This window comes from Oceanobacillus jordanicus, from assembly GCF_022095695.1.
In the GTDB taxonomy this organism is placed as follows: domain Bacteria; phylum Bacillota; class Bacilli; order Bacillales; family Amphibacillaceae; genus Oceanobacillus_B; species Oceanobacillus_B jordanicus.
The window spans coordinates 115,344-224,010 of sequence record NZ_JAIFZM010000006.1 but is presented as its reverse complement, the minus strand read 5'-3'; the positions used below and the strand labels follow the sequence as shown (position 1 = coordinate 224,010).

Annotated in this window: 114 protein-coding genes and 1 other annotated feature (1 of these 115 running past the window's edge); of the genes, 46 read left to right on the top strand and 68 right to left on the bottom strand. The window is 39.6% G+C overall.

Going from position 1 to position 108,667, the window contains the following annotated elements:
* Positions 1-25: 25 nt before the first annotated feature.
* The gene (gene cshA / locus K3T81_RS09495; protein WP_238019593.1) at positions 26-1,489 is read right to left on the bottom strand and encodes a degradosome RNA helicase CshA; all 1,464 of its coding nucleotides are present in this window, start codon (positions 1,487-1,489) and stop codon (positions 26-28) included.
* Between the two features lie 395 nt (positions 1,490-1,884).
* Here cshA and K3T81_RS09490 point away from each other — a divergent pair, with 395 nt between their 5' ends.
* Positions 1,885-2,796, top strand: coding sequence for a DMT family transporter (locus K3T81_RS09490; protein ID WP_238019591.1), 912 nt, complete (start codon positions 1,885-1,887; stop codon positions 2,794-2,796).
* 76 nt (positions 2,797-2,872) lie between these two features.
* Positions 2,873-3,730 (top strand): DegV family protein, encoded by an 858-nt coding sequence (locus tag K3T81_RS09485; RefSeq protein WP_238019589.1) that lies wholly within the window; start codon positions 2,873-2,875, stop codon positions 3,728-3,730.
* Between the two features lie 174 nt (positions 3,731-3,904).
* Here the strand turns inward: K3T81_RS09485 and K3T81_RS09480 are convergent, their stop codons facing one another.
* The 6 genes from K3T81_RS09480 to K3T81_RS09455 form a co-directional block, all read right to left on the bottom strand.
* On the bottom strand, positions 3,905-4,591 hold the full coding sequence (locus tag K3T81_RS09480) for an alpha/beta hydrolase (protein WP_238019587.1): 687 nt from the start codon (positions 4,589-4,591) through the stop codon (positions 3,905-3,907).
* Between the two features lie 151 nt (positions 4,592-4,742).
* Positions 4,743-5,156, bottom strand: a complete 414-nt coding sequence (locus tag K3T81_RS09475; RefSeq protein ID WP_238019585.1) for a YppG family protein — start codon at positions 5,154-5,156, stop codon at positions 4,743-4,745.
* 36 nt (positions 5,157-5,192) lie between these two features.
* Positions 5,193-5,480: a glutaredoxin family protein gene (locus K3T81_RS09470; RefSeq protein WP_238019584.1), complete on the bottom strand. Its 288-nt coding sequence runs from the start codon at positions 5,478-5,480 to the stop codon at positions 5,193-5,195.
* 224 nt (positions 5,481-5,704) lie between these two features.
* Positions 5,705-6,331 (bottom strand): SDR family oxidoreductase, encoded by a 627-nt coding sequence (locus tag K3T81_RS09465; RefSeq protein WP_238019582.1) that lies wholly within the window; start codon positions 6,329-6,331, stop codon positions 5,705-5,707.
* Positions 6,332-6,578: 247 nt separating this feature from the next.
* Entirely contained in the window at positions 6,579-7,034 is a 456-nt protein-coding gene (locus tag K3T81_RS09460; RefSeq protein ID WP_338044631.1) for a MarR family winged helix-turn-helix transcriptional regulator, read from the bottom strand.
* An 82-nt stretch (positions 7,035-7,116) separates the two neighbouring features.
* A complete protein-coding gene (locus K3T81_RS09455) occupies positions 7,117-8,013 on the bottom strand; it encodes a YegS/Rv2252/BmrU family lipid kinase (RefSeq protein ID WP_238019579.1) in 897 nt (298 codons plus the stop codon).
* A 222-nt stretch (positions 8,014-8,235) separates the two neighbouring features.
* Between K3T81_RS09455 and K3T81_RS09450 the strand changes: the two genes are divergently transcribed.
* The 5 genes from K3T81_RS09450 (at position 8,236) to K3T81_RS09430 (ending at position 13,378) form a co-directional block, all read left to right on the top strand.
* A complete protein-coding gene (locus tag K3T81_RS09450; RefSeq protein WP_238019577.1) occupies positions 8,236-9,198 on the top strand; it encodes a phosphate/phosphite/phosphonate ABC transporter substrate-binding protein in 963 nt (320 codons plus the stop codon).
* A 101-nt stretch (positions 9,199-9,299) separates the two neighbouring features.
* Positions 9,300-10,076 carry a phosphonate ABC transporter ATP-binding protein gene (gene phnC, locus K3T81_RS09445; RefSeq protein ID WP_106895712.1) on the top strand — a complete coding sequence of 259 codons (777 nt, stop codon included), beginning with the start codon at positions 9,300-9,302 and terminating at the stop codon, positions 10,074-10,076.
* Entirely contained in the window at positions 10,073-10,888 is an 816-nt protein-coding gene (gene phnE / locus K3T81_RS09440; protein WP_106895711.1) for a phosphonate ABC transporter, permease protein PhnE, read from the top strand. The genes phnC and phnE (K3T81_RS09440) overlap by 4 nt, the downstream gene beginning before the upstream one ends.
* Positions 10,888-11,688, top strand: coding sequence for a phosphonate ABC transporter, permease protein PhnE (phnE, locus tag K3T81_RS09435; protein WP_161464725.1), 801 nt, complete (start codon positions 10,888-10,890; stop codon positions 11,686-11,688). Before phnE (K3T81_RS09440) ends, phnE (K3T81_RS09435) begins: the two co-directional genes overlap by 1 nt.
* A gap of 112 nt (positions 11,689-11,800) precedes the next feature.
* A complete protein-coding gene (locus tag K3T81_RS09430; protein WP_275949827.1) occupies positions 11,801-13,378 on the top strand; it encodes a bifunctional metallophosphatase/5'-nucleotidase in 1,578 nt (525 codons plus the stop codon).
* 54 nt (positions 13,379-13,432) lie between these two features.
* Here the strand turns inward: K3T81_RS09430 and K3T81_RS09425 are convergent, their stop codons facing one another.
* From K3T81_RS09425 to K3T81_RS09405, 5 genes are all read right to left on the bottom strand, one after another.
* Positions 13,433-13,984 carry a PepSY domain-containing protein gene (locus tag K3T81_RS09425; protein WP_238019575.1) on the bottom strand — a complete coding sequence of 184 codons (552 nt, stop codon included), beginning with the start codon at positions 13,982-13,984 and terminating at the stop codon, positions 13,433-13,435.
* Between the two features lie 192 nt (positions 13,985-14,176).
* Positions 14,177-14,800, bottom strand: a complete 624-nt coding sequence (locus K3T81_RS09420) for a PepSY domain-containing protein (RefSeq protein WP_238019574.1) — start codon at positions 14,798-14,800, stop codon at positions 14,177-14,179.
* A gap of 70 nt (positions 14,801-14,870) precedes the next feature.
* Positions 14,871-16,223: a HAMP domain-containing sensor histidine kinase gene (locus tag K3T81_RS09415; RefSeq protein WP_238019572.1), complete on the bottom strand. Its 1,353-nt coding sequence runs from the start codon at positions 16,221-16,223 to the stop codon at positions 14,871-14,873.
* Positions 16,220-16,912 (bottom strand): response regulator transcription factor, encoded by a 693-nt coding sequence (locus tag K3T81_RS09410; protein ID WP_238019570.1) that lies wholly within the window; start codon positions 16,910-16,912, stop codon positions 16,220-16,222. Before K3T81_RS09410 ends, K3T81_RS09415 begins: the two co-directional genes overlap by 4 nt.
* Positions 16,913-16,967: 55 nt before the next feature.
* Entirely contained in the window at positions 16,968-17,534 is a 567-nt protein-coding gene (locus tag K3T81_RS09405) for a GNAT family N-acetyltransferase (protein WP_161464503.1), read from the bottom strand.
* 239 nt (positions 17,535-17,773) lie between these two features.
* Between K3T81_RS09405 and K3T81_RS09400 the strand changes: the two genes are divergently transcribed.
* Positions 17,774-18,400 (top strand): VOC family protein, encoded by a 627-nt coding sequence (locus tag K3T81_RS09400; protein WP_238019568.1) that lies wholly within the window; start codon positions 17,774-17,776, stop codon positions 18,398-18,400.
* Positions 18,401-18,457: 57 nt separating this feature from the next.
* Here the strand turns inward: K3T81_RS09400 and K3T81_RS09395 are convergent, their stop codons facing one another.
* Positions 18,458-18,778, bottom strand: coding sequence for a thioredoxin family protein (locus tag K3T81_RS09395; protein ID WP_036577142.1), 321 nt, complete (start codon positions 18,776-18,778; stop codon positions 18,458-18,460).
* Positions 18,779-18,836: 58 nt separating this feature from the next.
* Entirely contained in the window at positions 18,837-19,664 is an 828-nt protein-coding gene (locus K3T81_RS09390) for a DUF368 domain-containing protein (protein WP_238019566.1), read from the bottom strand.
* Between the two features lie 161 nt (positions 19,665-19,825).
* On the opposite strand from K3T81_RS09390, the gene K3T81_RS09385 reads away from it, so the two are divergent.
* On the top strand, positions 19,826-20,170 hold the full coding sequence (locus K3T81_RS09385; protein WP_036577140.1) for a PadR family transcriptional regulator: 345 nt from the start codon (positions 19,826-19,828) through the stop codon (positions 20,168-20,170).
* Entirely contained in the window at positions 20,157-20,843 is a 687-nt protein-coding gene (locus K3T81_RS09380; RefSeq protein WP_238019565.1) for a DUF1129 family protein, read from the top strand. The genes K3T81_RS09385 and K3T81_RS09380 overlap by 14 nt, the downstream gene beginning before the upstream one ends.
* A gap of 160 nt (positions 20,844-21,003) precedes the next feature.
* On the opposite strand, the gene K3T81_RS09375 is transcribed toward K3T81_RS09380, so the two are convergent.
* Positions 21,004-22,167, bottom strand: a complete 1,164-nt coding sequence (locus K3T81_RS09375) for a CapA family protein (RefSeq protein ID WP_238019564.1) — start codon at positions 22,165-22,167, stop codon at positions 21,004-21,006.
* Positions 22,168-22,380: 213 nt separating this feature from the next.
* Positions 22,381-23,532, bottom strand: coding sequence for a thiolase family protein (locus tag K3T81_RS09370; protein ID WP_238019563.1), 1,152 nt, complete (start codon positions 23,530-23,532; stop codon positions 22,381-22,383).
* Positions 23,533-23,698: 166 nt separating this feature from the next.
* Between K3T81_RS09370 and K3T81_RS09365 the strand changes: the two genes are divergently transcribed.
* The 6 genes from K3T81_RS09365 to K3T81_RS09340 all read left to right on the top strand — a co-directional run bounded on the left by K3T81_RS09365 (position 23,699) and on the right by K3T81_RS09340 (position 28,078).
* Entirely contained in the window at positions 23,699-24,421 is a 723-nt protein-coding gene (locus tag K3T81_RS09365; RefSeq protein ID WP_238019562.1) for a 3-ketoacyl-ACP reductase, read from the top strand.
* 161 nt (positions 24,422-24,582) lie between these two features.
* A complete protein-coding gene (locus tag K3T81_RS09360) occupies positions 24,583-24,741 on the top strand; it encodes a YfhE family protein (protein WP_081779442.1) in 159 nt (52 codons plus the stop codon).
* Between the two features lie 136 nt (positions 24,742-24,877).
* Positions 24,878-25,804 (top strand): ABC transporter ATP-binding protein, encoded by a 927-nt coding sequence (locus tag K3T81_RS09355; protein ID WP_238019561.1) that lies wholly within the window; start codon positions 24,878-24,880, stop codon positions 25,802-25,804.
* On the top strand, positions 25,797-26,759 hold the full coding sequence (locus K3T81_RS09350; RefSeq protein WP_238019560.1) for an ABC transporter permease: 963 nt from the start codon (positions 25,797-25,799) through the stop codon (positions 26,757-26,759). The genes K3T81_RS09355 and K3T81_RS09350 overlap by 8 nt, the downstream gene beginning before the upstream one ends.
* Positions 26,760-26,884: 125 nt before the next feature.
* Positions 26,885-27,064, top strand: a complete 180-nt coding sequence (locus tag K3T81_RS09345) for a hypothetical protein (RefSeq protein WP_106895694.1) — start codon at positions 26,885-26,887, stop codon at positions 27,062-27,064.
* 150 nt (positions 27,065-27,214) lie between these two features.
* Positions 27,215-28,078: a dimethylarginine dimethylaminohydrolase family protein gene (locus K3T81_RS09340; RefSeq protein ID WP_238019558.1), complete on the top strand. Its 864-nt coding sequence runs from the start codon at positions 27,215-27,217 to the stop codon at positions 28,076-28,078.
* A 164-nt stretch (positions 28,079-28,242) separates the two neighbouring features.
* Here K3T81_RS09340 and K3T81_RS09335 read toward each other — a convergent pair whose 3' ends face one another.
* The 8 genes from K3T81_RS09335 to K3T81_RS09300 form a co-directional block, all read right to left on the bottom strand.
* Positions 28,243-28,515, bottom strand: a complete 273-nt coding sequence (locus tag K3T81_RS09335) for a YkvA family protein (protein ID WP_161465484.1) — start codon at positions 28,513-28,515, stop codon at positions 28,243-28,245.
* Between the two features lie 222 nt (positions 28,516-28,737).
* Positions 28,738-29,451 carry a trehalose operon repressor gene (gene treR, locus K3T81_RS09330; RefSeq protein WP_238019556.1) on the bottom strand — a complete coding sequence of 238 codons (714 nt, stop codon included), beginning with the start codon at positions 29,449-29,451 and terminating at the stop codon, positions 28,738-28,740.
* 12 nt (positions 29,452-29,463) lie between these two features.
* A complete protein-coding gene (gene treC / locus K3T81_RS09325; protein ID WP_238019554.1) occupies positions 29,464-31,119 on the bottom strand; it encodes an alpha,alpha-phosphotrehalase in 1,656 nt (551 codons plus the stop codon).
* Between the two features lie 24 nt (positions 31,120-31,143).
* Positions 31,144-33,066 carry a PTS system trehalose-specific EIIBC component gene (treP, locus tag K3T81_RS09320; RefSeq protein ID WP_238019552.1) on the bottom strand — a complete coding sequence of 641 codons (1,923 nt, stop codon included), beginning with the start codon at positions 33,064-33,066 and terminating at the stop codon, positions 31,144-31,146.
* A gap of 99 nt (positions 33,067-33,165) precedes the next feature.
* Positions 33,166-34,299, bottom strand: coding sequence for a PQQ-dependent sugar dehydrogenase (locus K3T81_RS09315; protein WP_238019550.1), 1,134 nt, complete (start codon positions 34,297-34,299; stop codon positions 33,166-33,168).
* Positions 34,300-34,724: 425 nt separating this feature from the next.
* Positions 34,725-36,554 carry a translational GTPase TypA gene (typA, locus tag K3T81_RS09310; RefSeq protein WP_106895690.1) on the bottom strand — a complete coding sequence of 610 codons (1,830 nt, stop codon included), beginning with the start codon at positions 36,552-36,554 and terminating at the stop codon, positions 34,725-34,727.
* 138 nt (positions 36,555-36,692) lie between these two features.
* Positions 36,693-38,018 carry a sensor histidine kinase gene (locus K3T81_RS09305; protein WP_238019548.1) on the bottom strand — a complete coding sequence of 442 codons (1,326 nt, stop codon included), beginning with the start codon at positions 38,016-38,018 and terminating at the stop codon, positions 36,693-36,695.
* Positions 38,015-38,707 (bottom strand): response regulator transcription factor, encoded by a 693-nt coding sequence (locus tag K3T81_RS09300; RefSeq protein ID WP_161465039.1) that lies wholly within the window; start codon positions 38,705-38,707, stop codon positions 38,015-38,017. Before K3T81_RS09300 ends, K3T81_RS09305 begins: the two co-directional genes overlap by 4 nt.
* A 168-nt stretch (positions 38,708-38,875) precedes the next feature.
* On the opposite strand from K3T81_RS09300, the gene K3T81_RS09295 reads away from it, so the two are divergent.
* Together K3T81_RS09295 and K3T81_RS09290 are read left to right on the top strand one after the other, a co-directional pair.
* Positions 38,876-40,225: a S1C family serine protease gene (locus tag K3T81_RS09295; protein WP_238019547.1), complete on the top strand. Its 1,350-nt coding sequence runs from the start codon at positions 38,876-38,878 to the stop codon at positions 40,223-40,225.
* A gap of 215 nt (positions 40,226-40,440) precedes the next feature.
* Complete coding sequence (locus K3T81_RS09290) at positions 40,441-41,244, top strand: zinc ribbon domain-containing protein (RefSeq protein WP_238019546.1); 804 nt, start codon at positions 40,441-40,443, stop codon at positions 41,242-41,244.
* A gap of 73 nt (positions 41,245-41,317) precedes the next feature.
* On the opposite strand, the gene K3T81_RS09285 is transcribed toward K3T81_RS09290, so the two are convergent.
* The 3 genes from K3T81_RS09285 to K3T81_RS09275 form a co-directional block, all read right to left on the bottom strand.
* Positions 41,318-41,524: a zinc ribbon domain-containing protein gene (locus K3T81_RS09285; RefSeq protein WP_106895687.1), complete on the bottom strand. Its 207-nt coding sequence runs from the start codon at positions 41,522-41,524 to the stop codon at positions 41,318-41,320.
* 39 nt (positions 41,525-41,563) lie between these two features.
* On the bottom strand, positions 41,564-42,268 hold the full coding sequence (locus K3T81_RS09280; RefSeq protein ID WP_238019545.1) for a TraR/DksA C4-type zinc finger protein: 705 nt from the start codon (positions 42,266-42,268) through the stop codon (positions 41,564-41,566).
* Positions 42,269-42,335: 67 nt separating this feature from the next.
* Positions 42,336-42,782, bottom strand: coding sequence for a GNAT family N-acetyltransferase (locus K3T81_RS09275; RefSeq protein ID WP_238019544.1), 447 nt, complete (start codon positions 42,780-42,782; stop codon positions 42,336-42,338).
* Between the two features lie 96 nt (positions 42,783-42,878).
* Here K3T81_RS09275 and K3T81_RS09270 point away from each other — a divergent pair, with 96 nt between their 5' ends.
* Positions 42,879-43,814, top strand: a complete 936-nt coding sequence (locus K3T81_RS09270; protein ID WP_238019543.1) for an aldo/keto reductase — start codon at positions 42,879-42,881, stop codon at positions 43,812-43,814.
* Positions 43,815-43,945: 131 nt separating this feature from the next.
* Complete coding sequence (locus K3T81_RS09265; protein ID WP_238019542.1) at positions 43,946-44,821, top strand: NAD(P)-dependent oxidoreductase; 876 nt, start codon at positions 43,946-43,948, stop codon at positions 44,819-44,821.
* 320 nt (positions 44,822-45,141) lie between these two features.
* Here K3T81_RS09265 and K3T81_RS09260 read toward each other — a convergent pair whose 3' ends face one another.
* The 5 genes from K3T81_RS09260 to K3T81_RS09240 all read right to left on the bottom strand — a co-directional run bounded on the left by K3T81_RS09260 (position 45,142) and on the right by K3T81_RS09240 (position 49,242).
* Entirely contained in the window at positions 45,142-45,429 is a 288-nt protein-coding gene (locus K3T81_RS09260) for a hypothetical protein (RefSeq protein WP_106895682.1), read from the bottom strand.
* Positions 45,430-45,724: 295 nt separating this feature from the next.
* Positions 45,725-46,414 (bottom strand): class I SAM-dependent methyltransferase, encoded by a 690-nt coding sequence (locus K3T81_RS09255; protein WP_238019541.1) that lies wholly within the window; start codon positions 46,412-46,414, stop codon positions 45,725-45,727.
* Between the two features lie 121 nt (positions 46,415-46,535).
* Positions 46,536-46,733, bottom strand: coding sequence for a cold shock domain-containing protein (locus K3T81_RS09250; RefSeq protein WP_036577114.1), 198 nt, complete (start codon positions 46,731-46,733; stop codon positions 46,536-46,538).
* Between the two features lie 221 nt (positions 46,734-46,954).
* The gene (locus tag K3T81_RS09245; protein WP_238019540.1) at positions 46,955-48,073 is read right to left on the bottom strand and encodes a 5,10-methylene-tetrahydrofolate dehydrogenase; all 1,119 of its coding nucleotides are present in this window, start codon (positions 48,071-48,073) and stop codon (positions 46,955-46,957) included.
* Positions 48,073-49,242: a hypothetical protein gene (locus tag K3T81_RS09240; RefSeq protein WP_161464892.1), complete on the bottom strand. Its 1,170-nt coding sequence runs from the start codon at positions 49,240-49,242 to the stop codon at positions 48,073-48,075. Before K3T81_RS09240 ends, K3T81_RS09245 begins: the two co-directional genes overlap by 1 nt.
* Positions 49,243-49,490: 248 nt before the next feature.
* On the opposite strand from K3T81_RS09240, the gene trhO reads away from it, so the two are divergent.
* Together trhO and K3T81_RS09230 are read left to right on the top strand one after the other, a co-directional pair.
* Positions 49,491-50,459: an oxygen-dependent tRNA uridine(34) hydroxylase TrhO gene (trhO, locus tag K3T81_RS09235; protein ID WP_106895678.1), complete on the top strand. Its 969-nt coding sequence runs from the start codon at positions 49,491-49,493 to the stop codon at positions 50,457-50,459.
* A 183-nt stretch (positions 50,460-50,642) separates the two neighbouring features.
* Complete coding sequence (locus tag K3T81_RS09230; protein ID WP_238019538.1) at positions 50,643-51,116, top strand: glutathione peroxidase; 474 nt, start codon at positions 50,643-50,645, stop codon at positions 51,114-51,116.
* A 271-nt stretch (positions 51,117-51,387) separates the two neighbouring features.
* Here K3T81_RS09230 and K3T81_RS09225 read toward each other — a convergent pair whose 3' ends face one another.
* Genes K3T81_RS09225 through K3T81_RS09210 form a run of 4 tightly spaced genes read right to left on the bottom strand, consistent with a single transcriptional unit; the run spans position 51,388 to position 54,735 of the window.
* Positions 51,388-52,110: an amino acid ABC transporter ATP-binding protein gene (locus K3T81_RS09225; RefSeq protein ID WP_238019536.1), complete on the bottom strand. Its 723-nt coding sequence runs from the start codon at positions 52,108-52,110 to the stop codon at positions 51,388-51,390.
* Positions 52,103-52,762 carry an amino acid ABC transporter permease gene (locus K3T81_RS09220; RefSeq protein WP_036577110.1) on the bottom strand — a complete coding sequence of 220 codons (660 nt, stop codon included), beginning with the start codon at positions 52,760-52,762 and terminating at the stop codon, positions 52,103-52,105. Before K3T81_RS09220 ends, K3T81_RS09225 begins: the two co-directional genes overlap by 8 nt.
* 30 nt (positions 52,763-52,792) lie before the next feature.
* Positions 52,793-53,566, bottom strand: coding sequence for an ABC transporter substrate-binding protein (locus tag K3T81_RS09215; protein WP_238019534.1), 774 nt, complete (start codon positions 53,564-53,566; stop codon positions 52,793-52,795).
* Between the two features lie 11 nt (positions 53,567-53,577).
* Positions 53,578-54,735, bottom strand: coding sequence for a M20 family metallopeptidase (locus K3T81_RS09210; protein WP_238019532.1), 1,158 nt, complete (start codon positions 54,733-54,735; stop codon positions 53,578-53,580).
* A gap of 405 nt (positions 54,736-55,140) precedes the next feature.
* Between K3T81_RS09210 and K3T81_RS09205 the strand changes: the two genes are divergently transcribed.
* Positions 55,141-55,452 (top strand): HIT family protein, encoded by a 312-nt coding sequence (locus K3T81_RS09205; RefSeq protein WP_238019530.1) that lies wholly within the window; start codon positions 55,141-55,143, stop codon positions 55,450-55,452.
* Between the two features lie 366 nt (positions 55,453-55,818).
* Here K3T81_RS09205 and proS read toward each other — a convergent pair whose 3' ends face one another.
* The 6 genes from proS to K3T81_RS09175 form a co-directional block, all read right to left on the bottom strand.
* Positions 55,819-57,258 carry a proline--tRNA ligase gene (gene proS, locus K3T81_RS09200; protein WP_238019528.1) on the bottom strand — a complete coding sequence of 480 codons (1,440 nt, stop codon included), beginning with the start codon at positions 57,256-57,258 and terminating at the stop codon, positions 55,819-55,821.
* 60 nt (positions 57,259-57,318) lie between these two features.
* Positions 57,319-57,538 (bottom strand) — a binding site (T-box leader).
* Between the two features lie 73 nt (positions 57,539-57,611).
* Positions 57,612-58,160 (bottom strand): GNAT family N-acetyltransferase, encoded by a 549-nt coding sequence (locus tag K3T81_RS09195; protein ID WP_238019526.1) that lies wholly within the window; start codon positions 58,158-58,160, stop codon positions 57,612-57,614.
* A gap of 33 nt (positions 58,161-58,193) precedes the next feature.
* Positions 58,194-58,745: a cysteine hydrolase family protein gene (locus tag K3T81_RS09190; RefSeq protein WP_238019524.1), complete on the bottom strand. Its 552-nt coding sequence runs from the start codon at positions 58,743-58,745 to the stop codon at positions 58,194-58,196.
* Complete coding sequence (gene thiD / locus K3T81_RS09185) at positions 58,742-59,590, bottom strand: bifunctional hydroxymethylpyrimidine kinase/phosphomethylpyrimidine kinase (protein WP_238019522.1); 849 nt, start codon at positions 59,588-59,590, stop codon at positions 58,742-58,744. Before thiD ends, K3T81_RS09190 begins: the two co-directional genes overlap by 4 nt.
* Before the next feature lie 74 nt (positions 59,591-59,664).
* Positions 59,665-60,150, bottom strand: a complete 486-nt coding sequence (locus K3T81_RS09180) for a DUF456 domain-containing protein (protein WP_106895669.1) — start codon at positions 60,148-60,150, stop codon at positions 59,665-59,667.
* Between the two features lie 15 nt (positions 60,151-60,165).
* Positions 60,166-60,783: a glycerol-3-phosphate acyltransferase gene (locus tag K3T81_RS09175; RefSeq protein ID WP_036577103.1), complete on the bottom strand. Its 618-nt coding sequence runs from the start codon at positions 60,781-60,783 to the stop codon at positions 60,166-60,168.
* A 307-nt stretch (positions 60,784-61,090) separates the two neighbouring features.
* Between K3T81_RS09175 and K3T81_RS09170 the strand changes: the two genes are divergently transcribed.
* Positions 61,091-61,669, top strand: coding sequence for a M15 family metallopeptidase (locus tag K3T81_RS09170; protein WP_106895667.1), 579 nt, complete (start codon positions 61,091-61,093; stop codon positions 61,667-61,669).
* Between the two features lie 87 nt (positions 61,670-61,756).
* Complete coding sequence (locus tag K3T81_RS09165; protein WP_106895666.1) at positions 61,757-62,731, top strand: ring-cleaving dioxygenase; 975 nt, start codon at positions 61,757-61,759, stop codon at positions 62,729-62,731.
* Between the two features lie 89 nt (positions 62,732-62,820).
* On the opposite strand, the gene K3T81_RS09160 is transcribed toward K3T81_RS09165, so the two are convergent.
* The 3 genes from K3T81_RS09160 to K3T81_RS09150 are packed head-to-tail and all read right to left on the bottom strand — an operon-like array spanning position 62,821 to position 64,911.
* Complete coding sequence (locus K3T81_RS09160; protein WP_238019520.1) at positions 62,821-63,801, bottom strand: Gfo/Idh/MocA family protein; 981 nt, start codon at positions 63,799-63,801, stop codon at positions 62,821-62,823.
* A gap of 5 nt (positions 63,802-63,806) precedes the next feature.
* Positions 63,807-63,980 (bottom strand): YtzI protein, encoded by a 174-nt coding sequence (gene ytzI, locus K3T81_RS09155; RefSeq protein ID WP_238019519.1) that lies wholly within the window; start codon positions 63,978-63,980, stop codon positions 63,807-63,809.
* 16 nt (positions 63,981-63,996) lie between these two features.
* On the bottom strand, positions 63,997-64,911 hold the full coding sequence (locus tag K3T81_RS09150; RefSeq protein ID WP_238019518.1) for a ketopantoate reductase family protein: 915 nt from the start codon (positions 64,909-64,911) through the stop codon (positions 63,997-63,999).
* Positions 64,912-65,338: 427 nt separating this feature from the next.
* Between K3T81_RS09150 and ehuB the strand changes: the two genes are divergently transcribed.
* The 4 genes from ehuB to ehuA all read left to right on the top strand — a co-directional run bounded on the left by ehuB (position 65,339) and on the right by ehuA (position 68,690).
* Positions 65,339-66,241 carry an ectoine/hydroxyectoine ABC transporter substrate-binding protein EhuB gene (ehuB, locus tag K3T81_RS09145; RefSeq protein ID WP_238019517.1) on the top strand — a complete coding sequence of 301 codons (903 nt, stop codon included), beginning with the start codon at positions 65,339-65,341 and terminating at the stop codon, positions 66,239-66,241.
* 341 nt (positions 66,242-66,582) lie between these two features.
* The gene (locus K3T81_RS09140; RefSeq protein ID WP_238019603.1) at positions 66,583-67,209 is read left to right on the top strand and encodes an amino acid ABC transporter permease; all 627 of its coding nucleotides are present in this window, start codon (positions 66,583-66,585) and stop codon (positions 67,207-67,209) included.
* Positions 67,209-67,919, top strand: a complete 711-nt coding sequence (gene ehuD / locus K3T81_RS09135) for an ectoine/hydroxyectoine ABC transporter permease subunit EhuD (RefSeq protein ID WP_161465409.1) — start codon at positions 67,209-67,211, stop codon at positions 67,917-67,919. The genes K3T81_RS09140 and ehuD overlap by 1 nt, the downstream gene beginning before the upstream one ends.
* On the top strand, positions 67,920-68,690 hold the full coding sequence (gene ehuA, locus K3T81_RS09130) for an ectoine/hydroxyectoine ABC transporter ATP-binding protein EhuA (RefSeq protein ID WP_036577097.1): 771 nt from the start codon (positions 67,920-67,922) through the stop codon (positions 68,688-68,690). It abuts the gene before it with no gap.
* A 107-nt stretch (positions 68,691-68,797) separates the two neighbouring features.
* Here the strand turns inward: ehuA and murB are convergent, their stop codons facing one another.
* The 3 genes from murB to K3T81_RS09115 form a co-directional block, all read right to left on the bottom strand.
* Complete coding sequence (murB, locus tag K3T81_RS09125; protein ID WP_238019516.1) at positions 68,798-69,742, bottom strand: UDP-N-acetylmuramate dehydrogenase; 945 nt, start codon at positions 69,740-69,742, stop codon at positions 68,798-68,800.
* Positions 69,743-69,752: 10 nt separating this feature from the next.
* Positions 69,753-70,580 carry an alpha/beta fold hydrolase gene (locus K3T81_RS09120; RefSeq protein ID WP_238019515.1) on the bottom strand — a complete coding sequence of 276 codons (828 nt, stop codon included), beginning with the start codon at positions 70,578-70,580 and terminating at the stop codon, positions 69,753-69,755.
* Between the two features lie 287 nt (positions 70,581-70,867).
* Positions 70,868-71,665: a histidinol-phosphatase HisJ family protein gene (locus tag K3T81_RS09115; RefSeq protein ID WP_238019514.1), complete on the bottom strand. Its 798-nt coding sequence runs from the start codon at positions 71,663-71,665 to the stop codon at positions 70,868-70,870.
* A 492-nt stretch (positions 71,666-72,157) separates the two neighbouring features.
* Here K3T81_RS09115 and hisZ point away from each other — a divergent pair, with 492 nt between their 5' ends.
* Genes hisZ through hisC form a run of 9 tightly spaced genes read left to right on the top strand, consistent with a single transcriptional unit; the run spans position 72,158 to position 79,720 of the window.
* Positions 72,158-73,399 carry an ATP phosphoribosyltransferase regulatory subunit gene (gene hisZ / locus K3T81_RS09110; RefSeq protein WP_238019513.1) on the top strand — a complete coding sequence of 414 codons (1,242 nt, stop codon included), beginning with the start codon at positions 72,158-72,160 and terminating at the stop codon, positions 73,397-73,399.
* A 1-nt stretch (position 73,400) separates the two neighbouring features.
* Positions 73,401-74,051, top strand: coding sequence for an ATP phosphoribosyltransferase (hisG, locus tag K3T81_RS09105; RefSeq protein ID WP_036577093.1), 651 nt, complete (start codon positions 73,401-73,403; stop codon positions 74,049-74,051).
* Positions 74,032-75,324, top strand: coding sequence for a histidinol dehydrogenase (gene hisD, locus K3T81_RS09100; RefSeq protein WP_036577092.1), 1,293 nt, complete (start codon positions 74,032-74,034; stop codon positions 75,322-75,324). Before hisG ends, hisD begins: the two co-directional genes overlap by 20 nt.
* On the top strand, positions 75,311-75,895 hold the full coding sequence (gene hisB / locus K3T81_RS09095) for an imidazoleglycerol-phosphate dehydratase HisB (RefSeq protein ID WP_036577509.1): 585 nt from the start codon (positions 75,311-75,313) through the stop codon (positions 75,893-75,895). The genes hisD and hisB overlap by 14 nt, the downstream gene beginning before the upstream one ends.
* A 54-nt stretch (positions 75,896-75,949) precedes the next feature.
* The gene (gene hisH / locus K3T81_RS09090; RefSeq protein ID WP_238019511.1) at positions 75,950-76,555 is read left to right on the top strand and encodes an imidazole glycerol phosphate synthase subunit HisH; all 606 of its coding nucleotides are present in this window, start codon (positions 75,950-75,952) and stop codon (positions 76,553-76,555) included.
* Complete coding sequence (gene hisA, locus K3T81_RS09085; protein ID WP_106895654.1) at positions 76,552-77,274, top strand: 1-(5-phosphoribosyl)-5-[(5-phosphoribosylamino)methylideneamino]imidazole-4-carboxamide isomerase; 723 nt, start codon at positions 76,552-76,554, stop codon at positions 77,272-77,274. The genes hisH and hisA overlap by 4 nt, the downstream gene beginning before the upstream one ends.
* Positions 77,264-78,037: an imidazole glycerol phosphate synthase subunit HisF gene (gene hisF / locus K3T81_RS09080; protein ID WP_106895653.1), complete on the top strand. Its 774-nt coding sequence runs from the start codon at positions 77,264-77,266 to the stop codon at positions 78,035-78,037. Before hisA ends, hisF begins: the two co-directional genes overlap by 11 nt.
* Positions 78,028-78,669: a bifunctional phosphoribosyl-AMP cyclohydrolase/phosphoribosyl-ATP diphosphatase HisIE gene (gene hisIE / locus K3T81_RS09075; RefSeq protein ID WP_238019509.1), complete on the top strand. Its 642-nt coding sequence runs from the start codon at positions 78,028-78,030 to the stop codon at positions 78,667-78,669. The genes hisF and hisIE overlap by 10 nt, the downstream gene beginning before the upstream one ends.
* Entirely contained in the window at positions 78,662-79,720 is a 1,059-nt protein-coding gene (gene hisC / locus K3T81_RS09070; protein ID WP_238019507.1) for a histidinol-phosphate transaminase, read from the top strand. Before hisIE ends, hisC begins: the two co-directional genes overlap by 8 nt.
* A gap of 357 nt (positions 79,721-80,077) precedes the next feature.
* Here the strand turns inward: hisC and K3T81_RS09065 are convergent, their stop codons facing one another.
* From K3T81_RS09065 to K3T81_RS09020, 10 genes are all read right to left on the bottom strand, one after another.
* Positions 80,078-80,821 carry a SurA N-terminal domain-containing protein gene (locus tag K3T81_RS09065; RefSeq protein ID WP_036577086.1) on the bottom strand — a complete coding sequence of 248 codons (744 nt, stop codon included), beginning with the start codon at positions 80,819-80,821 and terminating at the stop codon, positions 80,078-80,080.
* Between the two features lie 325 nt (positions 80,822-81,146).
* On the bottom strand, positions 81,147-81,584 hold the full coding sequence (locus tag K3T81_RS09060; RefSeq protein ID WP_238019505.1) for a VOC family protein: 438 nt from the start codon (positions 81,582-81,584) through the stop codon (positions 81,147-81,149).
* A 213-nt stretch (positions 81,585-81,797) separates the two neighbouring features.
* The gene (locus tag K3T81_RS09055) at positions 81,798-82,739 is read right to left on the bottom strand and encodes a siderophore ABC transporter substrate-binding protein (RefSeq protein ID WP_238019503.1); all 942 of its coding nucleotides are present in this window, start codon (positions 82,737-82,739) and stop codon (positions 81,798-81,800) included.
* Positions 82,740-82,919: 180 nt separating this feature from the next.
* Positions 82,920-83,675 (bottom strand): iron ABC transporter ATP-binding protein, encoded by a 756-nt coding sequence (locus K3T81_RS09050; protein ID WP_036577084.1) that lies wholly within the window; start codon positions 83,673-83,675, stop codon positions 82,920-82,922.
* Positions 83,669-84,619 carry an iron chelate uptake ABC transporter family permease subunit gene (locus K3T81_RS09045; protein WP_106895647.1) on the bottom strand — a complete coding sequence of 317 codons (951 nt, stop codon included), beginning with the start codon at positions 84,617-84,619 and terminating at the stop codon, positions 83,669-83,671. The genes K3T81_RS09050 and K3T81_RS09045 overlap by 7 nt, the downstream gene beginning before the upstream one ends.
* Positions 84,609-85,562: an ABC transporter permease gene (locus K3T81_RS09040; protein ID WP_238019502.1), complete on the bottom strand. Its 954-nt coding sequence runs from the start codon at positions 85,560-85,562 to the stop codon at positions 84,609-84,611. The genes K3T81_RS09045 and K3T81_RS09040 overlap by 11 nt, the downstream gene beginning before the upstream one ends.
* A gap of 352 nt (positions 85,563-85,914) precedes the next feature.
* A complete protein-coding gene (locus tag K3T81_RS09035) occupies positions 85,915-86,631 on the bottom strand; it encodes a DsbA family oxidoreductase (RefSeq protein ID WP_106895646.1) in 717 nt (238 codons plus the stop codon).
* A 103-nt stretch (positions 86,632-86,734) separates the two neighbouring features.
* A complete protein-coding gene (locus K3T81_RS09030; RefSeq protein WP_420830808.1) occupies positions 86,735-87,595 on the bottom strand; it encodes an MBL fold metallo-hydrolase in 861 nt (286 codons plus the stop codon).
* A 73-nt stretch (positions 87,596-87,668) separates the two neighbouring features.
* Positions 87,669-88,127, bottom strand: coding sequence for a DUF2188 domain-containing protein (locus tag K3T81_RS09025; protein WP_238019500.1), 459 nt, complete (start codon positions 88,125-88,127; stop codon positions 87,669-87,671).
* 59 nt (positions 88,128-88,186) lie between these two features.
* Positions 88,187-88,705, bottom strand: a complete 519-nt coding sequence (locus K3T81_RS09020; RefSeq protein WP_238019498.1) for a hypothetical protein — start codon at positions 88,703-88,705, stop codon at positions 88,187-88,189.
* Positions 88,706-88,811: 106 nt separating this feature from the next.
* Here K3T81_RS09020 and K3T81_RS09015 point away from each other — a divergent pair, with 106 nt between their 5' ends.
* Positions 88,812-89,966: a hypothetical protein gene (locus K3T81_RS09015; protein WP_238019496.1), complete on the top strand. Its 1,155-nt coding sequence runs from the start codon at positions 88,812-88,814 to the stop codon at positions 89,964-89,966.
* Positions 89,967-90,095: 129 nt separating this feature from the next.
* Here K3T81_RS09015 and fni read toward each other — a convergent pair whose 3' ends face one another.
* Positions 90,096-91,157, bottom strand: coding sequence for a type 2 isopentenyl-diphosphate Delta-isomerase (fni, locus tag K3T81_RS09010; RefSeq protein WP_238019494.1), 1,062 nt, complete (start codon positions 91,155-91,157; stop codon positions 90,096-90,098).
* Positions 91,158-91,348: 191 nt separating this feature from the next.
* Here fni and K3T81_RS09005 point away from each other — a divergent pair, with 191 nt between their 5' ends.
* Positions 91,349-91,897, top strand: coding sequence for an HD domain-containing protein (locus K3T81_RS09005; RefSeq protein ID WP_238019492.1), 549 nt, complete (start codon positions 91,349-91,351; stop codon positions 91,895-91,897).
* 44 nt (positions 91,898-91,941) lie between these two features.
* Here the strand turns inward: K3T81_RS09005 and rsgA are convergent, their stop codons facing one another.
* From rsgA to K3T81_RS08985, 5 genes are all read right to left on the bottom strand, one after another.
* Positions 91,942-92,979, bottom strand: a complete 1,038-nt coding sequence (gene rsgA, locus K3T81_RS09000; protein ID WP_238019599.1) for a ribosome small subunit-dependent GTPase A — start codon at positions 92,977-92,979, stop codon at positions 91,942-91,944.
* Positions 92,980-93,273: 294 nt separating this feature from the next.
* On the bottom strand, positions 93,274-94,098 hold the full coding sequence (locus tag K3T81_RS08995) for an aldo/keto reductase (protein WP_238019490.1): 825 nt from the start codon (positions 94,096-94,098) through the stop codon (positions 93,274-93,276).
* Between the two features lie 201 nt (positions 94,099-94,299).
* A complete protein-coding gene (abc-f, locus tag K3T81_RS08990) occupies positions 94,300-95,937 on the bottom strand; it encodes a ribosomal protection-like ABC-F family protein (RefSeq protein WP_238019489.1) in 1,638 nt (545 codons plus the stop codon).
* 133 nt (positions 95,938-96,070) lie between these two features.
* Entirely contained in the window at positions 96,071-96,184 is a 114-nt protein-coding gene (locus K3T81_RS19595) for an RAxF-45 family protein (protein WP_286163045.1), read from the bottom strand.
* 87 nt (positions 96,185-96,271) lie between these two features.
* A complete protein-coding gene (locus K3T81_RS08985) occupies positions 96,272-96,784 on the bottom strand; it encodes a GNAT family protein (RefSeq protein ID WP_106895636.1) in 513 nt (170 codons plus the stop codon).
* 182 nt (positions 96,785-96,966) lie between these two features.
* Here K3T81_RS08985 and K3T81_RS19590 point away from each other — a divergent pair, with 182 nt between their 5' ends.
* Positions 96,967-98,748, top strand: a complete 1,782-nt coding sequence (locus K3T81_RS19590) for a methyl-accepting chemotaxis protein (RefSeq protein WP_238019486.1) — start codon at positions 96,967-96,969, stop codon at positions 98,746-98,748.
* 247 nt (positions 98,749-98,995) lie between these two features.
* Here the strand turns inward: K3T81_RS19590 and K3T81_RS08975 are convergent, their stop codons facing one another.
* Positions 98,996-99,556: a DNA-3-methyladenine glycosylase I gene (locus K3T81_RS08975; protein ID WP_238019484.1), complete on the bottom strand. Its 561-nt coding sequence runs from the start codon at positions 99,554-99,556 to the stop codon at positions 98,996-98,998.
* A gap of 2 nt (positions 99,557-99,558) precedes the next feature.
* On the bottom strand, positions 99,559-100,401 hold the full coding sequence (locus tag K3T81_RS08970) for a sulfurtransferase (RefSeq protein WP_238019482.1): 843 nt from the start codon (positions 100,399-100,401) through the stop codon (positions 99,559-99,561).
* Positions 100,402-100,604: 203 nt separating this feature from the next.
* Between K3T81_RS08970 and pepT the strand changes: the two genes are divergently transcribed.
* Entirely contained in the window at positions 100,605-101,846 is a 1,242-nt protein-coding gene (gene pepT / locus K3T81_RS08965; RefSeq protein WP_238019480.1) for a peptidase T, read from the top strand.
* Positions 101,847-101,877: 31 nt separating this feature from the next.
* Here the strand turns inward: pepT and K3T81_RS08960 are convergent, their stop codons facing one another.
* Positions 101,878-103,059, bottom strand: coding sequence for an MFS transporter (locus K3T81_RS08960; RefSeq protein ID WP_106895631.1), 1,182 nt, complete (start codon positions 103,057-103,059; stop codon positions 101,878-101,880).
* A gap of 207 nt (positions 103,060-103,266) precedes the next feature.
* Between K3T81_RS08960 and K3T81_RS08955 the strand changes: the two genes are divergently transcribed.
* Positions 103,267-104,289, top strand: coding sequence for a D-alanyl-D-alanine carboxypeptidase family protein (locus K3T81_RS08955; RefSeq protein ID WP_106895630.1), 1,023 nt, complete (start codon positions 103,267-103,269; stop codon positions 104,287-104,289).
* Between the two features lie 164 nt (positions 104,290-104,453).
* Here the strand turns inward: K3T81_RS08955 and K3T81_RS08950 are convergent, their stop codons facing one another.
* Positions 104,454-104,987, bottom strand: a complete 534-nt coding sequence (locus tag K3T81_RS08950; RefSeq protein ID WP_106895629.1) for an HD domain-containing protein — start codon at positions 104,985-104,987, stop codon at positions 104,454-104,456.
* Between the two features lie 429 nt (positions 104,988-105,416).
* On the opposite strand from K3T81_RS08950, the gene K3T81_RS08945 reads away from it, so the two are divergent.
* The 3 genes in view from K3T81_RS08945 to K3T81_RS08935 are tightly spaced (at most 5 nt apart) and all read left to right on the top strand, a layout consistent with a single transcriptional unit that may run on beyond the window.
* Positions 105,417-106,169, top strand: a complete 753-nt coding sequence (locus K3T81_RS08945) for a DeoR/GlpR family DNA-binding transcription regulator (protein WP_106895628.1) — start codon at positions 105,417-105,419, stop codon at positions 106,167-106,169.
* Complete coding sequence (pfkB, locus tag K3T81_RS08940) at positions 106,166-107,086, top strand: 1-phosphofructokinase (RefSeq protein ID WP_238019478.1); 921 nt, start codon at positions 106,166-106,168, stop codon at positions 107,084-107,086. Before K3T81_RS08945 ends, pfkB begins: the two co-directional genes overlap by 4 nt.
* Positions 107,087-107,091: 5 nt before the next feature.
* Positions 107,092-108,667 carry the 5' portion of a PTS fructose transporter subunit IIABC gene (locus tag K3T81_RS08935; RefSeq protein WP_238019476.1) on the top strand. It continues 323 nt past the right edge of the window, so the window shows 1,576 of its 1,899 coding nt (coding positions 1-1,576); it begins with the start codon at positions 107,092-107,094; its stop codon lies off the right edge, out of view.

The following is a 108,667-nucleotide window of genomic DNA, read 5'->3' as shown; positions in this document are numbered from 1 at the left end:
AGGTGTAACCTTTTTTCATTGTTACTTAATCGCGATTTCCGCGTTTTTGGTAATTCCCTTTACGGTTGTTTCTTCCACCTTGGTTGCGGCCACCGCCACCTTGGTTGCGTTTCCCGTAGAAACGTTTGTTATTCGAACGACGATCATTTGAACTCTGTGCTTTTTTAACACTGATAGGAGCGACTGATGAAATACGTACTGGTGTATCACGTCTTTCCTTCGTCATAAGTTTCAGTGCTGCAGCTATAACTGACATCGAATCATGTTCTTGTAACAATGTGTTAGCTGCTTCATGATATGTTTTCAGGTCTTTTTCTTCAATTGTTTTTAAGATATTTTCAACAGTAACCTGCTGTTGCCCTTTTTGAGCATCATGATTAGTCGGTGGAGTCAGACGTTTCATTTTGCTTTTGGTAGTTTTTTCAATTAATTGCAGGTGCGACATCTCTCTCGGTGTAACGAAGGAGATAGCTTCACCTGTTCTACCTGCACGCCCTGTACGTCCAATTCTGTGGACATAGCTTTCAGGATCCTGTGGAATGTCAAAGTTATATACATGGGTAACACCAGAGATATCTAGTCCACGTGCTGCTACATCTGTTGCAACAAGCACATCTACACGTCCACCTTTGAACTTGTTCAATACGGACATACGTTTACCTTGTGTTAAGTCACCATGGATTCCCTCAGCACGATAACCTCTTGCCTGTAATCCTTCTGTGATTTCGTCCACGCGTTTTTTTGTACGACTAAACACAATAGCTAACTCAGGTGCGTTGATATCTAAATGATTGTTTAGTGTATCGAACTTAAATTTCTCAGGTATTTCGATAAAGAATTGATCAATGTTCTCTACAGTCATTTCTTTAGCTTTTACTTTAACTTCTTTTGGATCGTTCATTAAGTTTGTTGCAATATCACGGATTTCTTTCGGCATTGTAGCTGAGAAAAGCAATGTTTGTCTTTCTTCAGGTATACCTTTCAAAATATCACGGATATCATCAATGAAGCCCATGTTAAGCATTTCATCTGCTTCATCCAAAATAGCAGTCTGTACCATATTAATACGGATCGTTTTTCTTCTCATATGGTCAAGCAGTCTACCTGGTGTCGCAACAACGATTTGCGGACCGTCTTTAAGCGCACGAATTTGTCTATCCATAGGGGATCCGCCATAAATAGCTAAAGCTCGTACTCCTTTAAATTTACTAAGACGATTTAGTTCCTCTGCTACCTGGATAGCTAATTCACGTGTTGGCGCTACTACTAGCCCTTGAATTTTGCGTTGTTTGGAATCAATTTTCTCGATCATTGGAATACCAAACGCTGCTGTTTTACCTGTACCTGTTTGGGCTTGTCCAATTACATCGTTCCCTTGCATTGCAAGTGGAATGGTCTCCGCCTGTATTGGTGTTGCTTCTTCAAAACCCATTTTTTCTAATGCTTTCATGATAGGACTGGAAATGCCTATTTCATTAAATGTTGTCACCTATTCCTCTACTCCTTTTTCTTTAAAAATTTATTCGTCAAAGAGGCCTTGGATTTTTCTTATACTTTAGTTTGAAAATAATCTACCCGCATTTTTAAAACAGCAAACGTTCCAATCTCACTGCGACGGCTATATGAAGGAAATTTCTCACATTATATTTTAAATTCGATTTAAAAGTATCATTAATTTTATACTTTCCCTAAAGTACAAAAAAGGCATCACCAATTTCTGGTAAGAGGCCTCACTCGAAAACTCATGCAAATACAATCATAACATATTATTTATCATGATACTAATTTGCAGATGTGATTTTTTACAAGGACCGTGGTAGAATAATTAGAACATAAAGAAAAGCTTGTCATGTAAGTACTCTTAATAAGTTAGGGAGGGTTAAGATGCGTCTTCCCCCATTCAACCCATATGCCGCCGTGGTAATCGGTGTCATTTCTGTTTCGACATCAGCTGTATTGGTTAAATTGGCAGATCAAGCACCAGCTGCAATCATTGCAAACTATCGCCTTTTGTTTGCCGTCATAATTATGAGTCCCGTCGTTTTATTAAAGTACCGAAATGAATTTCGAAATGTCGAGAAGCGTGATTGGCTCTTTTCCATACTGGCAGGCATCTTTCTCGCTCTCCATTTTATTTTGTGGTTTGAGTCGCTTAACTATACCTCTGTAGCAAGTTCTGTAGTGCTAGTGACGTTACAGCCAATATTTGCTTTTCTCGGGACCTATTTCTTTTTTAAAGAAAGATTCTCTCCAGGAGCGGTTATCAGTATGCTCATCGCCCTGCTCGGAAGTTTCATTATTAGCTGGGGTGATTTTCAAATAAGTGGCATGGCTTTGCTTGGCGATATTCTCGCATTATTTGGGGCTATCACTGTAACCGTGTACTTTTTATTTGGGCAACGTGTCAGAAGAAACGTTTCCTTAATGACTTACACCTTTCTTGTCTATGGGGCTAGCTCCATAACACTGTTACTTTATAATCTCGCGGTTCAGAACCCCTTTTTCGGATACCCTGCCAACCACTGGGGTTTATTTCTTGCCTTGGCCATTGTACCAACATTCTTCGGCCATACCCTATTTAATTGGGCGTTAAAGTGGTTGAGCACTTCTACTATTTCAATGGGCATTGTGTTCGAACCAGTTGGGGCAACTATTTTGGCCTATTTATTACTTGATGAAAAGGTGACAGGCTCTCAATTACTAGGAGGGACCATCGTTATCTTTGGATTATTTCTATTTATATTAAGTACGTCAAGGAAATCTTCTGTGACAATCGCACAAAAAGAGCGTAAATAACCTCTTATGTGAGTATAAATCATAGAAACCAACTGCTATAATTGCAGTACTTTACTTTTAAGAAACGGGTGATCTCATGAACGTTCAATTAATGACTGACGGAGGAGCGGATATTCCACAACGCCTCCATGACAACCTGGATCTAATCATTGTTCCCCTTTATTTACACTTTTCCGATGGACAATATAAAACGGGCACAGAATTGGATATTAATGATTTTTATAGAAAAATTAAAGAAGACCATGAGCTCCCACGCTCTGCTGCCCCTAGTCCACATGACTTTTATGAGGCATATAAGCAAGTCGACCCAGAACAGCCCATATTAATGCTAAGCCTCTCCAAAGGTCTAAGCAGTACCTATGATAATGCAGTGGCTGGTAAAGATTTGCTGCTCGAAGAAGAACCACTGCGAAAAATAGAGGTAATAAACACGAAGACCGCCTCCTGTGGTATATCTCTACTTTTACATGAAGCTAAAGTAAAGCTTGAGGAAGGCTATAGCATTTCAGAGTTAACAAGGCATCTGGAAGAACGAGTAGAACAGACCACTACCTTATTTATATTAAAAACTTTAGATAACCTGGTATTAGGTGGAAGGCTGGATAAAGTAAAAGGAACCATTGCTAAAACGCTTAATATAAAATTATTAATGAAAGCAAGTGAAGAAGGATCCATTGAAGTTTCAGAAAAAGTCCGTGGTGACAAAAAATCGATTCGTCGATTTATTGAGCAAATCGGGGAGTATACTAAAACGGTGGAGAACAAGGTTATTTCGATGACACATTGCAAAGCAGAAAGTCGTGCCAAAAGTGTATTAGAGGATATCCGAAATGCTCATCCATTTAAAGATGCTTATTTGACAGAAGCCGGCCCACTTATTTCCACATACGGTGGTGAAGGAGCGCTGGTTATTTCCTTCTTTAAGGATAAATAAGACCGATTAGAAAAACGCATTCGCTCGTCTTTTAGCCGAAGGTAGACGTTTTTCTTATACTTGGAACATTAAAATTTTAACTGCATTGTAATTGCCTTCCTAGCTAAGATTTTATACTTTCCTGATGTAAAATAATAAACGAGGCAGATGGCTGTCTCGTTTTTCTTTTGTCTTTTATTTGATTAGAAACTGAAGTACCATACTATTCAAGGTCTCTCTATCGTCTCCTAGACAAATAAGGTGTCGGGAGCGTTCAAAAAACACTACCTCTTTCCTTTCTGAGGTGATTTCTTTATCTAGATAATAAGCAGTTTTATATGGAACCATCCCATCCATCTGACCTTGGGCAATGAGGACTTCGGATTCAACTTTTTTTAAGTATCCTCTGGTAAACTTAACTAATTTCAAGAACTCCAAGTTTGCTTTAAATGGGACCCGTCCTAATTTGTTACGGTAGTGGTTATATAACTTGTTACTCCCTAACTTTCCTCTTACGCCATCTGCAACAAACCCACCTGCATCCACGGCAATTTGCTTGAAAGATAAATATTTCCCTGCGGGAGCCAGTAGGACAAGCTTGTCTACTTTATACTTGGCAGCCAGATAAGCAGAAATCATGCCACCCATTGAAAACCCGATCACATAAATACGTTCGTACTTTTCCATTAAACCCTTTAGTGCTTCTTCTGCTGCGCTTATCCAGTTCTTGTGAGATTTTCCTTTTAAATCAAGCTGCCTTCCATGTCCTGGAAGTGTTGGCACTTCAATATGCCAATCGGTATGTTCATGCAAGTAATTTACTAATGGCTCTACTTCATAAGGTCCCCCAGTATATCCATGTATGACTAAACATCCTATCATAAAAATTCTCCTCTTTTTTCCGCATCTACCCTTCTTTTACCCTTAATAATACAAAGTATTACCGTTTTTTTTATAAAACGAATTTTACTAATTCCTTCTGTTCATTTATTTTCCAACGATCTTTTTAGAGAAAGGACAATTTTTATACTGGCTACCTAAAAAGCTTCATTACGCTTCCAAACTGTTTTACAATTGGGGATACTTGGTGATAAGTATTGGCAATTTGGCCAACCGTGGACAGTACTTTATCAAGGTCCAGTTGCGTTTCCCCTTTTTGGGAAAATCCGTTGATATTGTTCCCTGTTTCTACACTTGATGGTTGTTGCGTGTTTACTGAATAGTTTGGTTGCATATACTCCGGCCAGTTTGCAGGTTGCTGTGGTTTCGAAAAAAATTCATATGGTGTTTGAAACTGGTTTGGTTGGAATGCTGCGTTAGTTGGTGGAATAGAATAAGATGATTGGTGTGGTGGTTGGTTGAATGGTTGGTAGGATTGTTCATTTATTCCATTATTAAAATTGGGATGATAGTAATTACTATACTGATCGTAAGGCCGATGATACATCTTTACATACCTCCCTTTCATGTTGACTGGTATATATTATGCATCAGGATCAGCATCTGTGTTCAACAGATAGTTTTTATCAAGCACGCCTAACATGAGGTTTAGCTTTTCTTCTTGGTATCCAAGAATCAGATTGTTCTCGTCCCCGATAAACGTCGCAGGAGTGCCATAAATGCCATGCTTCTGCATCTCCTTCTTGTTTTCTGGGTGTTTTGTAACATTTTTCACCTCGTAGGGCACATTTTTCCTATTCAAAAGTTGTAATACCCGCTCACAATCTTCATTATCTTCGCTTATATAGATCCATACATTGTTTTTACTCATGATGATACCTCCGCAAGTATTTAGGTAATTCCTTTTTCCTATACCCCTTATATTAAAATTGAAACCTCTTTGTAATATCAATGTAACATTTAGTAAATCATGATGTCCTTTTTATGTTTTATTATGTGAAGAGGACAAAAGGATACAGAGGTTCTAGGCTGTTTTTAGGATAAAAAACCCACCACTCAATTTTAAAGTGGCGGGTTTTGATTACAATCGGCTTATTATAATACGTTGGCTACTTCTTTGTTGCCACTCACAACTTCATATACTTTTCCATTGGCTTCTTTTTTAGTTAAAAGGTGTACAATTACGGCTGCAACATCTTCTCTCGGAACTTTACCAAATTCTGTTCCACTTTCCTGAAGGTTCACTTTTCCTTCTCCAGGGTCGTCTGTTAAAGCACCTGGCCTAACAATCGTATAATTAAGATTTGTGGATTTCAGATATTCATCTGCACGGTGCTTCGCATACAGATAAAATTTCCCATCAGAAGCTTCTTTTGGCTGATCAGCTCCCATGGAACTTAGAAGAACAAAGCGCTCTACACCGTTCTTCCTCGCAAGATCTGCAGCTTCGATTGCTCCTTCCTGATCAATGATAATGGTTTTATCAGGACCTGTATTTGGCCCAGAACCAGCAGCAAAAATGACTGCATCTATTTTGTGAAAGGCTTTTTCAAAATCACTTTCCAGATCAGCTAAAACTGTTTCCACGCCTAAATCTTTAAAGTAATCGATCTGTTCTTCTTTTCGTATCATAGCGACTGGCTCTAGTTCTTTTGTATTCTTTATATTTTTTACGATGTTTTTCCCTACATCCCCATTTGCTCCGATAACTAATACACGCATTTATAATGCCTCCTTGTATAAAGTGAAACTACAATCAGTGGGGGGCTCGTTCTTCCCCACTGATTGTTAGTTGAACGAATCGGGGTGTTAGCGTCCGTTTACTCCCACTAAAAACTTTTTGGTTTCACTACATGTTTTGAAGTGGGAGTCTTACGGACGGTTGCACCGGGATAAAGTCATATAATGGTATGTATCCTAAATAAAAAGAAGCAAAACATATATTGGATGTTTTGCTTCAGCTAATAATCTATTCCATCTCATTTTTCCCGAGCTTTTTTAAAATGTTAACTGCAAATACTTTTTCGTCTTCGTCTAAGACAGACATAATTTCTTTAATTTTGTCCCAATGGCCTGGGAAGATTCTACTTAATAATTCCGCACCCTTTTCTTCGATGACAGCAAATGTTACCCGTCTGTCAGCAGGGTTAGGTTTGCGCTTTAAATATCCCTTTCTTTCTAATTTGTTTACAACATACGTAATACTACCACTGGTTAAAAGAATTTTTTCACCAATTTTTTGGAGTGGCTGCTCTCCTTTATGGTATAAAAGCTCTAGAACAGCAAAGTCAGTTAGATTTAGACCCCTTGACTGGATATCTTTCTCTACCTGCTCCATTACTGACCGATAAGACTTTGCCAATACGACAAAGAGCTTTAAGGATAAGTCTTGTTTTTTTTCATCTAATTGTTGTGATGTATGCACCCGTGATTCCCACTTTCTAATTAACCCATTATCATTATCTTATTATATTGATCGGCTGAATAGAAAGATTTTTAAATAGTATTTACTCCTTGGCCTGAATCATCTGTATATGCTTAGGGAGAACACGGATGTTAGCCGGTGTTTTCGTAGAGATTTCTCCATCCATATCTATCTCTTTTGCGGATCCTGTACTAACTTTTATTTCCTTTGCCTGGAAATGTGTTAATTCTTCTAGTGCTTCCTTATTTAATTCGGCGTTGTTCATAGAAAGAAGCTCCCTAAAGGACGCAAGGCTGGAGTTTTTAATAATAAGGACATCCAACAGGCCATCAGTAGGATCAATCGTTAAAATGGGAAGTTGGCGCGTTCCTATAAAAGTGCCGTTGAGTACGAGAATCCCGACTGCCTCTCCTTCATAAACTTCCCCTTCCGCTTTCATCTTGTACGTAAATTGTTCCGATTTACTAACTGTTTTAAGAGTACTCATAAAATAACTGAGAACCCCTAGTGACTTTTTCTGTTGTTCATCAATATTTTTGGACGTCTCTGCAACCATTCCAATTCCCCAAAAGTTTAAGAAATATGTATCATCTGATTGGGCTACATCAACATCTACCACCGTTCCATCTACTATAGCTTCCGCGGCACTTGCTAAATTTTGCGGTAATTGAAGCATTCTACTAAAGTCATTAGATGTTCCACCAGGCAACACAGCAACGATTGGGCTATTAGGCAGTGGGGCAAGGGCATTAATACAGCAATGTAACGTACCATCCCCTCCTAAAATAATGAGTAAATCAACTTGATCAGAATATGTTTTGCATGTTTCTGTAACTTCTTCTATAGAGGCTGTTTGCAAGACGATGAGCTCTTTAATACCTTGCGAGAGAATAGGAAGTGTATCTCTAAGCTTTTGTTCTATATCTCCTTTGCCCGCATTTCCGTTATATAGTAACAATGCCTTACTGAATTTCGGCATGACGATCAACTCCTCTTGTACGTTATTGTATTTATTTCCTTCTTCAGGTCAAAAGAAACCTCACCTTGTCGCAATATAGTAACCTAGTATTTTATTATCTATTACTATTCTACAATTACTTTGTAAAAATTACGTAAAATTATAAAAATAGTCTAGCATTTTCGACCTATTTGGTATTTAATATAATAGTAAGATATATTAAGAAATAACAGGAGGGTCAAGATGAAAAAACTTTATAGTCTATTACTTGTGCTGGCGCTTGCACTATTCTTAGCAGCATGCGGAAGCTCTGATGATTCAGACTCAAGCAATGCGGAAGGTGATAACAGCAGCGAGAGTAGCGAAGACAGCAACGAGAGCAGTGGGGATACCCCAGATACACTTGTAATGGGATTTGTTCCTTCACAGGATTCTGACACAATTGCTGATACTGTAGAACCTCTAGCAGACCGTCTAGGTGAAGAATTGGGAATTGAAGTAAAAGGACAAGTAATGACGAACTACAATGCACTAGTTGAAGCAATGGGTGCAAACCAAGTACAAATCGGTTTTATCCCTGCTTTTGGATATGTTCTTGCAAATGAGCAATATGATGTTGAAGTAATCTTAAAATCTATTAGATACGGTTCTGGTACATATAAAGCACAATATCTTGTAAGATCTGATTCTGGTATAGAGTCACTTGCTGATCTTGAAGGAAAAGTTTGGGCATACGGTGATAAGAGTTCTACATCTGGCTACTTGTTCCCGGCAAGCCAATTAATGAAAGAATTTGACTACGCATCAGCTCCAGAACTTGAAAGTGGATTCTTCAGCGGTACTGTACAATCTGGTGGCCATGATAACTCAGCCCTTGCTGTATATAATGGCGAAGCAGATGTAGCGACAACATTTGATGATGTGCGTACAGAGCTTGAAGAAGAATATCCTGACGTGATGGATAAGTTAACTGTTCTTGGTTACACAGATGAAATTCCAAACGATACAATTTCCGTAACGAGAAATTTAGACGATGAACTTGTTCAAAAAATTAAGGATGCTTTCATGTCATTTAACGATGATGAAGAAATGATTAAAATTATGAACGATGTCTACAATTGGGATGGAATTGACGAAGCTTCAGACGAAGAATATGAAGTAGTTAAAGAAACATATCAGGAATTCAAAGACAATATCGAGCTTTAAAAGTTAATAAACATAACTGAATTGGAAAAGGGGGAGCTTAATCTCTCCCTTTTTTCCTAGTTTCAGACAAAACTAAGGCTGTAATGGAGGAAGTACATATAATGATTCAATTTAAGGATGTCGGTCTTGTTTACCCTAACGGTACAGAAGGACTAAAAAATGTAAATGTAACCATCAATGATGGAGAATTTGTCGTTATAGTAGGCTTATCAGGTGCTGGTAAGTCAACCTTTATCCGTAGTATTAATCGTCTGGTCACCCCAACTAAAGGCTCGCTATTAGTTGATAATGAAGATATTCTTTCATATCGAAGTGGAGAATTGCGTAAACTGCGTACAAAAGTAGGTATGATCTTTCAGAATTATAATTTGGTAAAGCGTAGCAATGTGCTTAAGAACGTACTCGCGGGACGTCTTGGACACACAGGAACATTGCGTTCAATTTTAAACCTTTATAAAAAAGAAGATGTTGGACTCGCCTACGAGAGTCTGCAGCGGGTGAATATTTCAGAGAAAATTTACAATCGCGCTGACGAACTAAGTGGCGGGCAACAACAGCGTGTCAGTATAGCGCGTGTACTCACACAAAAACCAGGCTATATACTGGCAGATGAGCCTGTGGCTTCTTTAGATCCACCAACATCACATCAGGTAATGTCCTATTTAAAAAAGATTAACAAAGAGGATAACATCACTACCATCGTAAACCTTCATTTCATCGATATGGCAATGGAATATGCAGACCGCATTATTGGAATGCGTGCAGGCGAAGTAGTATTTGATGGACCAGTTTCTGAAGTGAATGAAAAGACTTTTGAAGAAATTTATGGCCGTTCGATACGTGAGGATGACTTGCGTGGGGGGGCGGATGAATCGTGACCAACCAATCAAAGGATGTAGTGAAAGGTAAAACACCTTCATTGTATCCTGTTAAGACAAAAGCACAAGTTTCCATTATTTTTATCGTAATTTTGGGATTTTACTTTTTTAGTATGTTTTGGACCCAACGTGAAATGGTTGGCGGTTTTGGAGACTCACTTGGCAATATGTTTACGGTTATAGGGAAATTTTTCCCACCTAATTTAAGTGTCATTCCCGCTATTTTGGAGCCAATGGCACAAACGATCCAAATGGCAATCGTCGCGACGACTTGCGCTGCGATTCTAACCGTTCCTTTAGCCCTTATGTCTGCCCAAAACATCACCACATTTAAACCATTATATTATGCAACACGAACGTTGATGAATATTTTACGTACGATACCAGATCTCGTCCTAGCAGTAATTTTCGTTGGGTTGTTTGGTATTGGAGTACTACCTGGGATTTTAGCACTTTTCATTTTCTCATTAGGAATTCTCGCTAAGCTTATTAGTGAGACCATTGAATCTGTCGATATGAATCCATTAGAAGCAATGCGGGCTTCAGGAGGTAACGTCTTCCAAGTTATCTTCTTTGGACTGGTTCCACAGGTGCTTCCGCAATTCACATCATTTGTGCTTTATGTTTTTGAAATAAACATACGTGCCTCTGTCGTTCTTGGACTGGTTGGAGCTGGAGGGATTGGACTTGTTTTAAACCAACAACTCGGTTTCTACAACTACCAAAATGCGATGGCAATTATTGTTTTAATCTTTGTCGTTGTCATTGTCATTGAATATATCAGCAACAAGCTAAGGGAGGCACTAATTTAATGAAATCCTACACACTACCTCCAAAGCCAGAAAAATCGTTGTTTAAAAAATTAAAAGCTATTCTTATAGTAGTCATTCTTGCTGCGATCTATGTATGGACTTTTCTTGGGATTGACATTGACTGGGCAAGAGCAATAGACCGTATTGCAAACAACTTTGCGCGTGTTATACCAAACTTATTTAGTCCGGATTGGTCAGCAACAGCTGACGTTTCTTTAAGCATACTGGAAACTGTTTTAATTGCGTTTGCCGGTTCTTTAATGGCCGCGATACTTGCTATCCCATTAGGCTTCTTAGCTGCACAAAACATGACAGGAAGCCGAATTCTTACCACGATAGGAAAATGGATCTTGTCAGCAGTACGTGCTTTCCCGGATATTATTCTAGCTATCCTGTTTGTAGTAGCAGTAGGACCCAATGCATTTGCCGGGGTTTTAGCTATCGCCATTGGTTCAACAGGTATGCTCGGTAAGCTCTACTCAGAAGTCATTGAATCGATTGATATGAAAGTTGTCGAAGCAATGGAAGCGAACGGAGCGAATAAGATTCAAATACTCTTCTATGCGGTCATTCCGCAGATTATACCGGAATTTCTTTCCTATGCGATTTACCGTTTTGAAGTTGACATCCGTGCCTCTTCCATCCTCGGTATCGTAGGTGCTGGCGGTATTGGTACAATGATTATTTTCGCTGCGAATAACCGTAATTGGAATGAAATGGGTCTAATTCTTCTCGCAATAATTATTGTTGTAACAATCATCGACTTTATATCTGCCCGTATACGTCGTAAAATCGTATAATAAAGGGTGATACGTATGTCATGTCCCGCAGGTATAGCCTGTGGGACTTTCCTTATGTCTCAGGACACTAATCACCAGGAGCCATGACCCTATGTAGAAAGGATGCATTACTTTGAAAAAACACGAAGAAGCTTCACTCACACTATTATATACAAGTGACGTGCATGGAAATGCCATGCCACTCTCATACGCTACAAATGAGCACTCTGATAGCGGGCTAGCTAAGTATGCCACTGCTGTTAAACAGGTACGAAAGGAAAAAGACTATGTTCTCGTGCTTGATAATGGCGATTTAATCCAGGGAACACCATTTATGACCCATTATGTTAAGCAGCATAGGCATACTGAAAATCCAATGATCACGATTATGAACCAAATCGGGATTGATGGTGCAGTAATTGGAAATCACGAGTTCAATTTTGGCAGTGATGTATTATCTGATGCTGTGGAACAATCTCATTTCCCTTGGCTCTCAGCTAATATCGTCGATACCGTCACAAATGAGCCGAAATATGGCCCTGCTTATATTATGAAAACATTACCGAACGGTATTAAAGTTGCTATTACCGGAGTAACTACTCATTACATTCCAAACTGGGAATCACCGGAGCATATAGAGGGTCTGTATTTTGCAGATGCCTATGAAACGTTAAAAAAATGGACAACTTATATTCGTCAAACAGAAGAGCCAGATATTCTTATCGCTTCCTATCATGGAGGATTTGAACGTGATCTAGAGACCGGACATGAAACAGAAGCCCTTACAGGGGAAAACCAAGGATACAGAATGTGTGACATAGAGGGAATTGATGTCCTGCTGACTGGCCACCAGCATCGAAAGCTTACTGGAAAAGTAAATGATGTGCTTGTAATCCAGCCAGGTAATAATGGAACGTTATATGGAGAAATAAACCTTTCCTTGTCTAACGCCTCAGGAAAGTGGATAATCACAGAAAAAGAAGCCCACCTTCGTGATCTCACCTCCGTCCCTGCCGATAACGAGGCTTTACAAGCAATAGAGGCTTTGGAAGCTTCGACTCAAAATTGGCTAGATGAACCAATCGGTTTTATTAAAGGTGATATGATAATTCGTGATCCATTCCAAGTGCGAATTGCCAAGCACCCCTTCATTGAATTCATACAGAAGGTACAAATGGAGGAAAGCGGTGTTGATATCTCTGTTACTTCATTACTTAATAACACATCTAAAGGCTTTTCATCTTCTGTCACAATGCGGGATGTCGTATCTAACTATATGTATCCAAATACGCTTGTAGTGCTCGAGCTTACAGGAGAAGACATAAAGAAGGCCTTAGAAAAGAGTGCAGAGTATTTCACGCTAATTGATGGAGATATTGCTGTTAACCCTGCGTTTGAAACTCCTAAGCCACAACATTATAACTATGATATGTGGGAAGGTATCCAGTACTCTATCTCAGTAAATGAGCCTGTAGGAAATAGAGTTAAAGACATTTCCTATCATGGCAAACCAATAGCTTATGACGAAAGCTATCATGTTGTACTTAATAACTATCGAGCCACTGGTGGGGGTAATTATGATATGTTTAAAGAAAAGCCTGTAGTAAGAGAAATCCAAAAGGATGCTGTGGAAATTATTCGTTCTTATTTTGAACGACACAAAACCGTAAAAGCTACCGCTACCCCTAATTTTGAAGTGAAAGCGAAGTAATGATAACGCAGAAAGCAAAAAGGCGGGCTATATGCCCGCTTTTCACCTTTCATACTAGTCATCATCATCTTCTGTATCGATATCCATTTCAAGAATGTCGCCTGTTACAGCATCAATGTCAAAATCCGCTTCCTTTTTATCTTTAACCAACTCTATTTCATATACAACTCTTCCATCATCTTCATCAAGTTCTACTTCGCGAACTTCCCCATCAAATTCCTTTTTAGCAATGTCTGTAGCTTTCTTTTCGCTAATTAAGTCATCTGTCTTAGCGACTGTATTTTCTTTCTCATTGTCATCAAAATCATCATCTGCGTCTACCGCTTCTGACGTTTCTTTTAGTACCTCTCCTGTATCTGCATCGAGCTTAAGATCGGTTTCCGTATCCCCATCTCTCACTTCGACCTCATATACTTTCTTTGTTCCCTCTTTATCAAGCTCTAGTTCGGTAATAGTCCCCGGATATTGTTCCGACACCATTTGTTGGATATTATCTGTGTTTAACTTCGTTTCTTTAGCGTCTGCACTTGAATGGTAAACACCAAGTCCCAATACTGTTGCACCTACCATTGAACCGATTATCAAACCTAATTTTTTATTCATCATCTTTGTTCCTCCTTTTTATTGATACTTATATAATAGCCGCCTCCCATGAAAAGACAGTGTGGATAACATTAGAATTTGATGAGAAAAAATCAAAAGCTCAAAGCACACGTTTTTTAGGAAGGCCGTTTAAGAACCTCCCCGGGATCCTATAAACCCATCAAAAAAAGCTGCCACCCAGCAGCTTTGCACAAATTAGTCATCATCGACTTCGATATTTTGATAAAGGATCTCCCCTGTAAAAGCATCGATCTCTAATTCCGCTTCTTCGTTTCCATTAATAATTTTAATTTCATAAAGATACCTGCCATCATCTTCATCCAATTCAGCTTCATCAATTCTACCAGGGAAACGTTCTAATGCAATTTCTTTCGCTTCACTCAAACTGACGGTCACGTCCTCTTCAGTATGCTTCGTTTCTCCCTCTTCATCGTCTTCTTGGCCTTTTTCACTGCCATTGTCTTGCTCTTCAGTCGTTGCATTATCAGATCCCTTGCCTGGATCTGTATATTTATTTGCATCTGCATTGGTTTCTGTACGTTTTTCCGTCATCTCTAGTCCTTTTACTTCGCCTGTGTTTGCATCAACCTTAATTATATATTTATTTCCCTCATGATCTACAACAGCTTCATAAAAGCCTTCCTTTTCATTCAGCTGTGGTTCACTCACTTTTCCAGGATATTGGGTCGTGATCACCTGCTTTATGTCTTTCTTTGAGTAGTCATGGCTTGCAGAACTGGCAAAAGAATGATAAATCCCAAATCCAATCAGCACTAGCACAACAAGCCCAACTGTCATCATAACAGTCTTTTTTTTCATCGGACTCTCCTCCCAACTACTTTGAGTGTAATAGCTCATACTTTGAAAAATTGGTGAGTAAGATTAGAATTCAATGAGAAAGTGGCAGGGTAAGTAAAAAACTTGTCCCTTTACCTAGTTTACTACTAACCGTGAGTTCTCCATGATGAGCCTCCGTGATGGATTTTGCTATTGCCAGGCCTAGACCTGTTCCACCCGTATCTCTATTCCTCGCCTTATCTACCCGGTAAAAGCGATCAAATATCCGGCTTTGATCCTTCTGGCTTATTCCTTTTCCGTAATCCTTTACTTTAAGGTCGATTACCGTATCTCTACCTGATAACTCCACTTCAATCTCTCCTTGACTATACTTCAAAGCGTTATCTATTAATATATAAACAACCTGTTGTAGTTGATCAGGTAGTCCTTGAACAATACATTCTTCACTTTCCTGTTTGAATTGGATTTCTCGATCATAAGCTTTTTGAAAGGTTAGGACAGTCTGTTCCACAAGCGGAGTTAGATTCACGTTTTCTTTCTCCCTATCCTGCTTATTTTTAGCTAATGAAAGCATCTGCTCCACTAGCTTTTGCATTCGATCTGCCTCAGAATCAATTGCTTCTAATGATTCCTTAACAAGCTCCTGATCTCCGGTTCCCCTCCGCTTTAATAATTGGGCATAGCTTTTCACAATCGAAATTGGAGTTTTTAATTCGTGCGAGGCATCCGAGACAAAGACTTCCTGTTTTTCATAGGATTCTTTTAGGAAATCAATCATTTCGTTAAAGGTCATTTCCATTTCGTATAATTCATCCTTTGAACGAGATTCCACATATATTTTTTTCCAGGATGTTTGTTGCATATTCTCGCGCATTGCATAGATTAGTGCCTTGATCGGTTTCAATAAAAACCTGCTGAGTACGTTTCCAGCAATAATTATAGGAATAAGCATAATAATTGAAGCTGCCATTAAAACAAAAAATAGTGTTTGCATTGTCTCTTCAAGAGGGGTTAACTGACTAGAAACCTCTATTGTAACGACCTCATTTGCATGGCTTCCATTACTCCAAATGATGGGCTTTGAAATCACTGCGACGTCTGGGGCATCTTCAGGAGAGATGATTTCCTGTTTCTCCGTCTCCATAAAAACAGGGTCACGAAAGGTATAGGTATCATTTAACTCGGTAAGAAATGTCGTCCCCTGTTGATCAATGACCCGTATCATCCCGTTCTGCGGTAAATATGCTTTCATAAATTCATTGGTAGCAGTTGCTGGATCATTGTTTACCGCCTCTATAATGGTGGAGGTTTGTTCAGCTAATTGCTCTAGTTGGCTGTCTGTGGAAATCTTATAGAAAAGGAAATAGATCGCTGTGTTAACAAGTAAAACAAGAAGAAGGATGAAAATACTGGAAAACAATTGAATTTTTGTCCGAAGCTTCATTTGGACCGATCCTTTACCGTATAGCCAACGCCCCGAACTGTCTGGATATAAGCCTCGTCATAGCCTTTATCTATTTTTTGTCTAAGGTAACGAATATAAACATCGACTACATTTGTATCTCCATAGTAATCAAATCCCCATACTTGCTCGATAAGTTGCTCTCTTGTTAACACGATGTTTTTATTTTTTAGAAGACAAACAAGTAAGTCAAATTCACGTGGTGTTAAATCAATACTCATTTCCTGTCGCTTCACTTCTCTACTCCCCATATTCACAGTAAGATCACCGACTTTAAGTAACTCTCCGCTATTGTTTTGGCTTATTGTAGTTCGTAAATGTACTCGGATACGGGCAAGTAATTCCTCAATCTGGAAGGGTTTTGTAATATAGTCATTTGCACCGATATCAAGACCGCTAACTTTATCGTGTACTTCATCTCTAGCCGTTAACAGAATAATCGGCATCGTCTCTCCTGACTTCCGCACTTTTCGTAATACTTCTAACCCGCTCAGTTTTGGCAGCATGATATCAAGTAAGACCAAGTCCCATCGCTCTTCCTCAATCTTTTCTAATGCTTCCTTTCCATCCGTAGCAATTCCTGTTACATAGTCTTCATACTCCAGCTCTAGCTGGAGCACTCTGCTTAGCTTTTGTTCATCTTCTACAATTAAGATTTTAGGCTGCGTCATTGCTTTCACCAGCTTTCAAGTTGGATTCTAGAAAAAGGGCTGTTATATCCTCTGTCTATTTTGTCTTAGCGTAAATACATGTATTCCGTAGTTCCTCGCCATCCACCGCTTTATCCTCACTATTTAATATTCCTTCCAACTGAAAGTGAAGTCTCTCTGGAACAGCACTACTCTGCTTATTTAGTTCATCACAGCGTATTTCTATACGATTAGCTTGCAGCTCCTGGAAGGCAAAATCCGTAAGGGCACTTACCGCCTCCGTCATATATCCATTGCCGCAATATCTCGTGTCTAACCAATAACCTATTTCAAACTTCCGAATATCCCAGTTCGGACGATGGTAGCCAGTTGATCCAATTAACGTATTGGTGTCCTTTAAAAAGATGTGCATCCGCATGTCTTCACGTTTGAGGAAATTAATATGCGCCTCTCTAACATTAATTTCTGTTTCCTCTAAAGTCTGTTCCCCTTGAGCAAACGGCAACCATTTTTTTAGCTCAGGTTTACTTGCCTGGATTGCTTCAAAAACGCTCTGCCCATCCCCTGGCTGAGGTATTCTGATCAGGAGTCTTTCTGTTGTTATTTCCTGTGGAAAATCAATAAGCAATGGATGTTTATTCAAGAAGTCCCTCTCCCTTACAAATGAAGTTTTTTCTATTATACTAGATTTATGAAAATTAGAAACATATAAAGTAAAACTTCAATTAGTGGGGGTTTTCATTCTTCCCCCACTAATTGTTAGTTGAACGAATCAGGGTGCTAACGGCCGTTTATTCCCACTAAAAACTAACTGACTGTTTCACCTCATGTTTTAAAAGGGAGTCTTACGGACGGTTGCACCGGGATAAAGGAGGAACTACCTTGTTAGCCATCGACCATATTGTCATTACAGCCCATGATCCAAAGAAAGCCGCAGAGGAATTTGGAGCAAAACACGGAGTAACCGTAGTAAAAGGAGGAGAACACGAACAGTGGGGAACACATAATTATCTCAGCTATTTTGCTAATAACTGCTATCTCGAATGGATCGGTTTATTTGATAAGCAACTCGCCTCCCAATCTAACAACCCACTTATCAAGCAGGTAGTTAAAGCATTGGGGGAAAACGAGGAAAAACCAATACAGTATGCTTTACGTACGGAAGATATGGAACAATTTGAAGCGGATTTTAAAAGGGATGAGATCCCCTATCATGGCCCAGTTAATGCTGGAAGAACAAAGCCAGATGGAACGGCGCTTTCTTGGAAAATGCTCTTCCCTGAGCCTGCTGCCAAACTTCCCTTTCTAATCGAATGGGAAAGTACAAATATACCAGCTGATACGGTATTAGTTAATGAAAAGGAACTTACTCAATTGGAAATTCCATCCCATTATCAAGCAGATGTAGAGAAGGCATTACATCTATCTATATCTAATCATCAATACCAGGCAAAAAACGGGAAAGTTCTATTTCACAGTGAGAAAGCAATCCATTTTACTTTGGATTAATTCTTTGAAGAAAAAAAACGACCAGGCAGTATAAACTGCGGGTCGTTTCATTTTAGCCTAACCTAATTGCTGATGCAAAAACTCCGTAACAGACTCTGGTGATTTTGTATAAGCACTATGCTGATGGGCCTTTTTTTCTCCGTTTTGGAAAATAAGAATACTCGGAATACCCATTACTTCATATTGTTGGGCAATACCTTTTATCTCATCACTGTTAACTTGATACCACTTATAATTATTGAACTCCTCCATCACATCTCCGATGAACATGTCCATTCGTTTGCAATCTGGGCACCAATCTGCAAAAAACTTTACAATGACTGGTTCTTCACTTTGAATAATTTCATTAAATTGCTCTTCTGTTGCCAGATGCTCCATTATATTTCACTCCTTCATAATACATACTTTCAGTATAACGCGTTTTAAGATACTTGTCCTATTGTGTGCTTTCGTCCTTGTACTCCACTCTTCCAAGTATATAAGCCGCAAAAAGACCAGCTGCAAATGTCACAACACTTAGGAGGAATAAAGGCGTTGTGGCAGGTACTCCTGGAAATACTACAAAGATCGAACCTATCACAAGCCCGATAATCAATGCAAAGGTACCTGTCCGAAAACGAGTAAGAAAGTAATTAATAATTTTACTCATAAACACTAGGCCAATAACAATTCCCACCCCTGTTACGGCGATAATATCGAAATGGAGATTGCTAATTGCTCCAATAACGGTTGGATACACACCTAATATAAGGAGCATAAAGGAACCACTAATTCCTGGCAAAATCATCGCACTGCTTGCGATAAAACCAGAAAAGAATAACAAGATATACGTTTTTGTATCCATAGTAGTTATGACTGCTGCCTCTCCGGCATTAAGGAAAATCATGGACCCAACTACAATCACACCCACTAGTAGCAGTAATATGTGGCTCCCTTTAAACTTCTGTTTCGCCTCTGCCTTATGAAACAAATAAGGCAGAATCCCAATTATTAATCCCAGAAAAAAGAACTGTGTTGGCCCTGGATAATGTTCAAACAACCACTCTATTAATTTTGCTAACAGCAATATTGCAGCTGCTACACCTATCCCCAGCGGAATTAAAAAGCCAAGTTGTTTTTTCCAGTCTCTACTCATCAAACCATTAATTGCAGCAATTAATCTGTCATAAATACCAAGTAGAACTGCTATTGTTCCCCCACTTACCCCTGGGATCACATCACTTGCTCCCATCATCATGCCTCGATATATGTTTTTCCACTCCATTTTTAAATCTCCCTTTTGCGTTTCAATTTTCTACATAAAATCATCATATCAAATAAGACTTGCAATTTATAGAAAAAGTTTTATACTTAAGGTAAGCTACTTTGTTAAACAAGGTAGTTATTATTTTAACCTCTATATTGTTATACAAGGTAGGTGGTAAATTGTCATTACGCAGTCAATTATTAAAAGGGATTCTGGAAGGTTGTATTCTTTCCATCATAAACATACAGCCAGCCTATGGCTATGAGCTATCCGTTAAGCTCCAGCAATTTGGCTTGTCTGATGTAAGTGAGGGTTCTATCTATCCAATACTGCTTCGTTTACAAAAAGAAAAACTCATCATTGGCGAAATGCGGGCATCGGAGTCAGGCCCCAAGCGAAAGTACTATAAACTTACAGAAAAAGGACAGGAAGCATTACAATTATTTACCCATCATTGGACATTAATTAAGGGTCCTGTAGACAATATTATTGAGCAAGGGGGAAAAACAGATGGAAGCAACTGAAATTATTGAGCTAAACAATGAAAAACGCACTAGACTAACAGAGCATAATTTAAAGTATTATGAAGACATGCTCCTTTATATCCGTTTGAACGGCAATAAATCTGAACAGCAAACAGAAGAAGTCTTGTTGGAAATGCTTGAGCATCTCTTACAAGCACAAGAGGAAGGAAAAACAGCTGAAGAAGTGTTTGGTGATGATCCTAAGGCGTATTGCAAAGAGGTTGTAGAAGAAATTCCAACGGAGAAGCGGAAGAATCAGGCATCCTTAATCATGATGGTAATCCTGCAATTTCTCGGCTTTTTTGCTGGCTCTTATGGAATTTTAGGCACTGCGCTCCATTATTTCTTTGATATTGGTAGTGCGCTAACGACTTTCTCCATCGGATCTGGACTTGTAATATTGGGTATTGACCTGCTACTGCTCGGGGCTTTTATTTTGGCAATTTTAAAATGGATTAAGCAATCTACCTTCTCCAAAAAGGAGATAAAAAGTTGGGTGGAATTTTTACAGGTATGGGCTATTAGCACTGCTTTTATCGGGCTCATTGTCGTCATCCATTTTGTCATGCCGTCATTTGGTAAGGAAGTTAGCATTCCAACATACTATTTAGCAATTTTGGGCGTGATATTCTACGTTTTGTCTTTTCTTATGAGAAGAAAACAAAACTTTTAAACGAGCAAGTACAAAGTAAAAACTGATCGGTTAGGTAGAGCCCCTGAAGTTATAGTGATATCTAGCTTCAGGGGGTAATCACCATTCAAACCCGCTCGTCTTTTGCAGACTTAAGCCCCCTCAAGCGTATAATGTATCGTTCAGAGGGGGCGTCTCGTTTTTATTCTTCAATAAACTGCAATTCTGGCATCCATTGTGAAAGATGGGCTTTTATAGCTTCATAAGCATTCGAAGCTCCTGCAAGCTCCTTATTAGTTAAATCGAACATCGGCAATACTTGGTAATCCTTAAAATCGGTATAGCTCATAAATGTTGGTAAGAATGCTGGTTCTTCCACTGTGACTTGAGCATCATCACCCTGACTGGTTTTTCTTATAGAAAACTGCAGCATTCCTCCAATTCGCTGGTAATATTCCTGCTGAGAGGATAAGAAGTTCCCCAGCGAATAGGCAACCAAAGTTTGCTTTCCATTTTCCCCTGTTAGCCATTCTACTGGCTGTAATACATGGGGATGGTGACCAATGATGACATCCGCGCCAAGGTCTGCAGTGTACTGTGCTAATTCCTTTTGCTCCTCATTTGGCATGCGTTCATTCTCTGTACCAAAATGGAGACTGACTATAACAGCATCTGCCTTTTCTTTTGCTACCGCCATATCTTCCGCGATTTTCTCCCTATCTATCCTGTTTACAAGGTAATCCTGGCCCACAGGTGTGGGAATACCGTTTGTCCCATAAGTATAAGAAAGGTAAGCAAGGGAAATACCTTCTTCGGTTTCCTGCACGCGAATATGCTTTTGGTCTTCTTCATCTTTATAAGCACCCGTGTACATCATATCGATCGTTTCCCAATGCTCTATTGCTCGCTGAATTGCTTCTTCTCCACGATCCAATGTATGATTATTGGCAAGCGTTACAGCATCGACGCCAACCGCTTTTAATGCATCTCCAACCTCAAAAGGACTGTTAAATTGCGGGTATGTGGACAGGCCAAGTGCTTCCCCACCGATCATCGTTTCCTGGTTTGCAATTGAGACTGTAGGAGCTTGTAAATATTGCTTTACTTGGTGAAGCATCGGTGTAAAATCATAACCACCTTCCGTCTGTGCATCCCGATATACTGGTTCATGGATCAGCATATCCCCAATTGCTGCTACCGTAATACTTGTCTCCATTTTTATATTTTGCTTTTTTTGAATAGCCGAATTATAAGCTATATGATCTTCTGCTGTTTGAACCGACTCTATATTCTGCCCAGCACAACTGACTAGGACTAATAACATCAAAAGCATGATAGGAAAAATACTTATTACTTTATACTTCATTTATTCACCTCTATTAAAATTAAATCCCTCCTTCCCTAGTATACTATTTTTCGGATCTGCTGTACGGAAATCTAGCATTTTTCAGCGTATTTTGTAACATGATGCACATGTTAATAAAGTGCCTTTGCTGTGTTATTTAAAATGAATGTATCTGTTCTATTCTACCTTTCAAGCAAGTTTAGTTTGTTCATTTTCTCAACGCCCTGTTATGCTTTATGATAGCCTCTCAATAATCGTAGCATTCGCCATCCCCATACCTTCACAAACAGCAAGCAATCCGTACCTTCCTTCCATTAGTTCCAGCTCATGCATTAAGGAGACTAATAGTTTTGTTCCTGTAGCTCCTAATGGGTGGCCAAGCGCAATTGCCCCGCCATTCACATTCAATTTCCCAGGGTCTGCCCCCGTTTCCTCCAACCAGGCAAGTGGCACCGATGCAAAGGCTTCATTTACTTCGTAACGATCCATGTCCTCGATAGTCAGACCCGCCCGCTTTAGTACTTTATCTGTAGCAGCGATAGGCCCTGTCAGCATAAAGATAGGGTCAGATCCTACAACGGTGCGGGCAATAATACGTGCTTTAGCTTTGACTTCAAGTTCCTTCGCCTTATCAGCGGACATCAACAAGACAGCACTTGCCCCATCACTCATTTGGCTAGCATTCCCGGCAGTTATTTTTCCATTATCTTTGAATACTGGTTTTAGCTTAGCTAACGCTTCTCTTGTTGTATCTGCTCGAGGGCCTTCATCTATTTTAAACTTATTTATATCCCCATTACTTCCTGCTACTTCAACAGGTAAAATTTCCTTATTAAAATATCCTGACTCCATTGCGTTTAAAGCGTTTTCATGGCTTTGTAAAGAAAAGGAATCAAGTTGTTCTCTTGTGAAGTTCCAATGGTCAGCGATTTTTTCTGCAGATATCCCCTGGTTCACAATGTCATAGTTAGCAGTCAGACTACTACTAGGCTTTGTTTCTCCAATATTAGAAAACATTGGCGCTCGTGACATACTCTCTACACCACCAGCAATCACAACTTCCATGTCACCTGAGGCAATCGCTTGTGAAGCAAAGTGCACAGCCTGCTGACTTGAGCCACATTGTCTATCAATCGTAACACCAGGTACATGGATAGGAAATCCTGCCATTAAAGCAGCGGTACGGGCAATATTTCCTCCTTGCTCTTTTACCTGTGTGACACAACCTAAAATAACATCCTCTATTAAATCCTTGCTAAGGTTTGCTCTAGAAGTCACTTCACTCAACACAGCTGCTGCCAATTCATCAGATCTCACCTGGGCAAGTGAGCCATTTCTTCTTCCTACAGCAGTTCGGCACCCTGACACGATAACAACCTCTCTCATTCCTTTCCCTCCAATCTGTTATACGATTATTATATCTTCCTTACTCGAACTATGAAAGCAAATTTTCAAAACCATCTGAAATATCACGTAAGGCTAATCGGTAATTTTTGAATCTAGCTAAAACAGCAAGTATACTTAACCTAGAACAAAGAAAGGATGATCTTTTGTGGGACAAGTGATTAAAGGAAAAATAGCTTATATTACAGGTGCAGGCAGCGGTATCGGAAGGGCTACAGCACTCGAATTAGCACGTGAGGGAGTCCATGTTGGTTTAATTGCACGGACAAAGAGTAAACTCCATGAAGTAGCAGAAAAGGCTCAACTACATGGTGTAAAAACAAGTATCGCTGTTGCTGATATTTCAAACCAGGAAGAAGTGGATCTAGCTGTTTCTAAGCTTCAAAGAGAACTTGGTACAGCTGACATACTCCTTAACAATGCAGGGATTGGGGCCCACGGAAACATCCTGGAAATGGACCCAGAAACCTGGAAACACACTTTTGAAGTCAATGTCTTTGGGACCTATCATGTTACGCGAGCGGTGTTACCAGGCATGATAGAAAAAAATCAAGGAGACATTATCACCATTTCATCAAGTAATGGCTTAAAGGCAACAGCTGGTTCTACCTCCTATAGTGCTTCTAAATTTGCTATCCAAGGGATGACAGAAGCCTTAATGCAAGAGGTAAGGCGCCATAATATTCGTGTCTTTACTTTGAATCCAAGTCTTGTCGCAACAGAACTTGCCTTTGGTGACAAACTGGATGAACAAAACAAGGAAAAATATATGCAGCCAGAAGATCTAGCGGAATACATGGTGTCCCAGTTGAAATTACATCCTCGTATATTCATCAAACAATCCTTACAATGGGCGACAAACCCATTTTAAAACAAGCTTAAACAGATCCCAATAAGAGGACTCCAGTACTGTTTATTTTCACCAATGCTTCGGTAAGCCAATGCTCTCTAATATATAGATCGTATGTTTATATGTGTGTTTTCTAGGGAAAAGGTTAAAGATAACAATACTTCTAACGAAAGGATGCTAGAATGCGAAATTCACAATACCAACCAACAAAGGACAAACAGCTATCCGATGCACAAGAAGTGCGTTATGCGAAAGAATTTAAGCAAGCAGATATGGCTGGTGGCTACCGAAAGCCCCGCGTGAAAGAAGCGAAAAGAGAAAATCCAAATTTAAAGAAATAATTTCGAGACACCTTGCTGGGAGGCAAGGTGTTTTTTATGCATGACAACACAATAGCCTCGCTTATCTTTAACAAAATAAGTGAAACTATCATTATACTAATTCGTATTACTGTATAACAGAAGGAGGGATGGTTTGATGTCAAATGTAGCAATGGAGTTACAAGATGTCAGAAAATCAATTGGCAAAAAAGAAATTATTAAAGGACTAACTTTCTCCATTTATAAAGGAGAAGTTTTTGGCTTTATCGGACCAAACGGTGCAGGAAAAACAACTACCATCCGGATGATGGTCGGTTTAATGGAATTAAGTCATGGGGATGTTCTCATTCTTGGAAATAGTATAAAGCATGACTTCAAGAATGCCATTCGTGAAGTTGGTGCTATTGTAGAGAACCCTGAAATGTATCCATTTATGACAGGTTGGCAAAACCTAATGCACTATGCACGTATGATACCAGGCATTTCAAAAGAACGTGTACAAGAAGTAATTAAACTGGTGGGGCTTGAAAAACCAATAAAAGAGAAAGTTGGCAAATACTCTCTTGGTATGCGTCAGCGTTTAGGAATCGCACAAGCCTTGCTTCACAGCCCTTCCATTTTAATATTAGACGAGCCTACTAATGGGCTGGACCCAGCAGGAATTCGAGAGATTCGCCAGTACATAAGACGCCTAGCAGCAGAAGAAAATGTTGCAGTCATTATTTCCAGTCATTTACTTTCTGAAATTGAGTTAATGTGTGACAGGATTGGGATTATTAAAAATGGAGAACTGATCGCTACCCAGACTGTGCAGGATACAAATACAGCTGAAACTCAGGATATAATTCAGGTACAAATGCAAGTCTCCCCAATGAATCAGGCAGTTGATGTATTAAAAACAGATCATGCGCTTGAGGCTAAATCAGAGGGTGAGACACTTCTTTTCCAAACTGAAAAAGAAAAAATACCTGAGATTGTTCGCAGTTTTGTCCAAAATGATATAGCTATATACCAGGTAAATTCGTCAAAATCCAGCCTTGAGGATAAATTCTTTGACTTGATTGGAGAGAATACGATTGAATAATTTTTTTAAACTTGTTTACAATGAGCTATTCAAGATCTATATACGAAAATCCACGTGGGCAATGTACATAATCCTTGCTGGGATTATTATTGGCGTAGGTTTTTTGAGTAATATAGATGAATTGAGTTCTAAACAATACAGTGACGATAACTGGAGAGAAACCTTAGAAGAAGAAAACCAGGAACTTACAAAAGAAATGGAGGAAGCAGAAGAAGACGGTATTTTTTATGATATGAATTCTAATATAATTGCGGAAAATAATTATTATCTAGAAAATGATATTCAGCCAGATGGTTATGGCGCCATGCAATTTGTATTAGAAAATCAACTACTACTGTCTCTTGTTAGCTTGCTCACCATAATAATTGCAGCTGGGATTGTTGCTAATGAATTCCGTTGGGGAACAATAAAGCTATTGTTAATTCGTCCGATTACAAGGACCAAGGCATTGCTATCTAAATATGCTGCAGTAATCCTGTTTGCCTTTTTCACCTTGCTGTTTGTGCTGATATTCTCATACATTATTGGTTTAATTTTCTATGGGTTCGGGTCATTCAATCCTCATATGCTGGTAGACGATGGAAATGGACTTGCATACGTCTCCGTTATAAGCGAAATTGTTCCGGCATACGGCTTTAAGCTAGTAAACTTAGTTATGATGGCTACTTTTGCGTTTGCAATCTCAACAATATTCCGTAATAGTGCTCTTGCCATTGGGGTTGCCATATTCCTTATGATGGCAGCGAATCCGATTATGTTATATTTCTCTGATCGAGCATGGGCGAAGTTCATTTTATTTGCTAACACGGACTTAAGTCAATATACTGCTGGGAGCACGCCTTTCATGGAAGGCATGACACTCGGTTTTTCCATAACTGTGTTAATCGTTTATTATCTCCTATTTATGGCTCTATCTTGGGCATTCTTTACAATACGGGATATAGCCGGACAATAAAGTAAACTTCTTACGGACGGTTGCACCGGGGGTGAAAATTTTAATTCACTTTCCTTCAAGAAGTTTAAGTATTAGAATGAACCTATAGTATGTAATAATTTTCCTAAACTTTAGGGGTGTTATACGTGAAACGATATCTAACTGCTTTCTTTCTTGGTATTAGTGCCATTATTCTCATCATTGGACTACGTATTGATGTCCAGTGGAATGGGATTGTTTCCTGGGGGCTCTCTTTTATATGCCTATTATTTGCAGCATATTTCACCAAGTATATCCCAGACGAGAAGAAAAGTAGAAAACCTTAATATGGAAGGAGACTGCCTAATTGCAGTCTCCTTTTTTTATCTCAGTATGAAAAGTGGGAATTTATAGAAGTTCTAAGATTGTTAAGCTGGTTTATAAAATATCCTAGAGGGAAAAGAAATACAAAAAGGATTTTCAACGGGGGATGAAAGATGATGACAAGCATACCAACAAAAGAGCAAACTAACATGATTAGCTGTAATAGTGAATATGATGAACTTCAAAAGGTGGTAGTAGTACCTCCAGAACACATGAAGATCAAAGAAGCTATTAATGAAACACAACGCCACTTTCTAAAAGAAAACATTGATCAGTCTAGAGCTTTACGACAACACCAGCAATTTGTCAATGTGCTAAAGAAAGCAGGTATAGAAGTAATCAGCCTCCATCCCAGTCAAGATCTTAACGAACAGGTTTTCACAAGAGATATCGGCTTTACCATTGGTGATACATTATATGTTTCAAAAATGGAGGAAGCATTACGCAAACCCGAAAAAAGGGTTTTAATAAATTGGCTGGAAACAAACCAGTATAGCTATGAGGATATATTCTCCGATTCTATTGAAGGAGGAGACGTTCTGGTGGATGGACAGGATATTTGGGTTGGGAGGAGTAATCGCACCTCTGATGTGGCAATTCAAACACTAAAAGACCACTTACCGACCTACAACGTGATGCCAATTACATTGGATGATGAAATTCTTCATCTCGACTGTGTTCTAAATATTGTTAGCCCTGATACAGCATTAATTTATTCCAAGGCAGTTGACTCCGTTTCCCGCAAACGATTACGAAAGAAGTATCACTTAATAGAAGTGTCAGACGAAGAACAATTTAACATGGGTCCAAATGTGCTCTCGATTGGCGGAAACCAAGTTATCAGTCTTCCTGAAAATAAACAGGTCAATAAACAATTACGAGAAGCTGGATTCACAGTGCATGAAGTTCCCTTCTCAGAAATCATCAAATCCGGAGGCTCCTTTCGCTGCAGTACCTTACCACTCAAAAGAAAATAAATTAGATAAACTCGCATTCGCTCGTCCTTTAGTGAATGTGAAAGTTTTTCTTATACTTGGAACTTCAAAATTTTCACTACGTTGTCGCTGCTTCCTTGCTAAAATTTTATACATTCCTAACGAGGAAACAAAAAGACACACCGATATCAAATCGGTGTGTCTTTCTATAATGAATGTTTCTCTCTTAATGATGCTGGGGCAGACCTCACCATTCTCTCCAGGATAAACAATACTACTGTGATGTCATCAATGAAGCCCAGACCAAGTATAAAGTCGGGAATAATATCGAAGGGAAATAAAATATAGCCAAGCGCTATTCCTGCATATAAGAACTTCTTGCCCTTACCAACTTGATTGGTTAGGAAAAAGTCCCTGAGAAATGGAATAAACTTCTTAAATTGGAATATAAATTTAAATCGTTTAATAGAGCGAATCATTACTTCACCACCTCTGTATCCAGTTTTCCCTCTTCATACGTAAACCAATCCATTTAAATCTCGCCCACGTAAATGGCAGTTAATATGCCGTTTCCAGTGTAATCCCTAAACAAAACGAAACAGTGGGTGATTAAAGATATCCGCTTGAGCTCAATGGCCTATCATTTCATACAATTGGGTACTAAAAAAACAGTGGTAGAAAACAACCACTGTTTTTTAGTATCACTTTATCCTTCTGGCAAAATCAACGAACCGAAATCGGTCAGGACGATGTCTTGACTCTGTATATTGGAACAGACGGGCATCTTCCAAATAAATAAGACTTTTTATCACAACAACATTGCTAAAGCCTTCTAGATCCAAGAATACTTTATCTTCCTCTGTCGGTTCCTCTACTATAATTTCCTTTTGTGCAAAGCCAATCGTAAGCCCTATCTCTCCCTCAATATATTCGTAAATGGACTCCTCACATATATTGGCGGGAAGCTTTGGCACGATTTCCCCTACAAAATAATCTTTATCAAGAATGACACGAACACCATCGATTGTTCTTACTCGACAAACTTTCCAAGCATCTTCTTGTTCTTCTACTTCTAATAAGGAACGTACCTGGTCTGTTGCAGTAATGTATTCCAAGTTCACAACAGATGTCTTGGTATCCAACTGCAAATTGTTAGCAAGCTCTTTAAAGCTCGTAATCCCTGATACAGGGAAGCTAAGCTTCTTCCTGTCTATCACTATAGATCCCTTACCACGAATCTTCTGTATATATCCATTTTGTGCTAGTAGGTTTAATGCTTTACGAATCGTCTCCCTGGACGTATCGTAAGTTATTGTAAGTTCCTTTTCAGATGGAAGCATCGAAGCTGTTGGCCAAACGTTTGTTTGAATGTTTTTCACTAAATCATGGTAGATCGTTAAATACTTTTTTTGCATTGGATCCCCTCATTACTCCAAATAATATACGATAGACTCGTATGGACGAAGCCTAATGGCACCAAACTTATTCGCTGAATCAGGATAGTTAGAAAGAAGAATTTCTGGTTTTCCCTGCAGGCTAACTGAGAAGTTAGCTGGTTCAGCATAAAAATTACTAATCACAACAAGCTTTTTTCCTTCCCACGACCGGATATAAGCAAACACTTGCTGATGATCCTGCTGAAGAATCTGAAAATCTCCATTGGTAATGATATCATACTTTTTACGCAATGTAATAAGCTGCTTGTAATAATGGAAGGTTGATTTAGGGTCCGCTATTACTGTTTCAGCATTAATATCGGGATAGTTATCCGCTATTGGAATCCAAGGTGTACCTTTGGTGAATCCGCCATTCTCTGCTGCTGACCATTGCATCGGGGTGCGTGCATTATCTCTTGATTTCTGCTGTAAAATATCTAGTACTTCTTTTTCAGTCATTCCTTGTTGTTTAAGGTTGGTATATGCATTCAGTGACTCAACATCCCGATACTTTTCAATCGAGCTAAAGTTTGGGTTAGTCATCCCAATTTCTTCTCCCTGGAATATATAAGGTGTCCCTTGCATCATGTGTAGATTTGTCGCAAGCATCTTAGCCGACTCTACGTGGTAATGCTCGTCATCGCCAAAACGGGATACTACACGAGGTTGATCGTGGTTACACCAAAACAAGGCATTCCAGCCTCCTCCATCATGCATTCCCACTTGCCAATGGGTCAAAATTTCCTTAAGCTTACCAAAATCAAATGGAGCTTTTGTCCACTTTTCTCCGTTAGGATAGTCCACCTTCAAGTGGTGAAACTGGAAGGTCATATCTAATTCATCTCGGTTTGGGCGTGTATAAAGAATACAGTTTTCCAAAGTGGTAGATGACATTTCTCCCACAGTCATCATGTTATATGGTTTGAATACAGTCTGATTTATTTCGTTCAGGTATTCATGTATTCTAGGTCCATCCGTATAAAACCTTCTTCCATCTCCTACATCGTCATGAGGAAACTGCTGATTTTTGGATATTAAATTAATAACATCTAATCGGAATCCATCAATCCCTTTCTCAGCCCAAAAGCGAATGACCTTATAAACTTCCTCTCGAAGCGTTGGATTTTCCCAATTTAAATCTGCTTGTGTTTTATCAAAAAGATGCAGATAATACTGCTTTGATTGTGCATCATACTCCCATGCAGAACCACCAAACTTAGATTCCCAATTGTTAGGTGGACCTCCATCTGAAGCAGGGTCCTTCCAAATATAGAAATCCCGGTATGGGCTATCCTTTGAGGAAATAGCCTCTTGGAACCACTCATGCTCTGTTGAAGTATGATTGATAACCAAATCCATAATTAATTTCATCCCTCGGTTATGTGTTTCAGTTAAAAGTTCCTCAAAGTCAGCCATCGATCCGTAGAATGGTTCTATTTCATAATAATTACTGATATCATACCCATTATCCTTCTGTGGGGAACGATATACAGGTGTTAACCAAATCACATCAACCCCAAGTTCTTTTACATAATCCAATTTCTGAATGATACCTTGAATATCTCCGGTTCCACTTCCTGTCGTATCATGAAAGCTTTTTGGATATATTTCATAAACGGTAGCTTTTTTCCACCATTGTTCATCCATATACTCACCTCTGATGTCTAATATTTAATGTGTCTTTAATTTTTTCTTGGCAATCGCAAATGTAATGGTAAATGGTATAAGCAGTACTATGATAACACCAATACCAAATGCTCCCCAGCCGCCTGGGATGATAGAGAAAAATGCCGGTAAGCCACCTACACCGATAGATGAAGCAAGCACATTTTGGAAGGTGATGAATGCCCCCGCAATCGATGAACCGATTACTGCGGCAATAAACGGATATCTAAAACGTAAATTCACACCGAACATTGCCGGTTCAGTTACGCCCAACCATGCAGACAAACTAGAAGTACTTGCAAGGCCTTTAAGCTTATCGTCTTTTGCTGCTAGGAACATCGCAAATGCAGCTGCCCCCTGTGCTATATTAGACAATGCAAGGATCGGCCAAAGAAATGTTGATTCCGTACTACCGATTAATTGTAAATCTACAGCTAGGAAAGTGTGATGCATTCCCGTAATAACCATTGGGGCATAAAGCGCACCATACACCAATCCTCCAATGATTGCAAACTGATCAAATAGAGAAACCAGGCCGTCTGTAATCCAGTTCCCTATCGCAAATGTAATGGGCCCAATAATGATAAATGTAAGAAACCCAGAAATAAGTAAGGCTACTGGTGCAACAACTAAAAGTTGTAATGAATCCATTACACGTTTTTTCAAGAATAGTTCTATTTTAGCTAAAACCCATGATGCCAGCAGAACAGGAAGTACCTGGCCCTGATAACCGATTTTGTTTATTTCCAAACCAAACAAATTCCATGTTGGGACATTTCCTTCTTCCAACGCTGCACCATAATCCCAAGCATTGAGAAGTGCCGGATGAACTAAAATAAGTCCCAATACTACCCCCAGCAATTCACTTCCACCAAAACGTTTCATTGCTGACCACCCTATTAAAGCAGGCAGAAAGGTTAAGGCCGTATTTGCAATAATATTGATCATGTCTGCAATACCTGCCCATTGAGGGTACATTTCAATTACAGCTTGTTCACCAAAAATGCCCCCATTTGCAAGGATGTTATTAATCCCCATAAGTAAACCTGCAGTTACAATTGCCGGAAGGATTGGAATGAATATATCGGCCAATACTTTAATGCCACGCTGTAAAGGATTTTGTTTTCTTCCCCCAGCTTCTTTTACATCTTCCTTTGAAGCTTCTTGTATGCCCGTTTCGTCTACCATAGCACGATAGACCTTGTCCACTGTACCTTGACCAATAACGACTTGAAACTGGCCATTTGTAGTAAAAGAGCCTTTTACCAGGTCGATATTTTCCAATTCATCGTGATTAACTTGATCTTCATCATTCAAAGCAAAACGCAACCTTGTCACACAATGTGTGGCTGCTTGTATGTTTTCCAAACCACCAACAGCTGCTACAATTTGCCTTGCCTCATCACTATACTGCACAGATTGTTTTGGTTCCCTTGTCTTCTCTTTAGGTCGATCTTCCCCACTATTCGTTACAGAGAATAAAATAGTTTCCCCGGCCTTTACGTCTGTTTCTGAGGAAAGAGCAACCTCTATCCCCTCACCATTTGTTAATATAATTGGCGTGATAGCGCTTGCTGCATGCGCTTTAATATAAGCAAGATCAAATGTAATTAAAGGCTCTCCGACTTTCACCCAATCTCCCTGTTGTACATGAGCCGTAAAGCCCTCTCCATCTAGTGAAACGGTTTCAAGTCCGATATGAATAAGTATTTCCGCTCCTGAATCACTCTCAATTCCTACTGCATGCTTGGTTGGAAAAACTTGAACAATCTTTCCATCGACTGGTGATACAACCTCACCATCAGTTGGATTAACAGCAAGTCCTTCTCCCATTAACCCTTTAGAAAATGTTGGATCTGGAACTTTATCGAGTGGCAGAACTTGCCCACTGACAGGTGCGTATATTGTTTCCTTATGTTGATTCCCCATTGTTTATCCTCCTCTAAATAACCTTAACACTTGTATATACATGTTTCCAAAAGTATAACATGTATATACAAGTTATGCAAAGGCTTTCAAAATCCCAAATTATTGTGATTCGTGAAGTTGATTAGTAGGAAGCTTTAGGAAAATTAGCTGGTCATCTTCTTCAGACGGCGAGCCTCTTCCATCTGTGTTATTTGTAATAAAATATAGCCCCCCGCTATCGGCATACACATCCCTTATTCTTCCGAAATCAGATAAAACCGTACTAATTGTCTCGTTTTTAAGATTAAACCGCTTTAAGCTTTGCCCACTCAGGGTCGCAAAGAAAAAACTACCATGCAAACTTGTCATTCCAGATGGCGCCCACGTCTCTTCACCAGAATGAGCGAGAGGTGTTACCATCTCTCCTTCAGTTTCATCCCCTTGTATCACAGGCCACCCATAATTTTCTCCAGGTTTAATTAAATTTATTTCATCATGTGCATTGGATCCATGTGCGGTAGCGTATAGGGAACCAGCTTCATCCCAAGCCATCCCTTGTGGATTACGGTGGCCATAGGAATAAATATAAGAGTTTTGAAAGGGATTGTCTTCAGGTACACTCCCATCAGTATTTATCCGCAAAATTTTTCCCGCTAGACTCTCTACATCCTGCGCATTTTCAGGAACAGACGCATCACCTGTTGTGACATAAAGTTTTTCATCTGGTCCTATTTTTATCCTTCCTCCTTGATGCACCTGCCCTCCGGGAATTCTATCAAGAATAGTAGATACTTCGTGCCATGCCTCTTCTCTTTCTTCAAGCTCAATGACACGTTGGTAATAAGTTCCGTCCTGCTCATAAGAATAATAGGCATACGCAATTTCACTTGATGAAAAATCCTCCGGAATGGCGATACCGAGCAATCCGGCCTCTGACTGTTGGGAAAGATCTCTTTCAAACTCAACAGGCTTTCGAGTTTGCCCACTCTTTGTAATGGTGACAATGGCACCAGGACGCTCGCTAACATACAAATTTCCACCATGCTTCTCAATTGCCCATGGCGCTTCTAAGTTTGTGGCTACTTGCTCTATGTTCTCCCCTTCATTACCGGCATCTTCATTTTCTCCTGCCTCCCCTGACGTTTCTTCAGCAGGTTGCTCTGGCTCAATGGGTTCGGGTTTTCTCTCATCATTCGAACAGGCCGTAAGTATTACAAAAAAAGTGCACAGAATAGCAATTCCAGTAAATCGCATAGGGTGAGCCTCCTTTCTATTTTACCTTTATTAGTTGCCTTCCTTACTTCATCCTAAACTAGTTAAATTCTTCTCTCTCCACGGATACATAGCGGGTAACAAGCAATTCTGGTTGATTGGGGCTCTTCTGTGATCGATTGAGACACTCCTCTTGTTGATTCGATCTCTTTTATAATCGATTGGATCTCTCATCTTGTTGATTGACGCTCTCCTATGATCGATTGAGACGCTCTTCTGGTTGATTGGCGATCTTCTATGATCGATTGAAACACTCCTCTGATTGATTGGCACACTTCTTTTATAATCGATTGGATCTCTCATCCTAACTGATTACATGCACAAAATTGCCACTTAATTTCAGGAAAATTCCAACAATAACAACCCAAAAAAGGGAACCCACTAATACCATGGGTTCCCTACTATAATTAGACTGTTTTTGATTTTTTCGATGCTTTTTCGCGCTCGTTTTTATTAAGGATTTTTTTCCTTAAACGAATGGATTCTGGTGTTACTTCACAGTACTCATCATCTGCCAAGTACTCAATAGCTTCCTCAAGAGACATTTTTCTTGTTTTCCTGATAGTAGAAGTTTGGTCCTTGTTAGATGAACGTACGTTTGTTAAGTGCTTTTCTTTTGTAATGTTAACAGTCAGATCATTTTCACGGTTGTGCTCTCCGACAATCATGCCAGCATATATTTCTGTACCAGGTTCTACGAAAATCACACCACGATCTTCCAGTTGCATAATACCGTAAGTGGAAGCTTTTCCGTTTTCCAAGCCAACTAATACACCTTCACGACGTCCACCGACTTGCCCTTTAATTACAGGCTCGTACGTATCAAATGTATGGTTGATGATACCATAACCACGTGTCTGGGTCATAAATTCTGTAGCATAACCGATCAATCCACGAGAAGGCACCTTGAACTCAAGGCGGACCTGACCAGTACCATGGTTTACCATATCTAGCATTTCGCCTTTACGCTCTCCAAGTGATTCCATAATTGCGCCTGTATATTCCTCTGGCACATCTACTTGCACACGTTCTACAGGCTCACAACGTACGCCATCAATTTCCTTGATGATTACCTGTGGTTTAGAAAGCTGTAGTTCGTAACCTTCACGACGCATATTCTCTATCAAGATGGATAGATGTAATTCTCCTCTACCTGATACAATCCAAGCATCAGGAGAATCTGTAGGATCTACACGTAAACTAACATCCGTTTCCAATTGCTTCAATAGACGCTCTTCAATTCTACGTGACGTAATATACTTACCCTCACGTCCAGCAAACGGACTATTGTTTACTACGAACGTCATTTGCAATGTTGGCTCATCAATTCGAAGCCATGGTAGTGCTTCAACATGATCCTGAGGGCAAATGGTTTCCCCGATATTGATATCTTCCATTCCAGCAATCGCAACAATATCTCCTGCAATCGCTTCTTGGATTTCAATACGTTTTAGACCAATAAAGCCGAAAAGCTTACTAATACGGAATGACTTCTGTGAGCCATCCTCTTTTAAGACAACAACTTGTTGACCAACGCTGATTTTACCACGAACTACGCGTCCAACCCCGATACGACCAACATAGTCATTATAATCCAATAATGTTACTTGGAACTGTAAAGGCTCGTCTTTCGTATCAGCAGGTGCTGGAATATGATCTAAAATAGTAGTAAAAACAGGATCCATTGTTTCTTCTTGGGCCTCTGGTTCAAGACCAGATGTACCATTTAATGCGGAAGCATAAACAACTGGGAATTCAAGCTGCTCATCATCTGCACCAAGTTCAATGAATAGGTCCAATACTTCATCTACCACTTCTGAAGGGCGGGCATTTGGACGGTCAATCTTGTTAAGCACAACGATTGGAGTTAGCTTCTGCTCAAGTGCCTTTTTCAGTACGAATCTAGTTTGTGGCATGGTTCCTTCATAAGCATCTACAACGAGTGCCACACCATCTACCATTTTCATGATTCGTTCTACTTCTCCACCGAAGTCTGCGTGTCCAGGTGTATCTAAAATATTAATAGATGTATCTTTATATTTAATCGCAGTATTTTTCGCCAAGATAGTAATTCCACGTTCTCTTTCAATATCTCCTGAGTCCATTGCTCTTTCATTGACTTGTTCGTTTTCACGGAAAGTTCCTGAGTATTTCAGTAACTGATCAACCAGTGTTGTTTTTCCGTGGTCAACGTGGGCAATGATCGCAATATTACGAATATCTTCTCTTAATTGCATAAAAGTACGCTCCTCTTTAAATTAGAGTTGATTCAAACTATACGATTATACCATAAAACCATAGGTATATTAAAGTTTTTTCAAAAAATTAACGAAAAATGTACAAAAGCGTCGATCAACTGATTAAAACTTAATTTCCTATCCTTTAAAAATTATCTCAAATTTCGCTCCACCCAGTTCCGATTTATCGACAGCTATTTTTCCATTTGATTGTTCAATAATTGCTCTAGCAATTGCTAATCCTAATCCAGTTTCCCCAGTTTTACCTTTTACAAACCGGTGAAAAATATGTGGCATTAATTCCTCAGCCACCCCTTCACCATCATCTTCTATTAAAATATGGGTGTTGCTTTCCTGCTTCTTCACTTGTATGGAGACGGTCGAATTAGCATGACGAATAGCATTAAATACCAGGTTCAAGAGAGCGCGTAAGAGTTTTTCCTCGTCTGCATAAAGGACAATATTTGCCTCTACCTCTTGTTTTAAGTGTATTTTTTTGTCATTAATAATTGGTAAGGCACGATCCACAACTTGCTCTATCAAATCGTCTACCAACACTTTATCTTTATTGTATACTTCCGTATCACTGTCCAGCTTTGCAAGCAAGATCATCTCATTAATAATTTTCTTCAGTCTTTTTACCTCTGTAACCATAACTTCAAGACCTTTGTCTTGATCATTTTCATCAAAAATACCATCTCTGATACCTTCTGCGTATCCTTGTATTGTCATTAACGGTGTTTTCAATTCATGGCTGGCATTTTGAAAGAATGTTTGCTGTGACCTAATGTATTGCTTCAATTCATTTGCCATTTCATAGACACTTTGTTCTACTTCTTTAATTTCCCCTGTTGCTTTAATACGGTTGATATCATCAAACTGTCTATTCTCCACCTTTTTCAACTGTCTTTTTAGTTGGGAAAGTGGTGTAACAAGTTTATTGGTTAAAAAATAACTAAGAAGTATGGCAGCTGCTGCCCCAATGAGAAAAACAATGAGCAGTCTGAAGATAAACTGCTGTTGCACTTCCTGCAAATCATCTAACGGTGTAAGCAATATAAGCTGGTCGCCATTGCTTTCAGGGGTTATGATGATACGAGAAGTTACATAACGGGCATTTTTATATTCCCACAGTGCTTCATCACGGGCAGAAAAGTCATTATTCTCAAACAAGCCCTTAACGATTTTACTTGGAATGGTTGAATACGGTATGACATTGTTATTTTCATTATACATAATGAGTTGAAGGTTCTGCTCATTCAAAAAGTTACTGAGCCCCGCATTACTGATCGCTCCGGACTCGTTAATTAATTCGGCTAGTATCTCTCCATTTTGCTTTAATTGCCTTTGTTCATCCTCAATCAGCATATCAAGAATAAGGGAATAAATGATATACCCCGTGACAGCCAATATCACGAGCAATAAGGCAGTGAAGGCAGCATTTAGCTGTGATTGCAGTTTCATTCTGTTTCCTCATCATCACGCAATCGGTAACCATAACCCCAAACCGTTTCTAGTGGTAGATTAGGTAGTTTCTTTCGTATTCGTTTTATTAAATCATCTACCGCTCTGTCACTACCAAAATAATCATCTCCCCAGACCCTTACTAACAGGTCCTCTCTAGAAAAAGCCCGATTGACATTTTCCGTTAAAAACACCAGCATGTCATATTCCTTCGTCGTGACATCAAGCTCATTTCCATTATAAAAAATCCGTCTTTCACTTTTATATATTTCCATATGATGTGTTTTGATAATTTCCTTGTCTTCATTTCCCCCATTTATTCGCGGTGCCGAACGCTTAAACAATCGCTTGATACGCGCTATCAATTCTCTAGGGCTAAATGGTTTTGTTAAATAATCGTCCCCACCGAGCTCAAGACCAAGAATTTTGTCAATTTCATCATCTTTTGCAGAAATAATGATAATCGGTACTTCACTTTCATTGCGGATTTTTTTACAGAACTCGTACCCATCCATTCCTGGGAGCATAATATCCAATATCCACATATCTGGCTTGCGGTTTTCCCAAATCTCCCATGCCTTCTCAGCTGAATCTGATAGTGAAACTTCAAAGCCTTCTTTTTTCAAGTATGCCGTAACAATATTTTGGATATTCGGATCATCTTCCACAACCCCTATATGATAGTTCATACACGCTCACCTTTTCGATTTAATGTCATTACTTCTATTTTTACATAAGACCTAACCGTTGAACAAGCTATCACTTTTACACATTTCTACCACATTTATACCAAATGTTTCCCAAAACCTGTGGGTATACTCAACTTATAATCAAAATCAGCGAAAGGGTGATAATCAATGGACCAAGACAAATATAATACAAATCATCAAGGAGAACCGGAAAGAAATGAGCGCCAAGAAATAGCTGAACAGAACCTGGAACAAGACAGTGGGACAGAAAACGATGATTACCTTATGCAACAACAGCATACAGTTCATCATGAATCAACGCCAGCGGAACAGCGGTCTGAAAATGTTAAACCAACTAAAAGCAAAAGCGGACTACACTTCATACTTGGTGGTTTATCAGGAGGGGTTGTATCTGTTGCTCTAATCATTGCCCTTATTATGACGAATATTATTCCAATAAATACAAGTTCTTCGGCTTCAGGAGGGGAAGGCGCTAACTCTTCCTCAACTCCGGATATTGTGCAAACACTAGCATCGGATGATGCAACCCTTTCTTCCAGCATTGAAGAAACAGCCAAGGCCGTAGTTGGAGTTAGCAATATGCAGCAACAAAACGTTTGGACAGATAGCCAAGAAGCTGGAACTGGATCGGGGATTGTCTACAAAAAGGAAAACGGTAAAGCATATGTTGTTACAAATCAACATGTTGTAGAAGGCGCCGAAGAAGTTGAAGTTGTGTTAGATGACGAAGAACACATTAATGCAACAGTACTCGGTACTGATGCATTAACAGATTTAGCAGTACTTGAGGTAGATGGAGAGAAAATTGATACAGTGGCAAGTATCGGCAGCTCTGAGGACCTTACAGTAGGTGAAACGGTTGTTGCCATCGGTAACCCTTTAGGGATTGAATTCGCTAACACGATTACCAAAGGAATTGTCAGTGGACTAAACCGTTCTGTAAGCATGGATACAAATGGGGACCAACAAGCAGACTGGGTAACAGAAGTAATCCAAACGGATGCCGCTATTAATCCTGGTAATAGTGGTGGAGCGCTCGTTAATGGAAATGGCGAGGTAATTGGAATTAATTCCATGAAGATTGCCCGTGAAGAGGTAGAGGGAATTGGCTTTGCAATACCAATGGACACAGCACTACCAATTATGGATCAATTAGAACAGAACGGGGAGATTGAACGCCCGCTTATCGGTATTAGCACTGCTTCCTTAAGCCAGGTTCCTGCCCAATTTCGGAGTGAGATTGAGCTTCCTGAAAAAGTAGATGGCGGCATGGTCATAGCAGACGTTCAAGCTGGATCCTCTGCAGAATCAGCAGGTCTACAAAGATTTGATGTCATCACACAAATTAATGGGAATGCCATCACTTCCATTTTAGAGCTAAGAAAATTCCTGTACTCCGACGCTGCAGTTGGGGATACAGTTGAAATAGAGTACTATCGTGACGGAGAACAGAAAACTGCTAAGGTTACCTTGCAAGCAGGAGAAACAGAACAATAAACGTCACGTGAAATTCTTTAGAAGGGGGGACTATCCTCCCTTCTTTTTTTTGCTTTTTCGCATTATACTTATAGAGGGTGCGTACATTTCTTCTAATATCAATCTGCGAGCGGTTTACTTCAAATTGATTTATTAATAATTTCCAACAAAAACAGGATTTACACTATTTTTGTCGAATGCATGTAAGTATCCAAATAATAAGAAGGAGTGATTTTATGATTTGTCCAAGTTGTGGACAGCAAACAGAAGAAGGAAAGTTTTGCACGAATTGTGGTGCGCCGTTACCAGTAGAGAACAATGCAGCTACTCAGGAACCTGTAAACACTGATCCTACCTTAGAACAGGAAAGCAATGTTGGTGAACCGAGCCAGCCACTAGCATCAGGACAGCAGCAAAACCAGAGTCAGTCGAATGATTTTATGGAGACAGTAAAAAGAGAGACTTCGCAGTTTGGGGCGTTCTTTGTAAAGCTTTTGAAAAAGCCTAGCGAAGGACAGAACGTCACAAGCAGCCAATTGATTTCAGGTATTATAACTATCGTCATTTTTTCCCTGCTAATCTCCCTTGGATCGTACATAATCTCAAGTAGCATTGGTTCTTATTTCATGCGGGTATCCTTTGTTGATAGCTTTCTGTTACCACTTATCCAGTTTTTAGTTTTGTTCGGTGTAATTGCAGCCATCTCCTTTGCAGGAGTGAAAATTGGTGGGCAATCTTTATCATTTACAGCTGTTGTAGCGAAGACTGGGGCATATTCGGTGCCGTTTTTAGTTTTAACTGTCTTAGGCTCTCTACTAGCTCTAGTTGGGATTTCTCTTTCAGGAATTTTCATCCTAGTCGGTCTGCTAGGACCTATCCTAGTAGTGCCAACCTTTATCTTACTTGAAAAGCCTGCTCCGGCATTTGACCGTATTTACTTGCTAATCGGCATTTACTTCGTAACCTTACTTGCCTCTGGTTACCTTTTAGTCAATATTTCGAGTGTATTATTTGGCGGTATGTTAAGTAGCTTCTTATAAATTAAGTTTAGCTAAATATAAAACGGTATTGAATACAAGGAAAAGCGGACCTTTCCATAAGGTCCGCTTTTTGCTATCCAAAAAATAAGTCAAAGACATTACTGCCAGTTGAACTTTTCTTATTATAAAATTCGGAGTATCCGCAGTTTTTACAGTACACAACAAGAAATTGATTATGCTGCATATCAAACATTTTGGATAGGCCAGTCCCCGTCATGGCAACTTCCTTTGAATCTGCATCAGTACTCCCGCATTTAATACAACCCGTTTGTTCACTCATCTTATCCACTCCCTCTAATTAATAATACGGAAGTATGGACTATATGGTTTCATCATCACTATCACTTTCCACTGAATCGAGATTCTTTTCATAACGATTGTGGTTATAGGTAACCCCTTCAAACTTTCCATCAATATCTGCAGCGAGAAACTCTTCTACATTTTCTGCAGAACCTACAAGTTCATCACTATTCGGATACATCTCATCATAGTTTTCTTGATCTCCATAAAAATCAGAAGCTGTTTCGGAAGTACCATATCTGCTTACTTCCTGCCAGGTGTCTTCTGCATCATAGGAAACCTGCGTTTCATCTGTTTCTTCATCTGGGTTAATATTGGGGCTAAAGACCTCTTCTTCTACAGTACGGTCTTCTTCAAAAATCACATTATTTCCAGCGTGCTCCATACAACGGTCGGCAGTTGGCAGGGCAGCTAACCTTTCAAAGGGGATATCTGCACCACATTGGCTACAAATACCATATGTCCCTTCCTCTACCGCATGCAAGGCCTTATTAATATCCTCAAGCTCTGTTTCAGCATGCTCGTTCAAGGCAATATCCTTTTCTCTTTCAAACAGCTCTGTCCCCAAATCACCGGGGTGGTTATCGTAATTGGATAGTTCACTCACCGATTCTTTTGCCAGTTCAAGTGTTGTACCAAAATGATCCTGTATATGATTTATCAGTTCATTCTGCCTTTGCACCAAGTCTGCTTTACATTGCAATAATTGCTCTTTGGTGATCATACGGATCCTCCTCTAATTGCTTTAACTATGTAGGTATACTATGTGCAAAACAATCGAGGGTGATTCTTTATTTCGACTCCCAAATCATGTCAATATGTAAAATCCCATCATCTAAATATGGTTCTGTAACTTGCTTAAACCCAAGTGATTGGTAAAACGCTTTTAAATATTCTTGTGCCTGAATCTTAATTCCAGATTCTTTCCATTCTTCTGCGATAAATTGCAGAGCCTTTTCCATCACTTTTCTCGCATAGCCCTTGCCACGGAATTTGTTGACCACCATTACTCTTCCAATTGACGCCTCTGTGTACTTGTTACCTGCAGGGATCATACGTACCAGTGCAACGATTTCATCTTCTTCCTCTAAATATAAGTGCATGCTTTCCTGATCATAATTATCTAGTTCCGGGTAGGCGCAGTTTTGCTCAACGACAAATACGTCCGTTCGTGCTTTCAAAAGTTTATACAGTTCAGTAGTCGTTAGTTCAGAGAATGCTTTTGTATGCCAGTTCATTTCTTTTCCTTCCTTTGCTTTTTTCCTTATACTATTATATGCAGGGATTATCGTAAAGGATAATTCACAACGCTTAAGAAGGAGAGGATATTACCCATGGAAAACAAGACGAAAATAGGACAAACAGAGCTGACAGTTAACCCGATCGGCTTAGGGACAAACGCTGTTGGTGGACACAATATTTATCCAAATCTTGACGAAGAAGCAGGCAAGGAATTAGTTAAAACAGCCATTGACAATGGTATGAACTTTTTGGACACTGCTTACATTTATGGTCCAGAACGTTCAGAAGAACTTGTTGGGCAAGTTATTAAAGAAACAGGTAAACGTCAGGAAGTAGTACTTGCAACCAAGGGTGCGCACAAATTTGTTGGAAAGGACATCGTTTTCGATAATTCACCCGCTTTTTTAAAGCAATCTGTGGAAGATAGTCTTAAACGCCTTCAAACAGATTATATTGATTTATTTTATATCCACTTCCCAGATGAAGAAACTCCTAAGGATGAAGCGGTTGGTGCATTAAAAGAACTGAAGGATCAGGGTAAAATAAAATCAATAGGTGTATCTAATTTTTCTCTTGATCAACTAAAAGAAGCTAATAAAGACGGCTATGTGGATGTACTTCAGGGAGAATATAATCTTCTGAACAGAGCTGCAGAAACCGAATATTTCCCTTATACAACAGAAAACAACATATCCTTTGTACCCTATTTCCCGTTTGCTTCTGGTTTACTTGCAGGGAAATACGATAAAAACACTACCTTTGAGGATGGCCGTGCTAAGGCACCAAACTTCCAAGGGGAAACATTCCTTCGTAACTTAGAAAAGGTGGAAAAGGTACGTAAAATAGCTAACAATAAAAATGTCGAGGTTGCACATGTCGTGCTAGCGTGGTATTTAACTCGGGATGCTATTGATGTGGTTATTCCTGGCGCAAAACGCGCTAATCAAGTATTAAATAACCTACAGACACTCAACGTGGAATTGACCACTGAAGAAATGAAAGAGATCGATACTATATTCAAAAGTTAACAGTGATTAGGAGGTATACACACATTGTATGCCTCCTTTTTATGCTATACTTTTTTAAAGAGAAACACTAGATGCTACATAAAATATTACGACAAATTAGCACATGAAATTCAATTAGGAGGCGCGAATTAATGGGTATCAAGGAACAGCGAATTGGGTTTATCGGGACAGGTGTCATGGGAAGCAGCATGGTTAAAAATTTAATGCAAGATGGGTTTTCCGTGACAGTCTACACCCGGACAAAAGAAAAAGCACTTCCATTATTGGAACAAGGTGCAGAGTGGGCAGATTCTGTAAAAGATCTTGCTACCTCTAGCCATATTATCATCACCATTGTTGGCTATCCTCAGGATGTTGAAGAGGTTTATCTTGGCAAAGATGGATTGCTCGCACATGCTAATTCTGGCAGCTACCTAATTGACATGACAACATCAAAACCTGCATTAGCTAAAGAAATTTACGATCGTGCAAAAGAAAAAGGCGTCTACGCACTAGATGCCCCTGTATCCGGTGGGGATATTGGTGCTAAAAATGGCGCGCTAGCCATTATGGCAGGTGGTAATGAAGAAGCATTTACTACAGTACTTCCTGTATTGGAGGCAATGGGAGAAAATATTATTCTACAGGGTGAAGCAGGTGCTGGACAGCATACAAAGTTAAGTAATCAAATTGCGATTGCTTCAAACATGATTGGGGTATGTGAAGCGATTGTCTATGCAAAAAAAGCCGGTCTAGATCCGTCTAGAGTGCTCGATACCATTACAACGGGTGCCGCAGGGAGTTTCTCTTTGTCAAAATTAGCACCAAGAATGATTGCTGGCGATGATGCACCGGGATTTTATGTAAAGCACTTTATCAAGGATATGACCCTTGCATTAGAATCTGCTAAGGAGCTTGGCATGGAGACCCCAGGGTTGGCTCTTTCATTTAAGCTATACAAAGAGCTAGCAGAAAAAGGGGAAAATGATAGTGGTACACAGGCACTTATAAAACTATTCGAACAATAAGGTGTTAAAAGATTGAGAACAGATTATTTCTGTTCTCTCTTTTGTTTACACTTAGGAAAGCATAAAGTGAAACTTCAATCAGTGGGGGTTTTCATTCTTCCCCCACTGATTGTTAGTTGAACGAATCGGGGTGTTAGCGTCCGTTTACTCCCACTTTAACATCACTGTTTCACCTCATGTTTTGAAGTGGGAGTCTTACGGACGGTTGCACCGGGATAAAATTTCAGCTAGGAAGCAATAACGACGTAGTTTAAATTTTGAAGCCCCAAGTATTAGAAAAACGTACACATTCGCTAAAAAGCGAGCGAACGTGCGTTTTTCTAATCCAATTCACTTTGGACGATAAAGGCTAAGTCGTCATTGCCGAACAACTGTAGCACCTGTAACACCGTATGTGTTGGTATTTCTTCAGACTCTTTCTTCGGTACCGTAAGCTCCATTGCTTCCGTTAAGGATGGGTTATGTAGCTGATTCGGATAGGCTTTAACATATAATGCTTCGGGGTCTAGATCATTATTAATACACCATTGTGCATAGATTAAGATCATCATTTTTTCATCACTTTGATAACTTTTTATTACTTGATCTTCCATTTCCTTTTTATCCATTGTAATCCTCCTTACTTCTAGGACAAGTTGGAATTTCTCACTACAGCATAACATTGCGCTTTCCGTGGGCACGGCCTCAGCCTCCTCAGAAGCAAAGGACGCTTCTTCCGGGGTCTTCGGACTCGCGCTGTTCCCACTGGACAAGTAAGGGTTCGTCAGCGACTCATCGCACGCAGAAAATGCTTAATGCATTTTCAAGGAGTCTCCATGTTTTGCCTACGCTATATTGTCCTCAATCATCTACGAATGGAAAGTAAAAACACTACCTTACATTTGCTTAAACTCCACAACTCATCTACGTGGTTCCAGCCTTCTCAAAGAGATACACCCACATGAAGGATAGTGCTTGTTTTAGGTCCAGTGGCATGTTCTCTACCTCGGTTGGTTTCACTTCTTTTTTATAAACTCCAATGTCATCAATATGTTGAAGATTTACCTGCATTGCCAGCTTTTTAAGTTCCCATGGCATCATGGTATTGCAAATTGCTTTTTCACCATATAACCTGGGAAAACTGTTCACACGTGGCCCAGCCGTTGGTCCTAAAATCCCAACGCAAAGGTATCCACCCTCTTTTGTAACTCGAATCATTTCCTTTAATGCATGGAATGGATTCTCAGTCCATTCTAAAACATTAATGGCCATGAGTGCATCAAATGAACTTGTCGGGAAGGGTAAATCATTTACATCCGCTTTTTGATAGACGATTTCACGCTGTGGCGCCGTCTTTTTAGCATGTGTGATCATTTCAACGGAAAGGTCGACACCCGTTACGCCATAACCTGCCTTGTTTAGCAAATAGGAGCCATATCCATCCCCACACCCAACATCCAGTATACCGCTTCCCTGTTTAACATGTCGTTGTATAAAAGGAAGAATAGTCTTTCTGCTGCCTGTATCCCACATGCTCCTGCTACGTTCGTGCCAAAAGTCGGCCCGGCTATCCCATTCTACCTCAGCCGTTTCTTTCCAGTTAAAACTTTCCATACTCTTCCCCCTTTTTTCATTTCTATAGTCCGTTAGCTTCTTTAACATTCTTGAGCAAATACTCTATGGTACAAAAAAAGGCTTATCTCACGGATGAGATAAACCTTTTTGTAATTAACTATTATAGGCGAACAACGTTAGCTGCTTGCGGTCCGCGGTTACCTTCAACGATTTCAAATTCAACATCTTGACCTTCTTCAAGAGTTTTGAAACCTTCTGATTGGATAGCTGAGAAATGTACGAATACATCGTCTCCGTCTTCGCGTTCGATGAAACCAAAACCTTTTTCTGCGTTAAACCATTTTACTTTACCAGTCATTAAAATGACCTCCTTATACAAAATATCGTGCAAAGTAATTGAATCATAAATACTTTTACACCACTTTGATAAAGAGATCGTAAAGTATTATTCAAACTCCAATTTCCTTTTGCTACTATCCACTTTAACCTTTTCTAGATTAAAAAGCAAGTAATTAGAAGTGTTATTTCAAAAAAAATTTGATTGCTTAGTCCCACTGCGAGTTGAGAGGAAGCGTTTCCCTATTCTTTGGAGTTTATATCATTATATCTCCTTTTTTGTCGATATCCATACGTTATGTCACGAACTAGTTCTTCATTTTCCAGACTTGCGCCAATTGCACCAACAATTGTAGAAATAGAAGTTGCAATCCAAGCTAATCGAAGGAAGTATAGGAACGTAAACTCTTCTTTTAGATTTATGGAAAACACAAACACGTCTGGCGGTATGACAATAACAATTGCAATAAGAAACAATAAGAATAGAACGGCATAATAACTTAACACAGATATCAGTAAAGTGAGAACTGTTGTTTGATTATATAAACGTCTTAGTTTTGAGTCTGTACGTGTGGCCGAGTTTTCCCAAAGATTATGTGCAGTAATAATCCAGAATACCATTAAACCAATAGCCGCTGCATTTAACCCCAAAAGTCTGTAGGTGCTAAGAAGATAGCTTAGTTCCCATATTGTAGAAAAGATAAGACCAAAAATACCTGTAGAAAAAGCTACCGCAATTATTCTTTTAAAAGAAGGCATAATACTCATCGGTCGATTTGCTTGTGTCATTCCCATTAGCAAACGTAATATCCCTAGCTTTTTTGGAAACACAATATAGCGCGCTTCTTTCCCCACATGATCATCATCGGTGCTGAGTCGTTTTACCCGACTAACCGGAAATTGCTTCTGAAGTACAACTTCAGGGTCTGATTTCTCAAGTTCCTCAATTTTATCAGAATTACCTTGATAATAATAAATCTCCCTAATAATTTGAATGATGGATTTCTCGATTCGTTTCTTGGTTGGTAGCCAGCCAAAAACAGGGATTGATAATTGTGCAACAGCATGGTGCAGACTAATATCTGCACCCACAAGGTTTTTATTGTGAAACAGAGGGAGGTCCGTTAAACACACCGCATAATCCCATCCCTCTGCTTTCTTTATTTCAATTGCTTTCTCTAACATTTCACCCACTGTCTCCGCTGCTCCAGTAAGTGGATCTACAATAAACTCCATTTCCCATGAAACATCTTTTTCAATTTGTTTCTGAAGTTGGTGAGGAATCTTTTCAATATACTTTTTTCCGATAGTCGCAGGTAGCTCTGGAGCCGCAATTAATCCAACTACAATTTTCTTTGTCATTAGGTGCACCTCTTTTCAGGCTCAGGATCCTCATTCTTATCTTCTTCGTTTTCTTCCTCACCTATTTCATAATAGCGCTGCTGTTGACGGAAAGAGTAGGTAACATTGCGAATTCTATCCTCACTCTCTAATCCCGTACCTATCGCTCCAGCAAGTGTTCCAAATGAAGTGACCAACCAGACTAGCTTCAGATAATAAACAAAAGATGGTGAACCTTCGACTTGCGTCCTTATTTGGAATAACTCCGGTGGAACGAGAAGGGACATAGCAGCAAGAAACATAATGAATAAAACAAGATAATTTAAAAACACAATACTTGTGAGAGTTAAAAATGTCGTACGATTATATAAATCCCGCCAACGCTTCTTCCCGTGTTGTGATGGCTTTTCCCACAGGTTATGGGAAAATATAATCCATGTTACCATCCCTAATATAGATAAGAGAGACAAGAAAATTAGTCTAAGGGGAGAGTAGGCTACACTAAGCACCCAAGGGTTTGGGAAAATGGAAACATAGGCACCGGATGCAAAAGAGAGCATCGTTATCTTTTTAAACGAAAGTAACGCGTCCCACGGGCGGTTGGCAAACGTCATGCCAAACAGTATACGCAAATATCCGATGACTCGAGAGCGGATTATATAACGAAAATCTAACTGCTCTTCCGGGGATGCACCTAACCTCCGCACACGAGAGAAGAAAAACTGTCTACCTATATTTTTTGCAGCATCTTTTCCATTTTCTAGTGTATGTTCTTTTGGAGAAACTTGTTCGCCGGAATTGTGGTATAGTTCTTTCATCAACTCTACCATGATAACGCGAATTCTTTTATGCATCGGCATTACTCCAAATGCAGGAATGGATACCTGTCCAACCTTATGGTCCAAATTCGCATTTCCCACAACTATCTTTTTCTTAAAGAAAATCGGGAGATCTGTTAGACAAATGACATATTCCCAGTTTTGTTCCTTTTTTATATTGTTTGCTTTATCTAGCACTTCCTTCGTTTCTTCCGCAACTCCGACAAGTGTATCTACTGTCGTCTCTACTTCCCAGCTTGTTTCGTTATCAATCTCTTCAGAAAAATAATCTGGCAATTCTTGACACAATTGTTCTGCTATATATGCTGGAAGATTGGGAGCAGAAACCAATCCCACACGAATAGTCTCCATTATTTCCACCTCCATTCAACTTACTATGTAAGATACCTGGCTTTCTTTATTTACCCTTTTCTTACTATGAGAAACACGAATCCTATAATGGAATTAATTTGTAAAAGGGGTAATACACTTAACCTACGTTACGGACTAGAAAAAGAAATTCAAACGTGATAAAATAATGTCTTGCAAGATAAAAAATAAGAATAACGACTACCAAACATTTATATCTTGCAAATATGAATGATAGGTGGTAAATCAACATGGAGAATTTAAATTATCAAGTTTTACTTTATTATCAGTATGTGCCAATTGATGATCCTGAATCCTTCGCTACAGAGCATCTTCAGTTCTGTAAAGAGCTTGAACTAAAAGGAAGAATCCTTGTAGCAGCGGAAGGAATAAATGGAACGGTATCTGGTACAATAGAACAAACAGAAAAATATATGGAAGCAATGCACAATGATCCACGCTTTGCTGACATGGTGTTTAAAATCGACGAACATGATGGACATGCTTTCAAAAAAATGCATGTACGCCCGCGGGAAGAAATCGTGTCTCTTCGCCTTGAAGATGACATTAATCCTTTGGAAACAACAGGTAACTACCTTTCCCCGAAGGAATTCTTTGAAGCAATGCAAGAGGAAGATACCGTGGTAATCGATGCTCGAAATGATTATGAATATGATCTAGGACATTTTCGCGGTGCCATCCGACCGGAAATTGAAACATTTCGCGAGCTTCCGGATTGGATTAAGGAAAATAAAGAACAATTCAAAGACAAGAAAGTGCTAACTTATTGCACAGGCGGAATCCGTTGTGAAAAATTCTCCGGATGGTTGCTGGAGGAAGGCTTTGAAGATGTAAGCCAACTACACGGCGGCATCGTAAGCTATGGAAAAGATCCAGAAGTACAAGGAGAACTATGGGACGGACAATGCTATGTATTCGATAACCGTATTTCTGTGCCAATCAATCAAAAAGAACACGTTGTAGTCGGCGTAGATTATTTTGATGGACAGCCATGTGAACGTTACGTAAATTGTGCAAATCCTGAATGTAATCAACAAATTCTCTGCTCTGAAGAAAACGAGCATAAATATATGCGTGGCTGTACTCATGAATGTCGGGTAAGCCCACGAAACTTGTATGTAGAAGAACATGGCTTAAGCGAACAAGAAGTAGAAGAAAGACTTACTGCTATCGGCGAATCCCTTAAGCAAAAAGCTTAATATATTGTTTCAGAAAAAAACGGCCTAGATGGGTCGTTTTTTTTCACGTTAAAATAATATAAAATTTTAACTAGGAAGCAAAAGCGATGTAGTTAAATTTCGAAATCCCAAGTAGAAGAAAAGCGTTTGTTTGGACACGCTACAATACCATTGCTATTCTTTTACTAAGGAGGCTTGCTTATTATGAGTGTATATGAATTCAAAGCTGAAACAATTAGTGGCAAGGAAATTTCATTATCAGAATATGAAGGAAAAGTTCTTTTAATCGTTAACACAGCAAGCAAGTGCGGCTTTACTTCTCAGCTAGAGGGGTTGCAAAAGCTTTACGATACGTACAATCAACAAGGTCTTGAAATTCTAGGTTTTCCATGCAATCAATTCAACAGCCAGGATCCTGGATCGAATGAAGAGATTGCTGAATTTTGCCAGCTAAACTATGGGGTTACATTCCCAATGTTCAGCAAAGTTGATGTTAAAGGGAAAAATGCACATCCACTTTTCAGCTATTTAACAGAGGAAGCAAAAGGTCTACTAACGAAACAAATCAAGTGGAATTTTACTAAGTTTTTAGTTGGCAAAGATGGACAGGTTATAGATCGTTTTGCACCCCAAACGAAACCAGAAGAGCTCGAAAAAGCAATTCAAGACGCGTTATAATAAAGTAAAATGTCAAATAGTTGGGGGATTTTGTTCTTCCCCCACTGTTTTTTAGTTGAACGAATCGGGGTGTTAGTCATCCGTTTACTCCCACTAAAAATTTCACGGTTTCACTTCATATTTTGAAGTGGGAGTCTTACAGACGGTTGCTCCGGGATAAATATTAAACAAGAGTTAATAAAATAGCCGCGTAGATTCGATACTCCTTTTAAAAGGTTCGATTCCACGTGGCTATTGTTTTCCTAACTACTCTATTACAATCATGCGATTTTTACAATACTTTATCTAGAAAGTCTCTTGCTCTGGAAGACTTCGGATCATGGAAAAAGTCTTTCGGTTTTCCTTCCTCCACTAGCTTTCCTTGGTCTAAGAATAATACACGGTCTGCTACTTCTTTAGCGAAGTTCATTTCGTGTGTTACGATCACCATCGTAATTCCTGTATCAGCCAAATCTTTAATAACATCAAGCACTTCTTTCACCATTTCCGGATCAAGTGCTGAAGTAGGTTCATCAAACAACATTACTTCCGGTTCCATCGCCAACGCTCTCGCAATTGCTACCCGTTGTTTTTGTCCACCTGATAAGTGATTCGGATAGGAACTTTCTTTGTCTGTCAGCCCAACCTTTGCTAAGAGCTTTTTCGCATTTTCCACAGCCGTTGACTTGTCTATGCCCTTTACCTTTTGTGGTGCATAAATAACGTTCTCAAGCACGGTCATATGTGGAAAAAGATGAAAGTGTTGAAATACCATCCCAATATTTTTTCTAACTTCCAGCTTATTAATTTTAGGAGATGTGATCTCGTTTCCGTTCATAAATATCTCACCTGAAGTTGGAACCTCTAAAAGGTTTAAACAACGCAGGAAGGTAGATTTACCAGAACCTGAAGGTCCAATAATGGTTACCACTTCACCTTGTTGAACAGTAGTGGATATCTCTTCAAGGACCATATTCTTTCCAAACACTTTTGTAATCTTTTCAGCTTTAATCACTTTGACGAAGCCTCCGTTCCACTAAACTTCCTGCCACCGTAAGAATATAAACCATTACCCAGTAAATAAGGCCTGCTAAAATTAGTGGCTCAAAATTCCGGTAAATATCGGAACCCACAATTTGCGCCCTCCGCATTAAATCCAAGTACCCGATTGTGGAAACGAGGGCAGACTCTTTTGTTAAAGTTATAAACTCGTTCATCATGGCTGGTAAGATATTTTTGAATGCTTGTGGCAGAATGATATTTAGCATCATAGGCTTATAAGGAACTCCTAACGCTTCTGCTGCTTCTGTTTGCCCCCGATCTACCGCCTGGATACCACCTCTTATAATTTCTGAAATATAAGCTGCAGAATTTAACCCAAATGTAAGTACAGCTGATAAAAATGCCGAGATATCATATCCAGTGAGCTGTGGAACAGCAAAATAAATAATCATTAATTGCAAAATAAGTGGGGTTCCACGAAACACTGATGTATAAAATACAGCAAATCCCTTTAAAAATGGTACTTTCGTTATTTTACATAATGCGAGTAATGTACCAAGTACAAACCCAATTATAATGGATATACTTACAAATTTTAATGTAGCCCCGATTCCCTTTAGTATAAAAGGAATATAAGGCACAATTTGGCTAAAGTCCAAATTCATGCCTTAACACCTCAATTCTCTGCTGTATTTTTATTCCATGTCAGAGAGCCATTTCTCTTCAAGCTCCTGTATCTTTCCTTCATCTTCAAGCTTTTCAAGTACTTCATTCACTTCTGTTACCATTTCACTACCTTTTGGAAAAGCAATTCCCATACCTGGAGAGCTTGTAGTCGGATCATCAAAGCCAATGAGTCCTTGCTCTTTTATAAACCCAGTTGCCACCGTCTTATCCATATAACCAGCATCAATTCGGTTGGAATTAAGTTCCTGAATAATCAATCCTGCATCATCTACCTTTTTCACTTCAAAACCATATTCCTCACTAAGCGTTTCTGCACCTTCCTCTTGAATGGTACCGAGCTGAACACCAATGGTTTTACCTTCCAAATCTTCAAGGCTCTCAATTGCAGATTCGGATGTTGTAACAAACATTTCGCCAGAGTGATGGTATGGGGTGGAGAAGTCTACATTTTTCTTCCGTTCATCAGTTGAACTCATACCTGACATCACCATATCTACTCGATCTGCCTGCAAGGCACCAATTAACCCGTCAAACTTCATATCTTCAATATCCAATTCATAGCCTAGTTCCTCTGCTATTAAATGCGCTAAATCTATATCAAACCCTTCAAAGTTCCCCTCGTTATCCCGAGATTCAAATGGAGGAAAATCTGCCGAAGTTGCCATTTTTAATACCTTTTTGTCCTGCTCCGAACTTCCTGAAGCTTCATCTGATGTCCCACAAGCCGCAAGACCCCCTGCAACTAGCATGATAAATAGTATAATTCCAATTGTCTTTTTCATTTTTTCTCCCCCTATTTTCCTTTAAATTCTTGTTGCATCGATTGATAAAGTGCTTTGTCTGTTAAAAGATCATATCCTGTAAAGGCTAGTGATAGTGCACCATTAGCCAAGGTTTGATGCCCCTCTTCTGTTATTGTTTTATCTGCGAAGTCCTGCGTATGGGCGATTAGCCCTTCTTCGCCAAACCCGATATATGGGTGAATTGCTGGTACAACTTGACTAACATTCCCCATATCAATAGATCCATAGCTTTGTTTTGCTGGTAAAGCAGGTCCTTCACTAACTTGCTGTAAGTTTTTGTTGAATGCATCTGACAATGCTTTGTTTGTGATCATATTGTCATAGCTTAGTTCATAATTGGAAATCTCCAAAGTGGCGCCTGTCATGAGCGCTGCGCCTTTTGCGATGTTATGAATTTTTTCTACAACCTCATTTAAATAATCTCTTTCTTTCGCTCTTACGTAAAATTGAGCCACAGCAGAATCGGGTACAACATTTGCTGCCTGTCCTCCCTCGGAAATGATGCCATGAATTCGCACATCGGAAGTAACATGCTCGCGTAAGGCGTTTATTCCGTTAAATAGTTGAATGACACTATCCAAAGCATTTATTCCCTTTTCAGGAGAAGCAGCTGCATGAGAGGCTTTTCCTGAATACGCGAACTGAATAGCGTCCATTGCCAAGGAATCTCCACTTGAGTATGACAGATCACTTGGATGTACGATCATTGCTGCATCAATGTCTGAAAAGATCCCCTCGTCACTCATTGGAACTTTTGCGCCATTCGTTTCCTCAGCAGGTGTTCCAAGTACAACGACACTTCCGCCAATATGGTCAATCTGTTTACTAAGTATTACCGCAGCTCCCACACTCATTGTTCCGATTAAATTATGTCCACAGCCATGGCCAACTCCAGGCAATGCATCATACTCTGCTAAATAAGCTATTTTAGGCCCCGGTTTTTCTCCTTCGTATGTAGCTTTAAATGCTGTGGTTCTTCCAACTAAGCCTGTTTCTACTTGAAAGCCCTGTTTCTCAAGATAGTTTATTAGTAGTTTCATTGATTCGAATTCCTGATCACCCAGCTCAGGGTTATAATATAGATGATCACTCATTTTCTGCAAGTCTTGTTTTATATAATCAAGTTCTTTAGTCAATTCATCTTTCATGTTTATCCCCCGCTGTATGTTTTTGTATATTTATTAATCTATGTGTATATTTATACCATAATAATGTATAAAAATTCAATAGTTTTTCGAAAAAAATATATTTATTTTTATTGAAAACCTTTACAGAGAAGGGGTTTGAGGGTTAAACAATGATTGAGAGTCCTTTTTCCAAAATAAGAATATAGTGAATATTCCATTGAATTTCTATAGTGAAGAGGATTCCTCTAATAGTTTGGTGTAATTACATGCGTAGTCTGTTCTAAAAGGCTATGGGTGTTGAGGAGGAATAGGATTGAATTGTTTTGGCTGTAAACTTGCAAATAAAAAAGAAGACACTTCGACAGTTTATGAGGATGCGTATGTATGCTGTTTTCTCGATCACAGTCTTATAATGAGTGACATGTTTTGATTTTACCTAAGGCTCACTTTCGATTTTTTGATGGACTGGATGAACATACTGCAGCCTCTTTAGTTGAAGCTACAAAAAAAGTCTCTAAAGTGATCAGAGAATTGTACCGTCCTGACGGAATTACTATCTGCCAAAATGGCGTGGCATTTGACGAACTTACGCATTTTCACATGTATGTTGTTCCAAGATATGAAGGACAAAACTTTGCAGAATTCTATAGTGAAGATGAAGCGAATTATATTGAGGATAGAAGCAAATTAGAAGCGACGAAAAGGAAAATGAAGAAAACATTATTGGAATTAACCTAAAAAGAAAAAGTCGAATGATAATCCAAAGCCTTAGCACCAGCTTTAGAACTCATTCGACTTTTAAATTAATTTTAAAAGGTTAACGTTACAACCCCTTTAAGTGCGTCTTCAAAAAGGAGGATAAAAAGGACCAAGGTCGGCTAAAATCGCAACATCCTGGGGCTGCGCTAACTCGCCCCACCGAAAAGATTTATTGCAACACCGACACTAACACGTCCTATGCGTCGAAGTTCGAGGCGGCGCAGCTTTGAGTACCGGGCTTACACAGGATGTGTTGACTTCTGTGTTGTCCACAGGACGTGGACGGTTTTAACAGAAGTTCAGTAGTACCGATGTGTCATTTTTACTGGACTTTTTGAACAACCTCTAATATGCTTTTGCCCAATAAACCATTTCTTTAGCTTCTTTACCACAGCATACGCAAGTATCTGCTACTGTTTCTTGGTCAAACGGAATACAACGTGAAGTAGCGGTTGTTTCTTCCTTGATTTTCTCTTCACACGCAACATCTCCGCACCACATTGCTTTGATGAAGCCTGGTTTTTCTTCTAGCACTTGTTTAAATTCATCCATCGTTTTAGCAATAGACGTTTTTTCTTCACGATGCGTTTGCGCTTTTGTATATAGATTCTGTTGAATTTCTTCCAACAATACAGGTAAGCGTTCTTCTAGTTCACTTAGTGGAATAAATTCTTTTTCGCCTGTATCTCTGCGTGCAAGTACTACTTGCTCTTTTTCAATATCTTTTGGTCCCATTTCAATACGTACAGGGATCCCCTTCATTTCATACTCATTAAATTTCCAGCCAGGCATTTTATCACTAGCATCAATATCAACACGCACAAGTTCCTTCAAGCGATCACGTAAATCGTACGCTTTATCCAATACGCCTTCTTTATGCTGAGCGATTGGAACAATCATAGCCTGTGTTGGTGCAACTCTAGGTGGGATAACGAGTCCACGATTGTCACCATGAACCATGATCAAAGCTCCCATAATTCTAGTGGATAGTCCCCAAGAAGTTTGGTGTACAAATTGGCTCTCTCCATTTTCATCTAAATACGTAATATCAAAAGCTTCTGCAAATCCAGAACCGAAATGATGTGATGTACCTGATTGCAGGGCTTTTCCATCATGCATCAGCGCTTCAATTGTCAGAGTGTAATTAGCACCTGCAAACTTTTCTTTATCGGTTTTACGTCCTTTTAGTACAGGGATGGCCAGATATTTCTCTGCCATATCAGCATATACTTCAAGCATGCGATTTGTTTCTTGCGCTGCATCCTCATCTGTAGCATGCGCCGTATGCCCTTCCTGCCAATGGAATTCAGACGAGCGCAAAAATGGTCTCGTAGTTTTTTCCCAGCGCACTACATTTGTCCATTGATTGTAAAGCTTTGGCAAATCTCGATAAGAATGAATATTTTTTGAGTAATAATCACAGAAAAGTACTTCCGAAGTTGGGCGGACAGCGATACGCTCTTGCAGTTTTTCCTCGCCACCATGAGTTACCCATGCAACTTCCGGTGCAAATCCTTCTACATGGTCCTTTTCTTTTTGCAACAGACTTTCTGGAATAAAGAGTGGGAACGCGACATTAGAATGTCCTGTCTCTTTAAACTTTTTGTCCAGCTCATCTCGCACATTTTCCCAAATAGCGTAACCATAGGGTTTGATAATCATTGTGCCGCGAACTTGGCCATAATCAACCAAGTCTGCCTGTTTCACAACATCTGTATACCATTGCGCGAAATCATCTTCCATCGCTGTTATTTTTTCCACAAACTGTTTGTTCTTTTTACCCAAGCCTAACACCTCTTTATATAAAGATATTTTAAATATTGAACACAAAAAACCCTCCATCCGAAAAGGGACCGAGGCTATGGTGGTACCACCCTTGTTTGCATCCATACTACTGATGCACACTTAAATGTATAACGGCATGACCCGCGCTCATTTTACGGTTTAAACCTTCCAATGGCGAACTCAGGAGGCAGGTTCTAATTCGTGTCAGTAGGAATTCACAGCGCCATTCCCTCTCTTGTACAGACAAACAAATTATACTAATCCTCGTCAACGTTTCGTATATATCCCTAAATATAAAGGGATATGTTTGTAAAGTCAAGGTGAGAAGATACTCTCTTCTCACCCCTTCACATTCAGGAGTTTAATGTTCGAGAGGGAGTTTCTTTTTCATATAAGGAAAAAGAGTCACCTTCCGCATGCCCCTGTCCCATATAATTGAACCCTACGTGCTTATAAAAGTCATTCAAAACAGCATTATCCGCGATACAGTCGAGTCGAAGCGTTGCCTCCCCTTGTAAATTTTCATCAAGCCACAACAGAAGATCTTTTCCTATTCCTCTTCCAGTATAGTGGTTATGTACGGCAAGGCGATGAATGTAATAAGCATTATCTTCTCTCGCTCCCCAAAGTTGAGCATCCCAATCGTTTTGTTTATTGGTGAGATTAAAAGTAGCAACAAGTCTTTCACCATCTGTCACGATATAGGTAACACCGCGTTTAATGGAATTAATAATCTCCGCATCTTCTCCACCATCAAGTAAGAACTCCCATTGATTTAATCCATTCTCTTGCAAGCGAGTGGCAACACCTTTTAGTAATTCTATTACTGCTGCCGCATCAGAGGGAGCGGCTTGCTTTACCGTAAAAGAGTTAAACTGTTCCTTTAAAAATAATGATTCCATCTCTATTCTTCCTCCTATATGGGACAAACTTTTCTATATAACACTTGCTCCAAGAGTATTTTCAAAATGACCAAGCGCCCATTCATGGCCAGCTTGATTAAAGCTAGCGACCGCATCCTTATGAACTACGATCTTGAACCCTTTGTTATAGGCATCTACAGCTGTATGCAACACACAAATGTCTGTACATACTCCAATAATATGTACTTCCTCAATGTTCCGCTCACGAAGTTTTAGTTCCAAATCGGTTCCTGCAAAGGCACTATACCTTGTTTTATCACGATAATAAACATTCTCTTTATTCTTATATTGCTCATAAAGATTGGCTAAACTTCCATAAAGATTCCTGCCAGAGGTTCCTATAATATTATGTGGCGGAAAAAGCTTGGCTTCAGGATGTAATGCGTCTCCTTCATGATGGGCGTCAATTGCTAGCACAACATAATCTCCCGCCGTAATAAACTCTTCTGTTAAGCTTACGATGTTATCCTCTATAGCTTGACCCGGTTCGCCGCATGTTAACTTCCCATCCTCTGCGACGAAATCATATGTGTAATCTACATTAATTAAAGCACGTTTACTCATTTGGCTTCCCCCTGATTAACATGATAGATTTTAATTTTGCTAGCTTCTCCATATTTCCTCTCGGCCGCATGGTAAGTCGGACCAACGATATCCGTATAGGAAAAACCATATTCAATCGCACTCGTTACAAAACTTTTTGCTTTTTTGACAGACTCATAAACAGAAAAACCTTTTGTTAAAAATGCTGTAATGGCTGCGGAATAAGTACAGCCAGCTCCACTTGTATTGGCGGTTTCCATACGCGGGGCTTCAAACAATGTCATATTTTTTCCGTCGAATAGGACATCAATGGCAGGACCGTCCAGTCTCCCCCCTTTTACAAGAACATTTTGACAACCAAGATTATAAAGATCCACCGCTGCCTGCTTTAGTTCCCCCACAGACGTAATACTTCTTCCATCTAATAATAAAGATGCCTCTGGTACGTTCGGTGTAATAATAGTCGCCATTGGAATCATTTTTTCCTTGAGTGCATGAATTGCTTTATCCTCAAGTAGCTTCGAATTCATCTTTCCTACCATTACCGGATCAACAACTAAATAGTTAATGTCTGCTTGTTTCACTAATATAGACACATTCTCTATTATCTCTTCGGAAAAGAGCATCCCTATTTTTACTCCTTCCACACCTACCTGCTCGATAGCAGTTGCAAACTGTGCTTCAATGGCCTCTATTGTCTGGAGATGAACATTTTTCTTTGTCTTGGGATGCCTGGAAACAATCGCTGTAAGTACGCTCATTCCGTAGGTATCTAATTCTTGAAATGTTTTCAAATCTGCCTGAATCCCTGCACTTCCTCCTGCAGCAGATCCGGCAATGGTCATCACTCTAGCTGGTAGTTTCATCGAAAAAATCCTTTCTATCTTACTTTAGAGAGCACCAATATTTAGCGAGAATAATCGGCGCTCTCCGCTTTTCTTTAGAATATCACAACGATTATAAACCAGATAATCATAACGAGCTGTATTACAACTTTGGCGACTGCTCCTCCTAAAAAACCGATTAAGGATCCTACAGATGCAAGCAGCGCTTCCTGTGCTGTTCTCTTTTGAATCATCTCAATAATAAACACAGCAGCAAACGGGATGATAATGATACCAAACGGTGGAATAATAAACGATCCGATGATAACTGCAATCGCCGCTCCCCGCTCTCCCCATTTACTACCACCATATTTTTTCACAAAATAACTATTGGCTATAATATCTGAAACAATAAGCACAACCGTTAAAACAATCATTACCGTCCAAAAAACAGCATTAAGCTCGTTGCTATTTAACACGAAATGATAAAGTAAAAATCCACCCCATATCACAAGCACAGAGGGGACAATTGGGAAAATAATGCCTACAAAACTTAGTATAAACAATACGCTAATAGCGATCCAAATGATAATATCTAGCATAAGTTCCTCCAGTGATTATTTTTTTCGAAACATACTTGAAAGCTTCGTCTCTTCTTTTCTCCATATACGTTTATAATTTTCCATATGTTTCATAATACTCAACAAAGATAAGAACACGACGATCATGGTTGGTTCCACACCGAAAAATAAGTATGTTGTCACTAGAAATGACAGGTACATAAACAGTACCCCAACAACAAGGTAATCTGTCGTAAAAGTAAATAGAAATAATATAGCAATCCCTATCACGGCAATTTTCCAATCAATCGCCAGTAGCCCACCAACAAGGCTGGCTGTCCCTTTTCCTCCACTAAATTTCATCGTGATAGGATAGTTATGCCCTACAATTACAAAGAGTGCCGTGACATAAACAAGTAAAATCTGAGCATCGCCATTAACACCGCTCTCTCTTATGATAAATAAAGCTAGCATTATTGCTGCTGTTGCTTTAAAAATATCAATTAATGCAACAAGAATACCGTATTTCCAACCAAGTAAAATTGTTGTGTTGGAAGCCCCAGCATTCTTAACACCACTATTTTTTATATCGACTTTCTTCATCCTGCTAACCACCTGGGAACCGTGGATACAACCGAAAATATAACCCAGTAAACTAACAATAAAGGTTAACATACGCAATCCTCCTTTATACCGGTGCAACCGTCCGTAAAACCCCACTTTTATAACTTAAAGTGAAACCGTAATGTTTAAGTGGTAGTAATAGACGCTAACACCACGATTCGCTAACTAACAATCAGTCGGGAAGGACGACCCCCCCCACTGATTGAAGTTTCACTTTATTGGCCTTATTATAACGTAAATAATATAAAGAAAGAACATGAAATTTGCTCAATAATCCTCCCTCGCCAACAGCATAATGCCCTCTTTATTTGTTAGAATAAGATAAGAACTAGAAATATAGGTTGAGGGGAATAACAGCATGCGGCAGACATCTAGCATACTTAGTACGTGGCTTATCATTATCCTATTCTTCGTATTGCTTTTTACATTATATAACCAACAAAACAAAAAATATGATGACAAAGGAAAGGATGCATCCATTCCAACAGAGCTTCATCCTATCGTAGAAGAGCATAAAAACAAGCTAGTGAAAGAGGCTGAGAATATAGGTATAGAATTGATTATCACGGAAACCATTCGAACCTATGATGAACAGAACGCACTTTATGAACAAGGACGAACGACAGAGGGAAACATTGTTACACACGCACAAGGAGGAGAATCCTATCATAATTATGGCTTGGCCATTGATTATGCCCTCTCCGATCAGGATGGGAACCTTATCTGGGACCTTAACTATGACGGAAATGGAAACGGTGACTCTGACTGGTTCGAGGTTGCAGATATAGCAAAGGATCTCGGCTTTGAATGGGGTGGGGATTGGGAGAACTTCAAAGATTATCCGCACCTTCAAATGACGTTTGGCCTTTCAATAAGAGATCTTCAGAACGGGTTAAGACCAAAGATTGAACAGGGAGTCGAGGAAGTAGACAATTAATCCAGTGAGGATTATAATAAAATTATCTTGAATTCAAACTATTTTCCGAGTAAATATCATACACAATTGATCGAAGGAGGAAAACATATGGAACTGAAAGGTATCCACCACGTCTCAGCATTAACGGCAAACGCAGCAGACAACTACTCTTTTTATACAGAAGTTCTTGGAATGCGCCTTGTTAAAAAGACGGTAAACCAGGATGATACTTCCGTGTACCATTTATTTTATGCAGATGAGATAGGCAACCCTGGTACTGATTTGACGTTTTTTGAAATACCACGTGCAGGTACGACCTATCCTGGTGTCAGCAGTATCTCTGCAACATCTCTACGTGTTAAGGATAACAATGCTCTACAATACTGGAAGCAACGTTTCATCGAGTATAAGGTTGACCATGATGAAATCATTACTGTGGGTGGCCGAAAAATTGTCTCTTTCCGAGACCCAGAAGGCCAGAGGCTTAAGTTAATATCAGATGAAACAAACAATGGTGTAAAAGGTGGTACCCCATGGAAAAAGGGGCCAGTTCCCGTTGAAAATGCCATCATCGGACTTGGACCAAGTCATCTCACTGTTAATGATCCAGATCCAACCATAAAGGTGCTGACAGAGGTTCTCTCCTTTAAGGAGATCGATCGTTACCCTTCCTTAGTTCAAGGTCAACAGGATGTACGTGTCTTTTCAACTGGCGAAGGTGGCACTGGTGCAGAGGTTCATTTGGAAACAAGATCCGACCTCCCAAGAGAACGACCTGGAAGAGGGAGTGTCCATCATGTGGCATTCCGTGTAGATAACGAAGAGGAATTACAGTATTGGAAGGAACGCTTGCAAAGTGCCAGACTTCCCAACTCTGGATTAGTGGAACGTTATTACTTTAAATCACTTTATTTCAGAGAGCCAAATGGTATTCTTTTTGAACTAGCTACAGACGGTCCTGGCTTCACAACCGACGAAGATCCAGAACACCTAGGCGAATCGCTGGCATTGCCACCATATTTCGAACAAGATAGGGAACGTATTGAAGCTAGATTAAAACCACTTGATACAAAAAGAGGCTAAGGTATTTATATTCGCCTTTGAACTTTATAGAAAAAAGGAGGTCGAGCGATTTTAAATTTATCGCTCGACCTTTTACTTATCGTCCCTTATTACTCTCCTGGAAATAGGATATTGTGTTGTTTTCTTGCTTCGGACGTCCATTTTGCAACCTGCCTGCTACGTTCTAGTCCTGCCGCGTGTTCCTCAAGGTTTTGTTCCTTAACCATCTTAACGAAGGCTTGGGCTTCATAAATCATGTCTAATTGCTCTTGCTTTTCAGCTAATTCTGTTGTCTCTTTTGTTTTTCTATCATAAAAGGACAGCTGTTCGATTGGTGCCACATGATCCATTCTTAAGGCACCATCTTCCCCATGAATTTCAGATGGTGCGGTCCCTTGGGCTATTTTTGAACAGAGGATGGTGACAACAAATTCGTTATAGTTTAGCACAAGGGTGCCACTTCCATCCGTCCCGTTTGACAGCAGGACAGGAAAATAGTTAATGTTATTCGGTTCGCCAAACAAGTCTAGTGCCAAACTTAGTGGGTAAACGCCTAGGTCCATTATTGCGCCACCAGCAAACTCTTTGGAAAACACATTAGGTGCTTTTCCCTCTTTAAAGGCATCATATTTAGAAGAATACTGTACATATTGCAGCATCACACTGCGAATCTGACCAACTTGAGTCAACTTATCTTTTAACTTCTTATAGTTAGGGGAATAAAGATGACGGAATCCTTCAAATACAAAGACGCCCTTTTCCTTTGCTGTCTCCTGTACATGATTCCACTGTGATTCATTCAAGACCATTGGTTTTTCACAAAACACATGTTTGCCATTATCCATACACATAATCATATGCTCATAATGCATTCTATTCGGTGAAGCAATATAAATAAAATCTGATTCTTCGTCCTGTAGCATAGCTTCCAAATTAGAAAACCACTGCTTCGCTCCATTTTTCTCCGCGAATGCTTTAGCACTTTCCTCTGTTCTAGAATAAACAGCATGTAGTTCAGCAGATCCTGATTGTTTCGCTGCGGCTATAAAGGATTCTGTTATCCAGCTTGTACCTATTGTTGAAAATTTCATTTTTATCATTTCTCCTCTTCTTTTTCTTCCTTGTTATCTTCTTTGTTGCTGTCCTCACCAGGTAGTGGATCAACTTCATGTTTGTATGCATACCCTTTTGAAATGGTAAACAGCGATAAAAGCAAAACAATTGCCACTACAGCGACCATCACAATAATAACAATAGTATATGTAGACAAATTGCTTCCTCCATTTCTAGGCCTTTTCAAATGGCTTGATGATTCCGTAAATAGCTTTTGTGTAAGGCAGATTAATACCTGTCTTTTCAGCTAACCGGATTGCGCCACCATGTAAATGTTCTAGCTCAAGATGAAGACCTTTTCTTCGGTCTTGGTGCATTGAGGAGGTTGCTTCAGCCTGAAGTGTGATCAATTTCTTTTCCGCCTCTTTAATATGCTCATCTTTTAATTCTGCTCCATATGCATTTGCCAGCTGCTTCATTTCTTTCAGCAATTCTTTGGCAATCTGAAACGTCTCCGGTTGTTCTCTTATTTCTCCAATAGCAAGATTCGTAGCCGTAGTAATGCCAGAAAAGGCATTGATAAATGAATATTTCTTCCAAAGTTCCTCAAGGATATTCTCGCTATTTATAGCATGAAAGTTTGCCTTAGTAAACAGAGCTTGCAGGTTTTCGCATATTTCTGTTTGCTCCGTATATAGCGGACCAAAAATAAGGTCATGAAAGTCACTTGAATGGATCACATGGCCCTTATTATCCAATGTTGCGATAATAAAAGACAAGCCTCCGAGTACAGCTTTGTTCCCTAAATGCTTTTGTAGAAGTTCAATATGTTCTATTCCATTTAAAACAGGAAGCACATAAGCGCCTTTATTGGAAAGCACTTTTAGTGGCTCAAGGACCCCATCTAAGTGATATCCTTTTACGCCTGCTAATACAAGGTCTGCTTCAGGAATATCATTTGGATCGGTCGTTACATTCGGGTTTTCAATAGTATAATCACCTTGTTTGCTCGAAATTCGCAAACCTTGCTCCTTCAGTTGGACTGCTCTCTTTTCTCGCACCAAGAAGGTTACTTCTGCCCCTGCCTCGTGTAATCGAGCTCCAAAATATCCACCCAATGCTCCGGCTCCCACTATCACAACTTTCATAAGTATTCCCCCTTTGTTTAATCTTGTTCCACTCTTTCTATCGTACCTTGTCCTTAACTGTATTGTCTAGAATAGCTTTATAAATCAATGTCTTCATTTTTAACCAAATGTTGGGAAAATGGTAGCATACGGAACAATACACTAGTATATTTCTGTCTCTGACACTCTAACTTACTTATTTGCACTATACGCCAGTTAATTATAAATAATCAAAATATACTGGGTTTGAAACGTTCTTGTAATACCTTTAACATAATTATATAAGTGCTTTTCATTAAGTCAGCCAATTTTCGGTAATTTTTTTTACATATAAGGGGTGATGTTTTTCCTAGGAGTAAAGTACGCCTTGAATGATTACCTTGTAGATATGGCTTAATAAAAGAAAAGCATGCTTGGAAAATAAAAAATAGGAGGTCAATAGAAACATATGAAGAAAATTATACTTACTAGTTTATTAGGTTTAATATTAATCGCTCTGGCTGCCTGCGGCTCAGAAGATGAAGGTGCAAATGGGGATGGTGGTGACAGCGAAAGTAATGGCGGAAAACTGGAAGAATTACAAGAAGCAGGAACAGTTACAATTGGATTTGCCAATGAAGAGCCCTACGCTTATGAAGAAGATGGGGAACTAAAAGGAGCAGCAGTAGATATTGCAGCTGCTGTCTTTGCGGAGCTAGGTATTGATAACATGAAATCACAGCTTTCTAATTTCGATTCTCTTATTCCTGGACTGCAAGCAAATCAATTTGATGTCGTGACAGCTGGAATGGCTATTACTCCAGACCGTTGTGAACAGGCAGCCTTTGGCGAACCGGAAATGGTGTATGGTGAGGGCTTGGTCGTACAGGCTGGAAATCCACTTAATATTCAAAGCTACCAGGACATCGCCGACAACCCGGACATCCGAGTAACTGTAATGTCTGGTGCAACAGAAGTGGGTTATCTTGAAAGTGTAGGAGTTAGTGATGATCAAGTAACACCTGCCGATGATATTCCAGCAACATTCTCTGCCATCCAAGCGGATAGAGCTGATGTTACAACTGCCACAGAAATGACACTTCGCATGGCGGTGGAAACAGCTGGCGATGATCTTGAGTTTGTTGATAATTTCGAGCAGCCTGATATCGAAGGGGTACCAAGCTATGGGGCAGCTGCATTCTCTAAGGATAATACCGAGTTAAGAGATGCGTATAATGAAAAACTTAAAGAACTGAAAGAAGATGGAACTGTTGCCGAGTTGCTTGAAGCAAATGGGTTTGACCCGGAGAGCAACATGGCTGAAGCCGGAGAAATCACAACTGAATCAGTTTGCAGCGGAGAAAATTACTAATCATAACAAAAAATAAAAACTGCCTTATTCCTTTAAATGGATAAAGTGAACCTTCAATCAGTGGGGTTTTCATTCTTCCCCACTGATTGTTAGTTGAACGAATCGGGGTGTTAGCGTCCGTTTACTCCCACTAAAAACTCACGGTTTCACTTCATGTTTTGAAGTGGAGTCTTACGGACGGTTGCACCGGGATAAACTGAGCGTTTCACATCTTCTAGATGACGAGACTCCATAGGGCCTTCCTCCCGCCAAAGGGGGGCAGGTCCTATGTTTTTCTGTGTTGACTACTATGAAAAGGAGTGATTCCAATTAGTGTATTTACAGATATATTCCCCTACCTTATGCGTGGGATTAATATAACTATCTCTGTCCTTATCGCCTCCGCGATTTTAGGTTACCTGATGGCATTTATAGCAGGTCTTTGCCGTCTATCTTCAAATGTATTCATACGCAAGGCTACCGGATTCTATATTGAATTATTTCGTGGCACCTCATTAATCGTTCAATTATTTTGGCTTTACTATGCTGTTCCCATGCTTTTTGACATTCAGCTTGGCAGCAATTGGCTTGTTGGGGTTATTGCCATTGCGCTGAATTATGGTGCCTATATGTCAGAAATTGTAAGGGGATCTATTCTTTCTGTGGCCAAGGGTCAGACTGAAGCTGCCACAGCACTCAATATGTCTAGCTTTCAGCGTATGCGGCTGATTATTTTGCCACAGGCAGTGCGCATGATGCTACCAGAGTTCGGAAATTATTTAATTCAAATGCTAAAAGCAACTTCCTTAGTTTACTTAATTGGCATGAACGATATATTATACTACGGAAACATTCTGCGAAGTAATGATTTGTCACAAGCTCCAACCGTGTACTTACTTCTTCTAGTATTCTACTTTATTCTAGCGTTGCCAATTATCTGGCTAACGCGCAAAGCAGAAGTTATTTCCAAGAAAGGAGTGGCTAGCTAATGGATAATTGGAGTTGGGAGATATTTTTTGACGCCTTCCCTGTTGTACTAGAAGGGCTCGGCATTACCGTTGGACTAACATTAGCCTGCTACTTATTTTCACTCATATTCGGCTTTGTGTGGACCTTTTTACGAAGAGTACCGTTTAAGCCTTTGAATTGGATTGTGACATGGGTAATGGAATTTATTCGTTCTACCCCACCTTTGGTACAATTATTCTTTATTTACTTTGCATGGCCAATGGTTCCTGTCGTAGGGATGACTCTGTCGCCATTTACTAGTGCAGTACTCGGCCTTGGACTTCACTTCAGTACCTACATCGGAGAAGTATACCGATCTGGAATTGAAGGAGTTGATAAGGGACAGTGGGAAGCTTCACAAGCTCTAAATCTCTCTACAAGGCAAAAGTGGTTAAAGATTATTTTGCCACAGGCAATCCCTCCAACCATTCCCATGCTTGGAAACTACTTAATTATTATGTTTAAAGAAGTTCCACTTGCCTCCACGATTGGCGTAGTAGGAATCCTTCATATGGCGAATAGTTATGGCGCACAATATTGGGCATATTTGGAGCCTTTAACAATTGTTGCGATTTTATTCTTAGTTTTAAGCTATCCTTCTGCTATTCTAATAAGTAAGCTAGAAAAAAGGATGAATCGACGGTTTGATAAAAAAGAGACATTAAATAGTAGTAAAGGAGCGACAACTTAAATGACAGAGCCAATTGTAACATTTCAGGATGTGCACAAATCCTTTGGGGATGTAGAAGTATTAAAAGGGATTAATCTTGATATTAAGCCCGCTGAAAAAGTAGCGGTAATTGGACCAAGTGGTTCAGGGAAAACTACCATTATCCGCATGTTAATGACATTGGAAAAACCAACTTCCGGTGATATTATCGTCGACGGGAAAAACCTATGGAAGATGGATAAGAATGGACAGCTTGTTGATGCGAATGAAAAGCATTTGCGCGAAGTGCGCGGAGATATCGGCATGGTCTTTCAGCATTTTAACCTTTTTCCACACATGACTATTTTAGAAAACTGTATGACCGCACCAATCCATGTGAAGAAGGAAAATAAACAGACAGCGAAACAACACTCTATCCAGATGCTTGAAAAAGTTGGACTTGGAGATAAATTGGATAATTATCCAAGCCAGCTTTCCGGTGGACAAAAACAGCGAGTTGCCATGGCCCGTGCTTTAGTTATGCGCCCGAAGGTCATGTTGTTTGATGAGGTAACCTCTGCTTTGGATCCAGAGCTTGTCGGAGAAGTACTCGAGGTAATTCGGGACATTGCAAAAGAGGGAGAAATGGCCATGATCCTCGTTACACATGAGATGGATTTTGCTCTAGATGTTGCAGATAAGGTCTTGTTCCTTGATGAAGGTGTTATCGCAGAACAAGGAACAGCAAGTGAAGTTATTGAACATTCCAGTAACGAGCGACTGCAAAGCTTCCTTAAGCGCTTTAGAGCTTAACTCTAGTTAGTTTCATTTAGTAAGAAAAATTTCTTAACATGTAAAAAAGCTTTGGAATCTGCCGTTTAGCAGTCCAAAGCTTTTTTAATAATAAGATGCCCTATTAGCTATGCATCTTCTCCAATAATTTTAACTTCACGTTCTAACTTAACGCCAAACTTTTCATCGACTGTCTTCTGCACGTGATGAATTAAAGCAATATATTCACTCGCTGTCGCTCCATCTTTATTTACAATAAAGCCGGCATGCTTCAGGGATACTTGCGCCCCGCCAATCTGTTTTCCTTGCAAAGCGCTATCTTGGATTAACTTACCTGCAAAATAGCCAGGGGGACGTTTAAATACACTTCCACAGGACGGGTATTCCAATGGCTGTTTTGACTCGCGTTTAAACGTTAAATCATCCATAACTTCCTTAATTTGTTCATATTCGCCTGGTTGAAGTGCAAAGGTTGCTTCAAGTACAATATACTTCTTTTCTGGGATGTTACTTGTGCGATAATCCATCTCTAATTCCTCTACTGGCAGTGTCAGCAAATTACCTTCCGGGTCTACCACTTTTGTACTGACTAGGACATCTTTTATCTCCCCGCCGTAAGCACCAGCATTCATAAACAGCGCACCGCCAACCGAACCAGGTATCCCACAGGCAAATTCAAGTCCGCTTAGCCGACGCTCCAATGCTTCTCTTGATACATCAATAATCCTAGCGCCACTTCCTGCAACAATGGTGTTGGAAGTCGTTTGAATTGAGCTGAGTTTTTTTAGGTTCATGACTATCCCACGGATGCCACCATCTTTTACAATTAGATTGGATCCGTTTCCTAACAACGTAAAAGCTACCATTTCGCTGTTAGCCAGCTTTACGATAGCCTGCACTTCTTCATATGTTTCCGGTGTAACAAGAATGTCCGCTTTTCCACCGAGTCGCGTATACGTATGGTTACTTAACAATTCATCTACCATGACATTTTGCTTGTTCGTTATTTCTATTAGCTTTTCATATATGGGATGATTAATCATCTGTATCATTCCTTTGAAGTTATTCCGCATGCCGTAGCACCTATTTCATTTTAAGTTTTTGAACACGATCTTTCCATAGAAAAGAATGGATAAGTTGGTCGACCTGTTGATTTTCATGCAATCCACTATGCCCAAGACTCTTATCCTCTATCACAATCTCTTCAAGCTGTTCCTTTGGGATGATCTGACGCAAGGATTTAAGGCTTTCTGGCACCGCTACCTTATCCCCTGTACTCCCAATGCTTAAGACACTGATATCTTCAGGGAATGGCCGTTCACGCAACATTTCCAGCGCAGCCGATCCAGGTATAAGATCTGTAGCGGCAGGACCATGGTTTACTTGAAAATAGCCCTCGCTGTAAACACCATCAAATGGACTAGCGATAGCCACAAATTTATCAACCTTCGGATATAGTTCTTTATCATTATATTGTTTCAAGAATTCAAGTGACACTATACCACCCATGGAATGCCCAACTAAATTAACGTTTTCCACATAATAGTGCTGCTTCATATGCTTTAGAACAGAGGCAAACCAGGCAGCACTTTGAGTAAAGCCTGCGCGATTATCTTCGAATACAACTTGGACAAGTGGCGGCTCTGATCTCCCTTTGCTTAAATTGCGTGTACTGATTTCACCCTTGGCAGAAACATAGTAAATTAACGCCCTATTTCCCCAGTTATATTTGTCCTCAAATCGATCAAGCATGAAGCCAAACGAGTTAAAGGTCCCCTTATAGCCATGCAGAAAAACCGTTGGCTTGGTTGTACTAATATCAGGCTTTCGTTCAGATTGATAACCCAATGAGATCATTCCCAACAAGACTATAAAGCCTACAGTTAGCCTTGTAATATTTTTTCGGTTCAAAGAGTATCCCTCATTTTTCACAGTTGTACCCTAAGTATACCATTTTCGCCCTATTTCTGTCCCTGACACACCAAATTATTCGTAAGTTAGATGAATTTCGCGTCCTTTTTGGTAACTCTTTCTAACATCATGCCCTTGTCCCGGTGCAACCGTCCGTAAGACTCCCACTTCAAAACATGAAGAGAAACAGTTAGTTTTTAGTGGGAGTAAACGGACGCTAACGATTCGTTCAACTAAAAATCAGTGGGGGAAGAATGAAAACCCCGACTGATTGAAGTTTCACTTTATTAAAACAACTGCTCAATCGCGTGAAAGGTTGGCTTCTGATCGGAATAAGTAGCAATATTGGAAAAGCCAATTGATTGGAGCAACTCTAAAGCATCCCTAAATCCGTAAGCAACCGTTGTTTCCATATGAGAGTCAGAGCCTAAAGTAATGATTTCTCCCCCACACTCCTTATAAAGTTTTAATATATCTGTGCTTGGCATTCCATTGTTCAGCCCATAACGAAACCCTGATGTGTTTAATTCAATCCCTTTTCCGTCTGCAATAATTCTCTTGAAAATTTGTTCATATAAATCGTGAAAATCAAGCTTACTCTTTTGCTCTGTATACCTTTTGACCAAGTCAATGTGACCCAACACGTTATAGTCCTGAAAATGGGTTATACAATCGAGCAACTCTTCATAGTAAATCTGATATGCCTCTTCCACCGTTTTACCAGCAAAGAAACTCCCTGAATGAAGGTCTTTTTGCTCAGACGTATGCATGGAACAAATAATAAAGTCAAAGCGGTTCGCTGCAATAAGTTCTTCATAGCGGGAAAGAAGATGTGGTTCGACCCCAATTTCCACACCTTTCTTAATACTAATGCTTTCCCCGTAATTCTGTTTCATTTCCTTTAACTTTTTCTCATATTGATTGAGATCAAGCTCAAATGAAATAGTTGGATCAGGGTAGTCGAAATCAACATGCTCGGTAAAACAAATTTCCTTAAGCCCCTTATCAATCGCAGATTCGATCGTTTTCTCCATTGGCGTAGAGCAATCAGCCGAGAAATTGCTGTGTATATGGTAATCAAACATTAAAACCTTCTCCTTTTGGTTGACTTTTCTAACTATACTACTTACAATACTATATAACTTTACTAAGATAAAGCGATAAAGCAATAAAGGATATAAAATATTTTGATTTATCAAGAAAGACGGAGAGCGCACGTATTAAGGAAGGCCGACTAAGTTCGATCCGTCCTGGGTCAACGTCGGCATGACCCGGATCCTCCGGGCCCACGTACGAACTGGGACTGCGGTTACTCGTCCCACCGAAGAACTTTTGCGCCTGGCCATGCCAGGTGTCTCCGTGTTGCCACGCAAAGTGGCGATTTTAATGGAGCATTTCTACGTAGGAGATTAGATGAACATGATTTTAAAGAATGTTAAAAATCATAGTGAATCTTATGCTTGGAAAGTGAAAAGGAATCAAGATGAGGTACGAATCGATGATGACTTATTGAAAAGAGCAAAGGGAAGTCGCCTAGTTTTTGCCACTCGAAGTTAGACAAAGAAAGGAGTATTGTCATGTCATCCTATCAAATTGGTTCAGCGAAAGCGGAATATAATGCAGATGGATTTAAACGAAGAGAAACCTTGATCACCCAATTTAAAAATCGTTTTTCTACTTACGGATATGAACAAATTAGGACATCTACTTTTGAATCCTATGATCTTTATTCAAAGCTTAATGGTACTGTAAACAAAGACGATATGGTAAAGGTTATTGATTCTTCCGGAAAGGTTCTTGTTATGAGGCCGGATGTTACCATTCCCATAACGCGAATGGTTGCCGAAGGTGGGATGCCGGAAGAAGAGTTGCGTTACTTTTACATTCAAGATGTTTTTAGAAGTACAGCCAGCACTGGTACAAAGGAAAGTACGCAGGCTGGGGTCGAATGCTTGGGTAATAACCGGCCTGAAACAGATGCCGAGGTAATTATGCTTGCGATTCATAATTTAAAGGAATTAGGGTTCTCCAACTTTAAAATAGAAATAGGCCATGCTGGATTCTTTAAATCATTAATTGCTCCAGCAGGATTGAACCCTTCGGAAATAGAACAGCTACAATCGTTGATTCAGTCAAAAAACATTGTAGAAATGGTACCATTTCTTGAACAATTATCTTTAACAGAAGATCTGCGCGAAGCCATGCAAGCTATTCCCATGCTCTACGGGACACCGCGGGAAGTCATGCAACAGATTTCAGATAAGCTATTAAATGAAGAGATGCATAAAAATCTTAATAACCTATCAGAGATTGTGGATATATTAGAAGATTACGAGGTTGGAGAACATATCGTCTTAAATCTTGGACTAATCAACAACATGAATTATTACTCAGATATCATTTTCCAAGGATTTGTTGAACAGGTCGGACACCCCCTTCTCATGGGAGGTCGCTACAATCATTTAGGAGACCAATACGGTGTTCACCTGCCTGCTATTGGATTTGCTATGGAAGTGGATTTACTACAGGAAGCGCTAGTGCAAAAAGGCCAGATAAGTGAAGTAACGATGGTGCCACAGCTTATCATGACCTATGAAAAGAGCAAGCAGAAGGAAGCATTCCAAACCGCACAGTTTCTACGCGAGGATGGTTTTACCGTTCGCATTTTTCCTGAATCATCTGCGGTTACCCAAAAGCCTATAGACATAAAAATCACTCTCAGTGAATCTGTAAATACGATAACAACTGAAGAAGACACACAAACATTTCGTAACTACCAAGCACTTTTAGACATTCTGAAGCAAAACGGAGGTAAGTAAGATGTCCAACATAACTCTTGCACTAGCAAAGGGCAGAACCGCCGATAGCACGATTCATTTATTAAAGAAAATAGGTATTCAGTTTCAGGACTTTCATGAAGATACGCGTAAGCTTGTTTTTCTAAGTGAGGATGCTTCGATAAAGTTAATTTTTGTTAAGGCCGTTGATGTCCCAACTTATGTTGAAAAAGGGGCGGCAGACATTGGCATCGCAGGAAAAGACAACATTCTAGAATCACAGGCAGATGTCTATGAATTACTAGATTTGAAAATAGGACAGTGTAAATTTGTTGTCGCTGGAAGAGCAGGTGACTTTCCCCCTTCCAAGCAACGCCTAACAGTGGCTTCAAAATATCCCAATATCACCGAACAACATTTTCAAAAAAAAGGATTGGATGTGGAGACTGTCAAGCTAAATGGATCTGTTGAGCTTGCTCCCCTAATCGGATTAGCTGACGTCATAGTAGACATTGTGGAAACAGGAAATACGTTAAAAGAAAATGGATTGGAAGTCTTTGAGGACGTTGAAAATATTAGCACAAGGCTGATTGTGAATAAAGCGAGCTTCGCCACAAAATCAAATGATATTCAGCTATTCATCAAGAGACTTACAGTAGGACTGGAGGAAGAATATGAGAATCATAACGGCTGACTCATACCTTGAAGAAGAACGTAACACAACTACCTTGGAACAAGATAATCAAAACCTTGATAAAACTGTACTAGAAATCATTCAAAAGGTGAGACAAACAGGAGACCAATCATTATACGATTATACCGAAGCATTTGATGGCGTAAAGCTTACAGAGTTGCTCGTATCAGAGGAGGAATTTACAGAGGCAGCAGAACTTGTTGATGGTAATTTTATAAATTCCTTGAGGCAAGCAAAACAAAACATTGAGGAATTCCATCAAAAGCAGCTCGAAAAGTCTTGGTTCTTTCATAAGTCATCAGGCATAACACTCGGCCAAATGATTACACCCATAGGTCGAGCTGGCATTTATATCCCTGGTGGAAAGGCTGCCTACCCTTCCTCTGTACTAATGAACGTGATTCCAGCAAAATTAGCTCAAGTAGAGGAAATCGCTATTGTGACACCACCACAGAAAGATGGAAAGGTAAATCCTTATGTGCTTACAGCAGCAAGGGAAGTGGGCGTAGATACTGTATACAAAATCGGTGGCGCTCAAGCAATAGCCGCATTAGCTTATGGTACAGAGACAGTTTCTAAGGTAGATAAAATCGTAGGACCTGGGAATGCTTTTGTCGCCAGGGCAAAGAAGTGGGTATTTGGTGATGTAGCCATTGACATGATTGCAGGACCAAGCGAAATATGTGTAGCAGCAGATGGTTCCGCCCCTACAGCATATATTGCCGCAGACCTGCTCTCACAGGCCGAGCATGATGAGCGTGCTCGTACCTTTTTCATTACAAACAGTACCACGTTAGCTGAAAAAGTTAGAAATGAGATGTACATCCAACTAGAAATGTTAGAAAGAAAAGACATTATAAAAGCTTCCTTACAAGATTTTGGACGTATTATTATCACAAAGAATGAACAAGAAACATTCGACCTTATCAACCAAATAGCACCTGAGCATTTAGAACTGATGATGGAGAATGCTTCTGACAAATTGCCATTTGTAAAAAATGCAGGAGCTATTTTCCTTGGCAATTATTCTCCAGAACCGCTTGGTGACTATTTTGCAGGACCCAATCATACCTTGCCAACGAGTGGAACGGCAGCCTTCTCCTCCCCTCTAGGTGTCTATGATTTTATGAAAAAATCAAGTATCATCCAGTACTCACAAGAGGCTTTACTAAAAGCATCTGAACCGATAATTCACTTAGCGGAAACAGAAGGGCTAACTGCTCATGCCAACGCAATTTATCAAAGAAGGGATGGGAAAAATGCGCAAAAGTAATGTTACACGAAAGACAGCCGAAACGGACATAACGTTAGACCTTTCAATCGACGGAGAAGGGAACTCCGCTATCCAGACAGGGATTGGCTTTTTTGACCATATGCTTATTCTATTAAGCAAGCACGGGCTATTTGATTTAGAGATTACATGTGATGGTGATTTGGAAGTGGACCAGCACCATTCTGTAGAGGACATTGGCATCGCGCTAGGTCAAGCCTTTCGAGAAGCACTTGGAAGCAAAGAAGGAATAACACGATATGCCACCGTTTCTAGCCCTATGGATGAAGCATTATCTAGCATATCTCTTGATATAAGTGGCCGGTCCTATCTGGTATTTCACGTAGAAGGATTAAAGGATAAGGTTGGAAGTTTTGATACAGAGTTAGTAGAAGAGTTCTTTCAAGCTTTTGCAAGCAATGCAAAAGTGACACTCCATATTAACCTGTTGTATGGAAAAAACTCTCACCATATCATTGAGTCTATTTTTAAAGGCGTAGGTCGGGCCCTCGATTTAGCAAGTCAACAAAATAGCAGGATAAAAGGTGTTCCATCGACAAAAGGGACTCTTTAGTAGATTACATGTAAAGAATGTGCACAACGCTATTTACAGAAGGAGCGAAAAGTAATGATCGCGATAATTGATTATGGTGCAGGCAATATAAAGAGTCTGCAATTCGCATTAGATAAAGTGGGCCTCTCCTCTGTCGTTACTACAGAATCTAACGTAGTCCAGGAAAGTAAAGCTATCATTCTCCCAGGAGTTGGTGCCTTTAATGACGCAATGGAAGCCATTAGAAGTCTAGGATTAGCAAAAATATTAAAGGAAGAGGCTGCAAACGGAAAGCCTTTACTCGGCATTTGTCTAGGCATGCAATTATTCTATGAAACGAGCTATGAAGACGGAAGGTGGGAAGGGCTTGGCCTGCTCAAAGGTGCTGTGTCACGAATAACGGGAGATGTAAAAGTTCCTCATATTGGCTGGAACACATTAGACCAGCATGGGAACAACGCTATTTTGCGGAGTATTAACCCAGAAGCATATGCCTATTTTGTCCATTCCTATGCTGTCACGGATTATGAGAACCAATCTTTGGTCGCAAGTACCTTGTATGGAGGGACTATCCCTGCAGTCGTTCAGGATAAAAACATAACAGGGATGCAGTTCCACCCAGAAAAAAGTGGCGCGGTTGGTTTACAGCTATTAAAAAACTTCGGGGAGATGATCAGATGATTTTATTTCCAGCTATAGATATCAAGGATGGAAAGTGTGTACGACTTACACAAGGAGATTACAATCAACAAAAAATATATAGTGATTCCCCATTAAATGTTGCCCGTCAATGGGAAAAGCAAGGCGCGGACTTTATCCATATCGTTGATTTAGATGGAGCGAAATCAGGTATATCTGCAAATCAATCGCTCATCGAAGAGATTGCTTCTATAAGTCCCATTCCTGTACAAGTCGGTGGCGGTATCCGCTCACTGGAAACAATAAAAAGGTATGTTGAAGCAGGTGTGGAAAGAGTAATTATCGGAACTGCAGCCATTGCAGATCGTCCATTTCTCAAGGAAGCAGTAAAGCTGTACAAGGATCGTATAGCAGTCTCGCTTGATGCCCGCAACGGGTTTGTTGCGACAAATGGTTGGACCGAAACAAGCACCATTCGGGCCATTGACTTGGTTAAAGAGCTTGAAGAAATCGGCGTCGAAACCATTGTATACACAGACATTTTAAAAGATGGGATGCTTCAAGGTCCTAACCTGGAAGAACTTGAAGCCATGAATCAGGCAACAAACCTGAACGTAATTGCTTCAGGCGGAGTCACAACGAAAGAAGATATTCAACAGCTAAGAAATCTGCAACTATATGGAGCTATAATCGGAAAGGCTTTGTATGACGGCACACTATCCTTTGAAGAGATCGTAAAGGATGAGTCAAATGCTCGCTAAAAGGATAATCCCTTGTTTGGATGTAGATAAAGGACGGGTAGTAAAGGGGAAAAAGTTTCAGAACATACAGGATGTAGCTGATCCAGTAGAACTTGCACAAAGATATAATCAAGCGGGCGCGGATGAACTCGTGTTTTATGATATTACCGCCTCCAATGAAGAAAGGGACATCCTTGCTGACATCGTAGAAAAAGTAGCAGCAGAGATCGCAATTCCTTTTACGGTTGGTGGCGGGCTAAGGACAGTCGATGATATTCACAAAATCCTTCGCTCAGGTGCCGATAAGGTTTCAGTTAATAGTTCAGCAGTAGAGAATCCGCAACTTATTCAACAATCTGCCTTGAAATTCGGGTCTCAATGCATCGTACTATCCATTGATGCAAAGCAAACAGCAGATAATAAATGGATGGTGTTTACCAAAGGTGGCCGCACTAATACAGGATTAGATGCAATCGAATGGGCAAAGCGCGGTGAAGAACTAGGCGCTGGGGAAATTGTGATTAACGCTATTGATACAGATGGAGAGAAAAACGGCTATCAACTTGATCTAATTAAGCAGCTTGCAGAAGCTGTGAATATTCCAATCGTCGCAAGTGGTGGTGCTGGGAAATTAGAGCATTTCTCTGATGTACTCCAAGAAGGATATGCAGACGCAGCCCTTGCCGCCTCTGTATTTCACTATAATGAGATCCCAATTCCAGAATTAAAACAATATTTACAGAAGAAAGCAATCAACGTTAGGAGTGAACAATCATGGAGGTAGAGATAGAAAAACTTTCCTTTGATAAAAATGGCTTAATTCCTGCCATCGTACAAGATGCCGAGAGTGCTAAGGTACTTACATTGGCCTATATGAATGAAGAGGCAGTTATGAAAACCATTCAAACTGGTGAAACGTGGTTTTACAGTAGGAAGCGCCAATCTCTTTGGAATAAAGGCGAAACCTCAGGAAACAAGCAAAAGGTTAAGAAAATCAAATTTGATTGTGATGCAGATGCCTTATTGATCCACGTAACGCCGGTTGGACCTGCCTGTCATACTGGAGAGGAAACGTGTTTTCACAATACACTCTACGAAAAAGAAGAAGTTGAAAGTGAGATTATCCCAATGTTGACTAGTAACATTAAGGAACGTCGGAATAATCCCGTAGAAGGGGCATATACAACCTATCTGTTTAATGAGGGAATTGATAAGATATTAAAGAAAATAGGCGAAGAAGCCAGTGAAGTTATCATTGGGGCTAAAAATACGGATAAACAGGAGATTACCTGGGAGATAGCAGACTTAACCTACCATACACTGGTATTAATGGAGCTGCTTGATGTTTCTGTATCAGATATAAAAAAAGAGCTAATGAAACGGCATATTAATAAGGCTGGCAACCAAAGTGAGTAGGTTTTGGAGCAAAGCCACCCTCCGCTGTGAGCCCTATGTACCTGGAGAACAGTTAAATCAGCCAGGGATCATTAAACTGAATACAAATGAAAATCCCTATCCCCCTTCCCCTGCAGTGGTAAGGGCAATTGAAAAGGAAGCCGCTAACAGTCTCAATTTATATCCATCTCCTACTGCGGATCAGTTGAAAAAGCGAATTGCAGACTTACATGGACTAAAGAAAGAACAAGTTTTTGTCGGCAATGGATCAGACGAAGTACTTGCTTTTTCCTTTATGGCCTTTTTTGATCCAGATAAGACAATCAGATTCCCGGATATTTCCTATAGTTTTTATCCTGTCTATGCACGTCTGTTTAATATTCCATTTGAGACTGTACCCTTACAAGAAGATTTTACTATACCTAAGGAAGCTTTTTTCCAATCGCAAGGTGGTGTCATTTTTCCGAACCCAAACGCACCGACGAGTATTTATCTGGAGTTGGATTTTATTGAGGAAATTGCTGCGCAAAACCCGCATCAAGTCGTTATTATTGATGAAGCGTACATCGATTTTGCCAGTGAATCTGCAGTGAGACTTGTTCAAGATTACGAAAATATCTTGGTCATTCAAACCATGTCTAAGTCAAAGTCGCTCGCCGGCCTTCGAGTGGGATATGCACTAGGAAATGAGGATTTGATTTCAGGTCTTACGCGTATAAAGGACTCTTTTAACTCTTACACCTTGGATCGACTTGCTATCGCGGGAGCGGAGGCGGCGTTTCAAGCGACCGATTACTATGCTGACATGACAGAGAAAGTTAAAACCACAAGAGAATGGACGATTAGTGCATTGAATCAACGTGGGTTTACCGTTCTGCCATCTCAGACAAACTTTATATTCACTACACATGAAACAATTCCTGCAGAAGAGCTCTACGAGAGGCTTAAGGAATCTGGCATCCTAATTCGGTATTTCAACAAGCCACGCATTGAAAATTACGTACGCATCACAATTGGAACGGATGAAGAGATGCAGCAGCTTTTCCATCAGTTAGACCAAATTATAAAGTGAAACTTCAATTTAGTGGAGGTCTTCATTCTTCCCCCACTGATTGTTAGTAGAACGAATCGGGGTGTTAGCGTCCGTTTACTCCCACTAAAAACTCACGGTTTCACTTCATGTTTTAAAGGGGAGTCTTACGGACGGTTGCACCGGGATAAAAGAAGCAACTTAGGGGCGCCTAAACGGGGCTACAGCAAATACTTCGCTAATTGATGAGCCCACACTACAAATGACACAAAAATGCCGAATCATTACTAGCCTATAGGCTTTGACGTAATGATTCGGCATTTCTTTTAATCAACTTTTATCTCGCTTCTTTTTTATAATGAATACTCCAACGTTCCTTTCATTATAAGAAATCGCTATTTAGATTAACGTTTCTACTTCTGCATCTTCTTTTAGTTCAGCTACTTTACTCTGTAGCTCAGTTGCAGTTTTTTGCTGTGTTATCTGATTTTTAATAGTCGGCTCTAAATCTTCCAGTTTACCAACTTCCTGATCGCCACTTTGTTCTTTCAACTTGTTGTAATATTCTTCGACTTCTTCATCTGTTACTTTAATATCCAACTCAGACTCTACGTATTTATTGGTAATCAAGTCATCAGCAAGTTGTCTTTTAAAGTCATCTTCGGACAACTGAAACTGATCAAGAACTGCTGTTAATTGCTCGCCATTCTCTTCCTTAATCGTGTCAAATTCGGATTGCACTTCCTCATCCGTCACCTCTAAACCTAGCGTTTCGGCTTCTTGACGAATCAATTGCTGTTCGATTAGAACATTAACGGCTTGTTCTTTGACTACTTCCGTATCCGAAACATCTTGTCCACTTCCGGCCATTTGGGTTTTCAACATGCTATATACTGAATTATAGCTATCTCCCATTACCTCCGTACCATTAACAGAAACTACTGCTTTCTCCGGATCAAGTTTTTCTTCTTCTGTTATCTCCGTTGATTGCTGCGCCTGTTCATTTTCCCCTGCTGCACTTTCTTCCGTTTGTGCACTATCTTCTTGTTCATTATCTTTGGACTCTTTCGATGAATCATCATTACAAGCTGCCAATACTATAGCTAAAGTTAGTGCAAAGCCTAACAAAATCAACTTCTTCATTAACAATTCCCTCATTTCATTATGTTGTCCCTTCATTCAAACATACTTTTCTACCACTTATCAAGTGCCAGGAAAGGCGATAACCCTTGAAAAAGCTATTTTGACAGGGTTTTCAAACCAACGTAACATTTCGGTAACAATCTGAACCGCCTTTCCCTTCATTCTGCCACATTTTGCGACAACTCTTTAATGCACTCATCTAGATACTTTAGAAAGCGCCTAAACAGACCATAAACGGTGAGTAATCACTTTAACGTTTCCACTGGGCCGATGCAACAGTTCGAGGGTACGAGTCGATGGCATTCGTACCTTTAAAACCTAATATTTACCCGATTTTCTCCGCCAATTCTAAAATAATTCCTTCTGGACCACGAACATAGCATAACTTATAAGCATTTTCGTAGTTTTGTATCTCACCGAAAAGTTCCGTACCTTTATTCTGCAAATTGGCTACTACGGATTCTATATCTTCAACAGCAAATGCAATATGCCTGATCCCTAAGGTATTTGCAAAAGATTGCTGAATTCCTTTTTCATCTGTCGGTGTATGAAATTTGACCAGTTCCAACGTTACCTGACTATCCGGCATCCCTAACATTACAACCGTCTCTCTCACGTCACTAAGCCCTATAATTCGTTCTACCCACTTACCTTCTACTTCTCCTTCCCCTAACATTTCAAGCCCAAAATCGAGGAAAAACTCTTTAGCAGCAGAGAGATCATTTACTATTACACCTACATGGTCTATTCTTTTGATCTTCATACTTATACCTCCCACTCTCTATTTTAAAAATATTCTGCATTATTTATAAGTATATCAGTTGTTCTTACTGTCCCCACCAAATTTATTATAATTAAACCCATTATAGAATCTAAGTTCCCACCAATCGTTATGCCAACAAACATTAATAGGGTCTTAATACAAAAAAGCTTGCAGAAAAACACATGGTTTCTCTACAAGCTTTTAATTTAAGGTTTATTCTATGCTGGACTCGATTTGTTTTACCATTTCGGACACAGACACCAGTCCGCCTCCAGATAGATACCAGTAATCAGGGTCCAAGTACACGATATTATCTTTCTCATATGCTGTGGTTCCCTTAACAAGATCATTCTCTACTAATTGCTTGGCAGCTGAATCTCCTCCGATTGCCGCTCCTCTATCGACTACATACAATAGGTCTGGGTCTTGCTCCACAACATATTCAAAAGAAACATTCTGACCATGTGTAGAAGCTTCAATACTCTCGTCTACTGCTGGCACACCAAATACGTCATGAATAATACCAAAACGGGAATTTTGACCGTATGCACTGATCTTGTCATCATTAGCCAAAATAATTAGTGCCTTCTCATCAGATGCAGAAGCCTTTTCATTTATTCCAGCAATGGACTCGTCAATTGCCGCAAGCTCTTCCTCTACTTGTTCCTGTTTGTCAAAAAGTTCCCCAACCTTATTCATGTTTTCTTTAAATGATTCCATGTAATTCGTTGTATCTACACCTAAATAGATTGTAGGAGCAATCTCTTCAAGCTGGTCATATACTGCTGCTTGACGACCTGAAATTAAAATTACATCTGGATTGATTTCGGAGATTTTCTCGAAATCTGGCTCTTTTAAGCTTCCGATATTTTCGTATTCATCCCCATTGTACTTTTCAAGATAGGAAGGAATGTTTCCTTGTGCAACACCAGCTACGTCAACGTCTAGCTTATCAAGGGTATCTAGAATTCCGAAGTCAAATACGACAACTTTCTCCGGATTCTTTACAACCTCAGTATCTCCATATTCATGGGAAATCGTAATCTTCTCAGTCGCCTCTTCTCCACTCGTTCCTTCACCACTAGCGTCATTTCCACAAGCTGCCATAACAAGCGCTAAAAGTCCCATTACAAGAATAATCGTAAACTTCTTCATATTAAATTCTCCTCAATATTTGGTTTTTAATCCAGGCTTCATTACCTGGCTTATATTCTGTAAGCATATATATTTACCATTGAATTTGTTTCATATAAAATACAAGTACGTTGATTCCTTTATATTGGCATTGCATTCCCGTGCAGTTCGCCTTTATAAGGGTTTTTTTATTTTTACTTCTTAAAAATAGACACATATTCTGCGGTCATCAATATTTTTAATATCAATGTCCATATCATATATTTCTTTAAGTACACACTCATCAATCACATCACATGTGCGGCCTGTTTTTGCAATCTTTCCATCCTTTAATGCCACAATATTATCCGAGTAACAGGAAGCAAAATTGATATCGTGTATCACGATTACAATTGTCTTCCCCCATTCGTCTACAAGGCGACGCAAGGTTTTCATGATCTGTACAGAATGTCGCATATCTAAATTATTTAGTGGTTCATCAAGCAGAATATATTCTGTATCCTGTGCAATTACCATTGCAATATGGGCACGTTGCCTTTGGCCCCCACTAAGTTCATCTAGGAACTTATGCTGCATTTCCCGCAACTCCATGTAGTCAATCGCTTCTTCCACCTTTATCCAATCTTCCTTCGTAAGCTTTCCTTGCGAATATGGAAAGCGCCCAAAGGAAACGAGCTCTCGCACTGTTAATTTTAAATTAATGCCATTTGATTGTTTTAAGATCGAGATCTTTTTGGCTAGCTCATTGTTTTTTGATTTGAGTATGTCTTTCCCATCAATGGTTATATCCCCATTATCTCTCGTAATCAAGCGACTGATCATGGAAATAAGTGTACTCTTTCCAGCACCATTTGGGCCGATAAAGGAAGTGATTTTTCCTTTTTCGATATGTAAAGAGACATCTTCGATTACTTTTTTTTCGTTATATGACTTGAAGACATTTTTGATAGTTACCATGATTTATTCTCCTTTAACAAAAGATAGATGAAGTAAATTCCACCAATAAAGTTAATGATGACACTTACAGTCGTTTCAAACACAAACACTTTTTCTACAAGGAACTGCCCACCAAGAAGTGCAATAATACTGATTAACATAGAGCCGATAATAATGTAAAAGTGTCGATATGTTTTTAAGAATTCATATGCGACATTGACAACAAGTAGGCCGAGGAACGTAATTGGTCCAATAAGCGCTGTTGCGACAGAAATCAGTATCGCAACAATGATTAACAGCCGCTTTACGACATAGTTGTAAGGTACCCCAAGATTAATAGCGTCATCCTTACCAAGTGCCAGTACATCTAAATACTTATAAAGCCTGGCAAAATAGAGAGCGACCAACAACAGGATTACAATTGATAAATAGACAAGGTCTGTATTTACATTATTAATACTGGCAAACATCCTGTCCTGTACTAACGAAAATTCATTTGGGTCAATAAGTACCTGCATAAACGATGTTAAACTACCAAAGAAGGTTCCTAGAATCATCCCGATTAGCAATAAAAAGTAAATATTGCTCCCCTCACTCTTAAATAACCATTGATATAGAATAAGAGAAAATATTACCATCATCCCAATCGAAACGAGGTAGTTAACCTCACCACTCAGCATCACAAGTGATCTCGAACCAAGCACAAAAATAATAATGGTTTGAATCAACATATACAGAGAGTCAAGCCCCAGCACACTAGGAGTTAGAATACGATTATTGGTAACAGTCATAAAAAGGGTGGTCGCGAACGCAATAGCCCCGCCTGTCATAATGATCGTAACTACTTTAATGATCCTTCTAGGTAAAATATAGCCTATATTTCCAGTCAGATTGTAAAAAATATACAAACATGCAAGAGCCAATGCGATAACAGCAAGTATGATTGTTTTCTTTTTATAGCCCATATTTTCTTCTCCTTAGCAGCATGTAAATAAAGATCGCACTGCCAATAACTCCAACTGTCAGGCTAATTGGTATTTCATATGGATAGATAATGATTCTGCCAATAATGTCACACATTAAAACAAATATCGCCCCAAGCAATGCTGTATGTATTAAGCTTTTCTTCAGATGATCGCCCTGATAAATGGTAACAATATTCGGAACAATCAACCCAAGAAATGGAATAAGTCCAACTGACAATACGACAGAGGCCGTTACAAGAGCTACAATTACTAACCCCAAATTTACAACCTGACGATAGTTAAGGCCAAGATTACGAGAGAAGTCTTCTCCCATTCCAGCAATGGTAAACTTATTCGCATATAAGAAAGCCATTATCAAGATAGGGATACTAATAAACATCAGTTCATAATTCCCTGACATTATCATTGAAAAGTCACCCTGCATCCAACTGGACATGTTCTGAATAAGATCATGACGGTAGGCGAAAAACGTTGACGCGGAACTGATAATATTCCCAAACATAAGACCTACTAAAGGTATGAAAATCGTATCCTTGAACTTGATTTTCTCCAATATTTTCATAAATATAAACGTGCCCAAGAGTGCAAAAACAAAGGATACTAGCATTTTTTGTAATGGGCTTGCTGATGCAAATACCATCATCGACACAAGTACGCCTAGCCTTGCAGAATCCAACGTACCCGCTGTTGTTGGGGAAACAAATTTATTTCTGCTGAGTTGTTGCATGATTAACCCGCATATACTCATGCTCATTCCGGCAATGAGAATACTAATTAATCTTGGTAGTCGACTGACTAAAAGTATGTTAGCCTGCTCTGGTGTTAAATGAAATAAGTCCAATGGTGTTACATTCGATACTCCGATAAATACAGAGGTTATGGAGAGTACACCAAGGATCAGGATGTAATAACGTATTTTCATAATGACCTTCTCTTTCTATGTCTAATGCCGTATTTCTTGTTCCCCTATCAATGATCAATAATGATATTCATTATCAATTAGCCTGTTTTTTATTATAACAGATTATGAGGCCTCGTCAATATATTGTGAAAGGTTTTCCATATTTCTGTCTTTTTCCCTAGTTAATTCTTCTTGGATATTATAGTAGAAAAGCTTGCATTCGCTCGTCTTCTAACGCATGTTACGTTTTTCTTATACGTGTTTTTTCTATATTTTAGCTACAATGTCTTTGCTTCCTGGATAAAAATCTCATGCATCCTACCTACCAAAAAAGTCTGTGGAGACCCTCCACAGACTTAGACTTTCCTATTTGTTATTCCGTTTCACAACCCTCATCCGTACAGTACGTCGTCTTGGACTGTTTAGGATTTAAAGATGTTAGTACCGGCTTCTCTTTTTCTTCTTGCCAAACTGTTTCAAGGACTTCTGTGAAGACCTCAGGTGGCTGAGCACCAGAAACAGCATACTTCTCATTAAATACGAAGAAAGGAACACCTTCCACGCCTATTTGACGAGCCTGCTCTTCATCTGCCCGGACATGAATGGCATAATCATCTACTTTTAGTAAAGTCGTTACCTCATCTTCATCAAGCCCAATTTCTGATGCTAGGTCAATTAACGTCGTGTGATCGCTGATTAACTTAGATTCTGTGAAATAGGCATATAGTAGTCGTTCCGTCATTTCTTTACCCTTGCCTTGTTCTGCTGCATATTTAGCAACACGATGTGCATCAAACGTATTTGTATGCTTCATTTCATCAAAGTTATATTGTAGTCCTAATTCCTTTGCTTGTTTCCCCATATCCTCATTCATTTGCTTTGCTCTTTCTACCGGCATATTATACTTTCCGGCAAGTAGCTCATGAATCGTTTTATCAGGGTTTACTTCTGCATTGGGATCAAGCTCATAGCTCTTGTATATTACACTTACTTCTTCTTTATGAGGAAATGCTTCTAGTGCTTTTTCCAATCTACGTTTTCCTATATAACAAAATGGACATACAAAGTCTGACCAAATTTCTATTTGCATTTATTCCACCTCATTTCTGTAAATATTGTAGCATAGCTTCCTATTTCAAATGAAGTATTGTGCTTATTTTACAGAAGGTCAGAATGTCTTGAAGTAAGGCTATCTAATGGAGCTTTCCTTTGTCTACATATCTACCAAAATCAGGCACAGCTACTTTTTCAAATTCACGAACAAGTCTTTCCATCCCTTTTGTAAGTTTATCACCTTCCATAGCCGAACCATGTCCGGAAATCATAACGCTTGGCTTTAGGTCTGCCAAGATACGCGCCGACTCCCATGCTGCCTGCCAATCTGTCGTCAAATACCTGGGTGGACCATTTACCTCTGACTGTTGCAGGAGAACCTTATGAAGAGAATCTTGCCTTACTGTAATCACGGCATCCCCAGAAAATAATAGCCCATCACTTTCCCGGTAAAAGGATACATGGCCAGGGGAATGGCCCGGTGTATGAAGCCATTTCCAGTCATCTAGAAAAGGCACCCGCTGATCTGAGGGTAATGGCTGTACAGATGAACCTAAATCAATCCCCTCATGTGGGTACAGAAAGGACATTTTTGCGAGCATTCCACCTTCCACGTTTGTATCCGGTTCAGGGTAATCTTTTTCACCTTGAAGATATGGTAGTTCTAGCTCATGGGCATAAACAGGGACATCCCATTCCTGTATAAGGTCATACAAGCCGCCTACATGATCAAAATGAGCGTGCGTCAGGATTATTGCTGCAGGCTTACTATTCCGTCCAAATCTGTCTACCACCACTGATTTAATTTCTGGTGCTGCATTAGGTAAGCCAGCATCGACTAATACCCACGTATCACTACTCGGATGCCCAATAAATCCAATATTAACTATTTGATCTGTATAATAATATACATCTTCTTTTACCTCAATTCCCCCACCGCTTGTAATGGAAGTCATAGGGATAAATTTATGGTGTTCTTTTGGTCTTTCATTCTGATCCACGTTATTCCTCCTTCGCCATTTCCCTTAGTATTTGTTAAGGAGTAAAAAAATAATCACTTCCTAAGGGAAGTGATTACGACTCATTTGTATAGTTTTGTTTTTCTTGTACGTCTCCATTCTCTTTATGAATGGTTAAAGATGTTCCTTTATTTTTAGCGATTTCACGCCCACGCTTAATGGCATCCTCTTTTTTACCAAATACATCGCTTGGTTTCTTCGCGTTACTTGATGAAACTGCCCATCCATCTTCGTGGGACAAAACATGTTCACCCTCTTCTAAACGTTCCGGGTTATCATATCGCTTTCCCTCTTCAGATCGTTTCGTTGGCTTACCGCTATCTTCATATTCTTCAACTTCTTTTTTACTTGCGTTATCTCGCCACTCTTTTGCCTGTTCGATGGCTATCGGAATAGCTCTTCCTTCCTCGTATCCTTCGTCAAGCATGGAATTGGCAATATCTATTGCCTTCTTCTTTGTTATATCTGGCAGGTTTTTCATTGATGACGGGTAATCATTCATGGTCCAGGGCATCTACTTTTCCTCCTAGTCGCTTTTTAAGTATCATACCCTTTCCCTAACGTATCCAAAACCTATCCTTCAAAAGCATACTGAAATCTAACTGGTGCTTCATTTGTTGTAAAGTAATTATCAAGTTCAATTCTATCCCCAGGCTCTAAAGAAATCCCTTCATACGTCTCTTCTTTCAGAAGCGAACCATCTTCGCCATAAATAAGAATTGTTACGTTTCCGGAAAACTTCTCTGAATTATCGTAGTTCCCACCATAAATTTTGACTTCAAAATCGCCGTCTTCATCCTCAAATGAACCGACATATGCAACTAAATGATCATTTTCGACTTTCCCTTTATTTGTTTGATAAACCTCATCCAGCCCCGCAACCATTTCTTCTTCCATATGCTTTGCATCCATCGTGAAAAGAGCAATTGGAACAGTAACAATGATGTAAATGGCTACTAGCCACTTTATAGTAGAAGAGATGATGGTTTTTTTCGAGTATCCTCCGATAATTAAACCAAACAGTACGATGCCAGTCAAAAAAACTATAATTAAATGCCATTTTGATAAAAACATTTCTGGATATAATGCCATTGGTTCCCCCACTATTATCTCTTTTTTGCTATAATTATTAATTGTAGCAGAAATTCATTAGATATCTAGCTATATATTTAACCATTAGATGGAGTGGGGTGCCTACATGTATAACGAATCATACATACATGAACATAAACAAAGACAGATGGAACCTTTTTGGTGGGTGACGGCATTCCTATTCAGCACGCTCGGCCTCTTGCTAGGGTTAACATTTATAATCGGCGGGCCTGTATTATTCGCCGTTTATATGAAAACATGGCTATTATTATTTATACTTCTTATTCCATTAGGTATTTGGATATGTATTGCACTCACGCGAGTCTTAAAGAGAATGGTTTGGCGAAACCGACATCTTTCCTCTTACCGTTTGGGGAGAAACCAAATTACATACCATACCTGGAACGAAGACAATAAAACAGACAGCGAAGGCACCATTAGCTTTAACCATATCCAATATGTAGTGGCGTCCATTTATTTAATAAAGGATAACCATGCTTATACAAAGTCTCGCATCGCGGAGCAAGTACCACGTATGGCACTTGCCCCTGTTCTATACATTGTCTATGAGAAAAACGGCCAGCAACAAATTTTGACTGTGCCGTTTTATATGGATACTGCTATTAATACATGGCTACAAGGATTGAAGGAAAATCAGATTCCTCTCCTTTTTTCCAGCTTAAATCTGTACGACATGGAAGATGAGGAAAGATTTCAATCGATTGTAAAGGGGGAGAAGCAATTACCTTTTACTTTTGAAGGCGACTGGCTGAAGCAAGCTGCTTCTTTAAACAAAGAATGGTTCTCTCAAATGGAAGACACCACCTTACCAGAGGAAGATAACTCTGACGAAGAATATCAGGAAATGATGCGTAAAGAGCAAGAAACCAAAAAGGTCCACTTCAGGGCTTGGCTTCGAGCAGCGACCCGTGTGTACCCCTTACTAATTATCGGCAGTTATATCTCTATCTATCTGGGAGAGTCTCACATTATTTCGGATGATGGTGTGCTTCCAGGTCTTATATTGTTAATCATCTCCGCCTACTTATACTTCCACTTTCAAAGAGGACATCTTAGAAAGTCCCTTATGCCAAGGTTCTGGGTAGAGAGTTTTATTATTTGCCTTATACATTCAATGTTCGCAGAAAAATACGGTACTATTGCGGAGGAAATAACCACGGGAATTCTCGGCGCCTCTATAATTATCATTGTTATCGTATGGATTCCATATCTTTTTGTTGCTAGGTTAAGAAAAGCATAGATCAGATCTACCTATCGCCCGTCATCAATAATGATGATGGGCTTTTTGCTTGTCATAACCACACAGCCAAACAATATTGCTCCTGTGGCTCTCATCGAAAAGCGATACAAATAGAAAAACAGCTGAGGATTATTCCCCAGCTGTTTTATTTTGTAATGATTTCCCCATCACCATGACGCGATCGGTGTTTTTTAATTCATTTAAAGATTTTGTTCCGATACCAAACATCGTCATTTTTAACTCTAGTTCAATTTGATCCATCGTTCGGATAACAGATTCTGCAGACTCGGTAGCTGCTTGTAATAGCTGTCTAGCAAAGCCAATCACATCTGCGCCCAGTGTAATAGCTTTCGCTGCATCGACTCCCGTCTTCATTCCGCCACTTGCCACGACAGGAACTGCTGCATTACTACTTTTAACAGATACAATACAATCCTTTGTAGGTAATCCCCAATTATTAAATGCTTCTGCAGCTGCTTTCTTTAATGGATCTTCTGAGCGTAATTTTTCCACTTGGCTCCAGGATGTCCCACCAGCTCCTGCTACATCAATAAAGGATATTCCAGCATTATAAAGTTTATCTGCCACTGTTCCATCAATGCCGAAGCCAACCTCCTTGGCACCAACCGGTACAGGGAGCTGCTTGCAAACAGCTTCAATCTTAGGTAGGAGATTTTCGAAATTCAAATCACCGCCATCTTGAACTGCTTCCTGTAAACTGTTTAAATGTAGCACTAAGGAATCGGCTTCGGTCAGTTCTACAATTCGTTCTGCTTCATCTGCTCCATAGCCATAATTCAATTGAACCGCACCAAGATTTGCGATAAGTGGTACAGTAGGTGCCTGCTTCCTAATTAAGAATGACTCTTTATGTGCATCACTCTCAAGTAGCGCTCTCGTCGAGCCTAACGCTACCGCCCAGCCCTTCTCTTCCGCAGCAATAGCAAGATTCTGGTTAATTTTTGCAGCCAGCTCACTTCCACCAGTCATGGAACTAACCAAAAATGGAGCCTTAAGGGCTTTATTTAAAAAGGAAGTCTGCAAGTCTATATCTGCAAAGTTTATTTCAGGAAGGGCATTATGTATAAAGGATATTCCTTCTAGCCCTGTTGATTTATTAACCCCTTCCACATTATCATCCAAACAAAGACGGATGTGTTCTGTTTTTCTTCTATTTATACCTTCTTCCACTATGTATGGCCTCCTTAACTAGAACTACATCAATAATTTCTATTATAGAACCAGTTTACTTGTTTCTATTCTTAAATGAAAGAGAAGACCCACTGACTGATTTATTATTGCACAGTTCGGGAACAAACCTATACAATAACGATAAGCGAAATAGACGGCATATTAACCTATGTAGTAAGGAGGCGACAATATTGAGGGAAAGAGCAAAAAAATTTGCCGAAATGGCACACAAGGGACAAACAAGAAAAAACTCTAATGCACCATATGTAACACACCCGATTAGAGTAGCAGAACGATTAGAGAAAGAAGGATTTAGCGAGGAGCTTATTTGTGCAGCATATTTGCATGATGTTGTGGAAGATACACCATACGAGATACAGGACATGGAGAATCACTTTGGGAGCATAGTAGCCGAACTTGTTGCAGCCCATACGGAAGATAAATCAAAATCTTGGGAGGAAAGAAAACAGCATACAATTGATACTATTAGAGACGGATCAAAGGAAGTGAAATATTTGATTGTGGCTGATAAATTAGATAACTTACTAGGACAAGAACAAGATATTAAACAATTAGGATCAGAAGTTGCGTGGAGAAATTTCAACGCTGGCGTAGACAGACAAAAATGGTACAACGAGTCCATTTGTGAAGCAATGTATGTTGGCTTGGAGCCAAAAGATATTCCAACTTATTTTAAGGAATATGAGGATTTGGTCAAACGTGTCTTTCATTTTTCATAAATGAACAAACCCTCTTACAGTACCAGCACTGTAAGAGGGTTTGTTTATCTTGCTCGGTATTTCTTTTTTTGATCTTTACTAATCTGCTTCCATTTATTCTTTTCTTCCATTAAAGCCTTTTGGTTTTGCTTTCTTTTTTCATATGCCAGCTCTCGCTGCAGTTTAAGATAGCTTTGAAACCGGTCCATAGATAATTCTCCATTATCTATCGCTTCTTTCACCCGACAACCAGGTTCTGTGTCATGTTGGCAATCTTTGAACCGACACGCTTCCTCCAGTGCCTCCACATCCTGAAACGTGACGCCCATTGCTCCTTCACCTTCCCATAGTTGCAATTCTCTCATACCAGGAGTATCAATTAAGAGTGCTCCATTTGGCAAACGAAACATCTCCCTATGGGTGGTGGTGTGCCGTCCCTTGCTATCGTCTTCCCTAATTCCTCTTGTTTCCTGTATTTCTTTACCTAGAAGTGTATTAATTAATGTCGATTTTCCTACCCCTGACGAACCTAGCAATGCCCCGGTTTTGCCTGATGGTAGATAAGACAGGAATTGATCCAGCCCTTCTCCTGTTTTTCCGCTAACAGAAATGACGGGAACACCTATCGCGATTTCTTCTGTAGACGAAATAACTTCTTCCAGTCTCTCCACCGTACAAGAGTCCTTTTTGGTGAAAATAATTACAGGGGTAGCACCGCTCTCATAGGTGGATAGTATATAGCGTTCAATCCGTCTGCTATTAAAATCATGATCGAGCGCGTTAACTATAAATACAGTATCCACGTTAGCTGCTACTAATTGAGCCTCCGTTCGCTCGCCAGCTGCTTGCCGTATAAACTGACTCGTTCTAGGGAGAAGCTCTTTTATCACTGCCTTTTCTTCATCATATAACTTCTCTACTACCACCCAGTCACCAACGGCAGGAAAATCAAGTGTCCCACTGGCAGTATGCAAATATTTCCCGCTCACCTGGGCCAAGAATTCCATATCGCCGTCGGTAAGGCGGTAGCTGTTCTTTTGAACTGTTATCACTCTAGCAAGTTTGTCGTGTTCTTCTTTTTCTATAGGTTGGGTCCATCCCATTTTCTCTAAATTCGTCAAACCTTTTCCTCCTGTTTTACAGAGGAACAGTCTATTTAACTTGAACGTTCCTCCATTTTGTAGTTATTGGCTTTGAACTCTTTCTTCATTTTATTTGCACTCATAAACCATCACTCCTTCCAAAATGGATAAAACGCCTCGTTACATCTTATCGATTTTTAACGTTAATGTGAAAAAATATCTCACATCTTATTATTTCGCCTTTAAAGCAAAAAATCCTGCAAATAATAAAAAAAAGAACCAGATGCGCTTCATCTGGTTCTACTTATGTTTGTATTAACGTTTGTTCATTTCACTTGGTTCTGCACCTTTTCTTTCGTTGCGGTCCAGCCCTCTAATTTCTTTCATATCTTCTTCACTCAACTCAAAATCAAATACGTTAAAGTTTTCTTCAATTCGAGATGGTGTAACAGATTTAGGAATTACAACATTGTTATATTGCAGGTGCCAGCGTAAAATAACTTGTGCTGGTGTTTTGTTGTATTTTTCAGCAATATTTGTTACAACACTATTATTTAATACCTCTCCACCTTGCATTAAAGGACTCCATGCTTCTAAATAAATATTATGTTTGTCACAGAAGTCTTTCAACTCAGCTTGTTGTAGGTAAGGATGGCATTCAACCTGGTTAATGACAGGTACCACCTCACACTCATCCAACAGACGTTCCAAATGATCAATATTGAAATTACACACCCCAATAGCTTTTACTCGACCATCTTTATACAATTTTTCTAGTGCTTTATATGTTTCCACATACTCGTCAAATTTCGGTGTTGGCCAATGAATTAAGTACAGGTCAACATAATCAAGTCCCAATCTTTCTAAACTCGCATCAAATGCCTTTAACGTATTTTCATAGCCTTGGTCACTGTTCCAGACCTTTGTGGTAATAAATAGTTCTTCGCGTGGTACGTTTTGGTTTGCAATTGCACTTCCGACACCATTTTCATTTGCATACACCTTCGCGGTATCAATAGAGCGGTAGCCAACTTCAATTGCTTTTTCTACAGCAGGGGTTGCTTCCTCATCAGGTACCTGCCAAACGCCAAATCCAAGCTGAGGCATTTTTAATCCATTATTCAAAGTTACATACTGCATTGTTCAACATCCCTTCCATTGAAATGTCCCTATTTTATCATACTGTTTAGAAAACACGTATTCTTATGCTTGAAGCCAAACCCTAATCATCCGTTAATTCTTTATTTTTCTTAAAAGAGCGCTTGAGAGATATAAAATCAAATAGAATAAAAAAAGAAGAAGACCCGGCAGTAACTATACTGACAAGCCCTCTTATTTACATTATAATTCGTTTTTTTCTAGCCATTTCCCTCTGGCAAACGTATAGTTGCCCTCAAATCGCGTAAGTTTTTGGTCTGCAAGCAGATAAGTTACCGGAAATAAGCGATCCAGAAAATAGCGGTCATGAGAGACGGTTATAATCGTGCCCTCAAATTGTTCTAATGCTTCTTCTAATACTTCTTTTGATTCAATATCTAAATGGTTGGTGGGTTCATCCAATAGAAGCAGATTATGTTTTTGATAAACAAGCTCTGCCAAACGAAGCCTCATTTTTTCACCACCGCTAAGCTGCCTAACCTTTTTAAAAACATTCGGACCATAAAAAAGGAAACTCGCCAAGACTCCTCTTGCTTCTCCTTCCGTAACTGCAACATGCTCTCGAAACTCATCTAAAACAGTTAGATTTGCATCCATCTCAAGCATGTGCTGGGAAAGGTAGCCAATAGAAAGGTTACTTCCCCGTTTGACCATCCCTTGATCAGCATTCTCCGTTCCAAGCATGAGGTGTAACAATGTACTCTTCCCCGTTCCATTCTCTCCAATTAGGGCGATCCTCTCCTGGAAACGGACTAACATGGAAAGCTCTTCATATAAACATTGGTTTCCGAAACGCTTTGATACGCCATCAAGCTTTAGTACTTCTTTCCCACTGCGGCTCTCCATTTCGAAATCAAGATTAATCTTCTTCTGGTCCAATACGGGGCGTTTTACCACCGTCAGTCTGTCCAGAGCTTTTTGCATACTTTTGGCACGTCTGTGTAGCCCATCATTAGGCGGGTTTGCCTGATTCGCCCACTCTTTAAGCCGTTTAATCGTTTCCTTCATTTTTCTAATCTTTTTTTGCTGGTCTTCGTATTGTTGAAATTCACGCAGCAGTCTTGCTTCTCTTTCTTTTACGTAATCCGTATAATTCGTATGATATTTAATCAGCTCTCCTTGATCCATTTCCAAAATTGAAGTGACGGTTTCATCAAGAAAATAACGATCATGAGAGACAATTATCACAGTACCTTCATAATGCTTAATAAAAGAAGTTAGCCATTCTATTGCAAGGAAATCTAGATGATTTGTTGGTTCATCAAGTAAAAGAAGATCAGGGGCTTTTAATAATAATTGCGCCAAGCCAACTTTGGTCTTCTCTCCACCACTTAGCTGATACCACTTCTTATTTTCCAATTCAGTCATTTGCAATCCATTTAGAACTTGCCGAACCTGTGCGTCCATTTCGTATCCGCCATCTTGCTGGAATTTATCTAATAACGTGCCATAGTTTTCCATATGACGTTCCAGTTTGGCAGGATCCTTTTCCTCTGCCATGCGTCGCTCTAATTCCGTCATTTTCTCTCTTATCTTGTTTAAGTCTTCAAACACGTCATACAACAACGCCTGAACTTGCTTCTCTTCTTCTGTGACTGCGATTTGCTTTAAAATCCCTGTCCGCAACTCCTTTTTCCAAGAAATAACACCGCTTGCTGGGTCAGATTCCTTAGAAATTAGGTTTAATAAACTCGTTTTTCCCTCGCCATTTCTTCCGATAAGTCCAATTCGCTCATCTTCCTTTATTTCCATATTAATATCTTGAAAGATGGTATTTGCACCAATTATTTGGGTAACATTTCGTAAACTGCATAAAATCATTTGTTTTGCCTCCTATAGAAGAGACATCCTTCAAATGGACAGTGTGCCAATTAAAAAAGGACGACAAAGAGCAACCGCTCCCTGTCGTCCTTTTTATCCGTAGCAGGTAGATGTCTCTTACTGGTTTTTTCCATTATTTTACTTCCGAAAAGGGCATACGTGTCCCTTGGATAAAAATGATGGAAAAAAGCGCATAACAAATCCAAAGATACTCTCTGAATTTAGAAATGCTTCCAGTACGATTCATCTAACCCACCTCCTTTTTTCATTCTGACTAAATCTTACTCGATAAAACCCTATAGCGTCAAGTTATGCTATGGCAATTGTTTGGTTACTACCTCTCATTCCAAATAATTTCTCCGGAAAAATTTTGATGATTTATTTTTACATCGAAGTGATGTTTGCTATAAAAGTGCTTTAGTCTATTAACATGATCAAAATCTCTCTCCACAATATCACCTGTAATGTATTGCATGTTTTCTTCTCTCGCTATTTCTTTTAAATGCTTCATAAGGACCGAACCAAAACCTTTATTTTTAACTCCCTTAATATCAGCAATATGAAGGGTCGAATCATTACGATATTCTGCCTGAATGGCAGAATCCCAATCTCCACGATAAGGTTTTGTACACTCGTGCAACATGACCTGGCAATGCTTTCTTCCTTTGTCCGCATAAATAATAACCCACTGTTCTTCATTTGCCTGGTCTATGCTAATAATCTCTGACTTTTTGGCAATCTCCTTCATATTACTCTGCATCCGGTGTAACTGTATTTCCAAGGAATCCAATTCTTCCTTTAGTTCTTCTTTGCCTTTCTCCTTTTCTAAAAAAGCTGAGTAGATCATCTATATCACCTTACTTATTAGTTATGTCTTAAACACACAATTTGCTATTTTACAGGATAAACATCGCCAAATGCAACTATCTGAAAATTATTTTTCGAAAAATTTATAATAGTACTAAAGACTTAGAATAATTAGCCGATATTAAAAATAAATGTTTTTTTCTAAAAATTGGGGGCAAAATCGTGAAGTTTAGAAAAGCAACGAAACCGAAGAAAATAAAAGAGAATAAAGAAAGGAAAATTAATCGTTCCAAGCTTCTTAGAAGGTTTGCTTGGCGTAATGTTAGTATCGGTCGTAAATATATAACTGTTTTCTTTTTAACATTGCTTTTATTTGTAGCGTCAGCTTGCGTGGTATTTTTTCTATTGACTAAAGGGCAGGAAGATATTACCGAAATTAAAGAAAGCAGTTCACGAGTAAATGATATGGCGGATATGGCTTACCTTATCCAAGCTAAGGATGTCCAAATAGCCGATTATTTGCTAACTGAAAGCGATAAATATAAAGATCAATTTATTCAATATCAGGAAGAGTTTTTAGCATTAGCCGATAAACTCAAGCCAACCATGGTGACCGACGAACAACGCAGTAATTTCGATGAAATTATCAAAAAGAATGAGTCCAATGATGATGCATTTACCGAACAGATTGTTCCAGCCGTAGAAAATGATCAATCGCTAATAGCAAATTCACTGCGTGATTTTACCTCCAGATTAAGAACAGAAACCATTGATCATGTAAACGAATTAGTTACACTTATTAATGAAGATCAAAATAAATCCGTACAAAATGCGGAATCGAGTATTAAAGGGAGTACCATTACCCTAGCCATTGCCACTATTCTTGCAGCCATAATTGGCATTCCATTAATGATAATTATCAGCAGGATCATTACCAAAAACCTAAAAAAGATTGTTGGCGTAACCTCCGAAGTAGCAAATGGAAATCTCCAGACCCCTGATATGGATTACAATGGTACTGACGAAATTGGCCAGTTAGCAACAGCGGTTAACAAAATGAAGGGGAAAATTCACAGTATATTACTAAAAGTAGCGGATGCTTCCAATTCCGTTTCATCAAGAAGTGAAGTGCTGACAATATCCTCTAAGGAAGTTAGCGAAGGAAATACACAGATTGCGACAACAATGGAAGAGTTATCCACTGGTGCAGAAACCCAGGCAAATAGTGCTTCTGACCTGTCTGAAAGCATGAATGATTTTGTACAAAAAGTAGAACTCTCAGAGCAAAATGGACAAGAGGCTGCACAAAATTCCAGTACTGTACTGGAATTAACAAATGAAGGAACGGCCCTAATGAATAAGTCAGTCGCACAAATGAAGCAGATTGATACCATCGTGTCTACTTCAGTTGATAAAGTGCAAGGTCTTGATAAACAATCCAATGAGATTTCTAAGCTTGTACTCGTAATTAAAGACATAGCTGATCAGACAAACCTTCTTTCATTAAATGCAGCAATTGAAGCTGCAAGAGCTGGGGAGCATGGAAGAGGTTTTGCGGTAGTTGCAGATGAAGTGAGAAAGCTTTCTGAACAAGTAGCTTCCTCTGTTGGAGAAATAACAACCATTGTACAAAGCATCCAATCTGAGACAACAGAAGTCGTAGGCTCCCTCAACTCAGGATATAAGGAAGTTCAAGAAGGTACCAAACAAATTGAAGAAACAGGTAGAAATTTCAACTCGATTAATCAATCCGTTTCCGAAATGACTAAAAAAATTACATTTATCTCTTCTAACCTACGGGAAATTTCCCAAAACAGTAAAGAGATGAACAATCTTATTGAAGAAATTGCTTCCGTCTCTGAGGAATCAGCTGCTGGTGTAGAACAAGCTGCAGCTTCCGCACAACAAACTTCCAGTTCCATGGAGGAAGTATCGTACAGTGCAGATGAATTGGCCAAATTAGCCGAACTACTAAATAAGGAATTAAAAATCTTTAAGCTATAAAGTGAAACTTCAATCAGTGGGTTTTTCGTTCTTCCCCCACTGATTGTTAGTTGAACGAATCGGGGTGTTAGCGTCCGTTTCCCCCTCTAAAAACTCAAGGCTTCACCTCATGTTTTGAAGTGGGAGTCTTACGGACGGTTGCACCGGGATAAAGACAATGGAGTTTGGGAGCCAACATAGATCTATAAAAGAAAACACTACGTATGCTTGTTTGCAGCACACGTAGTGTTTTCAAATTTCGTCCTACTTAATTCCGAACCAAAAAGCATGGTTCTGTATGATCCCAGACCATCCCCGTCGCCTGCATAAAAGCATAGCAAATTGTTGGACCAACAAACTTGAATCCGCGACGTTTTAAATCCTTGCTCAACCGCTCTGATTCCTCCGTTACAGCAGGAACCTCTTCTATAGACTTCCAGTGATTCACAATTGGCTTTCCACCGACAAACTGCCAAATATAAGACTGGAAGCTGCCAAATTCCTCTTTGACCCGTAAAAAGGCTTGCGCATTCGTTATAACAGAATGAACTTTCAACTTGTTACGAATTATCCCCTCATCAGCAAGCAATTGTTCAATCTTCTTCTCGTCATATTTGCTTACTACTTCTGGTTGAAAATTATCAAATGCTTTTCTGTAATTCTCTCTTCTTCTTAAGATGGTAATCCAGCTTAAACCAGCCTGCGCACCTTCCAGGCAGAGCATTTCAAACAGTTTTCTATCATCTTCTACTGGGACTCCCCATTCTTCATCATGATATGCAACATAAAGCGGGTCTTCTGTGACCCATCCGCAACGTTCTCTATCCATCTTTACTCTTCCTTCGTCTCAATTTTATTTTCTTCATAAGAAATCCAGTCACTAAAGCTGCCTGGATAGAGTTTTACATTGTCGTAGCCTGCCATTTTTAATGCAAGTATATTTGGGCAAGCCGAAATGCCTGAACCACAAGAAACAATAACTTCCTTATCTTTGGAAATGGCTGAAAAATGTTCTCTTAATACCTCTTCCTTTTTCCAACTTCCCTTTTTATTTAGTACGTCCTTCCAAAAAAAATTTTTGGCGCCAGGTATGTGTCCAGCTTTATGATAAAGGGGCTCAATATTCCCCAGGTATCTCTCCCTTTCTCTGGAATCTATCACAATCGCAGTATCATTTTCTAGTTTTTCTTTCACTTCATCTATGTTAGCAGTCTGCTCATCTCGTAAGATTGGTCTAAATCTTTTAGGTTCTAATACAGGCATCTGGTCTGTTACTGGATTTTCTTGTCTAAGCCATTCTTCATAGCCACCATCCAGCACATAAGCCTTCTCGTGTCCTAGGCAGTGCAAGAGCCACCATAACCTAGCTGCGAACATTTCATTTGCCTGATCATAGATTACAACCGTTGTATCATGATCAATTCCAATATTCCCTACTTTCCTCGCAAAAGTAGTCATATCAGGAAGCGGATGCTTTCCACCATGCTTCTCTGCCTTGCTGGAAAGATCTTTTTCCAGGTCAAGATAGACAGCCCCAGGAAGATGATCCTTTATATATTGCTTTCTACCAGCTTCTGAATCTGTCAATTGAAAGCGCACGTCCACAATAACTGTATTGTCTCTATTATTTTCCAACCGATTCTTCAATCTAGATACACTAATAATATAGGTCATCCTTACCCCTCCATTGGGTCATTATTTATATAATCATTTAACTGATTAAGAATAATTTTAACGCAACTATGTATTGAAACCAACTCTAGATAAACAGTTTCCTAAAATAAGAAAGTTTTTCCCGCAGTTCTTTCAATGTTCAGATAACCCATGATACGGTATACTAGCAATATATCTAAATTTTAAAACAGGGGATGAATACATTGAAGAAAGCATTGATAGATCGCTTTATTACCTATGCCAAAATGGATACACAGTCTAATGAACAAAATGAAGCAACCCCTTCTACTCAAGGACAATTCGAATTAGCCAACCTCCTAGTAAAAGAATTAAGAGAAATTGGCATGATGGATGTAACGGTTGATGATAATGCCTATGTAATGGCAACGTTGCCCGCTAACACGGATAAAGATATTCCAACAATTGGATTCCTAGCACATCTGGATACTGCAACAGATTTCACAGGAAAAAATGTTAACCCTCAGCTTGTCGAAAATTTCGACGGAAAAAGTTTGATATTAAATGAGGCGTTGAATGTTGTACTTACGCCAGAGGAATTTCCAGAGCTTCCTGCCTATAAGGGACATACATTAATTACAACAGATGGAACGACATTACTTGGAGCTGATAATAAAGCAGGGATTGCTGAGATTATGACGGCTATGCACCATTTAATTGAGAACCCAGAAATAAAACACGGAAAGATTCGAGTGGCCTTTACACCTGACGAAGAAATCGGCAGAGGACCTCATAAGTTTGATGTAGAGCGATTCGATGCAGATTATGCGTATACTATTGATGGTGGTCCGCTTGGGGAATTACAGTACGAGAGCTTTAATGCGGCCGGTGCACACCTCACGTTTTACGGAAATAGCGTGCACCCAGGTACCGCGAAAGATAAAATGGTTAATGCAGGGAAGATGGCGGCTTCTTTTATTAACAAGTTCCCTGAGCAAGAAGCGCCAGAGTATACGGAGAAATATGAAGGTTTCTATCATTTAATTTCCGTTTCCGGTGACGTTGAAAAAACGGAAGTTAGTTACATTATTCGTGACTTTGATCGCGATAGCTTTGAAGCTAAAAAAGAGACATTTGTTAAGTTCACGGAAGAGATTAAAGAGAAATACGGTGAAGCAAGTGTCAAACTAGAGTTGAAAGACCAATATTACAACATGCGCGAAAAAATTGAACCCGTGATGGAGATTGTAAACATAGCGCAGGACGCTATGACTAACTTGGGAATAACCCCGATTATACAGCCTGTCCGTGGTGGTACTGACGGTTCCCAGCTTTCATACATGGGATTACCAACTCCAAACATCTTCACTGGTGGGGAAAATTTCCACGGCAAGTTTGAATATATTTCTGTAGAGAATATGGAAAAGGCTTCAACTGTTATCGTGGAAATTTGTAAATTATACGAAGCAAAACACGAAGATCAATAATATTTTGCATGGAGGCTGGGACAAACGTACATCATGTCCTGGCCTCTTCTTTTTCTCGAATCAATAATGAAAAAATTGAGCCAGTACACAGAATACCTGCCAGCATGAAGCAGCTAACCATAAAGCCATACTCCTGAAAAAAGAACATAGCTAGCATCGGGCCAAGTGTCGCCCCAATAAAAAGAATAAAGGCATACAGGGATGAAGCAGCCGCTCTCTCCATACCTCCCCATTTTCCGATTAGGAGCATAATAACTGGAAACGTTAGTGATATACCGGCAACAAAAAGAATACTCATGATAGTGATCATAATTGGCCCAGAAAGGAGACCAATTCCCACCAATCCAACTATACTCATGGAAAGACTACCTCTTAGCGTTCCCGCAGTACCAAATTTCCTTACAAAATAACCCGAACCAAATGAAAGAAGCATTCCAATAAACCCTGCTGACCGTAAATATAAAAGCTGTTGATCTGACATATAATATGGCGCGTTTTGCAAGTGACCTCCAAGAATCGTATACATTCCGATAAATGATAGGAGCAGTACGCTTGTCACAGCATAGCAGTATAGGAGAATTTTTCTTTTAATGAGGCGTCCTACCGAACGAGGATACTGCTTAAAGCGAAAGGTAGTGTCTGTCCCCTGCTCTTTAGGAAAAACTAGTAGCATGGTAATACAGATAACTAAATATAAAATGCCAAACGAGAAAAAGATTGCTTGCCACCCGTAATATTGTTCTACCAACGTTGCAAAGACTTGACCGAATATCCCTGCTGTCACATAGCCAAAACTAATAAAGCTAATAGCGGTAATGCGCTGTCGTTCGGCGAAGATTTGAAAAACGTAGGTCAATGCATTTGGAGCAAACGAAGCGGCAAAAAAACCTTGAAACGCTCTAAATAAAAGCAATGCTTCGTAATCCGTAGCTAATCCGCTTGCTCCTGAGATCACCCCAAGGATTAGCAAACCTGTCATCATCGTGCGTCTATAGCCATAGCGGCTTCCAATTGGACCGAACACTAAAAAACCAACAGCATAAAAAAGAGAAAAAATACTTGCTGCTCCTGCTGCTTGGGTACTGCTAATTTGAAAGCTCTCCATTAATGCTTGTGTCAATGGTGTCATCGTATAAACACTTGAGACAACAATCAAGGCGCTAAAGAAGAGGGTCGCTATTATAGCAGTTTGCCTTTTTTGGGAAATGTTCATAGGCTAACCCCCAGTTGTTCCTGTTTTTACGATAGCTTATGCCCAGAACTTTCTCATGTTACCATTCTCTTTTCACCCCATTGGGAAAAATCTCTATTGCTCTCTTATCCTAAAATATGAGAGAATAATAGATAGTTTTGTCACATAAGCACTAGACTGAGTTAATATATGTATTTAATAGGAAAAACCAATTAGGGAGAGTTCATCATGTTAAAGAGACTAAGCATAACTCTAGCAATACTTGCGGTTATTTCCGGCTGTTCCTCTAATTCGGAGGAGCCTGAGGAGCAACAGGATGAAACCACTTCAAATCATCAGGAAAGCCCTGCCGATAACCAGGAGGTTAAAGAAGAGATTACCGCACCAAAAGAAATGCTACAAAAGAAAGATCAAGGAGAAAAAGTTACATCCTTACAAAATGCTCTAAGAAAAATCGGCTATAACCTATCCGAGGAGGGTGTTTACGAAGAAGCAACTACGTGGGCCATCACAGATTTACAACTTCAATTTGAAGAATTGCAGGCATCTGGAGTTTATAATAAAGCTACCCAAAAAGTACTGAGTGCCTTATTAGATGGTTCAGAGGCAAACTTCCAACCTGGAAAGGCGTTACCCGAAAAAGCTGAAACAACGACTACGACAAACGGCACGCCCGTTTTAAGCAATCCATATGATCAGCTTGCATTAGTAAATAAAGAGTTTGCGTTACCTGCTGACTATTTACCAGAAGACTTAGTGACACCAAACGTTCGATTTCCGTTCACAGAAGAGCTTCCCAAAAAACAAATGCGCCAAATAGCTGCTGAGAAATTAGAGGAGTTGTTTGCAGCAGCCGACGAAGCTGGCCTTGATTTATATGCACAATCCGGATTTCGCTCCTATGACAGGCAAGACGCTATTTTTACCAGCAACGTTGCGGAGCATGGAGAAGAGGCAGCAAATAACTTTAGTGCAAGGCCAGGTGAAAGTGAACATCAATCAGGCCTCGCGATGGACGTAACAAGTCCTGATGTCAATTTTCAATTAATCATAGACTTCGGTGAAACAGATGAAGGGAAATGGTTAAAAAAGAATGCAGCAGAATTCGGCTTTATTATCCGTTTTCCTGAGGGGAAAGAAGAGATTACACAATACCAGTTTGAGCCATGGCATATCCGCTACGTCGGAGAAAAAGCAGCAAAAGAAATCATGGCACAGGGTATTACCTTAGAAGAATATTATGAAGAATAATCATGAAGCCTGTTCTACCTGAACAGGTTTTTTTGCGACTTGAAAACTTGTTTTCCTTTAAAACGAGGGGCCATAAAAAAACAGAATGTATCTTTATTTTTAACGTAGTAATATAAATGGATTTATGTAGGGAAAGGCTAGGGGATTTGTTTGTAATGGGCCCCTTAACTAATGCCCTCCACCCTTTCTCTTTCCACTTGGTCAATTTGCCTGTCTAGTTTACGAATCCGCTCCAATGCAACGTGGTCTTCCATTTTCTTGTAATGATGATTTCCCCCTACCTCTTCATCGGCTTCATCCGCCATGTTCACCACCTGCTGTAGTGGCTTTAGCTGCAGATCGCCTTCTGGGAGATAAGAATCTGTATGGAGAAGTATTGCCACAGCAATTTCCTTCGCCGCCAACCGATCCTCACCAATTCTGACCAACAACTTATGTGCGCGACTCGCACCTTTTATTGCATGAATATCATTTTCCTTGTAAAGGTCGTAATCCCATTCTCCGTCCCTGTACCATGTGTAATGCCCCACATCATGTAATAATGCTGCCTTTGTAGCGTGATCTGTATTGACATTGTATTTTTTGGCAAACATAAACGCATATTCCGTTACGGAAATTGCATGAGCGATGCCTGAACGCTTTAGATATTTTTGCGTAATAGGATGGCTGAATACCTCTTCTAAGGTGACTTTCCTCATATCTTTCACTCCTTTTTTACATGTTGGTAAAGTGTATAACGTTGTCCGAAATATAGTAACGGCTAGCTACAAGCTTCACCCTTCCTTTTTATATAAAGTGAAACTTCTATCAGTGGGGGTTTTCATTCCCTCCCACTGATTGTTAGTTGAACGAATCGGGGTGTCAACGTCCGTTTACTCCACTTAAATATCACGTTTCACCTCATGTTTTGAAGTGGGAGTCTTACGGCCGGTTGCACCGGGGTAAATTTTTATGACTATATCATTTATAAAAGGCTTTTGCAATAGATTAATTACCTATTTTCTGCTATTTTAAACAATCGCCTTACCCGTTTGATTATTTTTGATTGTTTTTGATTGATTCTGGTTGATTTTTGCAATCGTTTACTTTATAATTTGGATGAATCAATCGTACTGGAGTGATCCACTATGCTAACAACGGAAAGACAATCCATAATCATTGATCTTCTCAAGGAAAAACAGACTGTTACTATTCAAGAAATGATTGAAGCAACCAACGCATCGGAATCGACAATACGACGTGACTTAACAGATTTAGAGAATAAAAAAATGTTAACAAGAATCCATGGTGGCGCTACATGGACGGAGCAAAAAATTCGAGAAATGAGCATTTTGGAGAAATCAACCAAAAACCTTCAAGATAAAAAAAGAATCGCACAGCACGCTGCTTCTTTAGTAGAAGATGGAGATTGCATTTTTCTTGATGCCGGTACTACAACTTTTCAGATGATTCCTTTTTTACAACATAAAGATATAGTCGTTGTTACAAATGGTATTAATTTAGTAGAGCGTTTAATGGAGCATGACCTAGCCGCCTATTTAACAGGTGGAAAAATAAAAGCAAAAACTAGTGCACTTGTTGGCTCACAAGCAATAGAGTCGATTAAAAACTATCGTTTTGATAAATGCTTTCTTGGTGTAAACGGCTTTGATTTGAAATTCGGTTACACAACGCCAGATCCTGAGGAAGCAAGCGTAAAACAGCATGCAGCAAACTTTGCAAAAAAGGCTTATGCGCTCGCAGATCATTCCAAGCTACGTACGGTTAGCTTTGCAAAAATCTTTGATTTGGATGAGGCTATTTTAATCACAAGGAATTTACCTGAACAGATAAAAAGCGAATTTAACGCAATGAAAACAGTAGAGGTGATACACATATGATTTACACATGCACCATGACACCATCCATTGACTACACTACTTACCTTCCATCATTTCAAAGCGGGGAACTGAATAGAACGAATGAGGTCTATTACTACCCTGGCGGAAAAGGGATTAATGTTTCCAGGGTCCTTCAACGCCTTGGAATTGATACAACGGCGACCGGCTTTGCTGGTGGTTTCACAGGAGATTATGTAATGGACTTTCTTAAACAGGAAGGTGTCCAAACAGATTTTATAGAGACAGAAAATATTACAAGAATAAATGTGAAAATTAAAGCTGATACAGAATCAGAATTAAATGGCCCCGGCCCGAATATTACGGAAGACCAATTCGCGCAATTGACAGCCAAGATACAAACGCTCTCAACAAATGACTGGTTTGTACTTGCTGGGAGCTTACCCAATTCCATTAAGATGGACGACTACCGCAGAATTTTGGCAACATGTCGAGAAAATAATGTACCCTTTGTTCTCGATACCTCTGGCCCGGCATTAAAAGCGCTTATTCAAGAGAAACCTTTTCTCATTAAACCAAATGAACATGAACTAGGAGAGCTTTTCAATGTAACCATACGTTCTAAGCAGGATGCCATTATCTATGCTAAAAAGCTTGTTGAAACTGGTATCCAGCATGTCATTGTTTCCCTGGGTAGTGAGGGTGCCATATTAGTTAGTGAGAAGCAGGTACTGGCCGCAACTGCTCCAAAGGGACAAGCAATAAATACAGTTGGGGCAGGGGATTCGCTCGTTTCCGGTTTCCTAGCCTCCTATGTAATGAACCATGATACAAGCGCTGCTTTTCAATACGGTGTAGCAACAGGAAGCGCTACGGCCTTTACAACGGATTTATGTGAGAAGAAAGATGTTATCCGGTTAGTGGATGAAGTCAAAATAGAAACATTAGAATGGATGTGACTGACATGAAAATAACAGAATTGCTGAAACAAGAAACCATCATTCTTGATTTGCAGGCAAATACAAAGGAAAATGTCCTAACCGAACTTATTGACCAGCTAAATCGAGCTGGGAAGTTACAGGACAAACAGAAATTCACAGAAGGAATACTAGGTAGAGAAGAACAGAGCACGACAGGAATCGGGGAAGGTATTGCCATCCCTCACGCTAAATCAGCAGCAGTTAAGGAGCCAGCAATTGCTTTCGGACGTTCTACAGATGGAATTGATTACGATTCTTTGGATGGACAGCCTGCTCACCTTTTCTTTATGATCGCAGCAACAGATGGGGCAAATAATGCACATCTCGAGGCACTTTCCCGCTTGTCTACCTTTTTAATGGATGAAAAGTTTCGAACTAAAATTTATGAAGCGACATCTGTCGATCATATTCTAGAAGCGGTTAACCAGAAAGAAGCAGAGCTAGACGAACCTGAAGAGCCTGTAACGGATGCACCAGCAGATTCGAAAAAGATCCTTGCTGTAACTGCATGCCCTACCGGAATTGCGCATACGTATATGGCTGCTGAAAAGCTTAACGAGACAGCAAAAGAAATGGGAATTAACATCAAAGTAGAAACAAATGGTTCAAGTGGTGTTAAAAACCGTCTAACAGAGGAAGAAATAGCAGAAGCTGACGCAATCATTGTCGCTGCTGATACAAAAGTAGAAATGGCTCGTTTTGATGGGAAGCATGTGATTCAAACACCTGTTGGAAAAGCACTTCATGAATCTAACAGCTTGCTAACACGAGCTGCTGAACAAGATGCTCCTGTGTACAAACATGAGGGCGGAAAAGATGAATCAGCAGAAAAAGGTGGTAAAAGCGGTTTTTACAAGCATTTAATGAATGGTGTATCCAATATGCTACCATTCGTAGTTGGTGGTGGTATCTTAATTGCCCTGTCCTTCTTCTGGGGAATTGAAGCAACCGACCCAGACAGTGATAGCTATAATGCATTCGCAGCAATGTTAAATACCATTGGTGGAGGAAAAGCATTCTTCTTAATGGTACCAGTTCTTGCCGGATTTATCGCCTCAAGTATTGCCGAGCGTCCAGGATTTGCACCTGGTATGGTCGGTGGTCTGATTGCAATCACAGTGTCAGGAGCTGATGGCGCGGATGGTGGGTCTGGCTTCCTTGGTGGTTTAATCGCAGGTTTCCTTGCTGGTTATGTAACACTATTTGTTAAAAAGGCATTCTCTAGATTGCCTAATGCTTTAGAAGGCTTAAAGCCCGTTTTATTCTTCCCGTTATTTAGTATCGCCATAACCGGAATCATTATGATGCTGATTAACCCTCCACTTACTCAGGTGTACACTGGTATATCTTCCTTCCTAGAGGGAATGGGTGGAACAAATCAAGTGCTTGTCGGTATTATTTTAGGTGCGATGATGGGCTTTGACCTTGGTGGACCAATTAACAAAGCTGCTTATACATTTGGTATTGCCATGCTTGATGCTGGTAACTATACGTTTATCGCAACCGTAATGGCAGCTGGAATGGTCCCTCCATTAGGAATGGCCATCGCCACAACCTTGT

Bases quoted from the DNA above. Each gene is read 5' to 3' on its own strand.
- K3T81_RS09490 (WP_238019591.1), top strand. From the start codon at position 1,885: ATGCGTCTTCCCCCATTCAACCCATATGCCGCCGTGGTAATCGGTGTC.
- K3T81_RS09485 (WP_238019589.1), top strand. From the start codon at position 2,873: ATGAACGTTCAATTAATGACTGACGGAGGAGCGGATATTCCACAACGC.
- K3T81_RS09480 (WP_238019587.1), bottom strand. From the start codon at position 4,591: ATGATAGGATGTTTAGTCATACATGGATATACTGGGGGACCTTATGAA.
- K3T81_RS09475 (WP_238019585.1), bottom strand. From the start codon at position 5,156: ATGTATCATCGGCCTTACGATCAGTATAGTAATTACTATCATCCCAAT.
- K3T81_RS09470 (WP_238019584.1), bottom strand. From the start codon at position 5,480: ATGAGTAAAAACAATGTATGGATCTATATAAGCGAAGATAATGAAGAT.
- K3T81_RS09465 (WP_238019582.1), bottom strand. From the start codon at position 6,331: ATGCGTGTATTAGTTATCGGAGCAAATGGGGATGTAGGGAAAAACATC.
- K3T81_RS09455 (WP_238019579.1), bottom strand. From the start codon at position 8,013: ATGCCGAAATTCAGTAAGGCATTGTTACTATATAACGGAAATGCGGGC.
- K3T81_RS09450 (WP_238019577.1), top strand. From the start codon at position 8,236: ATGAAAAAACTTTATAGTCTATTACTTGTGCTGGCGCTTGCACTATTC.
- phnC (WP_106895712.1), top strand. From the start codon at position 9,300: ATGATTCAATTTAAGGATGTCGGTCTTGTTTACCCTAACGGTACAGAA.
- phnE (WP_161464725.1), top strand. From the start codon at position 10,888: ATGAAATCCTACACACTACCTCCAAAGCCAGAAAAATCGTTGTTTAAA.
- K3T81_RS09425 (WP_238019575.1), bottom strand. From the start codon at position 13,984: ATGATGAATAAAAAATTAGGTTTGATAATCGGTTCAATGGTAGGTGCA.
- K3T81_RS09420 (WP_238019574.1), bottom strand. From the start codon at position 14,800: ATGAAAAAAAAGACTGTTATGATGACAGTTGGGCTTGTTGTGCTAGTG.
- K3T81_RS09415 (WP_238019572.1), bottom strand. From the start codon at position 16,223: ATGAAGCTTCGGACAAAAATTCAATTGTTTTCCAGTATTTTCATCCTT.
- K3T81_RS09410 (WP_238019570.1), bottom strand. From the start codon at position 16,912: ATGACGCAGCCTAAAATCTTAATTGTAGAAGATGAACAAAAGCTAAGC.
- K3T81_RS09395 (WP_036577142.1), bottom strand. From the start codon at position 18,778: ATGGAGCATCTGGCAACAGAAGAGCAATTTAATGAAATTATTCAAAGT.
- K3T81_RS09390 (WP_238019566.1), bottom strand. From the start codon at position 19,664: ATGGAGTGGAAAAACATATATCGAGGCATGATGATGGGAGCAAGTGAT.
- K3T81_RS09380 (WP_238019565.1), top strand. From the start codon at position 20,157: ATGGAAGCAACTGAAATTATTGAGCTAAACAATGAAAAACGCACTAGA.
- K3T81_RS09375 (WP_238019564.1), bottom strand. From the start codon at position 22,167: ATGAAGTATAAAGTAATAAGTATTTTTCCTATCATGCTTTTGATGTTA.
- K3T81_RS09370 (WP_238019563.1), bottom strand. From the start codon at position 23,532: ATGAGAGAGGTTGTTATCGTGTCAGGGTGCCGAACTGCTGTAGGAAGA.
- K3T81_RS09360 (WP_081779442.1), top strand. From the start codon at position 24,583: ATGCGAAATTCACAATACCAACCAACAAAGGACAAACAGCTATCCGAT.
- K3T81_RS09355 (WP_238019561.1), top strand. From the start codon at position 24,878: ATGTCAAATGTAGCAATGGAGTTACAAGATGTCAGAAAATCAATTGGC.
- K3T81_RS09340 (WP_238019558.1), top strand. From the start codon at position 27,215: ATGATGACAAGCATACCAACAAAAGAGCAAACTAACATGATTAGCTGT.
- K3T81_RS09335 (WP_161465484.1), bottom strand. From the start codon at position 28,515: ATGATTCGCTCTATTAAACGATTTAAATTTATATTCCAATTTAAGAAG.
- treR (WP_238019556.1), bottom strand. From the start codon at position 29,451: ATGCAAAAAAAGTATTTAACGATCTACCATGATTTAGTGAAAAACATT.
- treC (WP_238019554.1), bottom strand. From the start codon at position 31,119: ATGGATGAACAATGGTGGAAAAAAGCTACCGTTTATGAAATATATCCA.
- treP (WP_238019552.1), bottom strand. From the start codon at position 33,066: ATGGGGAATCAACATAAGGAAACAATATACGCACCTGTCAGTGGGCAA.
- K3T81_RS09315 (WP_238019550.1), bottom strand. From the start codon at position 34,299: ATGCGATTTACTGGAATTGCTATTCTGTGCACTTTTTTTGTAATACTT.
- typA (WP_106895690.1), bottom strand. From the start codon at position 36,554: ATGCAATTAAGAGAAGATATTCGTAATATTGCGATCATTGCCCACGTT.
- K3T81_RS09305 (WP_238019548.1), bottom strand. From the start codon at position 38,018: ATGAAACTGCAATCACAGCTAAATGCTGCCTTCACTGCCTTATTGCTC.
- K3T81_RS09300 (WP_161465039.1), bottom strand. From the start codon at position 38,707: ATGAACTATCATATAGGGGTTGTGGAAGATGATCCGAATATCCAAAAT.
- K3T81_RS09295 (WP_238019547.1), top strand. From the start codon at position 38,876: ATGGACCAAGACAAATATAATACAAATCATCAAGGAGAACCGGAAAGA.
- K3T81_RS09290 (WP_238019546.1), top strand. From the start codon at position 40,441: ATGATTTGTCCAAGTTGTGGACAGCAAACAGAAGAAGGAAAGTTTTGC.
- K3T81_RS09285 (WP_106895687.1), bottom strand. From the start codon at position 41,524: ATGAGTGAACAAACGGGTTGTATTAAATGCGGGAGTACTGATGCAGAT.
- K3T81_RS09280 (WP_238019545.1), bottom strand. From the start codon at position 42,268: ATGATCACCAAAGAGCAATTATTGCAATGTAAAGCAGACTTGGTGCAA.
- K3T81_RS09275 (WP_238019544.1), bottom strand. From the start codon at position 42,782: ATGAACTGGCATACAAAAGCATTCTCTGAACTAACGACTACTGAACTG.
- K3T81_RS09270 (WP_238019543.1), top strand. From the start codon at position 42,879: ATGGAAAACAAGACGAAAATAGGACAAACAGAGCTGACAGTTAACCCG.
- K3T81_RS09265 (WP_238019542.1), top strand. From the start codon at position 43,946: ATGGGTATCAAGGAACAGCGAATTGGGTTTATCGGGACAGGTGTCATG.
- K3T81_RS09260 (WP_106895682.1), bottom strand. From the start codon at position 45,429: ATGGATAAAAAGGAAATGGAAGATCAAGTAATAAAAAGTTATCAAAGT.
- K3T81_RS09255 (WP_238019541.1), bottom strand. From the start codon at position 46,414: ATGGAAAGTTTTAACTGGAAAGAAACGGCTGAGGTAGAATGGGATAGC.
- K3T81_RS09250 (WP_036577114.1), bottom strand. From the start codon at position 46,733: ATGACTGGTAAAGTAAAATGGTTTAACGCAGAAAAAGGTTTTGGTTTC.
- K3T81_RS09245 (WP_238019540.1), bottom strand. From the start codon at position 48,073: ATGACAAAGAAAATTGTAGTTGGATTAATTGCGGCTCCAGAGCTACCT.
- K3T81_RS09240 (WP_161464892.1), bottom strand. From the start codon at position 49,242: ATGGAGACTATTCGTGTGGGATTGGTTTCTGCTCCCAATCTTCCAGCA.
- trhO (WP_106895678.1), top strand. From the start codon at position 49,491: ATGGAGAATTTAAATTATCAAGTTTTACTTTATTATCAGTATGTGCCA.
- K3T81_RS09230 (WP_238019538.1), top strand. From the start codon at position 50,643: ATGAGTGTATATGAATTCAAAGCTGAAACAATTAGTGGCAAGGAAATT.
- K3T81_RS09220 (WP_036577110.1), bottom strand. From the start codon at position 52,762: ATGAATTTGGACTTTAGCCAAATTGTGCCTTATATTCCTTTTATACTA.
- K3T81_RS09215 (WP_238019534.1), bottom strand. From the start codon at position 53,566: ATGAAAAAGACAATTGGAATTATACTATTTATCATGCTAGTTGCAGGG.
- K3T81_RS09210 (WP_238019532.1), bottom strand. From the start codon at position 54,735: ATGAAAGATGAATTGACTAAAGAACTTGATTATATAAAACAAGACTTG.
- K3T81_RS09195 (WP_238019526.1), bottom strand. From the start codon at position 58,160: ATGGAATCATTATTTTTAAAGGAACAGTTTAACTCTTTTACGGTAAAG.
- K3T81_RS09190 (WP_238019524.1), bottom strand. From the start codon at position 58,745: ATGAGTAAACGTGCTTTAATTAATGTAGATTACACATATGATTTCGTC.
- thiD (WP_238019522.1), bottom strand. From the start codon at position 59,590: ATGAAACTACCAGCTAGAGTGATGACCATTGCCGGATCTGCTGCAGGA.
- K3T81_RS09180 (WP_106895669.1), bottom strand. From the start codon at position 60,150: ATGCTAGATATTATCATTTGGATCGCTATTAGCGTATTGTTTATACTA.
- K3T81_RS09175 (WP_036577103.1), bottom strand. From the start codon at position 60,783: ATGTTAACCTTTATTGTTAGTTTACTGGGTTATATTTTCGGTTGTATC.
- K3T81_RS09170 (WP_106895667.1), top strand. From the start codon at position 61,091: ATGCGGCAGACATCTAGCATACTTAGTACGTGGCTTATCATTATCCTA.
- K3T81_RS09165 (WP_106895666.1), top strand. From the start codon at position 61,757: ATGGAACTGAAAGGTATCCACCACGTCTCAGCATTAACGGCAAACGCA.
- K3T81_RS09160 (WP_238019520.1), bottom strand. From the start codon at position 63,801: ATGAAATTTTCAACAATAGGTACAAGCTGGATAACAGAATCCTTTATA.
- K3T81_RS09150 (WP_238019518.1), bottom strand. From the start codon at position 64,911: ATGAAAGTTGTGATAGTGGGAGCCGGAGCATTGGGTGGATATTTTGGA.
- ehuB (WP_238019517.1), top strand. From the start codon at position 65,339: ATGAAGAAAATTATACTTACTAGTTTATTAGGTTTAATATTAATCGCT.
- K3T81_RS09140 (WP_238019603.1), top strand. From the start codon at position 66,583: ATGCGTGGGATTAATATAACTATCTCTGTCCTTATCGCCTCCGCGATT.
- ehuD (WP_161465409.1), top strand. From the start codon at position 67,209: ATGGATAATTGGAGTTGGGAGATATTTTTTGACGCCTTCCCTGTTGTA.
- ehuA (WP_036577097.1), top strand. From the start codon at position 67,920: ATGACAGAGCCAATTGTAACATTTCAGGATGTGCACAAATCCTTTGGG.
- murB (WP_238019516.1), bottom strand. From the start codon at position 69,742: ATGCGGAATAACTTCAAAGGAATGATACAGATGATTAATCATCCCATA.
- K3T81_RS09115 (WP_238019514.1), bottom strand. From the start codon at position 71,665: ATGTTTGATTACCATATACACAGCAATTTCTCGGCTGATTGCTCTACG.
- hisZ (WP_238019513.1), top strand. From the start codon at position 72,158: ATGTCATCCTATCAAATTGGTTCAGCGAAAGCGGAATATAATGCAGAT.
- hisG (WP_036577093.1), top strand. From the start codon at position 73,401: ATGTCCAACATAACTCTTGCACTAGCAAAGGGCAGAACCGCCGATAGC.
- hisD (WP_036577092.1), top strand. From the start codon at position 74,032: ATGAGAATCATAACGGCTGACTCATACCTTGAAGAAGAACGTAACACA.
- hisB (WP_036577509.1), top strand. From the start codon at position 75,311: ATGCGCAAAAGTAATGTTACACGAAAGACAGCCGAAACGGACATAACG.
- hisH (WP_238019511.1), top strand. From the start codon at position 75,950: ATGATCGCGATAATTGATTATGGTGCAGGCAATATAAAGAGTCTGCAA.
- hisA (WP_106895654.1), top strand. From the start codon at position 76,552: ATGATTTTATTTCCAGCTATAGATATCAAGGATGGAAAGTGTGTACGA.
- hisF (WP_106895653.1), top strand. From the start codon at position 77,264: ATGCTCGCTAAAAGGATAATCCCTTGTTTGGATGTAGATAAAGGACGG.
- hisIE (WP_238019509.1), top strand. From the start codon at position 78,028: ATGGAGGTAGAGATAGAAAAACTTTCCTTTGATAAAAATGGCTTAATT.
- K3T81_RS09065 (WP_036577086.1), bottom strand. From the start codon at position 80,821: ATGAAGAAGTTGATTTTGTTAGGCTTTGCACTAACTTTAGCTATAGTA.
- K3T81_RS09060 (WP_238019505.1), bottom strand. From the start codon at position 81,584: ATGAAGATCAAAAGAATAGACCATGTAGGTGTAATAGTAAATGATCTC.
- K3T81_RS09055 (WP_238019503.1), bottom strand. From the start codon at position 82,739: ATGAAGAAGTTTACGATTATTCTTGTAATGGGACTTTTAGCGCTTGTT.
- K3T81_RS09050 (WP_036577084.1), bottom strand. From the start codon at position 83,675: ATGGTAACTATCAAAAATGTCTTCAAGTCATATAACGAAAAAAAAGTA.
- K3T81_RS09045 (WP_106895647.1), bottom strand. From the start codon at position 84,619: ATGGGCTATAAAAAGAAAACAATCATACTTGCTGTTATCGCATTGGCT.
- K3T81_RS09040 (WP_238019502.1), bottom strand. From the start codon at position 85,562: ATGAAAATACGTTATTACATCCTGATCCTTGGTGTACTCTCCATAACC.
- K3T81_RS09035 (WP_106895646.1), bottom strand. From the start codon at position 86,631: ATGCAAATAGAAATTTGGTCAGACTTTGTATGTCCATTTTGTTATATA.
- K3T81_RS09025 (WP_238019500.1), bottom strand. From the start codon at position 88,127: ATGCCCTGGACCATGAATGATTACCCGTCATCAATGAAAAACCTGCCA.
- K3T81_RS09020 (WP_238019498.1), bottom strand. From the start codon at position 88,705: ATGGCATTATATCCAGAAATGTTTTTATCAAAATGGCATTTAATTATA.
- K3T81_RS09015 (WP_238019496.1), top strand. From the start codon at position 88,812: ATGTATAACGAATCATACATACATGAACATAAACAAAGACAGATGGAA.
- rsgA (WP_238019599.1), bottom strand. From the start codon at position 92,979: ATGGGATGGACCCAACCTATAGAAAAAGAAGAACACGACAAACTTGCT.
- K3T81_RS08995 (WP_238019490.1), bottom strand. From the start codon at position 94,098: ATGCAGTATGTAACTTTGAATAATGGATTAAAAATGCCTCAGCTTGGA.
- abc-f (WP_238019489.1), bottom strand. From the start codon at position 95,937: ATGATTTTATGCAGTTTACGAAATGTTACCCAAATAATTGGTGCAAAT.
- K3T81_RS19595 (WP_286163045.1), bottom strand. From the start codon at position 96,184: ATGAATCGTACTGGAAGCATTTCTAAATTCAGAGAGTATCTTTGGATT.
- K3T81_RS08985 (WP_106895636.1), bottom strand. From the start codon at position 96,784: ATGATCTACTCAGCTTTTTTAGAAAAGGAGAAAGGCAAAGAAGAACTA.
- K3T81_RS08975 (WP_238019484.1), bottom strand. From the start codon at position 99,556: ATGGATAGAGAACGTTGCGGATGGGTCACAGAAGACCCGCTTTATGTT.
- K3T81_RS08970 (WP_238019482.1), bottom strand. From the start codon at position 100,401: ATGACCTATATTATTAGTGTATCTAGATTGAAGAATCGGTTGGAAAAT.
- K3T81_RS08960 (WP_106895631.1), bottom strand. From the start codon at position 103,059: ATGAACATTTCCCAAAAAAGGCAAACTGCTATAATAGCGACCCTCTTC.
- K3T81_RS08955 (WP_106895630.1), top strand. From the start codon at position 103,267: ATGTTAAAGAGACTAAGCATAACTCTAGCAATACTTGCGGTTATTTCC.
- K3T81_RS08950 (WP_106895629.1), bottom strand. From the start codon at position 104,987: ATGAGGAAAGTCACCTTAGAAGAGGTATTCAGCCATCCTATTACGCAA.
- K3T81_RS08945 (WP_106895628.1), top strand. From the start codon at position 105,417: ATGCTAACAACGGAAAGACAATCCATAATCATTGATCTTCTCAAGGAA.
- pfkB (WP_238019478.1), top strand. From the start codon at position 106,166: ATGATTTACACATGCACCATGACACCATCCATTGACTACACTACTTAC.